Raw genomic sequence first — 92073 nt, forward strand, 5'->3', positions numbered from 1 at the left:
TATCGCAAGGCGGAGGCGAGCAAGATCGCCTCGGCGGAGTACACCGGTCTGCTGATGGCGGTAGCCATCGGGGTGTGGCTGTTTGACGAGCAACCGGGGCTGCCGCTGCTGCTGGGGTGCCTCTGCATCATCTTGCCGCTGGTCGCCATGGCCCGCAGCAAACCCAAACCGCTCGCAGAACCGGCTGTTTAACCGCTCAGGGTCGTTCCAGCAAAGGGGCGACCCTTTGCTGCAGATGGGGGACGATCTCATCCTCGAACCAGGGATTCTTCCTGAGCCAGAGGGTATTGCGCGGGGAGGGATGCGGCAACGGCAGCCAGCCGGGGCCATAGTCGGCCCAGCTGCGCACCGTTTCGGTGAGCGACCCCTTGGCTGCCCCCCGCAGGTAGTAGGCTTGCGCATACTGGCCGATCAGCAGGGTCAGCTCGATGTTGGGCAACAGCATCAATACCTTGTCGTGCCAGGTGGGCGCGCACTCGGGTCTGGGCGGCAGATCGCCAGATTTTCCCCTGCCGGGATAGCAGAGCCCCATCGGCATGATGGCGATGCGGGATTCGTCGTAGAAGGTGGTTTTATCGACCCCGAGCCACTGGCGCAGCCTGTCACCGGAGGGGTCATCCCACGGGATACCGCTGGCATGCACCCGGGTGCCGGGCGCCTGACCGATGATCAGCAGCCGGGCACTCTCGGTCCCGCGGATCACCGGACGAGGCCCCAGCGGCAGATGAGCCTCGCACAGACGGCAGGCCCTGATTTGCTCAAACAACTTATCGATTTGCTGCATGATGTTGATAGTACCAGCATTTCCCTGTTTTCCCTCTTGTGGAAACAGGGCGCGCCCCCTACTATCGCCATGGGTGTTTAATTTAATAAACGGACGATAATGAAAAACTGGCTAGGTACAAGCACCGCGACCCTCTCCTTCATCCTGTGGGGGATGCTGCCGCTCTATTATCAATTTATGCCCGAGGTCAACATGTGGGAGCTGATCTCCCACCGGGTGCTCTGGTCTGTGGTGCTGCTGGGTGCCCTGTTTCTGCTGCTTGGCCACAAGGTGCCCTGGGCACAACTGCGCAGCGAGCCGCGCCAGCTCGGCCTCATTCTGTTGGCGGGCCCCGTGATGTCCATCAGCTGGTGCATGTTCACCTGGTGCCTCACCACAGGGCAGGTGCTGACCACCAGCCTCGCCTTCTTTATGACCCCGCTGTTCAATATCGTATTCGCCGTCATCTTCCTCAAAGAGCGGCTCACCCCGCAAAAACATCTGGCGGTCGCCCTGGCGCTGGCGGGGCTCGCCTACATGCTGTTCTGCTACGGCCAGCTCCCCTGGTTCTCCCTCATCATGGGGGCCAACTTCGCCTGCTACGGCCTTATCAAGAAGAAGATCCACTACGACACCGGCACCAGCCTCTATCTGGAAGCCATGGTGCAACTGCCCGTCGCGCTGATCATCATCGGCACGCTGGCATGGCACGGGGAAGGGGCATTCGTGAACGGGGGTCTGGCCGACAAGCTGCTGCTGATGGGCAGTGCTCCCGCCACCCTGCTGCCGGTGGGGCTGTTCTGCTACGCGGTGGCAAGAACCCGGATGAGCACGGTGGGGCTGCTGCAATATATCGAGCCCAGCCTCGCCTTCCTGCTCGCCATCTACTGGTTTGGTGAGGCGCCGGACCCCATCAAGACGGTCGGTTTCGCCTTCGTCTGGTCGGGCTTGCTGGTGAGCCTGCTACCGCTGCACCGGCTCAAGCGCCGCCCTCAGGGCGTACCGCGATAGGACTCCAGTACCTGGTGCCAGCGGGGATCCCGGTCCATCTGCTCGGCGATATCGTTGAGACGAGCATGGAGATCGGCACGAGATCTGGGCACCAGAATATGGCGGGTATAGCTGGATTGGGGAAAGGGCGAGACAAACAGCTTGCCCTCATAGGCCGGGACATGGGTGAAAAACGCGAGGGCCGATCCGGGCACCAGAGTCACATCGATGCGCCCGCGCACCAGCAGATCCAGATTGATCTTCACCTTCTTGGCATCGTGGCGCACCAGCTCCCCCCCGGCTGCCGCCTCATCGATCCCCTGGTAGCGATAGCCCTCCACCCCGCCAAACACCAGCCCCTTGAGGGAATCTGGCCCGCGATAGGTGATCGGCTTGTCGATGCTCGAGATCAGCTCGTTGGTGTCGCGCATCACCGGAAAGGTCCAGAGATAGCGCTCGCGTTGGGGATCCCCCACCCAGGCGGGATTGACCCAGACCACCAGACCGTCGAAGTCGGGATCCGACATCTCCAGCGCCAGCCGGGCGCGATTGACCAGCCAGAGCTCGATCCTGGGTTCCCCCCCCAGCTTTTCATTGAGATACTTGACGAGCTCGTGGCTCAACCCAGCCTCTCCACCGGTATTGAAGGGCGGATGCTGATGGTAATCGTAGAGACGGATCGTCTCCCCCAGAGCCGGGACCGACAACAGTAACCACAACCAGAACCAGACTCTCATCGCACCTCCTTGAGCTGCTTTGAGTTTGGCACAGAGACGTTGAATGAGAGAGTCCGCGACCACCACACCCGCGCCGCAACCACCCGAGCCCTCCCGCTGGTCTGTCTATATGGTGCGTACCGCCAGCGGCCTGCTCTATACCGGGATCAGCACGGATCCGCTGCGCCGCCTGCGCCAGCACCAGAGTGGCAAGGGCTCTCGCGCCCTGCGCGGCAAGGGGCCACTGACGCTGGCATGGCAGCAGGAAGTCGGTGAGAAGGGGGCGGCCCTGCGCATCGAATACCGCCTCAAGCAGCAGCCAAAATCCTTCAAGGAGCAGCTGATCCTGCACCCCGAGCTCTGGCAGAGCTGGAGCCCGCAGTGGTTAGCCGCAGCCACCCGGCCTTGAGAATGACAGGCAAAAAAAGGCCACTCGATGAGTGGCCGAAAAGGGGAAATCAGGGAGCATCACACAACGTCTTGCACAACCTCAGGCGGGTTAGAGGTAGGTATTGGAGCGCTTGCTGCGGTTGCTGATCAGCCAGCAGACCGCCAGCACCAGCAGCAACCAGGGGGCCAGCTTGATGATCAGAGCAAGCATGCCACCCAGCGCCCCAAGCAGCACAAACAGGCCGCTCACCAGCAACATGGCTACCAGGGTAAAACCGGTCAGTGCCATGACCAGCAGCACCACCAGCAAGATGAAAAATTCCAGCATAACTTGCTCCTTATCAGTACCTTGTCTGCCGGCTGGGCAACCCTTCGGTCAATCCAGCCAGCGCTTCAATTCATAACGGGGCGGCATCACCAGCACCGCTAGCAGATAGGCGGCCAGTGCCAGCGGCGGCATCAGGATCAGGGCGAGCAGTGCCACCACCCGCACCGTGACTCTGGAGACCCCCAACCGCCTGGCGATACCGGCGCAGACCCCGGTCAGCTTGCGATGCACCAGATCCTTGGGCCAGGGGCTCATGATTACACCTCCGCCTTCTGGCCTTTGAGGCGAGCCAGCTCGCGCTCGATCTCGTCATTGAGCTCCAGCTCGCGGAACTGGGCCTCCAGCGAGGGATTCTGCCCCAGTGTGGCCGCCTCCAGCTGTGCTTCCAGCTGATCGACCCGGCCCTGAAAACCGTCAAAGCGCGCCATCAGCTCATGCATGCGCTGGTTGTCTACCTGGGCGCGGGCACGAATGCGGCTGTGGGCCGTCTGCTCGCGCAGGGTCAGCAGTTTCTGTTTCTCGCGGGCCTCGGTCAGCTTGGCCGCCAGTCGCTCGCTGTCGGCGGTGAGCTGGGCCAGCACCTCGGCCACCCGGGCCTTGTCCTGCTCCAGCTGTTCACATTTCTTGACCTCCGCCAGCTTCTCGGTGAGGGCGGCACGGGCCAGATCCTCACGGCCTTTCTGGATGGCTAGCTCGGCCTTGGCCGACCACTCCAGGATCTGCGCCTGCAACGCCTGCTGGTGACGTTCCAGCTGTTTCTGTTCGGCAATCACGCGGGCGGCCTGGGTACGCATCTCGACCTGTACCTGCTCCATCTCTTCGATCATCAGGCGCAGCATCTTTTCCGGCTCTTCACTCTTGTCGAGCAGGCTGTGCAGGTTGGCATTAATCACGTCGGTCAGGCGGCTGAATACGCTCATGGTCTGGCTCCTTGTTGATGGGATGGCTATCTCTTCCCATTGCATTACAAGAGCCGTGCCAAGAAAAATTATTGTTGTTTTACATATAGATGGGAGTTTATTGAGGAAATTCAAGAACGGTTTGTTGGTGAAAATAGCCAATCAAGTGGTGATTTTCACCAACAAAAAGGGAGCCGGTGGCTCCCTTGTCGATTCAGCTGCGCTATCCATCAGGCGGCGTGGCTGTGGCCCAGCTTGCTGTCCAGTTCGGCCAGCTTGGCCTCCATCCGGGCACGGCAGGTGTCGGAGAGATCGCGAATGCCGCTGGCACCGTGCTCCTTGCTGCAGACCGGCGCCATCACCTCCACCAGCACTTCGCCGTTGTCCCAGCGATTGAGGTCGACCTGACCGAAGTAGCTGGAGCAGACGATGGGCACCACCGGCACTTCAGCCTGCACCGCAGTGTGGAAAGCGCCCGCCTTGAACGGCAGCAGGCCGCGCCCCTTGGAGCGGGTCCCCTCCGGGAACATCCAGATGGAGGTGCCGCGATTCTTGATGCGATCCACTACCTGACCGATGGTGCCGATGGCACGGGAACGGTTGGAACGGTCGATCAGCACGTTGCCGGAGAGCCAGAAGATAAGGCCGAACAGGGGCAGCCAGAGCAGGCTCTTCTTGCCGACCGCCACCACACCAGGCTGCACCGCACCGGTCACGGTGAAGATGTCGAAGTTGCTCTGGTGGTTGCAGACGTAGACCGCCGGGCCGACCGATTTGACCTCGTCGGCCACCGTCACCTTGACTCGCAGCCCGATCAACGGGCAGACCGCGTGATACATGCGGGCGAAGACATAGACGTTGTTGGGATGACGCGGACGAACCAGACAGAGCAGCAGGCCGAACAGGAACCAGAAAATGAGCAGCAGACCAAGCAGCAGCACACGGGCAATTTTGAGCATCGAACACCTCGAGTTTTAACTCGGCGCAGTATACTGATCCCCCTTTTAGCGAACAAGCGTTCGCCAGACAGAACTGACCCCCCCGCATCGCGCATATGGTCTTATCGAATCCCGCTGACTTGCCCCTGACATTATTGATCGATAGGATATGCACCATTCAACAGGGTAGGGCGAGCATGATTTTGCGACAACGCGTGGCGACAAGACTCCTGCTGCTGGTCTGCATTCTGGTGCTCAACTGTGCGGCCCAGCCGCTGGCACGGCTGGCCCAACTCGATCAGGCCCTCAGCTGTCAGGCACTGCCTGTTCCAAGCGCCGCGGCGGATCAAGAGGATGCCAAACCGGCCAGCCCGCAGCCCACCAGTTGCCAGCTCAATGGCAAGTGGCTGAGCGCCGCTACCCTGCTCTGCGTTGAACAGATCTTCTTTGCCATCGCCTTCGTGATTGCCCTGCTGGCGCCGCTGTCGCGCCGCTCACCCGCGTTGCCCCCACCTCGGAACATATCTCCGCCTGAACGGCGACTGCATCTTACTCTCTGTGTCTGGCGAGAATGAGTTAGCCGCGGTTTACACCACCCTAACTTCCATTTTCAAGAGACAGACAAATGTCAAACATCATCAAGACGGCCCTGTTGATGGGCGGTCTGCTGTGGCAATCCATGGGATTGGCCAGCGACACCGGCTGGCTTGCCAGTCCCCGGAACGATCACGCAAAAGTGCGGCTGCAAGCCGACGCCCGTGATCCCGCCCAAACGCGCGTGCTGCTGACCCTGGAGCTCGAATCCGGCTGGAAAACCTATTGGCAGAACCCGGGGGAAGGCGGCATTGCCCCTGAAATATTCTGGGATGACCCGCAAGCGGCGCAGCAGTGGCATTGGCCCGTACCGGAGCGGTTTGAGGTCAGCGGCATCTCGACCCAGGGCTATCAGAAGACCGTCAGCCTCCCCATCACGCTTGCCCACAGCCGCCGCGAGGCACTGACGGGCACCCTGCGCCTTTCAACCTGTAGCAATGTCTGCATCCTGACTGACTACCCCTTCACCCTGGCGCTGGATGGCACTGCGCCGGAAGGGTTCGACTTTGCCTACGCCCAGGCGATGAGCACGCTGCCACAAGCCATGCCGGAGACCGTCATCCTCAACGCGGGTTATCAGCAAAACCAGCTGCAGCTGACTGCCGACAACCCGCAGGGCTGGCAGGATCCGCAGATTTTCCTCCAGCGGCTGGAGGGCGCCGAATTTGGCAAACCCGAGCTGGAGGTACAAGACAACACCCTGATCGCCCGCATTCCGGTCAGCGATGGCTGGCAGGGCGATGCGCCCGACATCCGTAACCAGCCACTCGGCTTGGTACTGGCCAACGGTGAACAGGCTTGGCAGAGCGAACTCAAGATAGGTGACCCGCTGACCCTGCCGAGTCAGGGCCACTCGCTGCTCTGGCTGCTGGGCGCCGCCCTGTTGGGTGGCCTGATCCTCAATCTGATGCCCTGCGTGCTGCCGGTGCTGGCACTGAAGCTGGGATCGGTGTTGCAGCTGGAAACCCGTGAGCGCCGTCCGGTTCGCCTGCAATTTCTGGCGGCCAGTGGCGGGATTATCGTCTCCTTCTGGATGCTGGCAGCCATGAGCACCCTGCTGCGCGCCACGCAAGGCGCTGTCGGTTGGGGCATCCAGTTCCAGAGCATCTGGTTTATCGGCTTTATGGTGGTGGTGACGGCGCTGTTCTGCGCCAACCTGCTGGGGCTATTCGAGATCCGGCTGCCCAGCAATCTCAGCACCCGCCTCGCCACCAGCGGCGGCAACGGCCTCGGTGGCCACTTCCTGCAGGGGAGTTTCGCCACCCTGCTGGCGACCCCCTGCTCGGCCCCCTTCCTTGGCACCGCGGTCGCCTTTGCGCTGGCGGCCCCCATCGGTCAGCTGTGGCTTATCTTCACCGCGCTTGGCCTCGGCATGAGCCTGCCCTGGCTGCTGATCGCCGCCTTCCCCCGTCTTGCGCTCTGGCTGCCGAAGCCGGGCCGCTGGATGGGACGACTGCGCATGCTGCTCGGCCTGATGATGCTGGGATCCAGCCTCTGGCTGCTCAGCCTGCTCGGCAACCATGTCGGTCAATTCTGGATGCTAATCCTGATGGCGCTGATGCTGGCTGCCCTGCTGCTGGCCGTCGTGTGGCGCCATGGCATCCGGGGCGTGACCCTGGGGTTGGCGCTGGGCTGTTTACTGGGCGGGGCCCTGCTGCTGGGCGGCGCCTTTACGATGGAAGGAAAACCCCAGCGAGATACCGTCAACTGGCAGCCGCTCACGGAGCAAGCCATCCAGAATGCGCTGGCCCAGAACAAGCGGGTCTTTGTCGATGTCACCGCTGACTGGTGCATTACCTGTAAAGCCAACAAATTCAACGTACTGCTGCGAGATGACGTGCAAAGCGCGCTGAGCGCCCCCGATGTGGTGGCCCTGCGTGGGGACTGGCGCCGCCCCTCTGCCAGCATCGCCGACTTCTTGCGCCAACGCGGTAGCGTGGCCATTCCCTTCAACCAGATCTACGGACCCGGCCTGCAGGGTGGCGAGATCCTCTCGCCCCTGCTGGACCGCCCGACCCTGCTTGCCACCCTGGCGCAAGCAGGCATTGCCACTTCTCAAGGAGACACCAAATGAAATCAACCCTGAGCGCCCTGCCCCTGTTGGCCTCTTTCTGTACAGCCCTGCTAACTCCGGCCCTGCACGCCGCCCCCTTCACTGCGGAGCAGGAGGCGCGCATCAAGGAGCTGATCCGCGAAACCCTGATCGCCAACCCCAAGATCCTCGACGAGGCAGCCGAATCCTGGGAGAAGCAGAACGCGGCGGCCCAGCAGGCGCAGCTTGGCAACTTCATCAAGGGCAACAAGGATGTGCTGTTCAACAGCGCCACCAGCCCGCGCATCGGCGCCAAAAACCCCAAGCTGACGCTGGTGCTGTTCACCGACTACAACTGCCCCTACTGCAAGCAGTTCGATCCCCAGCTGACCAAGCTGCTCAAGGCCTATCCGGACGATCTGGGGCTGGTGATCAAGCTGCTGCCGTTCAAGGGGCAGACCTCCGCCAAGGCGGCTCAATACAGCCTGACCCTGTGGCAGCAGGATCCAGCCCGCTTCCTCGTCCTGCACGACAAGCTGATGAGCAAGCAGGGGATGCTGACCGAGGCAGACATCAACAAGGCGCTGGCGGCCACCGGCAATGTGGCGCTCAAACCGGAGGGCAAGGCGACCGAGGAGCTGCGCAATAGCCTGCGCATCGGCACCATTCTCGGGGTACAGGGCACACCGGCGACGCTTATCGGCAACCAGCTGGTGCCGGGCGCCATCCCCTATGAGGAGCTGGAGCAACTGGTGCAAGCCGAACTGGCCAAGCTGGGGTAAGGGATGACAACAATCAATCCTCAACCCCGCTGGCGACGCTGGGGCAAAGAGGCACTCTGGCTGCTGCTGATGGCGCTGGTCATCTCGACCCTGCTGGATCTGTGGCGCAGCCCGACCCTGCCTGAAGGGGCGATGAGCGCCCCCGTCACCCTGCAGGATGGCAGCAACACGGATCTCGCCACCTTAAGTCAGGGCAAGCCGCTGCTGGTCTACTACTGGGCCAGCTGGTGCGGCGTCTGCCGCTTCACCACCCCGACCATGCAGCAGCTCGGGCAAGAGGGTGAAAACGTGCTGACGGTGGCGCTGCGCTCCGGCAATTCGGAGCAGTTAGGCAAGGGGATGGGCAAGAAGGGGCTCACCTTCCCGACCCACAATGACGAGTCGGGGGATCTGGCCGCCAAGTGGCAGGTGGGCGTCACCCCGACTTTCCTCGTCATCAAGGATGGCAAGCTGGTGAGCAGCACCACCGGCTGGAGCTCGAAGTGGGGCTTGCAGCTGCGGCTCTGGTGGGCGTCGCTCTAGCCACGCAACATCGTTGCCTTCAACATGGCCATCCCTACCGGATGGCCATTTTTTCATCGCCTTCCCGTGCGCGGCCCTTGCACTGGCCAGACCGACTGGCAACAATAGACGCTCAACTGACACCTCTTCATCCCGCCCCTTAATTCGTCGCCCAATTCATCGCTTTGGGGGGCCGTTTCCGTTAAAATGACGGGTTTTTGCCGTGCCTGGTTTGCCAATCCCCACCATCAGGCACCCGCAGTGTGAATCCGATGATGCCAGTGATGCAGGATCTGCCATGAACAACTACTTTCGGGTGCTGGGCGTCAAGTCCAACGCCAACGAAAACGACATCAAAAAAGCCTATCGCCGGCTGTCGAACCAGTACCACCCCGATAAGCTGTTAGGGGCGAGCGAAGAAGAGCGAGAGCTGGCAGCCATCAAGCTGCACCAGGTAAAGCAGGCCTATGAAGTGCTGTCCGACCCGAAGCAGCGCGCCGCCTTTATCAAGGATTTCAACAACGTTATCGTGACCGATCCCGCTGCTGCCATGCAGGAGATGTGGGATCAGTTCTACCCCTGATGCCGACGCAGGAAAGAAGAGCCACTATGCACAAAAAATGGGATCAGGCGCGTATCAAAGCGCTGATAAGTGACGCGAGCGAGAACATCGAATCCTACCGGGATCAGGATGACCCCAAGGCGCTGGAACAGTTCACCGGCCAGATGAAGACCCTGCTGCTGGCCGATATGAGCATGCTGGAGTTCATGCCGGAATACCTGCCGCTGGCCCTCTATGGCCGGGTGCAGTTTCCGGCCAAGACCAAGCCCGAGTGGAACAAATGGCTCACCGGCGGCGTACAACCCTCATGGGACGAATTCAAGGTGTCGGTGGCGTTCAACAATGCCGACCTGCCGCTGGTCAAGGCGGTACGGGCCCAGAGCGAAGATCAGCTGATCGAAGCCTGCGCCGTGCTGTTCCAGCTCGACAACCCGCTGCCGCGCGGTGGCCGCCGTGCCGATGACGACTATGAACTGCGTGACGACGAAGATGAAGACGGGGAAGATGCCGACGCCGACTACAACGGTGATGGTGACGACGACGGCGATCAGGATATGTACGACGAAGTACGTTTCTAATTGGGGCAACGCATGAACAACAGTCTGATAGAAATTACCGCCATCGAGATCAAAGAGCTGGCCGTTATCGAGCCGAAGCAGGCCAGCGAGAAGTTCGAGCTGATCGCCAAGACCATGTCCGATGAGCAGCTGGGCGAAGTCATTGAACAGATCGATATCGTCACCCTGACCCAGATCAACGGCCAGCATGACATGTCCTTCCCCTCCATCATCGCGGAGCTGATGACCCCGGAGCGGATCCGCGACATCGTCTGCCAGCAGCCCCTCTACTGGGAAGAAGCGATCAAGAACAACGCCGAAGAGCTGCAGCAGCACACCTTCGACTTCCTCAACTACCTGATCCGCACCCAGGATAGCGAAACGAAGCAGCGCGAGATCCTCGAGTGCGTCGCCGACGATCCGGCCGGTCTTTTCTACCTCGCCATCCCCTTTATCGAGTTCTACCGTGGCGATCGCTACGAGGATGAAGAGGGCTTCCACGACCCGCTGCACGCGGAAGAGGAAGATCTGGAAGAGGCGCTCTCCTACAGCAACCGCCAGCAGAGCGAAGATGCCCACGACTACGCACTGGATGACCCGCGCAGCCTGTTGATGCTGATCCGCGAGCTGGCCCCCGAGGTGGAGAAATCCATCAAGGCGCTGCTGCGCAATGAGCACTCCAGCTGGGAAGGGATCATCAACAAGTTCGCCAGCGAGCTGGTTATGCAGGCCAAAGAGAAGAACAAGGTCGAGGACGAGTACGCCGAAGTCGACGACATGTTCAGCTTTCTGGATTGAGGAACCCCGCAATGCAACTAGTGATACGCGACGTCAATCAAGGCCCCTTTCTCACTCAGGTGCTGCGCTTTGGCCGCGACAACGAACTCTTGAGCCAGCAGCAGCTCGCCGCCATCAAGGGCAAGGCGGTGCTGATGAGCCTGAAGTTCGCCGACAAGTACTACAACAAGTACAAGATGCACCTGCTGGAGCAGGCCGCCCACGACGTGATCGGCGTGGTGAGCCTCGGCCTGCAGGAGCTCTCCCAGCGCGACACCGCAAAAGCGCTCGCCCTGCTGCAAGCGCCGGAAGGGCCCATCAAGCCGTTCCAGAAAGGGTGGTCGATGCTGATCTCCGTCAGCAGCAAGCAGCCCGGCGGCAACAACCTCTTTGGGGATGTGGACGCCCGTCTGCTGGACAAGATCTCCAGCCCGCCGGACGTGGAAGAGTGGCAAGGGTGGCAGGAGTACGAAAAGGCGCTGGCCGAGCATAACAAGGTCCGCCTGATGACCCTGCTGGATCAGCACTGCTTCGCCTGCGAAAACGACCACCCGACCATGGAAGACAAGCTGGCCGAAGCGCTGCTCTACCGCATTCTCTGCGGCAATGGCAGCGGCGCCGCCAAGCTCAAGGTGAAGCAGGATCTCAAGCGCAAACTGGCGCGGGAGATTGAGCTCAACGAGGCGTGGTACGACACCGACTATCTGGCCGCCCAGCTGGAGCTGCTGCTGGCAGAGCTGCCGGGCGAACTGATCGCCGGTCTGCGTCAGGATCTCAGCAAGGGGTTTGTCCCCAACCTGCTGCACACGCTGGGCTTTGTGCGCCAGTACCAACTGCTGCAAAAAGAGAACGCCTCGCCGGAGAAGCTCGACAACTTCGAAATGCGCGCCGGTCTCAAGCACCCGCTGCTCGGCTGGCCGCTCTACCACGACTTCTAAGGCCGCTTTCGTCGCCCCTTCAGTCGCACCACAACGCCCGGCCCGCCGGGCGTTGTTATATCTGGCGACAAGCACCTCCCCTCACCCTGCCCCTCTCCCAAGGGGAGAGGGAATACGCGCAAGCTACCCTCAGGCCGCCCCTCCTCTCCCCGATATTTATTCACTCAACGCTTGCAGATGAATAAATGACATACGACGTAACAGCCGGGTTGTCGTGATGTGATGGGGTAATAAACGGGATGGAGATCGCACCACAGCGCAGAAATTGGCACAAAAAGACCGACAAGATCACATCAGACGCACCGCAATCGCATGGCAAACCGGGCTGAAATCACGACCTTTCTCGCATAAAAAGGCGGAATAGATCAATAAAAAGCAATTAATCGCGCCGGATTAAATTTAAGGTCTGGCAATTTGATCGGGCAGGTCGCTAAATGACAGACCAGCCTTGAAACCAGCATGGAAGCGCCAAAGGCTAGCCGGCAGCAGACCGGTACGCTCTCAGGATGAGTTGTGATTTTCTCTTCTCACAGGAGACAGACCGTGAGCGCTTCGACACCACACCCTCATCACGCCGCCGTCCCACCCGGCTCAGGCGCCCTGTTCTTTATCCAGACCTTCGCCACCCTGGGTTTTGCCGTGCTCTACTCCACCCTGGTGCTCTACGCCACCAAGCGGCTCGGCTTTAGCGAATCCCAGGCCAACGCCATGATGGGGATCTTCGGGGCCTTCAACTACGGCCTGCACCTGTTTGGCGGCTACCTCGGCGGGCGTTACCTCAGTAACCGCAACCTGTTCGTGATGGGGATGGTCTTGCAGGTGATCGGCTGCTACCTCATCGCCGAGATGGGCATCACCGGCCTCTACTGGGGGCTCGCCATGTTCCTCACCGGCAGCGGTCTCAACGTCACCTGCCTCAACATGATGCTGACCCAGCGCTTCGCCCCGGACGATCACCGCCGCGAGAGCGCCTTCCTGTGGAACTACGCCGGGATGAATCTGGGCTTCTTTATGGGCTTCTCGGTGGCGGGCTACTTCCAGCTCACCGAGGATTACCGCACCCTGTTCCTGTTTGCGACGCTGGGCAACGTGCTGGCCATCATCGCCACCCTGTGCTTCTGGCCGATTCTGGCGGATATCAGTACCCCGCTGCGCCATATCAAAGGGAGCGCCTTCTACCGCCGCATGCTGGCCGGGATCGCCATTCTGGCCATGCTGGTGCCGGCGCTGCGCCTGCTGCTGACCCACGCCAGTTTCAGCGGCAGCTTCGTGCTGATCCTGGGCGCCGTGGTGCTGGTGCTGCTCTGCGTGATGACAGCCCGCCACCCGGACGCCGCCGAGCGCAGCCGCATGGTGGCCTACCTGATCCTCGCCCTTGGCTCCCTCATCTTCTGGTCGCTCTACCAGCTGGCGCCCATGGGGCTGATGCTCTTCTCCGAGCACAACATCAACCTCAACGTGTTCGGGTTGCGGGTCGCTCCCCAGTGGATCCAGAACATCAACACTATCGTCATCGTCATCGGTGGCCCGCTGATGGCGCTGCTGTTCAAGCGACTGCGCGAACAGGGGTGGAATATCGACATCCCCTCCCAGTTTGCCGCCTCCCTGTTCTGCATGGGACTCGGCATGCTGGTGCTACCGATCGGCATCCATCTGGCGGGGGCCGACGGGCTGGTCGCCTTCAAGTGGATCGCCATCAGCTATGTGCTGCAGAGTCTGGGCGAGCTGCTGATCTCCCCCATCGGCTACGCCATGATTGGCAAGCTGGCCCCCGCCAACCTGCAAGGCTTGATGATGGGCTGCTGGATGATGGTGACCGGCGTGGCCTCGGTACTGGCGGGCTATGTCTCCGGCGCCATGCCGCAAAATATCGGCAGCACCCCGGCCGCCACCAACCCCGGTTACAGCTCGGTATTCAATATGCTCGGCCGGGGCTCGCTGGCGGGCGGCGTGGTGTTGCTGCTGCTGGTGCCCCGCCTGCGCCAGCTGATCGCCTCCAAAATCACCCCACCACCGACGGCGACAGCCATTCCTGTCTAATCGGGCTCAGGCCAGCCATTTCACTGGCCCCTGCCAGAACGAACGGCTGAATCAGCAACGCTGCTGCTAATGCAGAGGGCCCCGCCATTATGGATGGCGGGGCCCTCGTTTTTTGGCGGGGTTGATGGCCCGCACCGGTTGGAACATATCCGCTCAGGCTTCGCTAATCAGCGCAAATCGCCTTATCCAGCAAGGCAATCCGGTTACCTTCAGTGTCCTGAAACTCGGCCACCGTGATGGCTTCTCCCACCCGGGTCACGGGGTAAAGCAACCTGGCGCCCGCCGATAGGGCATCCGCCATCACCCGCTCAATATCGTTCACCGTCAGATAAATACGCGTGCCATCCAGACTCGGGACATAACTCTCCCCTCTGGCCAACGCACCAGAGCAGCCTTCGGCACCGTCAATAAGCGGAAATAGCGCCATTTCATTGCCATCGATCTGCACCCGTTCGAACTCGATATCAAAAACGGCAGAATAGAAGGCGATTGCTCGCTGCATATCCGTTACCGGAATCTCGAAATGCATCCCAATATTGACCATCGAACCTCTTCCTTGTTAGTTAGCGATAGCACCGTGCAGGCAGGATCATGCCCCCATTATTGCCATGAAGCCATCCATCAGAGCCACGCAGACGGGTCAAAAGACCAGATGGTGTGCTGAGAAACCCGAGCACAAAGGGGACAAGAGACAAACCATGTGCAGTGAGGTGACCTGCACAACCCATTGCCGCGGCGACCTCGCGGGGCACAACCTTGGTGTACGATTGTCTGCACCACACCCGAATACATATCGAGAGACGCCATGAGTGAAGATCAATCTGCCGCCATGCCGGTATTGAATGACAAGGATGGCTATGGTTTCGAGCACAAAAGTGCCGGGGATTTTCCCTTTTATCGCGAGGGGCCACATGCATTATCTGCCCGCCACTGGGTAGTGCTCCTGCTGGGTGCGGCGCTGGGTTTCTCGATGCTGACGGTGCCGGTCGCATTTTTTAAAACCACCATGGGCGGCTTTGTTCCCGCCATCCTGTTTCCGCTAATCCCGCTGGCCGTGCTCGCCATCATGGTGGGTAAAGGGTGGCGCGCCCTGTTTCGCACGCCGACATGGCGGGATGTTCTGCTGATGGTGGCGATTGCCGGCGCCAATATTCTGGTCTCCTTTACCGTTGCATTGTTGCTGCAGCTTGTTTTCAAGATGAATGCAAACCCGGCCAACGCCCTGCTGGCAGAGGCCTCCGATACGGCCCTCATCCTCTTTTATTTAAAAACGGCCCCGCAGCTGTTCGGTGAGGAGGTAGTCTCCATCTTGCCGTTTCTGGCAGTGCTCTGGTTTTGTCACCAAAGACTCGCCATGGCGCGCAAGCGTGCCATTATCACCGCCTGGCTCTGTACTGCGCTTATCTTCGGCGCGTTGCATCTGCCCACTTATGAGTGGAATTTCGTGCAATGTTTTCTGGTTATCGGGACGGCCCGCATTGTGCTGCTGAGTGGCTACATCATTACCAAAAATATTTGGGTATCGACCGGCGCACACATTATCAATGACTGGCTGCTATTTACCATCATGGCGGCATTTCTGGGCGCTCACGCCGCCGGGTAGGGGCACCATTGCACCGGAGCCTCGCGGATTCAATAGCGGTGCAATTTCATTGCACCCTACGGCTACCTCCCCTCACCCTAACCCTCTCCCAAGGGGAGAGGGGACAAGTGCCTGCCAACCTTTGGCCATAGTTGTCACGCCATTCCAAAATCGCTGCGATCCGGGTTCCCTTCTCCCACTCTTTGCCATAGATAAGGGGAGAGGGGTCGGGGATGTGGGGGAGCAAGCCATCGACAAACAGCAGAGCGTCAAATAAAACAGAGGCAAGTAGGGTCGATTAGCGAAGCGTAATCCTCCGCACAGCAATCTCAGTGACTATGGATATAGAGAAGAGATCAGCTGGAGCACCAATAGAATGGCGACAGCCTGTTTTCGCGATCGTCTGATTACGCTTCGCTAATCAGACCTACGGCCCTGATCGCCTCAAAAATCACCCCGCCTCCGGCAGGGGCTGCCATTCCCGTCTGATCGGGCCAAGCCATGTGACCGGCCCCAACCAGACTGAACGGCTGAATCAGCAACGCTGCTGATAATACAAAGGGCCCCGCCATCATGGATGGCGGGGCCCTCGCTTTTGCCGAGATAGATAGCTTTTTCCAGGCTGGCAGAGTGGCGAAGAAGGTGATTTTTCCACCAACTCAGCCAATCAATTTATAGCTGTCACACCCATGAATCAAGCCACCGCCTGACTAATTTAGCCAGTATCCTACACGTTTACTGCTCCCCCCCTTCTCTGTACAACATCACGTCTAAATAACCAGTTTACGTTAATTTATGAATCGCTTGGATAATCACACCCTTTTATAAACAGTAACTCCTCTCGTAATATTAGTACCGTTTACACTACCAACAACTCTATATTCAAAATCTGATTCAAAATCACCCCAGACTGACCTCACAACATCTTCCAATTTATTTTCATAGTTTATTTTTGAGGACGTAATTGAAGTAATGAGATAATCAAATCCATTATTATCCTCATTTCCAAAGAATACCCTCCTCAATGGGATAATTATAGTGTCATCATTCAATATAAACTCATCATCAAATTCTGAGTTCTTTACATCATCATCCTCTTCATAATCCACCATACCATTAAGAGCATAAAACTCATTATGGATAGATAAAAATTCCCTTATATCACCTATTGAGCTTCGCTCTTCACCAATAAACCATACATGTAAATCTTCATCAGGAATCAGAATATGCAGCCGAAGTAAATGTACATTTGATAATTTTGGTTCATTTCTAACTATACTTCGCGCCCAATCTCTCCATGATTCTAAAGGATAATGGGGGACGGCATCATTTCTCTCTGCCTTACCGTTATTCTCTTGTGAAACGCACACTCCATGAAGACCATATAGTTCACCAGCCATCGCACCTTTGTAAGTCACAGTTGCATGAGGTCTATCCGACTTATAAAAATATACAAGGTCGGCGGTCCTTAATCGACCAACTACATTTCCATCATAAGAAATAGGATAAAGTGCTCCTTTTACCTTGCTACTATTAACTCTAGATAGTAATTCAGCATCAGGTATTTCTACCCAGTCATTAGCTTTAATTATTTTCTTCTTTCCTCCATTAAATTCCAATGTAATATCTATCTCACAAGCAGGCAGTATCCATTTTATTAACCTCACAAACTCTTGCTCAACCTTCTCACTATCATGTAGCTCTTCGTCATTTGTTAGTGACAAAATATCTAAAAGCACTTTGTCGTAAATAATAAAAGAAACCATAGTGCCATGCTTCTTTAATTGCTCTTGGTCAATCGGTCTAGATATAAAAGGTCTCTCTGTAAGTCCATTTTGAAACGTCAATTTCCAGTGAGTATGGTTTTCATCCAGTTTTGACTTATATCTATTGGTTATGACCGTTACTTGATTTGACAACATAAAAACTGAATAGAACCCAATGCCAAACTGACCTATAGAACTAAATCCAGTTTGAGCTAGTCTAGGATGTTCGTATCTAATATCATCATCACTCCATAAAGACTTACCGAAGTCGAGGAGTATATTAGATAGGACATATCGACTCATACCGAGACCGTTATCTGTTATACTTAAACGCCAGCTGTGATCATCATTTTTTTCTAATTTTAGAGCTATAGCACCTTCTTGGTCATCAAGATAGCCTAAATTCCTAGCAGCAATGACTGCATCAAATCCATTCTGTATTAATTCTCTAATTCCAACATAGTTATTTTCTCCATACAGAGCCCGTCCTCCCAAAGTAGAGATTAACCTCGGTAAATTACTGACATGTAGAGATATATCTTCTGGCTCCCATCCATCAGCTTTAACATATTTAGAGAAATTCTCAGGAGAGTCAACACCTAATACTTTTGTTGCGGTAAACGGAGCTCTCCCTGCATCAGACAAATAATTCAATGCATCCTGCAATTCATTGTTAATCATTTTTGCAGTATCAAATGCCAACCACCAAGATGATCTCTCATCTTTAGAGAATGAAGAGCCTGAAGATATTCTAAGAGATTGATTATCACTTAAAGTCACTCTTCCTAGCTTGTTTTGAAAGTGCCAATGCGACCTGGAGACTCCTTTGGGGGTCATATAATTATACGAATAAATTGGTGCCCTTCTGGAGTCAATGTGTGCAGCATCTGCCGTACGTAATAGAAAAGCAATTTTTAGAGCATCAACCTCTAACCCACTATCGGCAAAGAATCCGGGAGCATTAATTTTTCGATTTAAAAAAGTTTCATATACCTTTTTAGCACTCCAGTGGTGACTTTCAGCAATTTCACCTATTAGCTCTGAATAATAGTTTCTTATTTCCTCATCAGAAACAAGAAAATAATAATTATTTGAGGCTTCTGATTTCCAAGACCGGTTGATAATAGTTCTTGCTTGATTTGCATGTAGCTGTCTTATAATTTGAAAGAAAGCCATTTTTTCATCGTCAGATCCCTCCGCAGGCTCAACGCCATCAAACCAAAGAGAAATTAAGTCTTTCCATTCATCTTTAACTTTCAGCCCACTGAATCCACCTTCATAAGCAGCATTAACGTGAGCTGCATCATGTAGCAGAAAGGCTCCTCCCAATACATATGCCTCCGCTGGATTTAAATATGGCTTGTCTCCGACAATTTGATCTGCTACTTCCCATAATGAATCAATATGTGATATGTCATGTATTGTTAACCCAGGGAGTTCCACTTCAATATTTTTAACTAATGGTTCAATTTTCCTTCTGAAGTCAAAGAAGCTACTCCTCAACCTCTCCACATCCTCGTTATCATTCTGTCCAAGAGTACGCACCCAAAGTTTAGTTTTTTCAAAAAAATACGCCACAAAAACTCCTTTTGATTAAATGTGAAAAGTAGCATGACAATACTATCAGTTTTGGTTTGCCATCAATAAATTCATAATTTAATTATAAAAAACCTGTGACCAAGGTGTAATGGAACGCCTATAAAACTCAATTCAATACTATAGGTTTGCTTATGTTAAAAGGGCGCTTGCGCGCCCTTCTATATTAATTACCCTTCCTGATTTTCCCCCGCGACCGGTTCGGCACCGGCGGCGGGTTCAATCTCTATTCTGTCTACCCGCTGCAAACCGCGGGGCAACTTGGCGCCACGGCGGCCGCGCTCGCCGCGGTAGTAGTCAAGATCAGAGGGCTTGAGGGTCAGCTTGCGCTTGCCGGCAAACAGGGTGACATATTGCCCCTGCGGGATAATGGCGGCCATCACCATAAACTCTTCCCGCGCTTTCACGCGAGCCGACGGTATGCTGATCAGCTTGTTGCCCTTGCCCTTGCCGAGTACCGGCAAGGTGTTGAGCGGGAACAGCAGCATGCGCCCTTCGTTGGAGATGGCCATGCAGAGATCGGTCTCTGGCGAGCCGATCTTCTGGGGCGCCATCACCTGACCCCCTTCCGGTACTGTGAGCAGCGCCTTGCCGTTCTTGTTCTTGCCGATGAGATCGTCATAGGTGCAGACAAAGCCGTAACCGGCATCGGAGCAGATAAGGTATGGCTCACCCTCGTTGCCCATCACCAGATGGCGCACCTCTTCCCCGGCCCCCAGCGCAAAGCGGCCGGTGAGCGGTTCGCCCTGACTGCGCGCCGATGGCAAGGTGTGGGATTCAAGGGCGTAGGTTCGGCCCAACGTGGAGAGGAACACCGCCTGCTGGTTGCTGCGGCCACAGGCGTGAGCCAGATAGCTGTCCCCCGCCTTGTAGGAGAGCCCCGCCACATCGACATCGTGGCCCTTGGCGGCGCGCACCCAGCCCTTGTCGGAGAGGATGACGGTGACCGGTTCGCTGGGAATAAGCTCTTTCTCGGTCAGCGCCACGGCGGTGGCACGCTCCACCAGCGGAGTGCGGCGATCGTCCCCGTACTTCTCGGCATCGGCCAGCAGCTCTTTCTTGAGCAGGGTGTTGAGGCGGCGCTCGGAGCCCAGGATCAGCTCCAGCTTGTCGCGCTCTTGCGCCAGTTCATCCTGTTCGGCGCGCAGCTTGAACTCTTCCAGCTTGGCCAGATGGCGCAGTTTCAGCTCGAGGATCGCTTCGGCCTGGGTTTCGCTGATATTGAAGCGCTCCACCATCACCTTGCCCGGCTCATCCTCGGTGCGGATGATCTCGATCACCTCGTCGATGTTGAGGTATGCCACCAGCAAGCCTTCGAGGATGTGCAGGCGAGCCAGCACCTTGTCGAGGCGGAATTGCAGACGGCGACGCACGGTCTCGCGGCGGAAGATGATCCACTCGGAGAGGATCATCTTGAGGGTCTTAACCTGCGGCCGGTTGTCGAGGCCGAGGATGTTGAGGTTGACCCGGTAGTTCTTCTCCAGATCCGTGGTGGCGAACAGGTGGGCCATCAGCCCCTCTACATCCACCCGGTTGGAGCGGGGGATGATCACCAGACGGGTCGGGTTTTCGTGGTCCGATTCATCGCGCAGGTCGGTCACCATCGGCAGCTTTTTCGCCACCATCTGGGCGGCGATCTGCTCCATGATCTTGGCGCCGGAGGCCTGATGGGGCAGCGCTGTGATGACGATGTCGCCATCCTCCTCGCTCCAGACCGCCCGCTGCTTGATGGAGCCCTTGCCGGTCTCGTAGATTTTGCGGATGTCGTCGCGCGGGGTGATGATCTCGGCGTTGGTCGGGTAGTCCGGCCCCTGAATGTGCGCCATCAATGCATCGAGCCCCGCATTGGGGTTGTCGAGCAGTTCGGCGCAGGCGTAGGCCACTTCCCGCGCGTTGTGGGGCGGAATGTCGGTCGCCATCCCCACTGCGATACCGGTCACCCCGTTGAGCAGGATGTGCGGCAGGCGAGCAGGCAGCACCACCGGCTCCTTCATGGTGCCGTCGAAGTTGGGCGTCCACTCCACCGTGCCCTGACCCAGCTCGGAGAGCAGCAGCTCGGAGAAGCGTGACAGGCGCGCTTCGGTATAACGCATGGCGGCGAAGGATTTGGGATCGTCCGGCGCACCCCAGTTGCCCTGACCGTCCACCAGCGGGTAACGGTAGGAGAAGGGCTGGGCCATCAGCACCATGGCTTCATAACAGGCGCTGTCGCCGTGGGGGTGGTACTTACCCAGCACGTCACCCACGGTACGGGCGGACTTCTTGTGCTTGGACAGCGCAGACAGCCCCAGCTCGCTCATGGCGTAGATGATGCGCCGCTGCACCGGTTTGAGGCCGTCGCCGATATGCGGCAGGGCCCGATCCATGATGACGTACATGGAGTAGTTCAAGTAAGCCTGTTCGGTAAAGGTGCGCATTGGCTGGCGCTCTACCCCGTCCAGACTGAGCTCGATAGCATCACTCATGTGATTTTCTCTTTCGGTTCGGGAGCCGCCACAGGGCGACTCCGGCTAAATGCTTGCTGGCCCTGTGCGGGCCAGCCGACGGCTTAGATAATGGCGAGGTTGCCCTTCTCTTCGAGCCACTCGCGACGATCCGGGGCGCGCTTCTTGGCCAGCAACATGTCCATCAGCTGCAGGGTCTCATCCCCTTCGGCCTCAGGCCCCATGGTGAGCTGCACCAGACGACGAGTGTTGGGATCCATGGTGGTTTCCCGCAGCTGTTTCGGGTTCATCTCACCCAGACCCTTGAATCGGGTCACCATCACCTTGCCTTTCTTCTTCTCGGCCTCGACCCGCTGCAGCACGCCGTTCTTCTCGTCCTCGTCGAGGGCGTAGTAGACCTCTTTACCGATATCGATCCGGTAAAGCGGCGGCATGGCGACATAGACGTGGCCCTGATTGACCAACGCGCGGAAGTGCTTCACGAACAACGCGCAGAGCAGGGTGGCGATGTGCAGACCGTCCGAGTCCGCATCCGCGAGGATGCACACCTTGCCGTAGCGCAGGCCGCTGAGATCCTCGGAGTCGGGATCGAGCCCGATGGCGACCGAGATGTCGTGCACTTCTTGCGAGGCGAGCACCTGACCGGCCTCCACCTCCCAGGTGTTCAGGATCTTGCCACGCAGCGGCATGATGGCCTGAAACTCGCGATCCCGCGCCTGCTTGGCACTGCCGCCCGCGGAGTCACCCTCCACCAGGAACAGCTCCCCCTGCATGGGGTCGGCGCAGTTACAGTCGGTGAGCTTGCCGGGCAGCGCCGGGCCCTGGGTGATCTTCTTGCGCACCACCGTCTTGGCGGCGCGCATCCGGCGCTGGGCGCTGCTGATACAGATCTCTGCGATCTGCTCGGCCAGCTCGGTGTTGCTGTTGAGGTAGAGGCTGAAGGCATCCTTCACCACGCCGGAGACAAACGCCGAGCTCTGACGGGAGGAGAGCCGCTCCTTGGTCTGACCGGCAAACTGCGGATCCTGCATCTTGACCGAGAGGATGTAGGCGCAGCGATCCCAGATATCCTCCGGCGTCAGCTTGACCCCGCGCGGCAACAGATTGCGGAACTCGCAGAACTCGCGCATGGCGTCGAGCAGGCCCTGACGCAGACCGTTGACGTGCGTACCGCCCTGCGCGGTGGGAATGAGGTTCACATAGGATTCGGCGAGGCACTCGCCCCCTTCCGGCAGCCAGCACAGGGCCCAGTCCACGGCGGACTGTTCGGTGCTGAAGGCGCCGATAAAGGGCTGCTCCGGCAGGCAGGTGAACTGCTTGACCGCATCGATCAGGTAATCCTTGAGGCCATCTTCATAGCACCACTCCAGCTTGATGCCGGTGTTCTTGTCGAGGAACTTGATGGTGAGGCCGGGGCAGAGTACCGCTTTCGCTTTCAGCAGGTGCTCCAGCTTGGTGACCGAGAAGCGGGGCGAGTCGAAGTAGCTCGCCTGCGGCCAGAAGCGCACCCGGGTGCCGGTATTGCGACGGCCGCAGGTGCCGGTGATGGTCAGCTCCTGCACCTTCTCGCCACGCTCGAAGGCGATGTCATAGACCTGGCCGTCGCGGCGCACCGTCACCTCGACCCGATCGGAAAGCGCGTTCACCACCGAAATACCCACCCCGTGCAGACCGCCGGAGAACTGGTAGTTCTTGTTGGAGAATTTGCCGCCCGCGTGCAGCTTGCAGAGGATCAGCTCCACCCCGCACACCCCCTCCTCTGGGTGGATATCGACCGGCATACCGCGGCCGTCATCGATCACCTCGAGGGACTGGTCTTCATACAGGGTCACCTCCAGAGTACGGGCGTGACCCGCCAGCGCTTCGTCGACGCTGTTGTCGATGACCTCCTGGCCGAGGTGATTGGGCCGGGTGGTGTCGGTATACATGCCGGGGCGGCGACGCACCGGTTCAAGGCCATTGAGGACCTCAATGGCATCCGCATTGTATTGAGTAGACATGGAGGGCCTTGCGAATTGACGTTTGGAGGGAATCTTAACTGCTAGGCGGGGGCAGGACAAACGCCCCGCGCCGAAAGCTTGATCTGGAGAAGGACAAGCGGGGCGAGACCGCCCTTTTATAACCCGAGGAAGTGGATGATCTGGGCAGGGTAGCGTTCGAATGCCACGAAGGCGTGGTCGCCGCCGCACTCCAGCGAGAGACGGGCAAAGCGGTATTCATCCAGCGCCTTGCGATAGTCGAGCACCTCATCTCCCTGCTGTTGCAGGATCCAGAGTCGCTCCGGCGCCGTCACCGGCACCGTCAGTGCCCGCAGCTCATCCATATGCTCAGGCAGCAGTTCGTACTGCTCCCCGCTATAGGGATTGGTCTGGGGGCCTAGGTAGTCGCAGAGCAGCTCGTGCGGGCGCACCGCCGGATTGATCAGCGCCACGCGGCAGCCGTACTGCTCGCTGACCCGGGTCGCCATAAAGCCGCCGAGGGAGCTGCCCACGGCACCGAGCTTGAACTCGCTGCCATAACGACGCTGCAGATTGGCGATGGTCTGTTCGATGGCCGCCCAGGCCGCCGCTGGCGTATTGGGCTGGGCCGGAATGATCACCTCGATGTCGGGCCGGTTGGCGGCCACCCAGGCGGCCATCTGCTGCGCCTTGGCGGAGCCCGGTGAGGAGTTGAAACCGTGCAGATAAAGGAGAACCGACTTCACGCAATCCTCCTCAATAACCGGTGGCATCGGGGTCGGGCACAAACTGCCCCACCGGCAGGCGCCACACCTCGCTGGCCACCCGCCCATCCGGATAGAGGGTGAGATAGCGCCAGCCCGGGCCGGATTCATCCAGCGCGAAGCCATCACAGAGCGGTTTGAACTGGATGCAGGTGGAGGGGCTGGCAATCAGTCGCACTCCGCGGTGCACTTCGTCAAACTCCTGATGGACGTGGCCAAACAGGATGGTCTTCTGCTGCGGATGACGGGCCAGCACGGCAAACAGGTCATCGGCATTCTTGAGATTGTGCTGATCCAGCCAGGCGCAGCCCACCGGTACCGCCTGATGGTGCAGGGTGATAAGAGCGTGGCGATCAGGATATTGGCGCAGGGCGCGGTCGAGGGCGGCCAACTGGTGATCGCCAATCATGCCGTGGGGTTTGCCGCGCACCTGGGTATCGAGCAGGATCACCTGCCAGTGATCGCCCACCAGCTGCTTGGATTCGCTGATCCCGGCGGCATGGAGATATTCGGTCATCAGCGGGCTGTCATCGTGATTGCCAGGCAGCCAGTAGATGGGGCGACCCAGTGGCGCCATCATGGAGGCAAAACGCTGATAGGATTCCGGGCTGTGATCCTGCGACAGATCGCCGGTCGCCAGAATCACCTCATAGGGGTGTTCGTTGGCCTGCACCTGTTCCAGCACGGCGGCCAGACTCTCTGCGGTGCGCACAGCCAACAGCCGCCCTTCGGCACTCGCGAAGAGGTGGGTATCGGTAATTTGCAACAGGCGCACACTGCCGTCCTGCGCCTGGGGGAGCTCTGTTTCCAAAATCACGCTTCTTTTTATATGTTCAACTGGAGATATTGATCGGGCTGGTACCATGTCTGAGACAAAATTTTAGCCATTCGGCCAGAAACAGATTTACTTGCTCCTTTTCGTCCCGCTGGTGCATCTTTTTATTGGGATAATCATAACGTGGTTGCAAACGGGAAATCTGTTGCGCTGCACACACTTCCGCCATCCGCACATCATGGTACAAACGAATCTCGATTTGAGCCTGCAGATATTCGGGCAATTCGGGGTTGTGCTGGCTCAGGATCACCTGACTGGTGAAGCGACTCTCGCCAATGATGGTGAGCTGGAACTGCAGATCGTTACCGACCCGATAGCGGCGCTCGGCCCCGACCTCACCCTCTGGCGGCAGCAATTTCATCAATGCCATGTAGTTGACCTCGCAGGTACGCTGCAAGGACATCAGATCAGGCACATAGCGCCTGCTCTGTTGCAGGGTCAGCGCCACCTCAGCGATCCGCCAGCCAGCGGGCGCGCAGCTCGCCGTGGTTGAGAGCCAGCCACTGCAGGGCGATGACCGAGGCCGCGTTGTCGATGCGCCCCTCTTTGAGCCAAGCGTAGGCCTGCTCGCGGCTCACCACGTGCACCCGGATATCTTCACCTTCGTCCGCCAGACCGTGCAGCCCTTCGGCCTTGCTAGCATCCACCTCGCCCACATAGACCTCGATCCGCTCGGTACTGCCACCCGGGCTCACCAGATAGCTGATGGCGTGCTCGCAGCGGGCCACTTCGATCCCGGCCTCTTCCACCGCTTCGCGGCGAACCACCGCCTCGGCGGTTTCACCTTCGTCGATGATGCCGGCCACCAGCTCCAGCAGCCAGGGGGTCGGGCAGGTCTCCATGGCGCCGATACGGAACTGCTCCACCAGCACGATCTGGTCGCGCACCGGATCATAGGGCAGCAGCGCGGCAGCATGGCCCCGCTCGAACAGCTCGCGCACGATGGGCTGATTCCAGCCGCCTGCAAATAACCGATGCTGCAGACGATAGACATTCACCTTGAAGAAGCCGTTATATCCAGCTGATTTTTCAATGATTTTCACATCATCGGCGGCGTAATGCCGATCTTGCGGCAAGGGTTGCAGCGACATCCGGGACTCCCGTCAGCTTGACTTGTATCAGTTTGACCATAAAATCCGAGGAACATGAATGAACGTTCATTCACTCGGCGTACCATGGCAATGAGGGGTGGATTTTAGCAGCCACAGACCATTTGGCTAGGCGCGCGGGGAGAAAACTGCGTCCGGTTCTTGACGTTCCCGTCACCGGACCTGAGACTCTTAGCATTAAATTTTGCTTATAGTAGAGTGATTAAGCTGCAATCAAGCTTGGTCGGTGACAATATTTGCCCTCTCCAGCAACCAGTTTGGGTTACTACATAAGGTTAAAACGATCTATGAAAAGAACACTCTTGTCCGTCATGGTGTTGCTGGGCGTCAGTGCCGGTGCCCATGCCGAAAACCTGCTCGACATCTACCAGCAAGCCCAGATCAAAGACCCGCAGTTGCTGCAGTCCAAAGCCGTTCGTGACCAGGCCTTCGAGAAGATCAATGAATCCCGTGCTGCGCTCTTGCCGCAAATCAATCTGGGTGCCGGTCTGAACTACCTGCAAAACAAAAATGACACCCAGAGCAACAACAAAGCCTCCGGTTCTCTTTCGCTGGATCAATCCATCTATCGTCGCAGCAACTGGGTCAATCTGGACCTGACCGAGAAAGGTGCCACCCAGTCCGACGTGGCCTACAACCTCGAAATTCAGAACCTGATGCTGCGTAGCGCCACCGCCTATTTCAACGTGCTCAAGGCGATGGATACCCTGGAATTCGTCCGTGCCAACAAGGTTGCCGTTGAGCGTCAGCTGGAACAGACCCAGCAACGTTTCGAAGTGGGCCTGACCGCCATCACCGACGTCCATGAAGCCGAGGCGTCCCGCGACCAGGCGCTGGCTGACGAGATCAACGCCGAGAACGATCTGGCCAACAGCTATGAGGCCCTGCGCGAGCTGACCGGTATCGATCACCGCAATCTGGATGTGCTGAACACCGATCGTTTCAGCCCGCAAAAGACCGCCTTTGGTTCTGACAAGTGGCTGGAACTGGCGCTGGACAAGAACCTGCAACTGCACAGTGCCCGCATCGCCAAAGACATCGCCAAAGAGAAAATCGATCTGGCCAAAACCGGCCATGAACCGACCCTGGATCTGGGTGCCGGCCTGCAAACCAGCAATACCGATTACAAGCTGGATAGCATTTCGGGCGGCAATGACAATCAGGCCAATATCGGTCTGACCTTCAAGCTGCCGATCTACAGCGGTGGTGCCACCACGTCGCAAGTGAAGCAGGCCCAGTTCAACTACGTGGCCGCCAGCGAGCTGCTGGAGAAGAACTTCCGTTCGGTGCAGAGCACAGTGCGCTCCTCCTACAACAACGTGAACGCCAGCATCGGCTCGGTGCGCGCCTATAGCCAGTCCGTCATCTCTGCCGACAGCGCCCTGAAAGCGACCGAAGCCGGTTACGAGGTGGGCACCCGTACCATCGTCGACGTGCTGGACTCCACCCGCAAGCTGTACGATGCCAAGCAGAAACTCTCTGCCGCCCGTTACAACTACATCCTCAACATCCTGAGTTTGAAACAGGCTGCTGGCGTGCTGGAAGCGCAGGATCTGGTGGAAGTGAACCAGGGGTTGATGCCTGCCACGGCAAAAGCTAAAACCAAAGGCTGATAGCCGCTATCGGACATGAAAAAGGCGACCGCAAGGTCGCCTTTTTGTTATCCGTATTTCTGTCGGCTTGCTACAGCCGATAGTGAGCCCCGCCTGATTGCGGGGCCCGTAGCGCGTTAGCCGCGCTCGCGAATCGTCTTGATGATGTCGCTGGTGGAGCAGCCATCTTCGAAGTTGAGCACGCGCACCTCGCCGCCGTTGGCGGTCACCTCGGCGTAACCGGCAATATCCTCCGGCTTGTAGTCACCGCCCTTGACCAGCAGGTCCGGCAGGATCTCGGCGATCAGGCGCTGCGGGGTATCTTCACCGAACGGCACCACCCAATCCACCGCGCCCAGCGCAGCCAGTACGGCCATGCGACGCTCGGTCGGGTTGACCGGACGACCCGGCCCTTTCAGACGGCGAACCGACTCATCGGTGTTGACCGCCACGATCAATCGATCCCCCAGCTTGCCCGCATTGGCCAGATAGGAGACGTGACCAGCATGCAGGATGTCGAAGCAGCCGTTGGTCATCACCACCTTCTCGCCACGCAGACGGGCGGCACGCACCGCCACTTTCAGCTGGGCTTCGGACATGACGCCGAAACCAGTCTCTTGCTCGGTATAGAGGGCGTTGGCCAGCTCGACCGGACTGACGGTAGAGGTGCCCAGCTTGCCGACCACGATACCGGCGGCGGTATTGGCCAGGGCGCAGGCTTCGTCCAGGCTCTTGCCTGCCGCCAGCGAGGTAGCCAGAGTGGAGATGACGGTATCACCGGCACCGGTCACATCGTAAACCTCGTGGGCCTGAGCCGGCAGATGCAGCTCCGGCTGACCTTCGCGGATCAGGGTCATGCCGTTTTCGGAACGGGTGACCAGCAGGGCATCCAGCTCGAAGCGCTTGACCAGCTCCAGCCCCTTGGCGACCAGCTCCTCTTCACTCTTCACCTTGCCCACCACAGCCTCGAACTCGGACATGTTGGGGGTCAGCAGAGTGGCACCGCGGTACTTCTCGAAGTCGGTTCCTTTGGGATCAACCAGCACCGGAATACCGGCGGCACGGGCCCGCTGGATCATGCCGGGCACGTCGTTCAGCGCACCCTTGCCGTAGTCGGAGAGGATCATCACGTCGCTGTTTGGCAACGCCTGCTCGACCTTGCTCATCAGCAGGGTGGCATCGACGGCGTGGAAGGGCTCTTCAAAGTCCAGACGCAGCAGCTGCTGGTTGCGGGACAGGACGCGCAGCTTGGTGATGGTCGGGAAGTCGGCCAGACGAACGAAGTCACAGGCCACCTTGACGCCAGCCATTTGACCGGCCAGCGCATCGGCCGCTTCATCCTGACCGGTCAGGCCAAGCAGCACGGCGTGGGCGCCCAGCGCAGCGGAGTTGAGGGCCACGTTAGCCGCGCCACCGGGACGCTCCTCAATGTGTTCAACCTTGACCACGGGCACCGGCGCCTCGGGGGAGATCCGGCCGGTGGGGCCATGCCAGTAACGGTCCAACATGACATCGCCTACGACCAGAACGCGGGCTTTTTCAAACTCGGGCAGGGTGATTTTCATCTGTATCGACTCTCAAAACCTGAAAAATCAGCGGGCGATTTTATCACACTCTTTTATCCGGTGGAGAAAAAGCCGACCGCAGTTGCCGCCGCTGTCACGCTAACCGGACGCGGGCCACCCCTCTGACCAGCACACTGCCATTCGCCCCCGCCCCCCCTTTTCGGCTAGAATCCCCCGATTGTGTTTGCGAACAAGAGATTAGCCATGGCCCATGACAACGCTCCCCGCCTGGAGCCCCACCTGTTTCATCCCCGTTACTGGGCCAGCTGGTTCGGCCTCGGCCTGCTCTGGCTGCTGACCCTGCTGCCGTGGCGCAGCCAGATGTGGCTGGGTCGTCAGCTCGGGCGTCTCGCCGCCAAGATATTGAAGTCCCGGGTGAAGATTGCCCGTCGCAATCTGGAGCTGGCGATGCCCGAGCTGACTCGGGATGAGCGGGAGCAGCTGCTGAAAGCAAACTTCGAGAGCGTGGGCTGCGCCGTGTTCGAGGTGGGGATCGCCTGGTTCTGGCCAGACTGGCGGATGCGCAACCTGATGAAGGTGGAAGGGGAAGAGCATGTGATCGCCGCCATGGAGAAGGAGCAGGGCATGCTGCTGCTCTCTTGCCACTTCCTGACGCTGGAGCTCAACGCCCGCTGTTTCGGGCTGGTTCGCCCCGGCGTGGGGGTCTATCGCCCCAACACCAATCCGGTGCTGGAGTATGCCCAGTACCACGGTCGCTGCGCCTCCAACAAATATCTGGTGGACCGGATGGACGTGAAGGGGATGATCAAGGCGCTGCGCAACGGTGACGCCCTCTGGTACGCGCCGGATCACGACTACGGCAGCCACGCCAGCGTGTTCGTGCCCTACTTCGCGGTGGAGCAGGCGGCCACCATCACCGGCACCGCCACTCTGGCGCGGGTGAAGAACACCGTCACCCTGCCCTGCTACAACATCCGCACCAGCGAAGGTTACACCCTGCATATCGGGGCGCCGCTCGCCGACTACCCCAGCGGGGATGACATGGTCGATGCCGCCCGCGCCAACCGCGAGATTGAAGCCGCCGTGCGCAAGGCGCCGGAGCAGTACATGTGGCTCCATCGCCGCTTCAAGACCCGCCCCTCCCCCGAGGATGCAAGCTTCTACTAAGCCGCAGTCCCCGACAGGGCTAGATCGCCAAAACCGACAAACCGCCTGCTGGCGGTTTGTTTTTATCTGCTGCCAGCCCTGCGCGGCAAGCAAGCGCCCCGAACGTCAGCCGCGCAATCACATCCTGCATGTTGGCGCCCATTCCCATCAATCAGCCGCAAAACAGCCCTCATCACCGACCGTAAAAACTGAAAGCGGGTTACAAACTTATTGATTCATTGATAACCAGTGAGAGGTTTCGATAGATCCATCGTCACCACCCGCTGATGAGTTATTGAGTGATTTGTCCCATTCGAATACAAAAATTGAATTTGTGACTTAAATCACCTTTATCCAAAGACACCACCAAACAACTTAAGTGATGTGAGTCACATAAAATGGTCATGCAAAACAGAAAAGATCGAAATGTAGCCGAATTACAGCATCCGAATGTGATCAGGGTCACGGGTTGCAGAGGGGGTATGGCGGGGTATCTGAGAGGTGGATCACAAGACACCCCGTTTTCAGCCTAATTTGATCGCAAGCTGGTAGATTGAAGTTGCTTAGACGACCGGGATGGCGGTTCGGCAAAACCGGCCATCCCGACTACCACTTTTAATCAAACAGGCTTAAAACGGGGTCCCGACATGTTATCACCGGATACCAAAGTCAAGATACAGAATTTTGGACGCTTCCTGTCCAATATGGTCATGCCCAACATAGGCGCCTTCATCGCCTGGGGCTTTATCACCGCCCTCTTCATCCCCACCGGCTGGCTGCCAAGCGAAACCTTGGCCAAGCTGGTCGGCCCCATGATCACCTACCTGCTGCCGCTGCTGATTGGCTACACCGGCGGCAAACTGGTGGGCGGTGAGCGCGGCGGCGTGGTCGGCGCCATCACCACCATGGGCGTCATCGTGGGGACCGACATCCCGATGTTCATGGGTGCCATGATGGTCGGCCCGCTCGGTGGCTGGGCCATCAAGCGCTTCGACAAGGCGATGGATGGTCGCGTCAAGAGCGGCTTCGAGATGCTGGTCAACAACTTCTCCGCCGGCCTTATCGGCATGCTGCTGGCGATCCTCGCCTTCTTCGTGATTGGCCCCTTCGTCAAGGTGCTCTCCGGCGTGCTGGCCGGTGGCGTCGGCTTCCTGGTGGAAAACCACATGCTGCCGCTCACCTCCATCTTCGTCGAACCGGCCAAGATCCTGTTCCTCAACAACGCTATCAACCACGGCATCTTCTCGCCGCTGGGGATCCAGCAGGCGACCGAGCACGGCAGCTCCATCTTCTTCCTGATCGAAGCGAACCCGGGCCCGGGCATGGGCGTGCTGCTGGCCTACATGGTGTTCGGTCGTGGTGCGGCCAAACAGTCCGCCGCCGGTGCCTCCATCATTCACTTCTTCGGCGGTATCCACGAGATCTACTTCCCGTATGTGCTGATGAACCCGCGCCTCATTCTGGCGGTGATCGCCGGTGGCATGACCGGGGTCTTCACCCTGACCCTGTTCAATGCCGGTCTGGTCTCCCCCGCGTCACCGGGTTCCATCTTCGCCGTACTGTTGATGACGCCGAAAGCCTCCCTGATTGGGGTCGCCCTCTCCATCATCAGTGCCACCCTGGTCTCCTTCCTGGTCGCCGCCGTGTTCGTCCGAGCCCAGCAGCCGGAAGCCGACGAGGCCGATGCGCTCGGTGAAGCCACCCGCAAGATGAAAGCCATGAAGGGCGGCAAGCCCGAAACCGCAGCGGCCAAGAAGCCGGGCGGCGAACTGATGGCGGTGCGCAATATCGTGGTGGCCTGCGATGCGGGCATGGGCTCCAGCGCCATGGGTGCCGGCATGCTGCGCAAGCGGGTGCAGGCCGCCGGGCTCGATATCAGCGTCACCAACCGCGCCATCGATCAGCTCGACGATCAGGTGGATTGGGTCATCACCCACAAGGATCTGACCGAGCGGGCCCGTCGCCATGCGCCGCACGCTCACCATATTTCCCTGACCAACTTCCTCGACAACGGCCTCTATCAGGAGCTGGTTCAAAGCCTGACCCAGGCCGCCAACGATGATGTCGCCAACCCGCAACTGCTGGTGGCGGCCAACGATGACAGCTACGAGCCGCAAACGGCCGAAGTCTTTACCTTGAGCCGTCATGACGTGCATCTGGGACTGAAAGCGGACAGCAAGGAGGCCGCTATCCTGACCGCAGGCAGACTGCTGGCCGAGCGCGGCTACGTGGCGCCCGACTACGTCAACGCCATGCTGGAGCGTGAACAGCTGGTCTCCACCTACCTCGGCGAATCCATCGCCGTACCCCATGGCACCATCGCCGCCAAGGAGTTTGTGAAGCGTACCGGCATCGTCATCTGCCAGTATCCGGCCGGGGTCGCCTTTGGCGAGGCGGCTGATGAGGTGGCGCGGCTGGTGATCGGCATCGCCGCCCGCAACGACGAACACATGCAGGTGATAACCCGCCTGACCAATGCACTGGATGAACCCGGTCTCATCGACCGGCTGGCCAGCACCACGGATCCCCAAGCCTTCCTGGATCTGCTGGGTGCCGAACAGGCTGCGTAATCATCTTTCATCGTCTTTGGTTCAAGAGGTTAATATCATGAAAACATTGCATTTTGGTGCTGGTAACATCGGTCGCGGCTTTATCGGCAAACTGCTGGCAGATGCCAGCCATCAGGTCACCTTCGCCGACGTCAACGACACGCTTATCGATCAGCTCAACCACCGTCAGGAGTACAAGGTGCACGTGGTGGGGGCGGATCAGAAGCTGGACGTGGTGCGCAACGTGGCGGCGGTGAGCTCCGCCGGTCACGAGGTGATCGCCCGCATCATCACCGCCGATCTGGTCACCACCGCAGTCGGCCCCAACATTCTGGACAAGATTGCCAGCACCCTGGCCAAGGGGCTGCAGGCCCGCTTCGATGCTGGCAACCTGACTCCGCTCAACGTCATCGCCTGCGAAAACATGGTGCGCGGCACCAGCCACCTCAAGCAGGAGGTACTCAAGTACCTGCCAGTCGCGTATCATGCCACGCTCGAATCCTGTATCGGCTTCGTCGACTCGGCGGTGGATCGCATCGTACCGCCCGCCGCGGCTGCCAACGATGACCCGCTGGAAGTAACGGTAGAGAGCTTCAGCGAGTGGATCGTCGACCAGACCCAGTTCAAGGGGGAGCTGCCACAGGTGGCGGGCATGGAGCCCACCGACAACCTGATGGCCTTCGTCGAGCGCAAGCTGTTCACCCTCAACACCGGCCACATCGTCACCGCCTATCTCGGCAAGCTGCGGGGCTATCGCACCGTGCGCGAGGCGATCGAGGATCCGGTGATCCGCAGCAAGGTGCGCCGCGCCATGGAGGAGAGCGGTGCCGTGCTGGTGAAACGCTACGGCTTCGACCCGCGTCTGCACGCCGCCTACATCGAGAAGATCCTCTCCCGCTTCGCCAACCCCTATCTGGTGGACGAGATTGACCGGGTCGGTCGTCAGCCGCTGCGCAAGCTGGCGGCGGGGGATCGACTGGTGAAGCCGCTGCTCGGCACGCTGGAATACGGCCTGCCCAACGAGCAGTTGCAGGAGGGGATCGCCGCTGCGCTGCACTATCGCAATGCCGATGACCCGCAGGCGGTGGAGTTGCAAGCCCTGCTGGCGGAGTTGGGCCCGGCCAAAGCGCTGGCCCGCGTCACCGGACTGGATGAAGAGAGCGAGGTGGTTCGCGCCATCGTCGCCCGTTACGAAACCCTGTAATGACCCTGCTTGCGGCGCATTCAGCCACCACTGATAGCGCCCCAAGCGCTTGAATGGCAAGGGAATGTGCCCCATATGATAAAAACCGGGAGAGAGGCCCACTCTCTCCCTGTCAGCTGGACCCTATACACCTATGACCACACACCAGGAAGATGAAGTACTGGAACGACTGAACGAGCAGGATGGCCCCCGCGGCTTCTTTCTCGAAGCCGTGACCATCCTGGAAGAGGCTGTCGACTCCCTGATGCGACGCGCGTTCCGTCAGGAGGAGTATGCCGTCAAATACGCCATCGAACCCCTGCTCAACCAGAGCGGCCCCCTCGGCCAGCTGGAGGTGCGCCTCAAGCTCATCTTCGCCCTCGGCCTCATCTCCCTCGAGCGCTATCAGGATATCGAAGCCTATATCAAGATCCGCGACTTTCTGGTGCGCGACCCCAAGGATTACCGCTTCAGCGACAAGCCGATCCGCGATCTGCTCGACCGCCTGCACGGGGTCAATCAGGGTGGCATGATGAAGCTGGAGCCACCCGCCAGCGAAGAGGATTGGGCCTTCTACCAGATGCAGCTCAACCGGCTCGATCAGATGGTGCGCTCCGCTCTGGTACTGGCGCTGGCCGACTGTGTCGGCGAGCTCCACAAGGAGAGCCCCATCTAATCCAGCCCAAGGCCACCCCATCACCACGGTTGGCGTCTGGCTGGCGCCCTTCATACCACCGCCAGCCACCATGACGCCGACTGTCGCACATCTCCCCATCCCGGCCATGACGCCCGCGCCTTCGGGTGTCAATCTGACCAACTTAGCCACTACACTAGCTCCATACTCACTGCCTGAATCGAGGTCTGCATGATTGCCCTCTCTCTGGCCGGGATCGCCCTGGTCTCCGTGCTGGCCCAATGGCTCGCCTGGTCGCTACGGGTGCCCGCCATCCTGTTTCTGCTGCTCACCGGCCTGATTCTGGGCCCGATTAGCGGCCTGCTCGACCCCGATGCCCTGCTCGGGGATCTGCTGTTTCCGCTGGTCTCCCTGTCGGTGGCCATCATCCTGTTTGAGGGGGCATTGACCCTCCATCTGGCCGAGCTCAAGGGGATCGGCAAGGTAGTGCGCAATCTCTGCTCCACCGGCATGCTGGTCAGCTTCGCCGTCATCGGCAGCGCCGGTTACTTCCTGCTGGGGCTGGACTGGCGGGTCGCCACCATGCTCGGCGCGGTACTGGTGGTAACGGGCCCAACGGTGATCGCCCCCATGCTCAACGTGATCCGTCCCACCCGGGAGGTGGATCGCATCCTGCGCTGGGAGGGGATCGTCATCGACCCCATCGGCGCCCTGTTTGCGGTGCTGGTGTTCGAGGCGGTGCGCCTCGGCAGTCAGGGGGATCTCATCAGCCATACCCTGCTGGCGCTGGGCAAGACAGTATTGGTCGGTTCCCTGATCGGGGTGGTGGCTGGCTGACCACCCTGCTCATTCGCAAGGACTGGCTACCGGTCAGCCTGCACAAATTCGGCGTGCTGGCACTGGTGCTGGTCACCTTCAGCCTCTCCAACTGGCTAAGCCACGAATCGGGCCTGCTGGCGGTGACCGTGTTCGGCATCTGGCTCGCCAATCAGGAGGGGCTGGATCTGGAAGAGGTGCTGGCATTCAAGGAAGATCTCGCGGTCATCCTTATCTCCAGCCTGTTTATTCTGCTGGCGGCACGCCTCGATCTGGCCCAGCTCTGGCAACTCGGCCCCATGGTGCTGGCACTGCTCTGCATGGTGCAGTTCGTGGCGCGCCCGCTCTGTATACTGGTCTCGACCTGGGGCTCGGATCTCTCCTGGCGAGCTCGCGCCCTGCTGAGCTGGATCGCCCCACGCGGCATCGTCGCGGCGGCGGTCAGTGCCTCATTCGCCATCAGCCTGCATCAGGCCGAGATCCCCGATGCCGACAAGCTGGTGCCGCTGGTGTTTGCGGTGATCATCTCCACCGTGGTGCTGCAGAGCCTCACTTCGGCGCCGCTGGCAAGCCTGCTCAAGATGCGCCAGAGCGCCCCCAACACCTGGCTCATCATAGGGGCCAACTCGGTGGCGCGGGCCATCGGCAAGGCGCTGGCGGATCAGGGTGTGCCGGTGCAACTCTGCGATCCCGCCTGGGAGTTCTGCAAACAGGCGCGGATGAGCAACCTCCCCTGCTACTTCGGCAACCCCCAGTCGGAGCATGCCGAGCTGCACCTGCCACTCACCAGCATCAGTACCGTGCTGGCGCTCTCCCCCAACCGCCACAACAACGCCCTCGGGGTACTGCACTTTGCCCACCTATACGGCGAGGAACAGGTCTACTCCCTGCGATCCAGCGAGCAGCACGGCAAGGCCAACCGGGAGAGCGCCACCTTCCGCGCTCGCCAGAACCTGTTCGGCCCCGACATCAACTATGCCAGGCTGAGCGGCCTGCTGAGCCGGGGTGGACAGATCAAGGCGACCCGCCTGAGCGAGGCATTCGACTGGGGCCAGTATCAGGCCGCCAATCCCGGCGCTATCCCGCTGTTCATCTTGGATGGCAAGGGTAAGCCCCAGATCGTTACCGGCCCCGTCACCCCGCAGGCGGGTGAGCTGCTGATCGCCCTGCAACCGCCCAGAGAGCAGTGTGCCGAATGAGCGAAGCCAACCACAACCCGCTGATTGCCCCGCTGCTGGCGTTGTTGCAGCAGGCGGCGGGCAGCTACAAGGTGCATGAGCTGATGGCCGCTCTGCGCCAGCAGGGGGCGATTCCGGTGCTGGCCGACGATGAGCAGTTGCAGCTGTTTCGGGTCAACTTCCTGATCATGAACGCCCTCTACCAGTTGCAGGCCGAGCTCTGGCAAGAGGGATGGTGGCTGGTGATCAGCACCCTGGATATCCGACTCGAACCGCTGGCCGAGACCCCACAGGCCAGCCACGGCTTTGCCCTTGGCGAAAATCTGCGCGGCTATTACCTCGACTGGCAGGTGTTCTGGCAGACCGACCGTGCCGAGGTCGAAGCCCTGCTCAACCGCTTCTGGCGCGCTTATGACGGGGAGGGGCACAAAGCCGAGGCGCTGGCCCTGTTCGAGCTGAATGAAGGGGCGAGTCAGGAGGCGATCCGCCGCCGCTGGCGGGAGCTGGCGCTGCAGCACCATCCGGATCGGGGCGGCAATGCCGAGACCTTTATCCGCATCCGCTGGGCCTGGCAGTGCCTGCGGGGATAAGCCCGTTGCCGCACTGCTGTTGCCGCATATAAAGGGCAGGCATAGACTGGGAGTGGATATTCCCCAAAGGAGCGCATCATGACAGTCAGTGAACTTCGTAAGCTCTATCAGCAACAGATCCTGCAAGAAGCCGAAATTCTCCACGACGTTGCCATCCCCGGCTGGCTTATCGAATTCAGAGGCAAGGATGGTGCCCTCTACGAGCTGACCGACACCCTCGGCTGCCCGGTCAGTTTCGGCACCGTCGATCAGGCCCGAGAACATGTGCATCTGGTGGCCGACTGCCCGATGCAGGTGGAACATCTCTACCGCTTCTTCGAACGCTAGATCAGCCCCTGCCACACAGCAAAAAGGCTCCTGAGGAGCCTTTTTCTTATTCCGGTTACTTTCTATTCCGGTTGCAGGGGTTCTGCCACCTTGCCCTCCAGCTTCCTGACCGGTTTTTGCAAGATCAGGTTGGCCGGATAGGTGACCAGATCGCCGTTGTCATCCCGTACCCGCACGTAGAACAGGCCAATCTCGGTGATGACGCCGGTGACCGAGTCATCCTTGTCGAGGATGCGGATCCGGTCGCCAATCTTGTAGGGAAAGGCGAAGAAGATGGTGATACTGGCAGTGATGTTGGAGAGGATCGACCACTGGGCCACCATGGCGACCCCCAGTACCGCAAAGAAGGATGACGCGAGCACCACCAGTCGCGAGAAGTCGAGCCCCCACACCCCGGCCAGCACCAGCAAGGTGGCGCAGCCGAGCAGGAAGTGGAACACGTGGGCCACGTAGAGCACCCGGTTCTCGCTCACCTGCCTGCTCTGACCGAGCGCCAGCAAACTCTTGTGAATAAGCCGCCGGATCAGGGTGTGCCCCAGCAACAGCAGCAGGGTCAGGCCAATGGATTGCCACATGGGTTATGCCTCCCTACCACCAACGCCGGTGCTTGAGCCAGATGGCCAGCCCGCTGGCCAGCGCCACCAGGGATCCGCAGAAGACCCAGAAGGCGGTCGGACTCTCGGCCCCCGGAATCCCCCCCAGGTTGATGCCAAACAGACCGGTCAGGAAGCTGGCGGGCAAAAACAGCAGCGCCATTACCGACATCTGGTAGGCGCGGCGGTTGGTCGCCTCCGCCATCAGATTGTTGATCTCGTCCGCCAGCACGGCGGTACGCGCCACTCCGGCATCGAGGTCATCGAGCCAGCGCCGCAACCGGTCGGCGATATCGAGCAGACGGCGGCGGTCATCCTCATCCAGCCAGCTGATCTTCTCGTTGGCGAGGCGCGCCACCAGATCCCGCTGGGGGGAGAGGTAGCGGCGGATCATGATGAGCTGCTTGCGGATCAGCGCCAGGCGGCCATTGGCGGGCAGGTCGCGCATCAGCACCATCTCCTCCAGATCGAGGATCTTGTCGTGCAGCTCCTCGACAAACTCTCCCGCTCTGTCGGTCAGGGCGTCACAGATCTCCACCAGCCAGTCGGCCGGGGTATCGGCGCCGCCCCCCAGCTTGAGCTGGTTGAACACATCCTGCTCGGAGAGCAGCGGGCGACGACGGCTGCTGATGATGAGATCCGGGGTGATGAAGATGCGCAGCGCCACCATCTCTTCGGGCCGGTGATCCTTGTTGTGGTTGATGCCACGCAGGATCAGCAGCACCGTCTCCCCCATCCGCACCAGCTTGGGACGATTGCTCTGGCCGAGCAGCGACTCCTTGGCCGCCTCACCCAACAGCGGGGTTTGCAGCAGCCAGCGCGCCGAATCGGGATGGCCGTAATCCAGATGCAGCCAGCCGGGGCGATCCCCCGGGATCTCGCTTCCCGCCGTCAGCGGCGCCATGCCACCCTTGCCATCCAGGGTCAGGGCATAAATCACTTCACCGGGCACCCGATCCATCTCGTCTCCTTCTCGTTGCATGTGCTGGCCCCAGCTTACACGAAAGGCGGGGCAGACTCAGCCCCGCACCGGCAAGGGGAGGCTTGTGTTAAGATGCCCGCTCTCGTTTTCTCTCCGCTTTCACTACAGGAAACCATGCCATGCCCATCTGGGTCGATGCCGATGCCTGCCCCATTCCGGTCAAGGAGATCCTCTACCGCGCCGCCCACCGCGCTCAGGTCGTCACCACCCTGGTGGCCAATCAGGGATTGCGGGTGCCCCCCTCCCCCTTCATCAAAACCCAGCAGGTAGATAAGGGTTTCGATGTGGCAGATCATGTCATCGCCCAGCAGGTTCAGCCCGGCGATCTGGTGATCACCGGCGATATTCCCCTCGCCTCCTGGGTGATCGATGCCGGTGGCGAGGCGCTCAATCCCCGTGGCGAGATCTACACCCGCGAGACCATCAAGGCGCGGCTCGGCATGCGCAACTTTATGGAAGAGCTGCGCTCGGCCGGTGTGCAGACCGGCGGCCCGGCCCCCTTCAATGCCGCCGACAAACAGCGCTTCGCCAACGCCCTCGACAAGTGGCTGGTCAAAGGCAAGCTGTAAAGAGACCCTAAAGGCGCCCTGTTTGGGCGCTTTTTCGCCGTAACATCCTGATTTTTAAAATAACTGCTGACCACAACCATCAGGCTGGTAAGATGCGCCGCCATCTTGTCCACGCCGTAATCATCATGACCGCCCAAGGGCACCTGCTCTTCTCCGTTACCTGCACCCTGATCGCCCACAAACTGCAGCTCACTCCGGCGCTGGCCGATGCCAGCCTGTGGCAGACCATCCCTGCCGCGCTGGCCAGCGCCCTGCTGCCTGACCTCGACCACCCCAAATCGGTGCTGGGGCAGCGACTGCCGTGGATCTCCAAACCCCTGTCGCGGCTGTTCGGCCATCGCGGCTTCACCCACAGCCTGCTGGCAGTCGCCGCCGCCGTCTGGGGGCTGAACCAGAGCCTGCCGCCGGGCACCCTGCCCGTGGGGGTCAAGGATGCCCTGATCGTCGGCTACCTCAGCCATCTGCTGGGGGATTGGCTCACCCCGGCGGGCATTCCGCTCTTTTGGCCCATCAAGCGCCGCTTCCGGCTGCCGGGCTGGCCACTGCGTAGTGGCGGCGCCCTCGAAACCGGCTTTTGTACCCTCACCCTGCTGGTTGCTGGCTGGTGGTGCGGCTGGCGGCTGTGAGCCAGAAACAAAAAAGCCCCTGACAAAGTCAGGGGCTCAAGCAGTGGCGCGAACCACTAGAGGATCAGATCATGATGCCTGCGATAACCGCAGAGAGCAGGCTGACCAGGGTAGAACCGTAGACCAGCTTCAGACCGAAGCGGGAAACCATGTTGCCCTTCTCTTCGTTCAGCGCTTTTACCGCACCGGCGATGATGCCGATAGAGCTGAAGTTGGCGAAAGAGACCATGAAGATGGAGAGGATGCCGACGGTACGCGGAGAGAGCTCGGCAGCCACTTTGCCCAGATCCATCATCGCCACAAACTCGTTGGTCACCAGCTTGGTCGCCATGATGGAGCCCGCTTGCAGCGCTTCACCACTCGGGATACCCAGGATCCAGGCGATCGGGTAGAACAGGTAGCCCATGACGAACTGGAAGTTCACGCCAAATGCCATCTCGAACAGGTAGTTGACCAGGGCGATCAGAGCGATGAAGCCGACCAGCATGGCACCCACGATAACGGCAACGGTGAAACCGGCCATGATGTACTCGCCCAGCATCTCGAAGAAGTTCTCTTTCTTCGGCGTATGGTGCTCGTCACCTTCGGCAATGGCCTTGATGTCGGTCACGGAGTTATCCGGCTCGTACGGGTTGATCAGAGAGAGCACGATGAAGGTGCTGAACATGTTGAGCACCAGCGCGGCAACCACGTAGCGCGGCTCGATCAGCTGCATGTAAGCACCGACGATGGACATGGAGACGGTAGACATCGCCGTCGCAGCCAGGGTGTACATCTGCTTCTCGTTCAGGTGCGGCAGGATGTTCTTGAGGGCGATGAAGTTCTCGGATTGACCGACGATCATCGAGCTGATGGCGTTGAAAGACTCCAGCTTGCCCATGCCGTTGATCTTGGCCAGCACGGTACCGATACCGCGGATCACCAGCGGCAGCAAGCGGATGTACTGCAGAATACCGATCAGTACGGAGATGAAGACGATGGGCATCAGCACCATCAGGAAGAAGGAGAAGGCCCCTTCGTTAACCAGGCCACCGAACACGAAGTCGGTACCCTGTTTGGCAAACTCCATCAACTTGGTGAAGCCGGCCGCAAAGCCCCCCACCACCGCCAGACCCACTTCGGAGTTCAGCATGAACCAGGCCAGCGCCAGTTCGACCACCAGCAGTTGGCCGATATAACGCAGTTTGATCTGTTTCCAGTTGTGGCGGTTAGCCAGCAAAGCAAGAGCGAGGACCATCACCAGTCCGAGCACAAAGTGAACGTATTCCATACCTGTAGCACCTGAGTGAATTGTAATTTTTGACCGGCGCCATCATAGACATTTGCACATTTAAAAATCAGATAGCCATCACAATCCCGCCCAATAATATGCATGCAGGATAATACAAACGTTTTTAAATTAATTACGCAATGAACTGATATTAATCGCACAACATAGATAACATAAATCCTTTTAAAACATCATGTTGGGCAATGCAGGTGCCGTTTTCATGTTTTTTGAAAATGTTCGAGCAGCATTTTCGCAACATCCATTGCGGCGTAGTCGCTGCTCGTGGAATATTTTTCAGCCAGTATATTGAAATACCGAAATTGGAAAACGTTTATCCGCGATAAATAATTAGATGCGTGTTTGAAAAATAGTCCTTATTACATTGTCAGTGATTGCCCGCGATCGGTTTGGCAACAAATGAACCCGGCATGCATCCTCGTGGCCAACCGTTCAAAAATCCGCCACATCCGGCAGCGCTTTCTGATACAATGCGCGCCCTTGCGCACGGCGCATCCCCGTTTTCTCCGAAATAGAGTCCTTTTGTGAACAACAGCGAATTTAGCAGCCTCAATCTCTCCCCCGCCCTGCAAGAAAACCTCACCAGCCTGGGTTACCTGCAGATGACCCCGATCCAGGCCCAGAGCCTGCCCCTGGTACTCGAAGGCAAAGACCTGATCGCCAAGGCAAAAACCGGTAGCGGCAAGACCGCTGCGTTCGCCCTCGGCCTGCTCTCCCGCCTCAACGTCAACCGTGTCGACGTACAGGCGCTGGTGCTCTGTCCGACCCGCGAACTGGCGGATCAGGTGGCTCAGGAGATCCGTCGTCTGGCGCGCGCCCTGCCCAACGTCAAGCTGGTCACCCTGTGCGGCGGCACCCCGACTGCACCGCAATCCGCCACCCTGAGCTTTGGCGCCCACATCGCCGTCGGCACCCCGGGCCGCATTCTCAAGCATTTGGAGCAGGGCACACTGGAGCTCTCGAGCCTGGAAACGCTGGTGCTGGACGAAGCGGATCGCATGCTGGACATGGGCTTTGGTGAAGACATCAACCGGGTCATCAGCTATGCCCCCGAGCGCCGCCAGACCCTGCTGTTCTCCGCTACCTATCCGGAAGGGATCGCCCAGATGAGCCGCGGCGTGCAGCGCAATCCGGTCGAGGTGAGCGTGGAGTCCCTGCACGAAGGCAGCGCCATCGAACAGAAGCTCTACGAAGTCCCCTTTGGTCAGCGCCTCGATGCCCTCACCTGGCTGCTGAGCCACTACCAGCCCAGCTCCTGCGTGGTGTTCTGCAACACCAAGCGCGCCTGTAACGACGTGGCCGACCATCTGGCCGCCAAGGGCTTCTCGGCGCTGGCGCTGAACGGCGATCTGGAACAGCGCGAGCGGGATCAGGTGCTGGTGCGCTTTGCCAACGGCAGCGCCACCATTCTGGTGGCCACCGACGTGGCGGCCCGTGGTCTCGACATCAAGGAGCTGGGCGCCGTCATCAACTACGAGCTGACCTACGATCCGGAAGTGCACGTGCACCGCATCGGCCGTACCGGTCGTGCCGGCCAGCAGGGTCTGGCTCTGAGCCTCTATCAGCCGAACGAAGCTCAGCGCGTCAACTTCATCGAAGAGTACCAGCAGGCTCCGATGCCGCTGGGTGATCTCGACAGCATCGGCCGCGACATCAAGCCGATCGCGCCGCAGATGGTGACCCTCTCCATCGATGCAGGCCGCAAGACCAAAGTGCGGGCCGGTGACATTCTGGGTGCCCTGACTGGCGAAGGCGGCATTGCCGGCGCCGACGTCGGCAAGATCCAGATCTCCGAGCAGTACTCCTACGTCGCCGTGAAGCGCAGCGTGGCGAGCGCCGCCCTCAAGCGGTTGCAGGAAGGCAAGATCAAGGGGCGCAGCTACCGCGCCCGCAAACTGGGCTAAGGGCGATGGCGGGCAGCATCTCTGCCCGACTTGTCATGAACCACAGCACGGGCGCCTTTGCAGGCGCCTGTTTTTTATCGAAAATGTGCCATTCCGATGGCATGGACAACACAGATGAACAGAGAACCCCAAGCCGAAGTCAGCTGCCAGAACTGCGAAGCCTGCTGCTGCCGCCTCGAAGTGATGCTGTTTACCGATACCGGCGTACCGGATCGCTACGTGGACGAGATAGAGGGACAGGTGCCCGTGATGCACCGACTGGAAGATGGCTGGTGTGCGGCGCTCGACCGCAACACCATGATGTGCCGTATCTACGAGGTGCGACCGCTGATCTGCCGTGAATTCGAAATGGGTGAACCCGACTGCGTTGACGAGCGGGACAAGTGGTTTATCAAGCTGGAGTGAGCCTAGGCCAGGCAGGATGCGAAGTGGTCAAGCGCCCGCTGGTTCGCAGGGAGTGGCTGTGAGCTGCTCCCCCAGCCACTGGATAGCGGCGGCCTCCTGCTCGAAGTAACGCACCGCCCGAAACGGCAGGTCCTTGAAGATGTTATCCGCCAGATAGCGCTTGAAGCCCCCCGCCAGCACCACCGCCAGAAACTGACAGCCACTCTCGGCACACCAGCCAAACTGGCGACGAAAACGGGCCAGTACCTCGGGCCCGGCCGCTTCGAACTCGGTCGCGACCTCGACAATCCCCCAGGGGCGATCCACCAGTCCGGCCAGCTCGTGGCGAAAACCCGCTTCATAGGCCACGGCCCCCGCCAGATTGAAGGGGCCACGCGGGCGACAGATCAGCATCTGGCCCCTGCGCTCCATGTCGAATTGCCCATGTGGCTGCATGACTGCTCCCATTCCGTTACCACCACCGCCTGCAGATTGTTATCACAAGGTAATAATTTATAAAGAAAAGTCCAGCAGCAAACACGCGTCCCCAAAAGCCTTCTCATCCTATCCGGCAAGCCGCCATCACCCTGTCAGCACACCATATCACCGCCATCCCGCACTGAACCGACCTCGAGATGTGTGATTGCAGTTAACGAAACGTTACTGCTATTATCCGCGCCGCCACAAACATTCCACCAGCCGAAAGGTTTACCCCCCCAACAAGGATGTGCAATGAAAAACAGGGACTCGAGTCATTACCAACGGATCTGGCGCTGGCACTTCTACGCCGGTCTCTTTGTCGCTCCTTTCCTGATCCTGCTCTCGCTGACCGGGATCGTCTATCTGTTCAAACCCCAGCTCGACAACCTGATGTACCCCGAGCTGATGAAGGTTGCCCCCGCCAGCCAGGCCCTGAGTGCCGACCAGCTGCTGGCCAAGGCGATGATGACCATGCCCGATGCCAGCCTGCGTAAATATCTGCCGCCTGCCGCTCCCGACCAGAGCGCCCAGTTCATCGTCAATCGGGGCGAACAGGAGCTGACCCTGTTCCTCGATCCCGCCAACGGCGCCCTGCTCGGCACCATGGACAACAAGTGGAATCTGCAGGCAGTGGCCCGCGCCCTGCACGCCGACCTGCTGCTCGGCACCACCGGGGATCGGCTGATCGAACTGGCTGCAGGCTGGGGGCTGGTGCTGCTGCTGAGCGGTCTCTACCTCTGGTGGCCACGCAAGGGGCCCGGGGTGGGCGGCATCCTCTGGCCCAGAGTGAGCCAGCGCGGACGCCTCTGGTGGCGGGATCTGCACGCCGTGGTCGGCTTCTGGGGTGCCGGTTTCCTGCTGCTGTTGCTGCTGAGCGGCATGACCTGGACCGGTTTCTGGGGCGATCAGTTTGCCGCAGTCTGGAACCGCTTCCCCGCCGCCATGTGGAACGAGGTGCCCAAATCGGCACCGCTGGCTCGCAGCCTGAATCAGGCCCACGAACAAACCGTCCCCTGGGCGGTGGAGAACACCCCCATGCCCAGCTCGCAGCCGGTCGATGAAGCGCACGATCATGGCGCCATGAACCACGGCGAACATGAGGGAATGGTGATGGCGAGCCAGCGCATTGCGCTGCAACAGGTGGTCGAGATCGCCAGTGAACGGGGCGTCAAACCGGGTTACAGCATCACCCCGCCGGTCGGCGACACCGGCGTCTACACCATCGCCCTGTTTGCCGACGATCCACGCAACGACGCCACCCTGCATATCGATCAATACAGCGGCAAGGTGCTGGCCGATGTGCGCTGGCAGGATTACGGCCCGGTCGCCAAGACGGTAGAGAGCGGCGTCATGCTGCACATGGGCAAGCTCTACGGCTGGCCCCATCAGCTCGCCATGCTGATCATCTGCCTGATGGTGCTGGCCAGCGCCGTAAGCGGCCTCTGGATCTGGTGGTGCCGCCGCCCGCAGGGCCGTCTCGCCGCGCCGCCGCTGCCCGCCAAACTCCCGCCGATGCGCGGTGCCATCGCCCTGCTGATCCTGCTGGGGATCGCCTTCCCGCTGGTGGGCGCATCCATGATCGCCATCTGGCTGCTGGATACCCTGCTCTTCTCCCGTCGCCCCCTCAAGGTGGCGCGCGCCAGCTAAACCCGACGGCACAGCTGAAAAGAAAAAGGGCTCCCATCTCGGGAGCCCTGTTCATTGTTCGCCTTGGCGTTTGCGCCCCCCGTCAGGAGAGCGCCAACCCGATGGAGAGCAGCAGGCTGAACAGAAACGCGCTGATGGCAGTCTTTTTGAGCGCGCCGGTCAGCACCTCGCCATCGAAGCTCTCGCGCAGGGTACGCGCCGCATCGCTGAGGGGCTTCATGGCGGGCAGGAAGATCCACGGCCAGAAACTGGCGGGCAGGGTCAGGATAAAGGCGATAGTCGCCAGCAGCGCCGCCCCCAGCAGTACCCAGTGATAGGCGATGGCGCGATTGCGGCCAAGGCGCACCGCCAGGGTGATCTTGCCGCTGGCGGCGTCGGTCTCGATGTCGCGCACATTGTTGATATTGAGCACGGCGGTGGCCAGCAAACCACAGGCGGTGGCGGGCAGCAACAGATCCCACTCCAGACTCTTGGTAAAGAGGTAGTAGGAGCCGAGCACCCCCAGCAGACCGAAGAACAGGAACACCGAGATATCGCCAAACCCGCGATAGCCGTAAGGGGTCTTGCCGACGGTGTAGGTCACCGCCGCGACGATGGCCGCGCCACCCAGCACCACAAATGCCAGGATCTGCAGCCACTGACCACCGAAGGCGCAGCCGAGCAACAGCAGGCCGCTGGCCACCGCCGCCAGCGCGGTCAGCGCCATCGCCACGCACATCTGTTTTTTGGTGATGAGGCCGGAGACCACCGCCCGCTGCGGGCCGATCCGCTCGCCGTTGTCGGCGCCGGAGACCGCATCGCCGTAATCGTTGGCCAGATTGGAGAGGATCTGCAGCAGGATGGCGGTCAGCAGCGAGAGCGCCATGATGGTGCCATCGAAGGCACCACGACTGGCAGCCAGCCCCGAGCCCAGCAGGATGGAAGAGCAGGCGAGCGGCAGTGTTCGCAAACGCGCCGCCAGCAACCAAACAGAGAAGGTATTTGTCATATTGTGATGGCCAAACAATCGGATATTGATCGTGTTAAGGGTTATCGAACCGGATTTGGGTATACTTGGCCCCGGAGAGTGAAGCTCCCTCGGGCGATTTACATGGACGAATGGGCAGATAATATATAGGAAATCATCGCCCTTTGGCATAAACCTACGGCATCCTGCTACCGGATCGCTCGTTACTACCCGGCTCAGAAAAGAATCCATGTTGGCTCAGACCCATATCAAGCAACAACTGGACGCCCTGCGTCACAGCAACGTCAGCGGCTTCGTGCGGTTGCGAGTGGCAATCGAGATCCGCTCCTTTCTGGGCTGGCTCGCGGCGCAAACCCTCTATCCCCGCATCTACTGGCAGGCCCGTGGAGAGGATCGTCCCGAGTATGTCGCGCTGGGCGCCATCCATGAACTGACCGAGCCGCACGCCATCAAGCAGGTGTGCGCCAACGCCAGCCAGCATCACGACGACAGCCCCCGCTACTATGGCGGACTGGCGTTCGATCCGGCCCAATCCGGCTGGCAAGGGTTTGGCCCCTGCCGTTTCGTGCTGCCACGCATCGAGCTGGTGCGCCGTGGCGAGTGCGTCAGCCTCTGCCTCAACCTGTGGCTGGATGACCACAATCTCGAGGCCGAACTGCAGGCCGCCGAAGCAGCCCTCGATGCCCTGCGCCCGGAAACCCCGCTGCCCGCCCTGCAAAAGCAGCCCTGGCAGCGACAGGATTGCCCCGGCCCCACCCAGTGGCAGACGCTGGTGGAGCGCGTCACCGCCCCCGATTTTCAGGCCCACACCCCCAAGGTGGTGCTGTCGCGGGAGAGCGTGCTGACCAGCCAGCACGGCAATGGTGATGTGTGTCCCTGGGCCATGCTCGACCAGTGGGCCCGCCACGCTCAGGACTGCTTCCACTTCGGTTTTCAATTCTCCCCCGAGCAGGCCTTTATCGCCTGCTCCCCCGAGCGGCTCTACCGCCGGGAAGGGAGCCACCTCTTTACCGAGGCGCTGGCGGGCACCATCCGCCGCTCCGGCGATGAGGAGGTGGATGCCCAACTGGCCGCCGAGCTGCTGGCCGACAGCAAGAACCGGCTGGAGAACCGGCTGGTGCACGCCGACATCCTGAGCAGGCTGGCGCCGCTGGCCCACGATGCCACCCTGACCGAGCCACGCATTCTCAAATTGCGGCTGCTGCAACATCTCAAGTGCGATATCGAGGCCGAACTCAAGCCCGGTGTCTGCGACTGGCAACTGCTCGACGCCCTCCACCCGACTCCTGCGGTGGGAGGTGCTCCGCGCGAGGCGGCGCTGGCCTTCATCCGCGAGTTCGAACCCTATGACCGGGGCTGGTACGCTGGCGCCTGCGGCATGCTGAGCCGGGAAACCTCTGAGTTCTCGGTCGCCATTCGCAGCGCCCGCATTCAACCGGGCAGCGTCACCCTGTTTGCCGGTGCTGGCATTGTCGCCGGTTCCGAGCCTGCCGCCGAGTGGGCTGAACTCGATAACAAGATCGCCAATGTGCTCTCCCTGCTGGGATAGCCATGACCCCTTTTCAACCCGCGAGAGCCCCTATGCCGATCAGTAAAGAGCCTGCCAGCGAAGAGTTTGCCTGCCCCCCGTTTTCGAGCCAGCACGCCACCTTCAACCACGTCTGGTCCTCCCTCTTGCTGGAGGAGCTCTTTCGCCTCGGGGTACGCGACATCGCGCTGGCCCCCGGCTCCCGCTCTGCGCCGCTGACCATGGCGGCAGCGGCCCATCAGGGCTTTCGCCGTCACCTGCACTTTGACGAGCGCGGCCTCGGCTTTATGGCGCTGGGGCTGGCCAAGGGGAGCAACCGGCCGGTGGCGGTGATCATGACCTCCGGCACAGCCGTGGCCAACCTCTGGCCCGCAGTGGCAGAGGCCCAGCTCACCGGCGTGCCGCTGATTATTCTTTCCGCCGATCGCCCTCACGAGCTTATCGACAACGGCGCCAATCAGGCGATAGACCAGCAGGGGATCTTCGGCCGCTACCCCGTCTATCAACAGAACCTGCCGAGCCCCACCCCGACCATTCCGGCGGCGTTTGTGCTGAGCTCGGTGGATCAAGCCTTGGCCAAACAGGCGCTCACCCCCGGGGTGGTGCACTTCAACTGCATGTACCCCGAGCCGCTCTACCCGGGCGAGCACTATCAGGATTTCTCCGACTATCTGGCCCCCCTCGGCAACTGGCTCAGCTCCCACAGGCCATGGAGCCCGTGGCAGCAAAGCGAGCCGAGCTGCCCGCCGCAACCCGAGTGGCGCGAATGGCAGCACAAGCGCGGGGTAATTGTGGCCGGACGGATCACGGATCCCGAACAGGCACAGACGGTCGCCGCGCTGGCAGAACAACTCGGCTGGCCGCTGCTGGCGGATCTGCAGAGCCAGCTCCGCTGCGATAACCGGAACCTCATCCACATGGATCTGGCGCTCAACGACCCCGAATTCGTCGCCGAGTTGGGCCGCGCCGAGGTGCTGCTGCAATTTGGCGCGCGGCTTGTCTCCAAGCGACTCGGCCAGTTCATCAAGCACCATTCATGGCAGGATTACTGGCTGGTGGATCCGCAACCGGCGCGGCTCGACCCCGACTATCGGCTGCGCAACCGGCTGCTCTGCAGTGCCAGCGCCTTTGCTGCCGCCCATCCGGTCACCACACAAGCCCCTTGGCACAAATTGGCCGAGCAGCAACACAATTCCAGCCAGCAGATCGCCGCTGCCTGCGAGCGCTTCTCCGAGCTCGGGGTCTGCCATCGCCTCAATTCCCTTATCGAAGGGCAACTGTTTGTCGGCAACAGCATGCCAGCCCGACTGATGGATATGCTCGGTGACACGGGCAAGGGGCCGAGCCGGGTGATGACCAACCGCGGCGCCTCCGGCATCGACGGCCTGATCGCCACCACCTATGGCTTTGCCCAGTCGAGCGACCAGCCAACGACCCTGTTGCTTGGCGATCTCAGCGCCCTGCACGATCTCAACAGCTTGGCCCTGCTCGGCAAGGCGAGTCGACCGCTGGTGGTGATCCTGCTCAACAACGATGGCGGCAGCATCTTCCGTATGTTGCCGGTGCCCACCGAAGGGGAGCTGCTGGAGAGCTACTACCGGCTGCCCCACGGCCTCGGTTTCGAACATGCCGCCACCATGTTTGGCCTCGCCTATCGCGCGCCGACCACCCTGGCCGGGTTCGAACAGGATTACTGCGCCGCCCTCAAAGATGGCGTTACCTTGATCGAGATCCGGGTACCGAGCGAGCAGGTAGCCGATGATCTCAAGGCGCTGGGGGCCGCCATCCGTGGCAAATAAAGATACCCATGTGCCGCTGGTGCTGCTGCACGGCCTGCTGGGGGATAGCGGCGACTGGCAACCGGTGATCGACCGGCTGCCCGCCATCCACTGCATCGCCCTCGATCTGCCGGGTCATGGCAGTCATAGCACGCTGACCGTCGATGATTTTGAGCAGAGTCACCAGTGGCTGGTTGCCGAGCTGGCCAGCCGCAATATTGAACACTATCTGCTGGCGGGTTACTCGCTGGGGGGGCGACTGGCGCTCTATCACGCCAGCCGCGAGCCCGCCGGGCTGCAAGGGCTGCTGCTGGAGAACTGCCACCCGGGGCTACCGGCCAGTAAGCGGGCCGCCCGCATCCAGCACGATGAGCAATGGGCGCAGCGTTTCGAGCAGGAGCCCCTGGCTGACGTGCTGGCAGACTGGTATCAACAAGGGGTGTTTGCCGATCTCGACGACGCGGCCCGCGCCCGCCAGATCGCCCGCCGCCTCGACAATGATGGCAAGGCCATCGCCACCATGCTGCACGCCACCTCGCTCGGCAAGCAGCCGGATCTCGCCCCCTGGCTCATGCAGTGCCAGCTGCCGGTCACCTGGGTGAGTGGCAAGCGGGATCACAAATTCCATCAGCTGGCTTGCCAGCTGGCGAGTCAACATCGCAAAATCAACCACTTGGTGCTGGAAGGCGGCCACAACCTGCACGCCCATCAGCCAGAAACCTTTGCCCGACTCCTCGCGGAGTGGGTCAACCAACAAGAAGAGACGAGTCATGATTGAAGCAATGACGGAAGCTGAACTGTACGCACCTGTTCAACATGCCGGGATTGCTCAACGCTGTGCTCAACTCTTTGCTCAACTCGGTGCTCAACTGCGCTCGACCAGATCAGAAGGAAAAAACCATGATTGAAGCAATGACCGAAGCGGAACTGTACGCTCCTGTTGAGTGGCAGGATTGCTCCGCCGGTTACGAGGACATCCTCTATCACAAGTCCGGCGATGGCATTGCCAAGATCACCATCAACCGTCCCCAGGTCCGCAACGCCTTCCGTCCCCGCACCGTCAAAGAGATGCTGCAGGCGCTGGCCGATGCCCGTTATGACGATCATATCGGCACCATCATCCTGACCGGTTTTGGCGAGAAAGCCTTCTGCGCTGGCGGTGACCAGAAGATCCGTGGCGACTACGGTGGATACCGTGATGACGAGGGGACTCACCACCTCAACGTGCTCGACTTCCAGCGCGACATCCGCACCTGCCCGAAACCGGTGGTTGCCATGGTAGCAGGCTACGCGGTCGGTGGCGGTCACGTGCTGCACATGATGTGTGACCTGACCATCGCCGCCGACAACGCCCAGTTTGGCCAGACCGGGCCGAAAGTGGGCTCCTTCGACGGCGGTTGGGGGGCTTCCTACATGGCTCGCATCGTCGGCCAGAAGAAGGCCCGCGAGATCTGGTTCCTCTGCCGCATGTACGATGCGAGCCAAGCCCTCGACATGGGTCTGGTCAACACCGTCGTGCCATTGGCCGAACTGGAGCGCGAAACCGTGCGCTGGTGCCGCGAAATGCTGCAAAACAGCCCGATGGCGCTGCGCTGCCTGAAAGCGGCCCTCAACGCCGACTGTGATGGTCAGGCGGGCTTGCAGGAGCTGGCAGGCAATGCCACCATGCTGTTCTACATGACCGAAGAGGGTCAGGAAGGCCGCAACGCCTTCAACGAAAAACGTCGCCCCGACTTCTCCAAATACAAGCGGAATCCCTGATGACACTAGCCCTGTATCGCTATCAACTGCCTTTTACCCAGCCACTGACCTTTCACGGCAAGGTGGAGGTGGCGCGAGAGGGGCTGTTGGTGCGCATCAACGACGGCTGGGGGGAGATAGCCCCCCTGCCCGGCTTCTCGAAAGAGAGCCTGCAACAGGCAGAGGCGGAAGCCCTTGCCGCGCTGGCGGCCCTGGCCGCCGGCGACACCCCGAACCCCGTGCTGCCGTCGGTGCAATTTGGCCTCGACTGCGCGCGCCGGACATGGCCCGAGCAGCGCAACCCGCTGCCGGAGCCCTATCCCCTCATTCAAGGCTCCCCCCAGGAGCTGCTGCGCAACTGGAAAGAGTGGCTGCACCGCACACCCAGCAAGGCCAAGCTGAAGGTGGCACGCTACCCGATGCGTGACGAGCTGGCGCTGATCCGCCTGCTGTGCGATCGGGTGCCCTCCCTCAAGCTGGTGCTGGATGCTAACCAGGGCTGGACCCGCGAGGAGGCGTGGACCTTCTGTGGCCACCTCGACCCTAATCGCATCGAGTATCTGGAAGACCCCTGCGCCGACTTTGCCGACATCGCCTTTGTCGCCAACCGTACCGGCATGCCGGTGGCGCTGGACGAGCTGCTGGCGCAAGGCAAGCCGTGGGAGCCGATCCCGCAACTGCGCGCACTGGTGCTCAAACCCACCCTGCTCGGTTCACTGGCCAACTGCGAAACGCTGATCGCCCGCGCCCGCGAACTGCGGCTCAAGGTGATCATCTCCTCCTGCTTCGAATCGGATCTGGGCCTGAACCAGCTGTTCCATCTGGCGGGCGAATGGGCACCGGAACAGGCCCCGGGCCTCGATACCCGCCGCTGGATGGCGGGCAATCTGCTGGGGGAAGATGGCAAACCGGATCTGAGCCGACTGGAGAAACTGTATTACCGTGATTGACCCCTCACGCTCACCCGAACAGACGCCTTGCCCGGTACGCCACCGGGCAATCACCACCCCGAACCGCATTGCCATCCACGCCGCCTCGCCCCTCAGTTATCGCCAGCTCGATGCCCGCCTCAACAGCCTGTGCCAACAGCTGGAACAGGCTGGGGTGCGCCGTGGCGATCATCTGGCGGCGGTGGTGCGCGGGTCGCTGGAAGATGTGCTGCTGGCCTGGGCCTGCGTGCGCAGCGGCGTGGTGTTCTGTCCACTCAATCCCGCCTTTCCCCTTGAAAAGCAGCGCGAGCTGGCCACGCAACTCGATGCCGATGCCTTCTGGTCGGCAGGGGAGATCCCGGCAGGAGAGTGGCAACCCTTGCGGCTCGACTTCACGCACGAACTGCCGACAAGCGAGGAAACGTGGCCGCTGGCATCGACCCAGCTCAACAACATGATCCTCACCTCGGGCTCCAGCGGTACGCCGAAAGCGGTGGTGCATCGACTCTGCAACCACCTCGCCTCGGCGCGCGGCTCTGCCACCCTCATTCCCCTCGATGAGGAATCCGGCTGGCTGCTCTCCCTGCCGCTGTTCCATATCGGCGGCTACGCCATCCTGTTTCGGGTCTTTCTGGCGGGCGCAACTCTGGTGCTGGATCAGCGTGAACGGCCCCTCAAGGAGCGGCTGGAGTGCCAGCCCATCACTCACTTGTCCCTGGTGCCGACCCAGCTCTGGCGCCTGCTGGCAGAGGGTTTTGATCCCGCCCGTACCCGATTGCGCGAGTTGCTGCTCGGTGGTGCCGCCATTCCGCAGCCGCTGGTGAGTCGCCTCTGCGCCATGGGGCTCGCACCCAAGGTAAGCTATGGTCTCTCCGAGATGGGCAGTCAGGTCTGCACTGCGATCCCCGGCGATGCCGGTGTGGTTGGCAAACCGCTACCGGGGCGGGAGGTATGCATTCGGGAGCAGGAGATCTGCGTGCGCGGCGCCACCCTGTTTGCCGGTTACTACCGGGCGGGCGAGCTGGAACTGCCGCTCGATGGCGAGGGCTGGTTTCATACCCGCGACAAGGGGCGCTTCACTGCGGCAGGGGAACTGCTGGTGGAGGGGCGTCTCGATAATCTCTTTATCTCGGGCGGTGAGAATATCCAGCCCGAAACCATAGAGCAGCGACTGGTGGATCATCCCGCCATCGCCCAGGCGCTGGTGGTGCCGGTGCCGAGCGACGAGTGGGGGCAACGCCCCGCCGCCTTTATCGACTGGCACGGCGAGCCGGTGCCCTACCCCGAACTGGCCGCCTGGATCCGCAGCGCCCTGCCCGGCTTTATGGTGCCCGACCACTGGCTCCCCTGGCCCGATCTCGGCGGCAATCTCAAACCCTCCCGCCAACGGCTGGGCAAGGTCGCCCGACAACAAACCACTCGGGCACAACAAGCTGAATGAGATCGGACTCACAATTTACCGATCTGCTCTGAAAACACAAAAAGAAACATGTGAGTCCTCACTGCGGCGCCAGCCCACGAAAATTCGATCAGACTCAAAAAGCCATCATCTTATTGATTTATCTGATTTTTAATTGGCGATTGATATCCCTTTGGAACTGGTTAAATTGCCTTGCGATTACTCGCAAGGCAATACACAAACAACAACAAAGGGATAAAAATGAACCGTTCGGGTACCGGGTGGCTACTGCTGGCAGGCCCCCTGCTTTTGGCGACATCCTCGGCGCAAGCCAACTACTCCCCCAATGACTGGCGACAGTATCAGCTGACTGGCGAATCGAGCCGACAACTGGCCGCACGCATCACCGAGATCACCTACGAACTCAAGGCACGCAGCAGCAACGCTCCTTACCAGCAGCTTAGGGTCTACCGCCGCTTCGATTGGCAGAGCAGCGATCTCGCCGCACTGGCTGAGCAGCAGTGTGGCGAGCCGCAACTCAAGGTGGATGCAGGCTGGCAGATCCGCTTCGTTCGCTGTGAAGATCGGATTCCGGCAGGCAAGCTCATCCCCGCCAGCAGTCATGACTTCGGTTATGGCCTCAAGCAGGGTCGCTGGGAGCAGCTGGCGGGCACGCCGACCGCCCAGCGGCAGGATCGTCTGCCGCTGCCACAAGCCATCATCCTGGGTCAGAGTGAAAGGGAGCTGGATCGCTGCGAACTCAACGCGCAGGGCCGCTGCGCCGAGTCGGAGTGGCACTATCAGCCGCAGGATTGGCAGCAGTTGCAGGTACTTGAAGAGACCCCGAGTGAGCGGGATGGCCGGTTGGAGCAGATCTTCTTCCGTCTGCAACCGGTGGCAGGCAGTCAGGCTGCCGCTCAGGTCAGCGAGATCCACGTCTGGCGCCGTTATCAGTGGCAGCTGGATCAGCTCACGCCTCAGCAGGAGTGTGATGAGCCGCAGGAGCGCAAGGAGGGGAGCAACACCATCCGCTATCGCATCTGCCGTCAGGTGATCCCTGCAGGCAGCGAGGTGCAGGTCACGCTGCAAGATAACGGCTACCAATACCCGGTCGCAGGCGGCGAGTGGCAATCTCTGCCAGAGAGCAAAGCGTGGCAGGAGAGCCGGGTACTCAATCGCCCCATCGTGCTGGCCAGCAAGGAGGAGCAGCTGGAGTGCCGCCGTGCCAACGGTCGTCTCTGCTCCGAGCCAGAGCTGCCCGATGTGGATCTGCTCGACAGCGATGCCGCCAAACTGGTGGCCGACGTGAGCGGCCAGAACAGCCCTGCCTGGCAGGCGGATTACGGCCACGATGATGCCAAGCTGATGGCGGTGGTGCGCGGCATGCGTGCCCTGCTGGCGGCCAACCAGCCGACCCATCCGGCAATGGACAAGCTGCTCTACTATGTGCGCGCCCACAACTACCACGGCGGCGTTGGCAAAGAGAGTGATCAGGCCGCCCGAGCACTGGCCGGGGTGATGATTGATCTGCTCAACCACCCCTTGCTGCTGGGTGCCGAACCGCAGGATCAGGCTGGCACAGTGCTGGAAGCCTGGAGCGTGGCGGCACAAGGACAACTTGGCCAGGCCGCCTTCCGCCAGAGTGCCGCCCCCATGCTGGCCCAGCTCAACCAGGCGCTCGGCTATGCGGTGCAACATGCGGCGCAGATCAATGGCCACAAACCCTGGGCCGATGGCCTGTTCGAACTGCTCAATCTGATCGATCAGAGCGCCTCTTACGGTCAGCAGGCAGACTTCAGCGCAGCTGTGCTGCAACAGGAGGTGGCATTGCGTCAGCACCTGCTGCAACTGGGCCTGAGCGAGCTGGCCCTCTGGAAACAGCGCGATGGCTCACGGGATCTATTCATCTTCAACAACATCCTCGATGCCCATAGCCGTCTCTACCAGATGATGCGCTACCTCCACCACACCAGCCCGGATGAGGCGATCGCCTATCGCCAACAGCTGGATCGCGATGTCATCGCCATCATCCGCCAGCAGGGGCTGGTCCCGGGCGGCCAGCATCCGGCCGCCATGCTGGAAGAGGTCTCCCTGACCCTCTCCAGCTACTACCTCACCTACACGGATCGCACCAGCGAGGCCTGTGTCAGCGGCGAGTTCGCCGGGCTCTGCACTCCAATCCGCATGGAGGAGATCCTGCCGTTCGAGCACACCTGCTCGCCCACCCTGCGTCTGCGCGCCCAGGATCTGACCCTGGCTCAGGCCGAGGGGATCTGCCGCGAGCTGGGTGACGAGGAGCAGCGCTTCCACCAGCAGATGGAAACGGGCGAGCAACCGGTGGCCGACGATCACAACGAGGCGCTGGAGCTGGTGATCTTCAACTCCTCCGCCGACTGGGGCCGCTACGGCAGCGCGCTGTTTGGTGTCTCCACCGACAATGGCGGCATCTATATCGAGGGGGATCCGGCTCGCCCCGGCAATCAAGCCCGCTTCTTCGCCTATGAGGCGGAGTGGAAACGCCCCGCCTTCCAGGTGTGGAACCTGCGCCACGAGTACGTTCACTATCTGGATGGCCGCTTCAACCAGTACGGCAGCTTCGGCCACTATCCGCTCAACCGCACCACCTGGTGGGCCGAGGGGATTGCAGAGTACATCGCCCACGGCCAGTGCTTTGCCCGGGGTCTGGATAACGTGGCAAACCGCCCCGCCAACCAGCGCCCGACACTGGCGGCGATCCTCCACCTCGATTACGAGCAGGGTGGCGAAATGGTCTACTCCTGGTCCTATACCGTGCACCGCTTCCTCAACGAGACCGGTCGCGGCGCCAGCTGGCTGGCGCTGGCACAGGCGCTGCGCAATCCGGATCGGCAGCAGGCGATGAGCGACTTCGAAGGGGAGCTGGACCAGTTGATCGCCAACGACAGCGATGCCTATCAGGCGTGGCTCGGCCGGGATCTGCTGCCCTGGTGGCAAGCCAACAAGGAGTCAGACGCCTGCAAGGGCAACGACTCCGCCCACTGATAGACTCCCAACAAAATGAGGGGCTGCCACCGCAGCCCCTCGCTTCATCCTCCCGCTCTCCCGGCCTCTCCTGCGACAACCTCTGCCCGAATGAGCGGCCCGCCCGTCATCAAGCCTGACGCCAGCGGCCGAGTTGTAATAGAATGCCGAAAGCCATTCCCAACTTCAGACCCTGACCGCACCGCGCATGAAGAAGTTTGCCAAGATCCTCCTCGCCTGCCTCGTTTTGCTGCTGGCCCTGATTGCCATGCTGCTGGGCTACAGCGAGTGGATCGTCTCGGATGCCCGCCACTATACCCACGACAAGGTGGACGAAGTGCCCTACAACCGGGTTGCGGTGGTGCTGGGTACCTCCAAATATCTCTCCGGTGGCGGCCCCAACCACTACTTCAAATACCGCATCAAGGCGGCGGCCGAGCTCTACAACAATGCCAAGGTGGACTTCATCATCGTCTCCGGTGACAACGCCACCGTGCAGTACAACGAGCCACGCCAGATGCGGCGCGCCCTGATCAAGGCGGGCATCCCCGCCTCCGCCATCTATATGGATTTCGCCGGATTCCGCACCCTCGACTCAGTGGTTCGCGCTAGGGAGGTATTCGGTCAGGATCGCTTTACCGTGGTCTCCCAGGGCTTTCACAACGAGCGAGCCATTTTCATCGCCCGCCATTTCGGTATCGACGCGGTCGGCTTCAATGCCGAGGATCCCAGCGCCTATCAGGGTATCCGTACCCGGGTGCGGGAAGTCTTTGCCCGCCTGATGGGGCTGCTCGATCTCTATGTGCTGGACAAGGGACCCAAGTTCCTCGGGGCACCTGTCCCCATCGGTCTGCCTGTGCCTTGCCACTCGCTGAGCACCATCGGCAGCCTGCAACCCTGCCTCAAACAGCCCAAACCGGCCGTGGATAAGACCAAGCCAGCGGCGGTATCTGCAGCGGCTGCCACTGAACCGGTCACTCCGGCTGTCTCGGCTGCGATTGAACAAGTCACTGCAGCTGCATCCGCAGCGGCAACGACCGAGCCGTTCACTCCCGCCAAACCCGCGGCAGAAGCCGCCGCCGAGACGCCCAGCGCGGCCTTGCCCATATTGCCGGTGGCCCCTTCAGCCGCCAGCGCCAGCACTGCCACACCATAAACAGACGACCCGCCAACTGGCGGGTCCTGTTATTGCAGCGCGGATTGTGGCGGCGATCCTGCGCACCCATTCCCTACGACCAGGTCAGCCTCGCGCTTCCTGATAGCGGCGGGCCACTTCGGCCCAATCCACCACCTGATAGAAGGCGGCGATATAGTCAGGACGCTTGTTCTGGTACTTGAGGTAATAAGCGTGCTCCCACACGTCCAGCCCCAGGATCAGGGCATGGCCATGCATCAGGGGGCTATCCTGATTGGCACTGCTCTCCACCTGCAATCTGCCCGCCTTGTCCACCACCAGCCAGGCCCAACCGCTGCCAAAGCGGCTCAGAGCCGCCTGAGTGAAAGCCTGCTTGAAGGTATCGAATCCCCCCAATTCCCGCTCGATGGCCAGCGCCAGTTCGCCACTCGGCTCACCGCCCCCCTGCGGGCTCATCACCCGCCAGAACAGGGAGTGGTTGGCATGGCCGCCACCGTGGTTGCGTACCGCCCCCAGCAGGGTCGCGGGTAGAGTATCGAAGCGGCGCAGCAGCTCCTCAATCGGCAGAGCGGCCAGCTCGGGCGCCCCTTCCAGCGCGGCGTTGAGGTTGTTGATATAGGTCTGATGGTGACGGCTATGGTGGATCTCCATGGTCAGGGCATCGATATGGGGTTCCAGTGCGTCGTAGGCATAGTTCAGGGCTGGCAGGGTATGGCTCATGATGACCTCTGTTCGGATTAATGGAGTCGGGATGAGGGATCGCTCTGGCACAGGCAGTGACCGAGCGAACGCATGATCGCGGCGTGGCTGCCGTGGCGCTGTACGAACGTCAGCAACTCGGCACGGGTGGTGCGGGTATGGCGCAAAGCGGCCTCTCGCAGGCGGGAGGAGCAAGCGGGGGAGTGACAGGTCGCCAGCAGGCAGTCGTGCACATAGCAGAGCAGGTCAGCAGCTCGATCGGGCAGGGTCATGGCCACCAGCAGATCCGCCAGATTGTGGTGAGCCACAACCAGCGCCGCCACCGCCTCGTCGGCGTCGTGCCACTGCATCAATTGCTGACGAGCCAGCCAGAGCGCCTGTTGATAATGGGCCAGCGCCTGATGGTACTCGCCGCAATCAAACAGCCGGTTTCCCTCTCTGGTCTGCTGCTTCCAGTGGGTCATACTGCTGCCACCTTCGGTCGACTCGACCCACCCCTTCACCCAGCTTGCTGTCATACGCTTCACACCAACAAATGATAATAATTATCATTACATGAGTCATATCCGGGAGACAAGGGGTGTGTGGGGCGCAGCAAACAACCAAAACAGCGCGGCCACTCCTTGGCAAGGAGTGGCCGCTTGAGGCAACCGGTCAGAAGATTCGACCGGTTAATGGCAAGTTAATAGCAGATCAGATGTTGTTGGCTGGCGAGGGCGGGGCGATCCCCAGCAGCATATGATCCATCATCCCCACCATCCGCCCTATCTCCGGTTTGGTGATGGTATCGTTGGCCCCCAGTTGCAGGGCCTTCTGGCGGTTATCATCGCTCATCAGGGAGGAGAACATCACGATGGGCATCTCCTTGTAGGAGGGGGTATCCCGCAGTCGCTTGAGCAGGTGCATGCCATCCATGCGCGGCATCTCCACATCGGTGATCACCGCATTGACGAAGCCGGAAACCGGCATCTTCTCCTCCTGCGCCAGACGATCGAAATCCGTCAGCATCTCCAGCCCTTCCCCCCCGTCCTTGGCCGTTATCACGTTATAGCCGGCGGTACGCAAGGTGGTCTCGATCATCTTGCGGATAAAGGCCGAATCGTCCACCACCAGAATGGTTTTGCCCTGACGCAGCGCCATCATGCGATCGTCGATGAGCACCTTGCGATCCTGGGTGACGTCGTACTTCTCCATGCTGAGCTCGGGGTTGATGTCGGCGATGATCTTCTCGAAATCGAGGATCATGATGAGGTTGCCATCGCGCCTGACCACCGCCACCACGCAGTCGTTCTCCCCCGCCTCCAGAAACTGGCTGGGGGACTCCACATCCTCCCAGGAGACCCGGTGAATCCTGCTGACGCTGTCGATCAGAAAGCCGTTGGCCATCTTGTTGAAGTCGGTGACGATCACCACCTTGTGGCTGGGGTCAGGGTTGGTCTTGATACCGAGCCAACCGGCCAGATCCACCAGCGGGATCAGGCGCTCCCGCAGGGAAAAGACCCCCACCATATGGCGCTGGGCATTGGGGTAATCGGTGGTTTCCGGCACCCGGATCACCTCACGCACCTTGGCGACGTTAATCCCGTAGTAGGCGATCTTCTCTCGCCCGTCCGGCAACTGCTTCTTGAGGTGAAACTCGATGATCTCAAGCTCGTTGGTACCGCTCTCGGTCAGGATAGATTTACGCTCTTCCCCATCTTTGGACATCATGGTGACTCTCATTCTGGTTGCGCGGGCAGCAGACCGCTGCGGTTTTCTCTCAGTATAGGAATGGAATGCACTCTGCTGCGCTGATCCGGTCAAGATTGCAGCTATAACCACTTGATCCGCTAGGCCGGAGGGCTCGTACCAGCCTATCAGGAAAATTGCGGTGCGATGGAGAAGGCCATCACAGCGTCACAAGGAGAGGGGTCATGAATGAGAGCGTGGTAGTGATAGGGGCTAGCGGCGGGATCGGGGCAGCACTGGTGACACAATGGCTGGCAACCGGCACAACCCGGGTCATCGCCATCAGTCGTCAACCCGCACCTGCGGGCCTCTCGTCGCCAGATCTTCACTGGCTATGTTGTGATTACAGCGATGAGCAGATGGCAGCTGCGGTGGCCCGTATCGCGGAATTGGCGCCGAGACCGCATCGGGTGGTGATCTGCAACGGCATCCTGCATCAGGGGGAGATCCAGCCAGAGAAACGGCTCGAAGCACTCAATCTCGCTGCCATGACCCGCCTCTACCAGACCAACGCCTTGCTGCCGCTGCGCTGGATCAGCCAGTTGTTACCGCTGTTTGGCCGCGAGCCTTGCACCCTGGCCGTTCTCAGCGCCCGGGTCGGCAGCATTGGCGACAACCGCGCTGGCGGCTGGTATGGCTATCGCGCATCCAAGGCGGCCCTCAACATGCTGCTCAAGTGTGCAGCCATCGAGCTGGCCCGGCGGGCGCCCGGCGTCAAATTGCTGGCCTTCCATCCCGGCACCGTGGATACCCCACTCTCCCGCCCGTTTCACGCCAATGTACCGGCGGGAAACGTGCAGAGTCCCGAGCTGGTAGCCGACCATCTGGTGCAGCTGATGAACCGGCTGCAACCGGATGGCGAACTGAGCTTTCTCGACTGGCAGGGCAAACCTATCGAGTGGTAGGAGATCTCAAGAGACGCGCCAGCAGCGCCCGCAGCTCCTTGATAACGGCGGGCTTGCCCGCCAGTTGCAACCTCGCGGCCAGCGATCCCCAGTCGGCATATTGCCAGATGGTGGCGATCAGCAGCTGGCGCTCGGCAGGGGTGAGCGAGGCCAGCACATCCAGATGTCGCGCCAGCCATAGCTGCAAGCTGGATTGACACAATTCGAACGGCTTGTGATGCAAAGCAAAGCACTCAACCTCATCGCGCTCGAACTCGCCAAGATCCGGTACGGTGACGGTACTGCCTTGCAGGCATTGCCATACCAGCTCGGGATCCAACGCATCCAACTCGCCCGCCAGCAAGGTCGGTAGTTGGCGTGCAAATATCTGCTGCCACTGATTAAGCTCGGGCTCATGTTCAGGTTTAAGCGCCTTTAGAAGTAGAGCTGCGTGGCAGCCGCTGGCGGCATCCCGTTGCAAACCGATGCGCAGCACCGTCAGTCCTGCCTTGCGCCAGAAGGGGAGCAGGTCGGCGCTGGCCGAAAAAGCCGAGCCCAGGTAGTCGATACCAATCTGGCGATAGTGCTCCTCAAGCTTGCCAAGCAGTTGCGAACCCAGCCCATGGCGATGCAGCGCCGGATGGATGGCGATACGCATCACCCGGGCGTAACTGCGCGCCCCCGCCGTCTTGAAACCGGCGTGGGCCAGCAGCGACTGGGGCAGCAGATGGCCGCGCGGGCGGCGGCGCCCTGCCCAGATCGCCTCGGCCAGATCGGGATCTATCTCCCCTTCCCGCGCAACCAACGCCACTCCCAGCAGGCTCTCGTCCTGCTCCAGCAGATGGATGTCGAGAGCCGGGCTCTCCAGCAGGGATCTTAGATCGCTCGGCGTGGTCTGGTAATGAGCCAGCACCAGCAAGCCGAACAGCTGGTTGAGCTGCGCCTCGTCGCTCGCCAGCGCCTCTTGACTGATAAGACGCCAGCTCGGGTTGGTCGGTGGCATGGGAGTGGCGACTTCGGCATTGAGGCCGAGCAGGCGGAAAATCAGCGGCTCCAGCGTATCGTGCTCACTCCAGCGGATCGGTTCGCCCAAGTGGATCTCCTGCCACTGCGGGGTCTGGCTATCCAGCACTCGCTTGAAGCGCAGGTGAAAACCGCGTCCCGTTCCCTCGTAACCGTGCTCGGTGGTGGCAAACACGATGCGGCTGTGGCGGGCCAGCATGGCCTCGAGCAATGGGGTCGGAATGGCGGCCGCTTCATCCACCAGCAGCAGATCGGGATTAATCACCTCGTGCACCAGCCGATCAGGCGAGCAGTAGCTCAGCCCGGTTAGCTGGTCCGGCGTACTATCTAGCCCGCGAGCGGCGTGGGCAAACAGGGTCGCCACCGTCGCCTGTGAGGGGGCCGTCACTACTATGTTCAACTCGGGCTGCTGGCGCAGCAGCTCGGCGGCGGCCAGCCCCAGCAGTGCACTCTTGCCACGACCACGATCGGCACTCAGCACCAGCGGACGGCGGCGATGGCCGTGCAACACCTTGTGGATGGCGGGCAGCGCCTGGGCCTGATCGTCGCTCAATGGCCGCTCGGGCCCGATGGGCTGCCACGGCTGCAGACAAACTGGCGGAACCAGAGAGAGGGCCGGATCGCCAGTTAGCAGCCGAACCAGCCGGGCAATAAAGCCGTGACCGGCCCGGCTTGCCTCCTCCACCTGCGCCACCAGCCGGATCCGGTCGGGATCCGGCCATGCGGGCCAGATCTCTCTGGGCGGGGTCAGCAGCAACAGCAAGCCACCGGCGCGCAAGGTGCCTGCCAGCGCCCCGAAGGCGTCGGGGTGAAAACCGCTGAAGGCATTGAACACCAGCGTGTCGCACTCCTGACCGAGCCGCTGCAGCGCCTTGGCGGCAGGCTGCGGGGCATAACACTCGGGCCCCGCCCCCAGCCAGAAGATGCGCTCGCCGAGCAGGGTTTCGGCGCGGGCAATGCAGTCCGCCTCCTCTCCCTCCAGCCAGATCAGGCGCCGCTCACCGGCGCGGGCCAGCGCCTCGCGCAGGCTGTTGAGCTCTTGCGGCGTCATGAAGCCTGGCTGTCAGCCGCTTTGCGGGGTTCGAACATGCGCTCCCCCATCTGATCGATAAAGGTGTGCGCCTTCTGCACCATGAAACGCTCGGCATCGGCCGGATTGGCAAACAGATCGGATCGGATGAGGCGGTGAGTTTGCAGCACCCCATCCAGCTCTTTGGTGATACGGCCCGCCAAACGATACTGGCCACCTTCGGCCATGGGCTCCGGATAAATGAGATAGCCGGCATATTCGGTGGGAGTGACTTCCGCAGCCTTGGTCGGCTCACCCCCGAACAGGGTGCTGAACAGTTTCTTGAGCATGGTGATCTCCTCTGGTTGCCAGCATTGTCCCCAAGGGGTTGCACAGTGGCAAGCAGGGGATCTTATTACCAATGGTTATTTGCATAACGAACCATTCTCATTTAGATTTCACTCCATTCCACAAGAGGTGATCATCATGTACGTCTGTTTGTGCCGCGGCATCACAGATACCCAGATCCGCAAGGCGGTGCAGTCAGGTAACAGCGAATTCCGCCAGCTCAAGCAGTCTCTCGAGGTGGGCGCCCAGTGTGGCAAATGCGTGCGCATGACCATGGAGATCATCGCCGCCGAGCTCGACAAGATGGAGCAGGAACAACCCGTGCTCTACTACGAGGTGGCCTGACCCGGCCCCACCCTCTTCTGATTTGACCCGCCAGCAGGGTCACCCTTCCTCTCGGGCGAGCTGACTCGCCAGACCTCTTGTTGTCACTTTTCTGGACTAAGCTCTAACGATCGAAGCCTCAGCCACGAACCAAGGAGCACTGTCGATGAAAGGAGATCCCAAGATCATTGTCCACCTCAACAAGGTGCTGGCCAATGAGCTGATTGCCATCAACCAATACTTCCTGCACGCACGCATCTACGATGACTGGGGCCTCAAGGCGCTCGGGCACAAGGAGTATCACGAGTCTATCGATGAGATGAAACACGCCGACGAGCTGGTCAAGCGGGTGCTGTTTCTGGAAGGGCTGCCCAACCTGCAGGATCTCGGCAAGCTGCGCATCGGTGAGAACGTCGAAGAGATGCTGCGCTGCGACCTGTCGCTGGAGATGGATGCCATCCCCGACCTTAGGGTCGCCATCGCCTACGCCGAGTCGGTACAGGACTACATCAGCCGCGACCTGTTTCAGGAGATCCTGGAAGACGAGGAGGAACATGTGGACTGGCTGGAGACCCAGCTCGACCTTATCGATCGCATCGGGCTGGAGAACTATCAACAGTCGCAACTGCACCACGGCTCCTGAGCCAACAGGCCAGCAAGCAAAGAGACCCGCCAGCGCGGGTCTCTTCATTTGGGCCGCCATATTTGGGTCGCCATAACCCGAAAACTTTTCGACAGGATCACAGTTAATACGCCCGACACAGCATCTGTCATGGCTTTCGATTAGGATACGGCTCTCTGCCAATAACAATGCTACGGACGATTTCCATGGAACAGATTGCACGCGAGATGGCGCCCCACAAACGGGTGGCACTGGTGGCTCACGACAACATGAAGACCCCTCTGCTGAACTGGGTAATGCGCCGCAAGGAGGAGCTCAAGCTCCACCATCTCTATGCCACCGGCACCACCGGCACCATGCTCGGCAAGAAGGCGCAACTGCCCATCACCTGCCTCTTCTCCGGCCCCATGGGGGGCGACCAGCAGCTCGGCGCCCTGATCGCCGAGGGGAAGATCGACGTGCTGATCTTCTTCTGGGATCCCCTCAATGCGGTGCCGCACGATCCGGACGTGAAGGCGCTGCTGCGGCTGGCTGCGGTGTGGAACATCCCGGTCGCCACCAATGAAGCGACCGCCGACTTCATCATGGACAGCCCCCACATGCAGCAGGCATTCAGCGTGCAGATCCCGGATTACGCCGGTTATCTCAAGGCGCGCACCGAGTGATCGGCTAACCCGTCATGCAAGAGGGCCGCAATATGCGGCCCTCTTTATTGAGAAACAAACCGATGTCGGCTTATAGCGCCCGGGCGAGAATGCGTGCCACCCGATCCGGATCGATATCCTGATGTTCACCGAGCGCGGTGCGCCCCACCCGCTTGAGGTTGGAGCAGACCGCCGGAATGCAGCTTTCGCTGAGACCATAATCGGCCAGCCGGGTGCCCAATCCCATTTTCTGGAAGAATTGCTCGGTGCGGATGATCGCCTCCTCGATACGCAGGGCCTTGTCCTCGCGGGTCGAATGCCACACCCGCTCGGCAAACTGGGCCAGCTTGTCCTGCTTCTGACTCGCCCGCTCACGGAGCAGTGAGGGGAGCACCACCGCCAGACTCTGGCCATGATCCAGCCCGTAGAGCGCCGTCAGCTGATGGCCGATGGCGTGAGAGGCCCAATCCTGCGGCACCCCGCAACCGATGAGACCGTTGAGCGCCAGACTGGCGGCCCACATCAGATTGGCCCGCACCTGATAGTTGGTCGGCTCCGCCAGCGCTCTGGGGCCGTTCTCCACCAGCACCTGCAGCAAGCCTTCCGCCAGCCGATCCTGCACATCGCCGCCGACCGGGAAGGTGAGGTACTGCTCGGTGATATGGATGAAGGCATCCACCACCCCATTGCCGGTCTGACGGGCAGGCAGGCTGTAGGTGGTCGCCGGATCGAGCACCGCAAATTGCGGCTGCACCAGCGGGCTTCTGAAGGAGATCTTCACATCCCCGCGGCTCACCACCGAGGTGGGATTGTTCTCGGATCCGGTGGCGGGCAGGGTCAGCACGCAGCCCATCGGCAGCGCCTGGTGCACGCTAGCCTGTTTGCCGCAGATATCCCAGGGGTCGCTCCCCTCATAGCAGGCCGCCGCCGCGACAAACTTGGTGCCATCCACTACCGAGCCACCACCGACCGCCAGCAGGAAGTCGATGCGCTCGCGCTTCACCAGTGCCACCGCCTCCATCAACAGCTCGTATCTGGGGTTGGCGCCGATGCCGGAGAACTCCTGCCACGTCACCCCTTCCAGCGCTCGGGTCAGCTGCTCATAGACGCCGTTCTGCTTGATGCTACCGCCGCCATAGAGCACCAGCAGGCGACTGCCGGGCGGGATGAGCGTTGGCAGGCTGGCGATCTGCCCTTCACCAAAACAGATGCGGGTCGGGTTGGCATATTGGAAGTTGTACACGGCGGGATCCTCGACTTGAACAGCACGGGGACATTGTGCGCCTGCCGCCCCATCAGGTCAAAAACGGGAGCGGGTTATCAGAATGGAGATTGCCGGTCGTTGCAGCGGCATTTTCAGGGATGGCTCTGCTATGGTCTGTCAGGAAGGCGGGTAGCACCCTGGTGATCAGGCTCCCCATCACTTTCCCATCCTGCTGCCCCGTCAGTTTTCATCCAATCCCTCGTCATACAGGAAGGTCTGAAATATGAAACTGAAGCATGCATGGATTGCTGGTCTGTTTACCCTCTCGACCACTCTGGTACAAGCCGCCGAGGTCAACGCAGGGGTCGACGTCGCTCCTGGGCAAGCCAGTCTGGCGCAAGAACTCACGGCGAGTGCCACCGTGACCGCCATCGACCTGGAGACCCGCCAGGTCAGTCTGAAAAACGCAGAGGGTGAAACCTTCGATATCGTCGCTGGCGAGCAGGTTGCCAACCTGCCGAACGTCAAGGTCGGGGACAAGGTCATGCTCAAGTATCTGCAGATACTCGATGTAGAGCTGCTGAAGGGCACCGCTGGCATCAGAAAACGGATCGTGGAAGTGGATGGCGAACGGGCCGGGGCAGATGAGAAACCGGGTGGCGGTGTCGGCATGAAAGTGACCATCTATGCCGATGTCATCGGGCTGGACAAACAACAGCAGACCGTCACCGTCAGAGGGGTGGATGAGACCCTGACCATCAAGATCAACAACCCGGAGCAGTTTAACCTGATTGCAGAAGGGGACCAGCTGAAGGCGGTTCAGACCAAAGCCATCGGGATCGGCATCGTCGCTAGCGAATAGTCCCGACCGGGCTGCTCAGGCTGCCATGCCAGTGTAATGACGCACGACTCGCGGCCATTTGCGCGGGCGCCATATCAAGCGGGAGGCAATCTTGCCTCCCGCCTTCCTTACCCAGACCGTTCACTCCCCGAGTCACCATTCAGGGCAAGATCTTGCCTCTTCGCCCCGGCTTGCCGGCCAATCCGGCACATCGCCGCCCCTACTTCTGGCCGGTCAGGCGATCCATCGCCTCTTTCAACATCTTCTCTCGCTGCTCGTTGAGCGGCTTGCTCTGCTCCGCCCGCTCCTCGGCGGTCAGCTGCTTGTTGTCGGCGATCGTCTTGAGCTTCTCCTCTATCTCGTTGAACTTCTTGCGATCGAAGCCCAGCGCCTTGTCCACCAGCTGCTGCACCACGCCCCCCTTGTCGGAGCTCATATCCAGCGCAGGCGGCAGCTTGTTGTTCTTGGCCAGATGTTCGTAGGTCAGCACCTGCTGGGCCTGACCGGTCATGCGCTGGGTGGAGAGGCTGACCATCTCCTCCCAGCCACCGCCCTGACCGCCACTACCGGCACTGTTGAGGGTGGCGAGGGCGCGGTTGTTGGATGCGCTCTGGGCAAGCTGCTGGCTGTAGGGTTTGATATCCATGGGGGCTCCAATTCGGTGCACATCTGTAGCCATGCGCACAGGCTGATCCGGTCAAATGGGGCGTCAGGCCCCACCATTATCAATAAAACCAGCAAGTTACAGGCCAACTTGTCAGATGGTGCAAGATCCCGCGCTATGGCGGCGCTCACCACGCCCCCCACGCAAACAGGCGTCAGAATCATGACTCATCTGCTGCCGGTTCATGCTGTTTTGGCACATTTCACCGTCTGCGCGTCACAGCGCCAGAGAAAAGTCAGGAACAGCAGTTCGATCACAAAACAAACAACCAGCGAGGCATACAATTTTGGCGCACATCACAACCAGCCAGCCGTGTCATGGATGATCTGTTCGTAAAACCAATAACAGGCAGACCAATCTGCCGTGCTCACTCCGCTGCCAGTTCGGAGTTGCAGCCTCCCCACACCTCATCCCCTCGTCTGACTCTCACTCACCGCAACCCTTCGGGTACACCTATGAAAAAACACACCTTGAGTCTTCTCTCCGCCACCCTGCTCACCCTGCTTGGCACCAGTGCCGATGCCTGTACCGGCCTTATCGTCGGCAAGGGAGCCAGTGCCGATGGCAGCGTGATGATCGCCAGAAACGAGGATTTTGGCGTCAACAACTGGAACAAGTATCTGGCCTTCCACCCGGCACAACAGACCGAGGGCAAGAGCTGGAAACTGGGCAACGGGCTGGAAGTGCCGATGCCCAAGGCATTCTTCGCCTACTCCGCCATCCACGACTGGGATGCCACTACCAGCGACCCGGCAGGAAAATATTATGAAGAGCGTGGCATCAACGAGTTCAACGTCGCCATCTCGGCCACCACTAGTGCCGAAGTTAACGACAAGGCCCAGAAAGCCGATCCGCTGATCGAGAAGGGAGTAATTGAAGCCATCATCCCGACCCTGATCCTGCCGCAGGCCAAAACGGCCAAAGAGGGGGTCGAGCTGCTCGGCCGCTATGTGGAGCAATATGGCGCTGGTGAGGGCAACAGCCTCTATCTGGCGGATGTGGACGAGGCCTGGCTGATGGAGATTGGCTCCGGCCACCACTGGATCGCGGTGCGGGTGCCGGACGACAGCTACGCCATGGTGGCCAACGGTCTGCGCATCCACGGCGTCGCTCTCGACAGCGCCGATGTGCTGCACTCGCCCAAGCTGCTGGAGTTCGTACGCGAACACAAACTGCTGGATAACGCCGACCCGAAAGAGTTCAACTTCGCCAAGGCGTTCGGGGTCATCGCTGACCCGTATAACGTGGATCGGGAGTGGCTCGGCCAGAAAATGCTGACAGCCAGCCATCCGCAGCCGACCCGGCAGGCGCAATATCCGCTCTTTATGAAGCCGGATGCCCCCATCGCCGTGCCGGACGTGGCCAGGCTGCTGAGCGCCACCTATGACGGCACGCCGCTGGCGGGCAAGGCGGAGCGGCCGATCCGCATCGATCGCCAGCTCGAATCCCACGTCATCCAGCTGCGCAAGGATATGCCCAAAGAGCTGCAAGGATTGATCTGGCAGAGCTACGGCGTGCTGGCCGAATCTGTGATGGTGCCGCTCTACAACACCCTGGAAAACTATCCCCAGCCCTATCGCACCGGCAGCGACAGCTACTCCGACGATTCCGCCTACTGGCAGTTCCGCAGCCTGACCGCACTGGCCAACACCAACCCGGACAAATACCTGCCGCTGCTGCGAAACGTCTGGAGCAAGGAGAGCACCAAGCTCTACAAGGAGGTCGCCGTGCTCGACAAGAGCCTCAAGCAGACCTACGCCAACGACAAGGGCACCGCCATCGGGCTGGCCGCCGACTACTCCTATGGGCAGCTGGAGCAGACCTATCAGATGGCCAAAGCGCTGCGCTACAAGCTGATGACGGATCTGACCAAGAGCAGCGAGAAGAAGTACTCGGAGGAGGAGTTCAAGAAAATCATGAGCCTCTAATCGGCTCGCCAACGCAAAGAGGCTCCCGAGGGAGCCTCTTTTGTTTCACCCCATGCAGCGATCAGCGGCGGCTGATATTGAGCGGGCCGAAGGTCTGGGCCACCGGCATTATCTCGATGCTGTTGATGTTGACGTGGGCGGGCTGCTGGCTGATCCAGAGCACGGTATTGGCGATGTCGTCCGGCTGGATCGCCTCCACCCCCTGATAGACGGTGGCCGCCTTGGCATCGTCACCGTGGAAGCGCACGTTGGAGAACTCGGTGCCACCGCACAGGCCCGGCTCCACGTTGGTGACGCGGATGGCTGTACCCGCCAGATCGGCGCGCAGATTGAGGCTGAACTGCTTCACAAACGCCTTGGTGGCGCCGTAGACGTTGCCACCCGGATAGGGGTAGGTGCCCGCGATGGAGCCGATATTGATGACGTGGCCGCGATTGCGCGCCACCATGCCCGGCAGCAGCAGGCGGGTGAGCAGGGTCAGGCCGCTGATGTTGGTGGCGATCATCTGCTCCCAATCTTCCAGATCCGCCTTGTGGGCAGGCTCCAGCCCCAGCGCCAGACCGGCGTTGTTGACCAGCAGATCCACTTCGCTCCAGGCGGCTGGCAAACCGGCGATCGCGGCGCGGGTGGCCGCCTTGTCCTGCACGTCAAACACCAGCGGCAGAAACTGCTCGCCCAGCTCGTCAGCCAGCGCGGCCAGCCGCTCGGCACGGCGACCGGTGCCGATCACCTTGTAGCCCGCCTGCACCAGCTGGCGGCTGATGGCTTCACCAAAACCGGACGAGGCGCCCGTTACCATTGCAATCATCTGAACCTCCATATCTACACCGATATTGTTATTTATCTGTCTGAATCTATTCAGATTCATTCATCGCTCAATTCACGTCCGGTCGCCTTGCGCCAGACAAATACCACCAGATGGAGCAGCAACAGGCCCGAGCCCCCCAGCGCAAACAGCAGGCCGGTGAGGGCGTTGACCGAGGTGTCGGCGCCACACCACCACCAGACCAGCCAGCCACTCAGGCCGATGACGAAAGTCTGGATGGCGCAGACCGGGCAGCGCCCCAGCTTGGCCCTGATGGCGGTGGCAAGGCAGTTGTCACAGCTCATCCTGCTCCTCGATTCTGCTCATGCAACATGGTCAGTTGGTCTGCACAGACGGCTTGCGCGCCAGTCTGCGCCGCTCACGCTCCTCATCGCTCACCAGCGGCAGCACCAGCCGGTGGGCATGCTGGTCGCGGCCATAGTAGTCCGCCAGCCGCTGCTGGGGACGAAATCCCAACCCGTGATAGAGGGCCAGCGCCTCTTCGTTGGCGTCCCCCACTTCGAGGCGAATCGCCCCCCAGCCAGCGGCCTTGCCCTCGCGGATCACCTGCTCCAGCAAACGGCGGGCCCAGCCCAGACGGCGCACCGTCCAGCGGATAGCCAGTGCCTGAATGACCAGCCGATCCCAGCCTCTGTGCTCCAGCAGGCAGAGATAGCCCATCAGCTGATGCTTCTCATCCAGCAGCAACAGGGTGCGCCCCTTGGCGTGGGCCAGCAGATAGTGCCAGCGGCTGCGGCCAAAGGCGACTTCAGGGGGAAAACAGTAGCGTTCCAGATTAACGATGGCGCCCAGATCATCGGTTCGGGCCGCACGTACGGTCAACACGGGGAGTCCTTGTTCGGTTATTTATCTTCAGCACCAAAAATGCGACTTGTATCACAAGTTACCAAAGCGTCATATTAGGCACTGTAACCTCTTGTTTCCCCTCGCGCCATTGTCGTGCTTGTCGGTGCATCGAAGCCCACTGGGGATCCTGCCTTTTTTCAGGCAGTCTGATCTGTGGAGCCGAAAATATGAGTACCTATGTCATCGTCGAAGAGCTGGGCGACTGGCCTTGCCATGCCGATTATCTGCTGACCGCCCGCACCTATCTGCAACATGGCGTGCCGACCACCGGCGGCCGACCCCGCATCATCAACCTCTGCCGCAATCTGGAGCACCTGAGCGCAGGCTACTACTGCTCGCTGCTGGCCCAGGCCCGCGGCCACCACTGCCTGCCGGGTCTGCAGGCCATCAGCCGACTGCAACCCCAGCAGCCACCGGCCAAGCTGTGGCGCAAGGCGCAGGGGTGGCTGGCCCAGCAGAGCGAGGATCGGATTAGAGTGCGCGCCATCTTCGGCCAGTGTGAACAGAGCGAGCTGGCGGGGCTAGCCCGCTACTACTACGGCCTGAGCCAGCTGCCGCTGCAGGAGCTGACCCTCAAGCGCGGCCGCCACGGCTGGTCGGTGCGCCAGCAGCAGAGCCTGTCACCGCTGGAGCTGAGCCCAGGCGAAAAAGCGCTGATGCTGCACCACGCTCAGGCGCTGGTGGGCACCGGTGATGAGGAGCAGGCGGCGCCGCTCTACCAGCTCGCCATTCTGGTGGATCCCGATGATGGCCGCGCCAGCAGCGATGGGCTGGCGCTGGAGCGCTTTATCCGGGCTGCTGCCGCCCAGGGGATCCGGGCCGAGATCCTGCCACCGTCGGCCATCGAGCGACTGCCGGAGTTCGACACCCTCTGGCTGCGTGCCGAAACCGCGGTCGGCCACTACACCTTCGAATTTGCCCGCCGCGCCGAGCAGCTGAAGATGCCGGTGATCGACAGCTCCCGCGCTATCCTCGCCTGCAGCAACAAGCTCTATCTCTACGAGCTGATGGTGCGCAGCGGCGTGCCCATGCCGCCCACCATGGTGGTGACCCGTCGCGGCCGCCACCACGTGGAGGAGCTGGTGCAGCGGCTCGGCCTGCCGTTGATGGTGAAGGTACCCGACGGCGCGCAGGGGCGCGACCTCGCCATGGCCAGCGACGAGCAGCAGCTGGCCCGGCTGCTGGATGAGGGGCTGAGCCGCTCCGCCCTGCTGCTGGTGCAGAGCCGGATCCCCGCCGAGTTCGACTGGCGCATCGGCTTTCTCGACGGCTCGCCGCTGTTTGCCTGTCGCCGTTTTCGCCCCGAGCCCGGCAACCGCATTCGCCGCCGCAAGCACCCGCTCGACATGAGCCGCATCGAGGCGTTGCCCCTTAACGAGGTGCCGGAGCGGGTGCTGCAGACCGCCCGCCGCGCCGTTCATCAGCTCGGCAATGGCCTCTACGGACTCGACTTGCGCCAGCAGGGGCGTGACTGCGTGCTGCTGGAGATCGTCGACAACCCCTGGATCCGTGGCGATATCGAAGACAAGGAGGCGCAGGATCTCTACGAGCGACTGGCCCGAGCCTTCCGCCAGCGGCTGGAAAACCGGGGCCAGACCACCGCATAACCCGCCATGACCTTTTCGCCGACCAAATGACAGAGAGGGCCCCGCGATGGGGCCCTCTCTCGCATGGCAAGCAGGATCTATCCCTCCTGCCGACTCGTAAAAATCTATTTTTTAAATTGCGCCCGCCGAAGCAAAACGGTAGTTGACAGAGAGCCAGTACGAACGGCCCGGCTCGGGGATACGGCCGCTCTGCTCGTAGCCAAGCCCCGCCTGACTGGCGTGCACCGACTTGGAGAGGTGCTCGTAGTAGAAGGTGTCGAACAGGTTGTCTACGCCGGCCGAGAGCTGCCATCCCTTGGCAAACTGCCAGGCACCGCTCAGGTTCATGGTGAAGAAGCCCGGTGTCTCCCCCTGATCCTGACCCGCCACGGTGCCGGACCAGAGATCCACCCGATCCTGCGCCGCGACCGCACGGCCCAGCAGGGTGAAGTTCAACGCCTCGTCTGGCTGCCAGCCCAACGCCAGCTTGCCATCGAGCGGCGGCATCTGGGCCAGCGGTTTGTTGTCACTCTGGTTTTCGCCATAGACCACCGCCAGACCACCATCGAGACGCCACTGCTCGGCAAACTGCCAGCGCCCCTCCAGCTCACCGCCCCGGGTCTGGGCGTCGATATTGCGCACCTTACGTGTACTGCTGTTGTAGAGCAGGTAGTCCTTGATATCGGAACTAAAGAGGGAGAGGGTCAGATCCAGCTCGCGACTGCGCAGGGCCAGCCCCGCATCCCACTGCCGACTGCGCTCCGGGCTGAGAGTGAAGGGAACACTATCCGCATTGCGTTCCCAGTAGTCCGGCGCCCGCTCTGCCTGCCCCCAGGCCAGATAGCTGGACCAGCGGGGCGACCACTGATACTCGTAGCGGCCAAACCCGCTGTTCAGACTCAGAGTATCGCTGTAGAGGGTCTGTTCACCGGCGCCATAGCGGGTGGTCTCTACCCGATCCTGCCGGTAACCGCCCTTGTAGCTGTGCGCCCCCTGCTGACGGCCCAGCTCGGCAAAACCGCCCTGCTGCTCGAAACGCAGGGTGCGCTGGCGTGGCTTGTCTGCATAATCCAGATCCTTGCGAAATCTGTGCTGATCCCGGTTGCTATCTAACCCGGCGGTCAGCAACCAGTCGGCAGGTAAAGCGATGTCGTTGGCCCAGCGACCGCCGCTGTTGCGGCGATCCGGGTTGGAGAGCATCTTCATGCCGCTGTTTTGCCGCAGGCTGAAGTTGTCCATGATGTGATCGATATGGTTGTCCCACAGAGTCAGCTCGCTGCGCTGCCAGTGAGTGGTGATCTCCTCCTGCTTAAGCTTCAACCCGAAGGACTCCCGATCAAACATGGAGCCATCCATGGTGCGGTCCGCATAGGCGGCGCGGGCATTGCTGCGCTCGGCGGTGAGTTCCAGCCAGGTGTGCTCCCCCGGCGTCCAGCCCAGCTGCGCGGTGCCATTCTCGCGGCGATAGAAAGAGCGCACCTTGTTACCGTGACCATCGCGGTAATCGTCGCTGTCGGAGTGGGTGAACTGACCGCGCAGATAGCCATCGGTCGAGCCCGCCGTCATATCCACCATCTGATCATCGCGGCCAAAGCTGCCATAGAGGGCCGAGGCATCGGCCTTGAGGCCCGGTGCGGTGAATTCGGGTCTGTCCCGCTCGAACAGCACGGTTCCCGCCAGAGTGGCCCCCTGCTCGAGAGATTGCGGCCCCTTCAGCACCCGGATCCGGTCAAAGGATTGGGGGAACACATAGGCAGTGGGCGGGTCCATCCGGCCGCCGCAGCCGCCAGCCAGCATGCCGCCATCCATCTGCACGTTGAGGCGGGACATCCCCATCCCCCGCAGCACGGGATCGCCACCCAGCCCCCCTTTGCGCACCATACTCATGCCGGTGACATTCTTCAGATAACCGGCGCCGTCGGCAGCGGGCATGGGGGAACCGGGCTTCTTGGGATCCAGCGTCACTTCAAGTGTGCTGGCCGGGCGGGTTGCCACCACCACCATGGGATCCAGCTGTTGAACCGACTCCTGACCGGCAGCGCCGTGACAGGCGAGCCCACCAACCAGCAGGGCAAGGGGGGTGCGCATATGACAAGCCATACATTTTCCTTATGTATTTGTTTGTTTTGTTATTTTCATTCAACCAACCAAACCTTTCAGCAAGGGAAAGGTTTGCCATCAGGCCGCAAAAAAGGCCTGCGGCGCGAAAGCGGCAAGCCTCTGTCAGGTGAAGCGAAGGCAAGTTGGCAAAATGTTGCGCAGGTTTTACCCAAGTTGGCTCAGAAAGGCAAACGGGCAAACATTCCAGTAACAGGAATCTGGCGTTGGCTCACAAAAAATGGGGATTAGCTGAAGGCTTCCCGCTCATCGATGGGGGAGATCAGGTGATAAACCTCGTGGGCAGACAAGGTGCATCCGACAGGCCACTCCAGCTGGTGGTGGCGATTGATAAAGACCCGAGCGCAGTGGCGTTCGCTCTCCAGCTTTGCAAACAGGGGCTGACCTCGCCAGGGGGTCAGATCCAGCACGCCCGTGGTGCCATCCGATAACACCACAAACAGGCGCCATCCCTGCACATACTCGACATCGATAAAGACCGGCATCCCTTCGGCTCCGATTGAGATAATTCGCGGCAATTATAAATGGAGTCCCCCCTTCCATTCGCGCTGCGGCTCACATTTTATCCAGCAGCTTATTCTGCACTCAGTAACCGGTCGAGTTCACACTTTTAGATAAGCGATATGTTAATTGCCTCTTTTGGCAAGATAGAGTGCAACCTTATCCACATCTGCCTGTCATAAAAGCACAACAAATAAAAAAGCGTCTGTGGACAGACGCTTACAGGCTCATTCAGGAACAAACATGACAGCTCTAAAACAGCGCCTCGGCCCGTTTTGGCCCTTCGCCATCTTCTGCGCGCTCGCGCTCTTCTCTCTCTCTTTCAGTCGAATTGCCCTCGGTGTCTGGCAACTGGAACGGGTGGATGCCGTGGCCGGTTGGCAGGAGATGCTGCTGCAAGGGATCCGGGTCGATTTTGCCACCCTCTGCTGGGTCTGGGGCGTCCCCGCCATGCTCACCCTGCTGCTGGCAGGCCCCCACGCCATCGGTCGCGGCTGGCTGCAACTGATGCGAGTGTGGCTGACCGTCGGACTCTGGCTGATGCTGTTCCTCGAGATCTCCACCCCCTCATTTGTCACCGAATATGGCGTGCGCCCCAACCGCCTCTATGTGGAGTACCTCATCTATCCGAAAGAGGTGCTGTCCATGTTGTGGGCGGGCCGCAAAGCCGAGCTGCTGCTGGCGGTGCTCTTCAGTGGTGCCGTGCTGGCCGGTGGCTGGTGGTTGAGTGGCCGTCTGGTGCGTGGCCTCAGCTTCCCGCGCTGGTATCTGCGTCCGGCCTTCGCCCTGCTGATCCTGGCCATCGGTTTTCTCGGTGCCCGCTCCAGTCTCGGCCACCGCGCCCTGAACCCGGCCATGGTCGCCTTTGCCGAAGATCCGTTGGTCAACTCACTCACTGTCAACTCCGCCTACTCCCTCTTCTTTGCCATCAAGCAGATGGGTGCCGAGGAGGATGCCAGCCAGTTTTACGGCAAGATGTCCGAGCAGAAGGTGCTCGACATCATGCGCAAGGAGAGTGGCCGTCCGGCCAGTGATTTCAACTCCGATCTGCTGCCCAGCCAGACCTTCAACGAGGCAAGCTTCCAGGGCAAACCGAAGAATCTGGTGATCCTGCTGCAGGAGAGCCTGGGCGCCCAGTTTGTCGGCTCCCTCGGTGGCCTGCCGCTCACCCCCAACATCGATGCCCTGTCGCAGCAGGGCTGGGCGTTCGAGCAGCTCTACGCCACCGGCACCCGCTCGGTACGCGGTATCGAGGCGGTACTGACCGGCTTCACGCCGACCCCGGCGCAGGCGGTGGTCAAACTCGGCAAGAGCCAGACCAACTTCTTTACCATCGCGGATCTGCTCAAACAGCGGGGTTACGACACCAGCTTTATCTACGGGGGCGAGAGCCACTTCGACAATATGCGCAGCTTCTTCCTCGGCAACGGCTTCACCACCATCGTCGAGCAGAAGGATTTCGACAATCCGGTGTTCAAGGGCTCATGGGGCGCCTCCGATGAGGATCTGATGGCCAAGGCCGACGAGACCTTCAAGGCGCTGCACAAGGAGGGCAAACCCTTCTTCAGTCTGGTATTCAGCTCCAGCAACCACGATCCGTTCGAATTCCCGGACAACCGCATCGAACTGTTCGAGCAACCCAAGCAGACCCGCAACAACGCGGCCAAGTATGCGGATTACGCCATCGGTGAGTTCTTCAAGAAGGCGAAACAGTCCGAATATTGGAAGGACACCCTGTTCCTGGTCATCGCCGACCACGACAGCCGGGTCGGTGGCGCCAGTCTGGTGCCCATCCCCCGCTTCCATATCCCCGGCGTCATTGTGGGTGACGGCATTGCACCGAAGAGGGATCCCCGCATCGTCAGCCAGATCGACATGGCGCCGACCCTGCTCTCCCTGATGGGGATCAGTGCCGACTACCCCATGCTGGGCAAGGATCTGACCCGCATGCCTGCCGACTGGCCGGGGCGCGCCATCATGCAATACGACAAGAACTTCGCCCTGATGCGCGGCAAGGATGTGGTGATCCTGCAACCGGAACGCGCGGCGGAGGGCTATGTCTACGATGATGCCAGCGAGAAGCTGACCCCGGCAGCGCAACCGGACGCCTTGAAGGAGGATGCACTGGGTCTTGCCCTGTGGGGCAGCATGGCCTATCAGAAGAGTCTCTATCAGACGGCAAAGGACGAACGCACCGCCGCCAATTGAGCCGCTCGTGCTGATTCAACCGATAGCAGAATGGAAAAAACCGCCAGCTGGCGGTTTTTTCCATCTCCCCATACTGTCGGCCCACAGGCCATTATGGCTGGGGAAAGCAGGGTAGCGAGCGGCTGAACTTGTGCTCGAACACCAGCGAGGTTTCGAGGTGCACCACCTCCTCGCGGGAGGTGAAGTGGTCAAAGACGAAGTTGCGCAGGTGCTCGGTGTCGGAGACACACAGGTGCACCAGAAAATCATCCTTGCCCCCCATGTGGAACAGGCTGATCACTTCGGGCAGCGCCAGAATGGCATCGCGGAAGGCATCGATGATCTGGCGGCTGTGACGGGCCAGTTGCAGGGAGACCATGGCCTGAATGTGGCCACCCAGGGCCTGATAATCCACTTCGCAGTGAGCGCCCTTGAGCACGCCATCCTGCTGCAACTTGCGCACCCGCTCCAGACAGGTGGAGGGGGCAACGCCCACCAGCGCGGCCAGATCCTTGTTGGTCATGCCCGCATCCCGAAACAGATGGGCCAGGATATCCAAATCCAGTTGATCCAGGTTTCTCATCTTAACTCCTTGAACCGCTCAATTTTTTAGACTCTGCCCGTAAACCGGGGCAAACACAACGGCCATTGACATCCCCCCTGCCCCGCCTATCCTTGGCGCCATTCACCGGCCGCGGCCCTGCGGCCACCACGCGAGGATCCGCCATGCACCTGTTTCACCCCTTCTGGAGCCTTGAGGTTCCCCGTGTCGATGGCCAGTTACTGCTGACTCCCTGCCCCGGCACCCAGCAGGTGGCGCTGCCACTGGCACTGGATCAGCTCAGGCTGGCGGGAGCCCACGGCGTGCTGACCCTGATGACGGAGGCCGAACTGGCCCGGCTCGCACTGAGCCAGCTTGGCCCGCAGGTCGAGGCGAGCGGCATGCGCTGGTTCCATCTGCCCATCGAGGATGATCTGGCCCCCGACGCCGCCTTCGAGACCGCCTGGCAACAGGCACTGCCGCAGCTGCGCGAGCTGCTGGGGGATGGCAAGCATCTGGTCATCCACTGCAAAGGGGGCAGCGGTCGTACCGGTCTGGTCGCCGCCGCACTGCTGATGACCCTCGGCCAACCGCAGCAAGAGGCGATGGCCGCCATCAAGGCCCACAGACCCAAGGCGTTTACCTTGGCCTGCCACCGCCAATGGCTCGACCAGCTGGCCGAGCGGCTGGAGCAGGGCAACTGACTACTTGCCCCCCTGGTCGTAGGTGAAGACCTTGCCGATATCCTCCACCCGATAACTGGTGAGCTGATAGACGTAGTAGTTGAGCCAGTTGGCAAACAGCAGATGACCATGGCTGCGCCAGCTGGCGCGCGGGGTCTGGCCCGGATCGTTATTCGGGTAGTAGTTGACCGGAATGACCGGGTCGAGCCCAGCCGCCAGATCCCGCTGATACTCCCCGTCCAGCGTCAGTGCATCGTACTCCGGGTGCCCGGTGACAAACACCTGACGACAATCCTTGGTCGCCGCCAGATAGACCCCCGCCTCTTCCGATTCGGCAAAAATCTGCAGGTCGGTATGAGCACGAATAAGGTCGCCGTCAAACGCCGCATAGCGGGAGTGGGGCGCGACAAACTCGTCGTCGAAACCGCGCAGCAGCGGCTCATGCTCGTCGAGGCGATGGTGACGGTAAACCCCGGAGAGCTTCTCGCCGTGAGTCTGCTTCTCCATGCCATACAAGGCTTTCAGCGCCGCCTGTACCGCCCAGCAGAGGAACAGGGTGGAGGTGACATGCTGATGGGACCACTCGATGATCTCGACGATGCGCGGCCAGTAGACCACCTCCTCGAACTCCACCAGACCGAGCGGCGCCCCGGTGATGATCATGCCGTCGTAGTTGTTGCCACGCACCTGCTCAAAGTCGTGATAGAAGTTCTCAAGATGCGCCTGTGGCGTGTTCTTCGACTCCCTGTCATCGATGCGCAGCAGATCCACATCCACCTGCAGCGGCGAGTTGGAGAGCATCCGCATCAGCTGGATCTCGGTCTCAATCTTCTTGGGCATCAGGTTGAGGATCAACACCCGCAGCGGGCGGATGTTCTGGGTGACGGCCCGGGATTCCGTCATCACGAAGATGTTCTCCTGCCCCAGCACTTCGGCGGCGGGTAACTGATCCGGGATCTTGATCGGCATGCTTACTCCCTGTACTGCATCGGTAAATATGTCTGGACATCCAGAAGCCTATAATAAAGCTCCCGCCCTGTCATCAGATACCTTTTGTATTCACCCCCGCCTTTGACTAGCATACGGCTCAGTGTCTCTCCTGCTTCCAAGATAATGACCGGTATCAAGATTTCCGTAGATCGACTGCAAGTCGGCAACTATGTCTCCCTGCCACTGGGGTGGCGCGAACACCCGTTCCTGTTTTCCAGCTTCAAGATCAAAAGTGAAGAGGAGATCGAGCTGATCCGCCGGCTCGGCCTGAAACTGGTCACCATCATTCCCGACAAGAGCGACGTCCCGCCCAAACCCCTCAGTCAGGTACAGCCTCAGCCACAAGAGAGCTCAGACGCCGCCCAGCGCCAGGCCCAGATGCAGCAGGAGAAAGATCGCCGCATCGAGCAGTTGCAACAGTACCGCCGCGATCTGCAGCAGTGCGAGAAGCAGTTCCAGCAGTCGCTGGCGCAGGTGCGCAGCGTGATGAGCAAGATCCAGTCCCGCCCCCTCAACGCCATCGGCGAGGCACAGGAGCTGATCAACGCCATGACCGAGCAACTGCTCTCGGTGGACGAGATGGTGCTCCATCTGGTCTCCGACGGCGAGGATGGCAACAACCTCTACTTCCACTCCCTCAACGTCAGCGTGCTCAGCATGCTGCTGGCCAAGGAGTGCTGCATGTCGGCCGACCAGATCCGTCAGGTCGGCATGGGAGCGCTGTTCCACGATATCGGCAAGCTGAAGATCCCGAGCCAGATCCTGCGCAAGACCGAGCCGCTGACCAAGCCGGAGCAGAACCTGATGGCCCAGCATCCGCGCTACGGCCTCGACCTGCTCAATCTGGCCAAGGATTTTCCCGCCGAGGCGAAGGGGATCGTGCTCCATCACCACGAATATCTCGATGGCAGCGGGCCGGAAGGGCTCAAGGGTGGCCAGCTCGATCCGCTGACCCAGATGGTGTCGCTGATCAACGAGTACGATAACCTCTGCCACATGCAGGCCAAGGTGCCCTACTCGGCCCTGAGCGGCCTCTACAAGCAGCGCAAGGCGCAGTTCAATCCGGAGTACCTCAGCATGCTGATCCGGTTGATGGGGATCTATCCCCCCGGCAGCGTGGTGCAACTCTCGAACGGTCAGGTCGGGCTGGTGATGTCGGTCAACGCCTCGCGTCTGCTCTACCCCTCGGTGCTGGTCTACGATCCGCGCATTCCCCGTCAGGAAGCCGCCATCATCGACCTGCAGCAAGCTGAACTGTCGATCGCCAAGGTGATCCACCCCAAACGGCTGCCGCCCGCCGTATTCGAGTATCTCAATCCGCGCACCCGGATCAGCTACTACTTCGAACACAACAAAGCCTGATTGCCCTGGCCCCAGGCCAACCGTTGTCACCCGTTTAACCCAAGGAGCCCGCCATGCGTATCGAGATCATCAGCACCGGAGACGAAATAGTGACGGGTCTGGTGGTGGATACCAATGCGGCCTGGCTCAGCGCTCTGCTGCTGGAACAGGGGTGGCAGGTGCGCCGTCGCCTGACGGTGGGGGACAACCTCGCCGACCTGAAAACGGTGCTGCAAGAGAGTGCCCGCCGCGCCGAGGTGGTGCTGGTGTGTGGCGGGCTCGGGCCCACTGCCGACGACCTGACCGCTCAAGCGGCAGCGGAAGCCTTTGACCAGCCATTGACTATCTTCCCCGACTGGCTCGCCACCATCACAGCGCGCTACGCCAGCCGTGGCCGCCCGATGGCACAGAGCAATGCCAAACAGGCCTGGTTGCCGCAGGGAGGCGAGATCCTCGACAACCCGGTCGGCACCGCCTGCGGCTTTGTGGTGCGAAGTGGCCAGAGCCAGCTCTTCTTCACCCCGGGCGTGCCGTTCGAATTCAAGCAGATGGTGCGCGAGCAGATTCTGCCGCGCCTCAAACTGCTGGCCGGGGCACAAGTCGATACCGAGCTGCGTCGCTTCTACACCTTCGGCATCTCGGAATCAGCCCTCAGCGATATGCTGGATGCCGAACCTTGGCCCATGGGTATCGAGCTGGGTTATCGCTCCGCCATGCCCCTTATCGAGCTGAAGCTGATCGGCCACAGCGCCAGCGCAGCTGACATGGAGAGCGCCGAGCACCGGCTGCTGAACAGGATCCGCCCCTGGCTGATTGGCAGCGGCGATACGGAACCGGCGCAGCAGATCCTCGCGCTGCTGCAAGGCCGGCCACTGACGCTGCTGGAGGGGGAGAGTGGCGGCGCACTATTGGCACTTTGTCACGGTCATCACCGACTGGACGCCCGCTTCAGCACGCAACTGGCCGATGATCTGGCCCGGCTGCCGACTGCCGATACGGGTCTGCAACTGACCATAGGGCGAGAGGGGGCAGAGGGTGTGCCACTGCTGCTCTGCGCCGATGGCCAGCAGATTGGCCAGACGCTAAAGGTCAGCCACCCTGACCCGGAGAGCCGCCGCAAGATCCTCGCCTTTGCCGCGCTCGACATGCTGCGCCGCCATCTGCTGGGCGAGCCGGTACTCGGCGATTACCTCACGTTGACCAGAACGGCGCAGCGCAGCTGATCACCAAAATGCCTCCCCCTGTCAGCGCAGCCCATGTCGCTGGCAGAGCTCCCCTGCCGCGATCCGGCGAACCACCCAGCGCCATTGCCGAACAGCGCCCGAATTTATCCGGCCATCATCACCGATTTGATCTCAATCCATTGACCATTCAGAAGAAATGTCTGAATACTGCCCGCTCTCTCGGTCGGTGATTCGCTTTCTTTGACATTGAGAGATTTAATGACAGTAGAGGGGTAAACCGAGCGCCCCTCTCCCCACCAGGCAAGGAGATACGGTGTTAAGCAAAGAGTGGCTGCTGCTATCAAGCGACATGGAACTGGTCTGCCTGCGGATTGCCGCCGGTCTCACCAAACCGGTCACGGAACAGGATGTGCAGGCTCTGCTGCTCGCTTCCAACTGCCGCCGTTATCAGCCACTGCCAGAGGGGTTCAAACAGGCCATCAGTCTGCTCAATACCCTGCTTACCAACCCTGCCGCCCCGGTGCCTACCAAGCCGATCCCCATCGGCAAACGTCAGGATGCCAGAGTCACCATAGTGGTGGAAAAAGACCGGATGAGCGCCAGTGCCCAGATCACCGCCGACTGGGGTGGCAAGTATGTGACGATGGAACAACTGCAAGAGGCGATCGCCCTCAGCGAGATCAAACAGGGGGTGAGTGAGCCACGCCTCACCGCCGCCATCGTGTCGGCCAAAGAGGCCCCACCCGGCAGCCAGCTCAAGCTGGTCGTTGCCCGTGGCCAGCCTGCCGTCAATGGTCAGGACACCCGCTATGAGCGGCTGGTGGAGACCCCGGCCGAGCGGATCCTCAAACCGCAGGAACTGGATCATGACCGGGTCGACCTGCGGGATCTCGGCTCCCTTGTCACCGTCAAAGCTGGCGCCCAACTGATGCGCCGCCACCCTGCCACCCAGGGGGTACCCGGCTTTACCGTAACCGGCCAGGAACTGCCCGCCAAGCATGGCAAGGACAGCCCGATGAGTGCTGGTGAGGGCACGTTCTTCTCCCCCGATGACCCCGACCTGCTGATTGCCAGCCGTGCTGGGCTGCCCTGCCAGGAAAAATCAGGCATGAAGGTAGATGAGGTGCTTAGCGTCAAACGGGTGGATGCGCGCCATGGTCATATCACCTTTGAAGGGGGGTTGATCGTCAATGATGACGTCAACCCGGGCATGAGGATCTCGGTCAGCGGCGACATCGTCATCGGCGGCTTTATCGAGGGGGGCTGGATCGAGGCAGGGGGCAGCATCACGGTTCGGCACGGCATCATTGGCCGCCGTGACGATCAGGGGGAATTCCTCTGCCAGCTCAATGCCCAGGGGGAGATCCACGCCAGCTACGCCCAGTATGCCCAGCTGGAAGCGGGGGGCGATATCCAGATCCAGAGCCAACTCAGCCACTGCTACAGCCGCAGCGGGCAGGACATCAAGGTGGGTGACGGCGGAATGCGTAAAGGCAACCTGCTGGGTGGCCTCAGCATTGCCAATCGCCTCATCATCTCGCCGGTGTTGGGGGCTTCTGCCGGTAATCAGACCCGGCTGCAGATCCTAGGCGGCTACTTCACCCACAAGGAGCAGGAGCATCAGCTCAAGCAGCAGCAACAGGCGTGCCTGGATCAGCTGGAAAAGCTCAAGGAGCTGGTGATGCGACTGGTGCAACTGCCCAGCGACAAGCGCAATCCGGATACCCTGCGCAAACTGAAACCCATCCGCGAACGCCATCAACTCGAGCTGCGCCAGCTGGAAGATCAACTGGCCGCCAACCATGAAGAGCTGCAGAAACTGATGGCTGAAATGGACATCATCGCGACCCAACACCTCTTCCCCGGGGTCGAGGTGGAGATGGCTCATCATCACAAACGGGTCGATATCGAACATGGCCCGATCCACTTCTGCATCCGCGAAGATCAACTGCTGATGAACCCCTATGAGGGGCACAAATAGATCAATCGGCACAGCGCCATCGCTGAACCGACCGTGATCCCGCCGCCGATTTTCGCTACACTCGCCACTTCCTTGGCCCCACCGGGCGGGCCACCCAGACTCAGGTAGTGAGAGATGTACAAGCTGATCGCATTGGATATGGATGGCACCCTGCTCAACCCGCAGGGCCAGATTACTCCCCGCACCCACGCCGCCATCAGCGCTGCGCGCGCCAAAGGGGTTACCGTGGTGCTGGCCTCCGGCCGCCCGCTGGAAGGGATGAGCCGCTATCTGGCCGAGCTCGGCCTCACTACCGAAGATGATTACGTCATCTGCTACAATGGCGCCCTGGTGCAGCAGGTTGCCGATCAGCGCATTATCCGCAGCCAGCTGCTGACCGGCAGTGACGCCAGCGCCGTCGCCAGACTGGCTGACGAGCTGGAGGTGAACGTTCACGGTTTCTCGGTCACCCAGGGCCTCATCAGTCCCCGTGTCAGCACCTACACCGAGCACGAATCCCGCCTGATCGGCATGCCGATCAATCTGATCGACTTCGCCACCCTGCCTGCCGACGAGCAGATCATGAAGGTGATGATGATCGACGAGCCGCCCCAGCTCTCCCGCGCCATCGAGCAGCTGCCTGCAGAGCTCTATGAGCGCTATACCGTGGTACAGAGTGCCCCCTTCTTCCTCGAGTTCATGCACAAGCACAGCAACAAGGGAACCGGCGTTGCCGCGCTGGCCGAGCACCTTGGCCTGACCGCCGGGCAGGTGATCTGCGTCGGAGATGCCGGCAACGACCACCACATGATCGAGTACGCAGGCCTTGGGGTTGCGATGGGCAACGCCACCGACGAGATCAAGGCTCTCGCCCAGCACACCACCGCACGCAACGATGAAGATGGCGTGGCCCGGGTGATCGAGCAGTTCGTGCTGAACGTCTGATCGCTTCGGCGCCGCCGCTGCGCCCGCTGAGGAAAAGAGAACGGGGAGGCTGTCAGCCTCCCCATTTTTTCTGGTTAGTTATCTGCGTGATTAGCTGCAATCAACCCGTATCACTGGTTCGCCAAGCACTGGGTATGGGATCCCGGCTGCAGATAAGGTATCAGCAGCGGAGCCATCCCCTTGAGCACCTGCACCGGCAGCGCCGAGGTGAAGCGGAACTTGTCGGACTGGCTGCCCGGCACATAGGCGGTCAGGGTACCGAAGTGATCCTCACCCAGATAGAAGACGAAAGTCGCGGTACGGTTGCGCGCCAGCGAGCTGGTCACGTTGCCATAACGGCCCACGGTCTCAATCCGGTTATCCCCGGTCCCGGTCTTGCCACCCATTTGCAGCACAGTGCCATCAGGCAGGGTAAATGCCCCGGCGATACGTCTTGCCGTCCCCCCTTCCACCACCTTGGAGAGCGCATTACGCAGGGCGGTCGCGACCTCAACAGGCAGAACCCTGGTGCCTTCGGCATGGGTCGGTTCGAACTCGGTCTCGAAAGGCGTCCCCTTGGCGAACGAGAGGTGCTCGATACGCAGGGTCGGCGAACGGACTCCGCCATTCTGGATAATCCCCATCAGCTCAGCCAGCGCAGCCGGGCGATCGCCGGAGCTGCCCAACGCGGTCGCCAACGAAGGCACCAGATGGTCGAACGGATAACCCAGCTTGGCCCAGCGCTGATGGATATCGAGGAACGCCTCAACCTCCAGCATGGTGCGGATCCGGCTGTCGCGGGCGCTGCGATGACGGGTCTTGAACAGCCAGCTGTAGACCTCCTGCCGCTCGTCACGGCTGGCCGCCACCGCATCGGCAAAGGTCGCCTTGTCAAACTCCTTGAGATAGGCCAGCAGCCACAGCTCCAAGGGGTGCACCCGAGCGATATAGCCCTGATCCGGCAGTGAATACTTGCCAGGGCCATAGCTGACATAGAGCTGGTTGATCCGCTTCGCGCTCAGCTTCTCCCGCGGCAACCGTTCCGCCAGGAAGGCGGCAAAGGTCGCCTCATTGGCATCCGGCATCAGGTAGCGGTGAACCGCAGCCAGACGTACCGCGCTCGGCTTGAGGCCATCGAGGAAAGTATCGAGCTGCTCTTCTGGAGTCTTGCCGCGATATTTGCGCCAGAAGCGCAGCAGATAGGTCTGCCCCTCTTTGTCGGCAAATTTGGCCAGATACTCCTGACGACGGGGATCCTTGTCATCCTTGAGCAACTGGGCACGATTCCCCTCCTTGTAAAGGCTGTAGCGCACGATATCGCGCATCAGCCGTACAAACGGCAGGTTGATGGACTCGCGCAACGCATCGCGGATGGGAGGAATACGCCCGTTATCCTCACGGCGGAAGTTGTTGAAAGTGTGCATGCCGCCACCGGTAAAGAACCCCTCGTTGGGGCTAGCGGAGTATTTGCGATCCAGCGCCGCTTCCAGCATCACCGGCAGGCTCTTGTCCTGAGCCGTCATCAGATAGGAGATGGCCCAGCGGCTGAGGTTGTCCTGAGAGGCCGACGCGAGTTTGCGCAGGCTATCGGGCGACATGCCCGCATAGTTGTCGTGCAGCTCGGCCACGATCTCCAGATAGGTGGTCAGCACCCGCAACTTGGCAGTTGAGCCCAACTCCAGCTTGGAGCCTTCGTTGATATCGAACGGCTGATCGGTGTTGTCGGTCTGCACCCGCACCTTGAACCCTTCCGGCGACTTCTCGAACAGGGTGAAGCTGTAGCGCACATCGCCCGTCTTCTCCGGCGAGAGCAGGCGCTCACCAAACAGCCCTACCTGAGCGGCAAATGTCGGGTCGGCCAGCTGTTGCAGGTAACGGGAGATTTCGTTCTGCAGCGGCATGTTGAGGCTGGTATCGGCCGTCAGATCCATCCGGTCGAGGTCATAGAGCTGCACCCCGAGCTGACGGCTCAGGCGAGTACGGGCAACCTGCAACCCCTTGTTATTGTTCACCCGGGTGATGGCCGGGGACTGCAGGAAGTCACGGAACGAGATCTTGGCCTTGAGCGCCGCCTCCATCAGCGGTGGTGTGATCATCCCCTCCTGCACAAACAGACGCAGGTAGCTGTCGGTCAGAGCTGCGAGCGACTCGCGCCCCTGAGCCAGATAGTAGGAGGGACGGCGGTGAGCAATCATCAGCGAGACCACCTGACGCAGCGCAAGCCCCTGCTCGGCCAGCGGTGCATTCTGGTTGCGGGCGGGATCCAGCAGACGGTTCACGTCATCGACGTTGGCACCAAACCAGACCCAGAGACCATCCCCCAGACCATGCACCTCACCATATCCCGGCGCAGCCGAGAGCGGCACCGAGTTGAGATAGGCCCAGGCAACCAGTTTGCGCGCTTCGAGGGTTTCCGGCCCGAGACGATAGGCCCGCACACTGGCAGAGGCCATCTGGCGGATCTTCTCGGTCGGCGACAGGGTCAGACCATCCGGCGAGTGGCGATACTTCTCCACCTGGGTCGCCAGGGTACTGCCGCCGGCAGATTGATCCTGCATATCGAGCGCCTTGCCCACCTGAGAGAGCGCTGCCTTGGCAAAACGTGGCCAGTCGACTGCCGGGTTGGCCAGCGGCTCTTCGTTGCTCAGCAGATCGCGGTTCTCGATAAACAGCAGCGACTGGATGACTAGCGGCGGAATGGAGTCAAAATCCGGATAGTGATGGGTCGGATACTTGAATTGATAGAAGGGCTCGGCGCGGCAGTCGTGCAGCGTCAGTCCGGCCTGCACCTTCTCGGTATAAGGCACGAAGAAGCCACGACTGGCGTAGTCATAGAGTGCGTCGGAGAAATGCACCTGCTTGCTGACTTCATAGCCCCGTTGCAGCAGACGCTCCTGCATCATCGGCAGTTGCACATAGCCGAGCCGCTTGTCGAACGGGCCATCCTCAGGGAAGGCGATCTGCTTGCTCTGGCCTGGCTCGACCTGATAGGTGAGCTTGGCGGCATAGCGGGAGATCTCCTGAGATTGCAGCTTCGAGGTTTTCATCTCATAGCCAACCAGAGCGATCACCGCCCCGAGGCACAATAAAAAGAGAAAACAGAACAGCCAACGCCACCAGGGACGACGCTTGCGCTTTGGGTTCCCGTCCGTGGTCTGGACAGATGAATCTTGAGATGCCACTTGTGTCAAATCCGTCTGTTCTGATGCGCCCATATCAGCCCCACCATGGTTGCGCAATTTATTGTGTTTCACTCAAGCTTAGTCTTTTCAAGTCAATGGCTTGAAACTATTGACCGCTTTGTAGTGATGGTAACAGGGCAATTCTAAAAAGGGGAGCCGATTGTTGCAGGAGTGGCAGAGATCCGAGCTGATAACAAAACACCGGCCAGTGGCCGGTGTCTCTTGAGCGAAAGCGGAACGCTTACTTGTGAGAGCTCATGCCCTTCAGTTTGGTGCTCAGCTCTTTACGCTCTTTGGAAAGCTCGGCGTTCTTGATGATGTGATCATCCACGCGCTCTTCATAGTCGGTACGCATGTTGGCAATGATCGCCTGTACATCATCAATGCTCATGCCCGGCTTGATGTAGTCGCTCAGGTTGTCGAGCAGCAGTACGCGCTTCTGGTTGTCACGGATCTTCTTCTCGTTATCCGCAATTTCACGCTTGAGTTTGTTCTGGCGACGGGACATACGCACATATTCCAGTACATCGCTAAAGGTGGACTTGTTTACTTGTTCCATATCGATACCACTGACTTAAGGTTGATAAAAACTGGCCAAGTTACACCTGGAACCCGGCAAACGCGGCGCGGGACAGGCAAACTCAAGATGCCCTTACTCTACCGAGTTATAAGCGAGATACAACCCTAATCACGCGCCATGAGCCGAGTTTGGCCAAAAGTAAACCAGTTCAAACTGGTTGAGGAACGACCAAAAAAGGGTGGAATTTATAGACAAAACAGCAAGGAGTGAGGGCTTTTTGGCCCAAGATGATAAAAACAAGACTTAAGAATCGCCCATAGCAAAAAGGCCTTCCCATTCGGGAAGGCCTTTCAAATTAGTGGCGGAGCGGACGGGACTCGAACCCGCGACCCCCGGCGTGACAGGCCGGTATTCTAACCGACTGAACTACCGCTCCGCTGTCTGGTTAGCTTTTCGCTAAATTGTCTGCCGCTTCAATGAGGTGTCATCCTCTCGGCCAACGTCGTGATGTGCACGTCGCTGTTTAATTGGGTGCCTGGCAGTGTCCTACTCTCGCATGGCGAATGCCACACTACCATCGGCGCTACCGCGTTTCACTTCTGAGTTCGGCATGGGATCAGGTGGTTCCACGGCGCTATGGCCGCCAGGCAAATTCTTCAATCTGAGAAAGCTGACGTGAATAACGATGTTGCTCGTGGCTTGTCGCTATCACTGAATTAGTTAGTAGTTCGCTTGGTATTTGCTACAAGGCCCAGAACACTTCTTGGGTGTTGTATGGTTAAGCCTCACGGGTAATTAGTATGGGTTAGCTCAACACGTCGCCGCGCTTACACACCCCACCTATCAACGTTGTGGTCTCCAACGGCCCTTTAGGACCCTCAAGGGGTCAGGGATGACTCATCTCAGGGCTCGCTTCCCGCTTAGATGCTTTCAGCGGTTATCGATTCCGAACTTAGCTACCGGGCAGTGCCACTGGCGTGACAACCCGAACACCAGAGGTTCGTTCACTCCGGTCCTCTCGTACTAGGAGCAACTCCCTTCAATCATCCAACGCCCACGGCAGATAGGGACCGAACTGTCTCACGACGTTCTGAACCCAGCTCGCGTACCACTTTAAATGGCGAACAGCCATACCCTTGGGACCGACTTCAGCCCCAGGATGTGATGAGCCGACATCGAGGTGCCAAACACCGCCGTCGATATGAACTCTTGGGCGGTATCAGCCTGTTATCCCCGGAGTACCTTTTATCCGTTGAGCGATGGCCCTTCCATTCAGAACCACCGGATCACTATGACCTACTTTCGTACCTGCTCGACCTGTCCGTCTCGCAGTTAAGCTGGCTTATGCCATTGCACTAACCTCCTGATGTCCGACCAGGATTAGCCAACCTTCGTGCTCCTCCGTTACTCTTTGGGAGGAGACCGCCCCAGTCAAACTACCCACCAGGCACTGTCCGCGAGCCCGATTCAGGGCCCTGCGTTAGAACATCAAACATACAAGGGTGGTATTTCAAGGACGGCTCCAGCGCAACTGGCGTCACGCCTTCAAAGCCTCCCACCTATCCTACACATGTAGGTTCAATGTTCAGTGCCAAGCTGTAGTAAAGGTTCACGGGGTCTTTCCGTCTAGCCGCGGGTACACCGCATCTTCACGGCGAATTCGATTTCACTGAGTCTCGGGTGGAGACAGCATGGCCATGGTTACACCATTCGTGCAGGTCGGAACTTACCCGACAAGGAATTTCGCTACCTTAGGACCGTTATAGTTACGGCCGCCGTTTACCGGGGCTTCGATCAAGAGCTTCGCTTGCGCTAACCCCATCAATTAACCTTCCGGCACCGGGCAGGTGTCACACCCTATACGTCCACTTTCGTGTTTGCAGAGTGCTGTGTTTTTGATAAACAGTCCCAGCCATCTGGTCACTGCGACTCCCGACTGCTCCATCCGCAAGGGACTTCACTGTCAAGAGCGAACCTTCTCCCGAAGTTACGGTTCTATTTTGCCTAGTTCCTTCACCCGAGTTCTCTCAAGCGCCTTGGTATTCTCTACCCGACCACCTGTGTCGGTTTGGGGTACGATGACTTGTAATCTGAAGCTTAGAGGCTTTTCCTGGAAGCAGGGCATCAATGGCTTCCGCACCGTAGTGCGTTCGTCTCGTGTCTCAGTGTTGTGTCTCCGGATTTGCCTAGAAACACCACCTACGCACTTTCACCAGGACAACCGTCGCCTGGCCCACCTAGCCTTCTCCGTCCCCCATCGCAATTACAAGTCGTGCAGGAATATTAACCTGCTTCCCATCGATTACGCCTTTCGGCCTCACCTTAGGGGTCGACTCACCCTGCCCCGATTAACGTTGGACAGGAACCCTTGGTCTTCCGGCGAGGAGGCTTTTCACCCCCTTTATCGTTACTTAC

General features: G+C 60.4%; 84 protein-coding genes, 1 tRNA gene, 2 rRNA genes and 1 pseudogene (2 of these 88 only partly in view). 49 read left to right on the plus strand and 39 right to left on the minus strand.

The genetic code is table 11. From position 1 onward, the window contains the following. On the plus strand, positions 1–192 hold the 3' portion of the coding sequence (locus I6G90_RS13065) for a DMT family transporter (RefSeq protein ID WP_042656431.1). Its footprint begins 666 nt before the window's first position; 192 of the gene's 858 nt are visible here — the last part of the coding sequence; its start codon lies off the left edge, out of view; the stop codon is at positions 190–192. 4 nt (positions 193–196) lie between these two features. Here I6G90_RS13065 and I6G90_RS13070 read toward each other — a convergent pair whose 3' ends face one another. Next, entirely contained in the window at positions 197–784 is a 588-nt protein-coding gene (locus I6G90_RS13070; RefSeq protein ID WP_197927825.1) for a uracil-DNA glycosylase family protein, read from the minus strand. 99 nt (positions 785–883) lie between these two features. Here I6G90_RS13070 and rarD point away from each other — a divergent pair, with 99 nt between their 5' ends. Further along, positions 884–1774: an EamA family transporter RarD gene (gene rarD / locus I6G90_RS13075; protein WP_197927827.1), complete on the plus strand. Its 891-nt coding sequence runs from the start codon at positions 884–886 to the stop codon at positions 1772–1774. On the opposite strand, the gene I6G90_RS13080 is transcribed toward rarD, so the two are convergent. Continuing rightward, the gene (locus I6G90_RS13080; protein ID WP_058052335.1) at positions 1756–2490 is read right to left on the minus strand and encodes a substrate-binding periplasmic protein; all 735 of its coding nucleotides are present in this window, start codon (positions 2488–2490) and stop codon (positions 1756–1758) included. The two genes, rarD and I6G90_RS13080, sit on opposite strands and share 19 nt — an antisense overlap. Before the next feature lie 43 nt (positions 2491–2533). On the opposite strand from I6G90_RS13080, the gene I6G90_RS13085 reads away from it, so the two are divergent. Further along, positions 2534–2878 (plus strand): GIY-YIG nuclease family protein, encoded by a 345-nt coding sequence (locus I6G90_RS13085; RefSeq protein ID WP_197927829.1) that lies wholly within the window; start codon positions 2534–2536, stop codon positions 2876–2878. 90 nt (positions 2879–2968) lie between these two features. Here the strand turns inward: I6G90_RS13085 and pspG are convergent, their stop codons facing one another. The 4 genes from pspG to I6G90_RS13105 form a co-directional block, all read right to left on the minus strand. Beyond that, the gene (gene pspG, locus I6G90_RS13090; RefSeq protein ID WP_005335871.1) at positions 2969–3187 is read right to left on the minus strand and encodes an envelope stress response protein PspG; all 219 of its coding nucleotides are present in this window, start codon (positions 3185–3187) and stop codon (positions 2969–2971) included. A 48-nt stretch (positions 3188–3235) separates the two neighbouring features. Beyond that, positions 3236–3442: a PspC domain-containing protein gene (locus I6G90_RS13095; RefSeq protein WP_005335873.1), complete on the minus strand. Its 207-nt coding sequence runs from the start codon at positions 3440–3442 to the stop codon at positions 3236–3238. Between the two features lie 2 nt (positions 3443–3444). Then, positions 3445–4107, minus strand: coding sequence for a phage shock protein PspA (pspA, locus tag I6G90_RS13100; protein ID WP_019446683.1), 663 nt, complete (start codon positions 4105–4107; stop codon positions 3445–3447). A gap of 209 nt (positions 4108–4316) precedes the next feature. Continuing rightward, complete coding sequence (locus I6G90_RS13105) at positions 4317–5045, minus strand: 1-acylglycerol-3-phosphate O-acyltransferase (RefSeq protein ID WP_182932974.1); 729 nt, start codon at positions 5043–5045, stop codon at positions 4317–4319. 176 nt (positions 5046–5221) lie between these two features. On the opposite strand from I6G90_RS13105, the gene I6G90_RS13110 reads away from it, so the two are divergent. The 9 genes from I6G90_RS13110 (at position 5222) to I6G90_RS13150 (ending at position 13807) form a co-directional block, all read left to right on the plus strand. After that, the gene (locus I6G90_RS13110; protein ID WP_042061904.1) at positions 5222–5599 is read left to right on the plus strand and encodes a hypothetical protein; all 378 of its coding nucleotides are present in this window, start codon (positions 5222–5224) and stop codon (positions 5597–5599) included. A 50-nt stretch (positions 5600–5649) separates the two neighbouring features. After that, positions 5650–7692, plus strand: a complete 2043-nt coding sequence (locus I6G90_RS13115; protein ID WP_197927831.1) for a protein-disulfide reductase DsbD family protein — start codon at positions 5650–5652, stop codon at positions 7690–7692. Next, positions 7689–8432 carry a DsbA family protein gene (locus I6G90_RS13120; protein WP_042061901.1) on the plus strand — a complete coding sequence of 248 codons (744 nt, stop codon included), beginning with the start codon at positions 7689–7691 and terminating at the stop codon, positions 8430–8432. The genes I6G90_RS13115 and I6G90_RS13120 overlap by 4 nt, the downstream gene beginning before the upstream one ends. 3 nt (positions 8433–8435) lie before the next feature. Next, on the plus strand, positions 8436–8954 hold the full coding sequence (locus tag I6G90_RS13125; RefSeq protein WP_197927833.1) for a protein disulfide oxidoreductase: 519 nt from the start codon (positions 8436–8438) through the stop codon (positions 8952–8954). Between the two features lie 277 nt (positions 8955–9231). Continuing rightward, positions 9232–9516 carry a cold adaptation protein ActJcold adaptation protein ActJ gene (gene atcJ, locus I6G90_RS13130; protein ID WP_033135738.1) on the plus strand — a complete coding sequence of 95 codons (285 nt, stop codon included), beginning with the start codon at positions 9232–9234 and terminating at the stop codon, positions 9514–9516. Positions 9517–9542: 26 nt separating this feature from the next. Beyond that, on the plus strand, positions 9543–10073 hold the full coding sequence (gene atcA, locus I6G90_RS13135) for a cold adaptation protein AtcA (RefSeq protein WP_197927834.1): 531 nt from the start codon (positions 9543–9545) through the stop codon (positions 10071–10073). 12 nt (positions 10074–10085) lie between these two features. Further along, positions 10086–10850, plus strand: coding sequence for a cold adaptation protein AtcB (gene atcB / locus I6G90_RS13140; protein ID WP_111807722.1), 765 nt, complete (start codon positions 10086–10088; stop codon positions 10848–10850). An 11-nt stretch (positions 10851–10861) separates the two neighbouring features. Then, positions 10862–11767, plus strand: coding sequence for a cold adaptation protein AtcC (gene atcC, locus I6G90_RS13145; RefSeq protein WP_182969819.1), 906 nt, complete (start codon positions 10862–10864; stop codon positions 11765–11767). Positions 11768–12310: 543 nt separating this feature from the next. After that, positions 12311–13807: a peptide MFS transporter gene (locus I6G90_RS13150; RefSeq protein ID WP_232254360.1), complete on the plus strand. Its 1497-nt coding sequence runs from the start codon at positions 12311–12313 to the stop codon at positions 13805–13807. A 163-nt stretch (positions 13808–13970) separates the two neighbouring features. Here the strand turns inward: I6G90_RS13150 and I6G90_RS13155 are convergent, their stop codons facing one another. Then, positions 13971–14351, minus strand: coding sequence for a VOC family protein (locus I6G90_RS13155; RefSeq protein ID WP_058052345.1), 381 nt, complete (start codon positions 14349–14351; stop codon positions 13971–13973). 261 nt (positions 14352–14612) lie between these two features. Here I6G90_RS13155 and I6G90_RS13160 point away from each other — a divergent pair, with 261 nt between their 5' ends. Beyond that, complete coding sequence (locus I6G90_RS13160) at positions 14613–15410, plus strand: CPBP family intramembrane glutamic endopeptidase (protein WP_197927838.1); 798 nt, start codon at positions 14613–14615, stop codon at positions 15408–15410. Positions 15411–16201: 791 nt separating this feature from the next. Here the strand turns inward: I6G90_RS13160 and I6G90_RS13165 are convergent. The 7 genes from I6G90_RS13165 to nudF form a co-directional block, all read right to left on the minus strand. Next, complete coding sequence (locus I6G90_RS13165; protein ID WP_197927840.1) at positions 16202–18733, minus strand: HD domain-containing protein; 2532 nt, start codon at positions 18731–18733, stop codon at positions 16202–16204. A gap of 188 nt (positions 18734–18921) precedes the next feature. Continuing rightward, positions 18922–21216, minus strand: coding sequence for a DNA topoisomerase IV subunit A (gene parC / locus I6G90_RS13170; protein ID WP_197927842.1), 2295 nt, complete (start codon positions 21214–21216; stop codon positions 18922–18924). An 83-nt stretch (positions 21217–21299) separates the two neighbouring features. Then, the gene (gene parE, locus I6G90_RS13175) at positions 21300–23195 is read right to left on the minus strand and encodes a DNA topoisomerase IV subunit B (protein ID WP_075113236.1); all 1896 of its coding nucleotides are present in this window, start codon (positions 23193–23195) and stop codon (positions 21300–21302) included. 116 nt (positions 23196–23311) lie between these two features. Continuing rightward, positions 23312–23899: a YqiA/YcfP family alpha/beta fold hydrolase gene (locus I6G90_RS13180; protein ID WP_197927844.1), complete on the minus strand. Its 588-nt coding sequence runs from the start codon at positions 23897–23899 to the stop codon at positions 23312–23314. 10 nt (positions 23900–23909) lie between these two features. Further along, positions 23910–24728 carry a 3',5'-cyclic-AMP phosphodiesterase gene (gene cpdA, locus I6G90_RS13185; RefSeq protein WP_042656609.1) on the minus strand — a complete coding sequence of 273 codons (819 nt, stop codon included), beginning with the start codon at positions 24726–24728 and terminating at the stop codon, positions 23910–23912. A 22-nt stretch (positions 24729–24750) separates the two neighbouring features. Next, the gene (locus I6G90_RS13190) at positions 24751–25155 is read right to left on the minus strand and encodes a DUF1249 domain-containing protein (RefSeq protein WP_267967597.1); all 405 of its coding nucleotides are present in this window, start codon (positions 25153–25155) and stop codon (positions 24751–24753) included. A 46-nt stretch (positions 25156–25201) separates the two neighbouring features. Further along, entirely contained in the window at positions 25202–25843 is a 642-nt protein-coding gene (nudF, locus tag I6G90_RS13195; RefSeq protein ID WP_197927846.1) for an ADP-ribose diphosphatase, read from the minus strand. 305 nt (positions 25844–26148) lie between these two features. Here nudF and tolC point away from each other — a divergent pair, with 305 nt between their 5' ends. Beyond that, positions 26149–27474, plus strand: coding sequence for an outer membrane channel protein TolC (gene tolC / locus I6G90_RS13200; protein WP_197927848.1), 1326 nt, complete (start codon positions 26149–26151; stop codon positions 27472–27474). 116 nt (positions 27475–27590) lie between these two features. On the opposite strand, the gene hldE is transcribed toward tolC, so the two are convergent. Continuing rightward, a complete protein-coding gene (hldE, locus tag I6G90_RS13205) occupies positions 27591–29018 on the minus strand; it encodes a bifunctional D-glycero-beta-D-manno-heptose-7-phosphate kinase/D-glycero-beta-D-manno-heptose 1-phosphate adenylyltransferase HldE (protein ID WP_139407334.1) in 1428 nt (475 codons plus the stop codon). A 204-nt stretch (positions 29019–29222) separates the two neighbouring features. Here hldE and lpxL point away from each other — a divergent pair, with 204 nt between their 5' ends. From lpxL to I6G90_RS13245, 7 genes and pseudogenes are all read left to right on the plus strand, one after another. Further along, on the plus strand, positions 29223–30146 hold the full coding sequence (lpxL, locus tag I6G90_RS13215; RefSeq protein ID WP_197927850.1) for an LpxL/LpxP family Kdo(2)-lipid IV(A) lauroyl/palmitoleoyl acyltransferase: 924 nt from the start codon (positions 29223–29225) through the stop codon (positions 30144–30146). Positions 30147–30772: 626 nt separating this feature from the next. Beyond that, complete coding sequence (locus I6G90_RS13220; protein WP_197927852.1) at positions 30773–32695, plus strand: PTS mannitol transporter subunit IICBA; 1923 nt, start codon at positions 30773–30775, stop codon at positions 32693–32695. Positions 32696–32732: 37 nt separating this feature from the next. After that, positions 32733–33878 carry a mannitol-1-phosphate 5-dehydrogenase gene (locus tag I6G90_RS13225; protein WP_042057537.1) on the plus strand — a complete coding sequence of 382 codons (1146 nt, stop codon included), beginning with the start codon at positions 32733–32735 and terminating at the stop codon, positions 33876–33878. A 133-nt stretch (positions 33879–34011) separates the two neighbouring features. After that, on the plus strand, positions 34012–34533 hold the full coding sequence (locus I6G90_RS13230; RefSeq protein ID WP_005335907.1) for an MltR family transcriptional regulator: 522 nt from the start codon (positions 34012–34014) through the stop codon (positions 34531–34533). 70 nt (positions 34534–34603) lie between these two features. Further along, positions 34604–36506 (plus strand): annotated as a pseudogene (locus I6G90_RS13235) (cation:proton antiporter). Continuing rightward, a complete protein-coding gene (locus I6G90_RS13240; protein ID WP_197927854.1) occupies positions 36503–37075 on the plus strand; it encodes a DNA-J related domain-containing protein in 573 nt (190 codons plus the stop codon). The pseudogene I6G90_RS13235 and the gene I6G90_RS13240 overlap by 4 nt, the downstream one beginning before the upstream one ends. A gap of 78 nt (positions 37076–37153) precedes the next feature. Further along, positions 37154–37402 (plus strand): hypothetical protein, encoded by a 249-nt coding sequence (locus I6G90_RS13245; protein ID WP_042057543.1) that lies wholly within the window; start codon positions 37154–37156, stop codon positions 37400–37402. A 62-nt stretch (positions 37403–37464) separates the two neighbouring features. On the opposite strand, the gene I6G90_RS13250 is transcribed toward I6G90_RS13245, so the two are convergent. Then, on the minus strand, positions 37465–37977 hold the full coding sequence (locus I6G90_RS13250; RefSeq protein ID WP_005354921.1) for a mechanosensitive ion channel domain-containing protein: 513 nt from the start codon (positions 37975–37977) through the stop codon (positions 37465–37467). 13 nt (positions 37978–37990) lie between these two features. Next, positions 37991–38956 carry a zinc transporter ZntB gene (gene zntB / locus I6G90_RS13255; RefSeq protein WP_058053159.1) on the minus strand — a complete coding sequence of 322 codons (966 nt, stop codon included), beginning with the start codon at positions 38954–38956 and terminating at the stop codon, positions 37991–37993. Positions 38957–39096: 140 nt separating this feature from the next. Here zntB and I6G90_RS13260 point away from each other — a divergent pair, with 140 nt between their 5' ends. Next, positions 39097–39546, plus strand: a complete 450-nt coding sequence (locus I6G90_RS13260; protein WP_042656600.1) for a YaiI/YqxD family protein — start codon at positions 39097–39099, stop codon at positions 39544–39546. Positions 39547–39671: 125 nt separating this feature from the next. Continuing rightward, on the plus strand, positions 39672–40172 hold the full coding sequence (locus I6G90_RS13265) for a metal-dependent hydrolase (RefSeq protein ID WP_042057626.1): 501 nt from the start codon (positions 39672–39674) through the stop codon (positions 40170–40172). Positions 40173–40236: 64 nt separating this feature from the next. Here I6G90_RS13265 and I6G90_RS13270 read toward each other — a convergent pair whose 3' ends face one another. Further along, positions 40237–41442 carry a NupC/NupG family nucleoside CNT transporter gene (locus I6G90_RS13270; RefSeq protein WP_058053158.1) on the minus strand — a complete coding sequence of 402 codons (1206 nt, stop codon included), beginning with the start codon at positions 41440–41442 and terminating at the stop codon, positions 40237–40239. 542 nt (positions 41443–41984) lie between these two features. On the opposite strand from I6G90_RS13270, the gene dbpA reads away from it, so the two are divergent. Beyond that, complete coding sequence (gene dbpA / locus I6G90_RS13275) at positions 41985–43364, plus strand: ATP-dependent RNA helicase DbpA (RefSeq protein WP_042057548.1); 1380 nt, start codon at positions 41985–41987, stop codon at positions 43362–43364. Between the two features lie 114 nt (positions 43365–43478). After that, complete coding sequence (locus I6G90_RS13280) at positions 43479–43769, plus strand: YkgJ family cysteine cluster protein (protein ID WP_042057550.1); 291 nt, start codon at positions 43479–43481, stop codon at positions 43767–43769. 27 nt (positions 43770–43796) lie between these two features. Here I6G90_RS13280 and I6G90_RS13285 read toward each other — a convergent pair whose 3' ends face one another. Then, positions 43797–44204 carry a hypothetical protein gene (locus I6G90_RS13285; protein WP_197927856.1) on the minus strand — a complete coding sequence of 136 codons (408 nt, stop codon included), beginning with the start codon at positions 44202–44204 and terminating at the stop codon, positions 43797–43799. Between the two features lie 276 nt (positions 44205–44480). Here I6G90_RS13285 and I6G90_RS13290 point away from each other — a divergent pair, with 276 nt between their 5' ends. Beyond that, entirely contained in the window at positions 44481–45875 is a 1395-nt protein-coding gene (locus tag I6G90_RS13290) for a PepSY-associated TM helix domain-containing protein (protein WP_197927858.1), read from the plus strand. An 82-nt stretch (positions 45876–45957) separates the two neighbouring features. Here I6G90_RS13290 and I6G90_RS13295 read toward each other — a convergent pair whose 3' ends face one another. Further along, entirely contained in the window at positions 45958–46863 is a 906-nt protein-coding gene (locus I6G90_RS13295; protein WP_197927860.1) for a 1,4-dihydroxy-2-naphthoate polyprenyltransferase, read from the minus strand. Between the two features lie 208 nt (positions 46864–47071). On the opposite strand from I6G90_RS13295, the gene I6G90_RS13300 reads away from it, so the two are divergent. The 9 genes from I6G90_RS13300 to I6G90_RS13340 all read left to right on the plus strand — a co-directional run bounded on the left by I6G90_RS13300 (position 47072) and on the right by I6G90_RS13340 (position 58372). Then, the gene (locus I6G90_RS13300; protein WP_197927862.1) at positions 47072–48391 is read left to right on the plus strand and encodes an isochorismate synthase; all 1320 of its coding nucleotides are present in this window, start codon (positions 47072–47074) and stop codon (positions 48389–48391) included. 32 nt (positions 48392–48423) lie between these two features. After that, positions 48424–50169: a 2-succinyl-5-enolpyruvyl-6-hydroxy-3-cyclohexene-1-carboxylic-acid synthase gene (gene menD, locus I6G90_RS13305; RefSeq protein WP_197927864.1), complete on the plus strand. Its 1746-nt coding sequence runs from the start codon at positions 48424–48426 to the stop codon at positions 50167–50169. After that, complete coding sequence (gene menH / locus I6G90_RS13310; RefSeq protein WP_197927866.1) at positions 50129–50926, plus strand: 2-succinyl-6-hydroxy-2,4-cyclohexadiene-1-carboxylate synthase; 798 nt, start codon at positions 50129–50131, stop codon at positions 50924–50926. Before menD ends, menH begins: the two co-directional genes overlap by 41 nt. After that, the gene (locus tag I6G90_RS13315) at positions 50919–51056 is read left to right on the plus strand and encodes a hypothetical protein (protein WP_156135269.1); all 138 of its coding nucleotides are present in this window, start codon (positions 50919–50921) and stop codon (positions 51054–51056) included. The genes menH and I6G90_RS13315 overlap by 8 nt, the downstream gene beginning before the upstream one ends. Further along, a complete protein-coding gene (menB, locus tag I6G90_RS13320; protein ID WP_139729934.1) occupies positions 51049–51909 on the plus strand; it encodes a 1,4-dihydroxy-2-naphthoyl-CoA synthase in 861 nt (286 codons plus the stop codon). Before I6G90_RS13315 ends, menB begins: the two co-directional genes overlap by 8 nt. Continuing rightward, a complete protein-coding gene (gene menC / locus I6G90_RS13325; protein ID WP_197927868.1) occupies positions 51909–52838 on the plus strand; it encodes an o-succinylbenzoate synthase in 930 nt (309 codons plus the stop codon). Before menB ends, menC begins: the two co-directional genes overlap by 1 nt. Then, positions 52831–54258, plus strand: a complete 1428-nt coding sequence (menE, locus tag I6G90_RS13330) for an o-succinylbenzoate--CoA ligase (protein ID WP_197927870.1) — start codon at positions 52831–52833, stop codon at positions 54256–54258. Before menC ends, menE begins: the two co-directional genes overlap by 8 nt. Positions 54259–54477: 219 nt before the next feature. Continuing rightward, complete coding sequence (locus I6G90_RS13335) at positions 54478–57237, plus strand: collagenase (protein WP_197927872.1); 2760 nt, start codon at positions 54478–54480, stop codon at positions 57235–57237. A gap of 187 nt (positions 57238–57424) precedes the next feature. Next, the gene (locus tag I6G90_RS13340) at positions 57425–58372 is read left to right on the plus strand and encodes a SanA/YdcF family protein (RefSeq protein WP_197927874.1); all 948 of its coding nucleotides are present in this window, start codon (positions 57425–57427) and stop codon (positions 58370–58372) included. 84 nt (positions 58373–58456) lie between these two features. On the opposite strand, the gene I6G90_RS13345 is transcribed toward I6G90_RS13340, so the two are convergent. The 3 genes from I6G90_RS13345 to I6G90_RS13355 form a co-directional block, all read right to left on the minus strand. Then, complete coding sequence (locus tag I6G90_RS13345) at positions 58457–59071, minus strand: superoxide dismutase (RefSeq protein WP_197927876.1); 615 nt, start codon at positions 59069–59071, stop codon at positions 58457–58459. 17 nt (positions 59072–59088) lie between these two features. After that, entirely contained in the window at positions 59089–59568 is a 480-nt protein-coding gene (locus tag I6G90_RS13350) for a hypothetical protein (RefSeq protein WP_197927878.1), read from the minus strand. Between the two features lie 175 nt (positions 59569–59743). Beyond that, a complete protein-coding gene (locus I6G90_RS13355) occupies positions 59744–60760 on the minus strand; it encodes a chemotaxis protein CheV (protein ID WP_042057572.1) in 1017 nt (338 codons plus the stop codon). Between the two features lie 203 nt (positions 60761–60963). On the opposite strand from I6G90_RS13355, the gene I6G90_RS13360 reads away from it, so the two are divergent. Beyond that, a complete protein-coding gene (locus tag I6G90_RS13360; RefSeq protein WP_197927880.1) occupies positions 60964–61683 on the plus strand; it encodes an SDR family NAD(P)-dependent oxidoreductase in 720 nt (239 codons plus the stop codon). Here the strand turns inward: I6G90_RS13360 and I6G90_RS13365 are convergent. Next, complete coding sequence (locus I6G90_RS13365; RefSeq protein ID WP_197927882.1) at positions 61670–63736, minus strand: tRNA(Met) cytidine acetyltransferase TmcA; 2067 nt, start codon at positions 63734–63736, stop codon at positions 61670–61672. The two genes, I6G90_RS13360 and I6G90_RS13365, sit on opposite strands and share 14 nt — an antisense overlap. Next, on the minus strand, positions 63733–64044 hold the full coding sequence (locus tag I6G90_RS13370; protein ID WP_197927884.1) for an HlyU family transcriptional regulator: 312 nt from the start codon (positions 64042–64044) through the stop codon (positions 63733–63735). Before I6G90_RS13370 ends, I6G90_RS13365 begins: the two co-directional genes overlap by 4 nt. A gap of 136 nt (positions 64045–64180) precedes the next feature. On the opposite strand from I6G90_RS13370, the gene I6G90_RS13375 reads away from it, so the two are divergent. The 3 genes from I6G90_RS13375 (at position 64181) to I6G90_RS13385 (ending at position 65653) form a co-directional block, all read left to right on the plus strand. Then, a complete protein-coding gene (locus I6G90_RS13375) occupies positions 64181–64387 on the plus strand; it encodes a bacterioferritin-associated ferredoxin (protein WP_075113261.1) in 207 nt (68 codons plus the stop codon). A gap of 145 nt (positions 64388–64532) precedes the next feature. Then, positions 64533–65009 (plus strand): bacterioferritin, encoded by a 477-nt coding sequence (gene bfr / locus I6G90_RS13380; protein WP_197927886.1) that lies wholly within the window; start codon positions 64533–64535, stop codon positions 65007–65009. Positions 65010–65194: 185 nt separating this feature from the next. Continuing rightward, a complete protein-coding gene (locus tag I6G90_RS13385; protein WP_005335971.1) occupies positions 65195–65653 on the plus strand; it encodes a methylglyoxal synthase in 459 nt (152 codons plus the stop codon). A 70-nt stretch (positions 65654–65723) separates the two neighbouring features. Here I6G90_RS13385 and I6G90_RS13390 read toward each other — a convergent pair whose 3' ends face one another. Further along, entirely contained in the window at positions 65724–66875 is a 1152-nt protein-coding gene (locus tag I6G90_RS13390; RefSeq protein WP_197927888.1) for an iron-containing alcohol dehydrogenase, read from the minus strand. 244 nt (positions 66876–67119) lie between these two features. Between I6G90_RS13390 and I6G90_RS13395 the strand changes: the two genes are divergently transcribed. Continuing rightward, positions 67120–67698 (plus strand): hypothetical protein, encoded by a 579-nt coding sequence (locus I6G90_RS13395; RefSeq protein WP_042656582.1) that lies wholly within the window; start codon positions 67120–67122, stop codon positions 67696–67698. Positions 67699–67897: 199 nt separating this feature from the next. Here the strand turns inward: I6G90_RS13395 and I6G90_RS13400 are convergent, their stop codons facing one another. After that, positions 67898–68323 (minus strand): hypothetical protein, encoded by a 426-nt coding sequence (locus I6G90_RS13400; RefSeq protein WP_182938325.1) that lies wholly within the window; start codon positions 68321–68323, stop codon positions 67898–67900. Positions 68324–68796: 473 nt separating this feature from the next. On the opposite strand from I6G90_RS13400, the gene I6G90_RS13405 reads away from it, so the two are divergent. Further along, the gene (locus I6G90_RS13405; protein WP_197927890.1) at positions 68797–70269 is read left to right on the plus strand and encodes a C69 family dipeptidase; all 1473 of its coding nucleotides are present in this window, start codon (positions 68797–68799) and stop codon (positions 70267–70269) included. A gap of 61 nt (positions 70270–70330) precedes the next feature. Here I6G90_RS13405 and I6G90_RS13410 read toward each other — a convergent pair whose 3' ends face one another. From I6G90_RS13410 to I6G90_RS13420, 3 genes are read right to left on the minus strand one after another with little or no spacing between them, the layout of a single operon-like run. Further along, positions 70331–71077: an SDR family oxidoreductase gene (locus I6G90_RS13410; RefSeq protein ID WP_075113268.1), complete on the minus strand. Its 747-nt coding sequence runs from the start codon at positions 71075–71077 to the stop codon at positions 70331–70333. Positions 71078–71133: 56 nt separating this feature from the next. Next, positions 71134–71379: a DUF3624 family protein gene (locus I6G90_RS13415; RefSeq protein WP_040067114.1), complete on the minus strand. Its 246-nt coding sequence runs from the start codon at positions 71377–71379 to the stop codon at positions 71134–71136. A 31-nt stretch (positions 71380–71410) separates the two neighbouring features. Then, positions 71411–71920, minus strand: a complete 510-nt coding sequence (locus I6G90_RS13420; protein ID WP_197927892.1) for a GNAT family N-acetyltransferase — start codon at positions 71918–71920, stop codon at positions 71411–71413. Positions 71921–72108: 188 nt separating this feature from the next. Between I6G90_RS13420 and I6G90_RS13425 the strand changes: the two genes are divergently transcribed. Then, positions 72109–73548: a RimK family protein gene (locus tag I6G90_RS13425; protein ID WP_197927894.1), complete on the plus strand. Its 1440-nt coding sequence runs from the start codon at positions 72109–72111 to the stop codon at positions 73546–73548. Between the two features lie 111 nt (positions 73549–73659). Here the strand turns inward: I6G90_RS13425 and I6G90_RS13430 are convergent, their stop codons facing one another. Continuing rightward, positions 73660–75627, minus strand: a complete 1968-nt coding sequence (locus tag I6G90_RS13430; protein WP_197927896.1) for a TonB-dependent copper receptor — start codon at positions 75625–75627, stop codon at positions 73660–73662. Between I6G90_RS13430 and I6G90_RS13435 the strand changes: the two genes are divergently transcribed. Next, positions 75616–75876, plus strand: coding sequence for a hypothetical protein (locus I6G90_RS13435; RefSeq protein WP_124928440.1), 261 nt, complete (start codon positions 75616–75618; stop codon positions 75874–75876). The two genes, I6G90_RS13430 and I6G90_RS13435, sit on opposite strands and share 12 nt — an antisense overlap. On the opposite strand, the gene I6G90_RS13440 is transcribed toward I6G90_RS13435, so the two are convergent. Next, on the minus strand, positions 75873–76130 hold the full coding sequence (locus I6G90_RS13440) for a DUF2442 domain-containing protein (protein ID WP_042057607.1): 258 nt from the start codon (positions 76128–76130) through the stop codon (positions 75873–75875). The two genes, I6G90_RS13435 and I6G90_RS13440, sit on opposite strands and share 4 nt — an antisense overlap. Before the next feature lie 259 nt (positions 76131–76389). Here I6G90_RS13440 and I6G90_RS13445 point away from each other — a divergent pair, with 259 nt between their 5' ends. Beyond that, positions 76390–78354: an LTA synthase family protein gene (locus I6G90_RS13445; RefSeq protein ID WP_197927898.1), complete on the plus strand. Its 1965-nt coding sequence runs from the start codon at positions 76390–76392 to the stop codon at positions 78352–78354. 91 nt (positions 78355–78445) lie between these two features. Here the strand turns inward: I6G90_RS13445 and I6G90_RS13450 are convergent, their stop codons facing one another. Further along, positions 78446–78916 (minus strand): Lrp/AsnC family transcriptional regulator, encoded by a 471-nt coding sequence (locus I6G90_RS13450; RefSeq protein ID WP_005336001.1) that lies wholly within the window; start codon positions 78914–78916, stop codon positions 78446–78448. Between the two features lie 143 nt (positions 78917–79059). Here I6G90_RS13450 and I6G90_RS13455 point away from each other — a divergent pair, with 143 nt between their 5' ends. Beyond that, positions 79060–79578 (plus strand): cyclin-dependent kinase inhibitor 3 family protein, encoded by a 519-nt coding sequence (locus tag I6G90_RS13455; RefSeq protein WP_197927900.1) that lies wholly within the window; start codon positions 79060–79062, stop codon positions 79576–79578. Here the strand turns inward: I6G90_RS13455 and metA are convergent, their stop codons facing one another. Continuing rightward, a complete protein-coding gene (metA, locus tag I6G90_RS13460; protein WP_197927902.1) occupies positions 79579–80526 on the minus strand; it encodes a homoserine O-acetyltransferase MetA in 948 nt (315 codons plus the stop codon). It lies immediately after the preceding gene. Between the two features lie 144 nt (positions 80527–80670). Between metA and I6G90_RS13465 the strand changes: the two genes are divergently transcribed. From I6G90_RS13465 to yidA, 4 genes are all read left to right on the plus strand, one after another. Next, on the plus strand, positions 80671–81909 hold the full coding sequence (locus I6G90_RS13465) for an HD-GYP domain-containing protein (protein ID WP_058053130.1): 1239 nt from the start codon (positions 80671–80673) through the stop codon (positions 81907–81909). Positions 81910–81962: 53 nt separating this feature from the next. Next, positions 81963–83111 (plus strand): competence/damage-inducible protein A, encoded by a 1149-nt coding sequence (locus I6G90_RS13470; protein WP_197927904.1) that lies wholly within the window; start codon positions 81963–81965, stop codon positions 83109–83111. Positions 83112–83385: 274 nt separating this feature from the next. After that, positions 83386–85053 carry a DUF342 domain-containing protein gene (locus I6G90_RS13475; RefSeq protein ID WP_332260270.1) on the plus strand — a complete coding sequence of 556 codons (1668 nt, stop codon included), beginning with the start codon at positions 83386–83388 and terminating at the stop codon, positions 85051–85053. Between the two features lie 114 nt (positions 85054–85167). Beyond that, positions 85168–85977: a sugar-phosphatase gene (yidA, locus tag I6G90_RS13480; RefSeq protein ID WP_042657278.1), complete on the plus strand. Its 810-nt coding sequence runs from the start codon at positions 85168–85170 to the stop codon at positions 85975–85977. Positions 85978–86087: 110 nt separating this feature from the next. On the opposite strand, the gene I6G90_RS13485 is transcribed toward yidA, so the two are convergent. From I6G90_RS13485 to I6G90_RS13505, 5 genes are all read right to left on the minus strand, one after another. Beyond that, positions 86088–89171: a transglycosylase domain-containing protein gene (locus I6G90_RS13485; RefSeq protein WP_197927906.1), complete on the minus strand. Its 3084-nt coding sequence runs from the start codon at positions 89169–89171 to the stop codon at positions 86088–86090. A gap of 208 nt (positions 89172–89379) precedes the next feature. After that, positions 89380–89697 carry a PTS system regulator TmaR gene (tmaR, locus tag I6G90_RS13490; RefSeq protein WP_033136060.1) on the minus strand — a complete coding sequence of 106 codons (318 nt, stop codon included), beginning with the start codon at positions 89695–89697 and terminating at the stop codon, positions 89380–89382. 320 nt (positions 89698–90017) lie between these two features. Continuing rightward, positions 90018–90094, minus strand: a tRNA-Asp gene (locus tag I6G90_RS13495). A 97-nt stretch (positions 90095–90191) separates the two neighbouring features. Further along, a 5S ribosomal RNA gene (rrf, locus tag I6G90_RS13500) occupies positions 90192–90306 on the minus strand. Positions 90307–90432: 126 nt separating this feature from the next. Next, positions 90433–92073, minus strand: a 23S ribosomal RNA gene (locus I6G90_RS13505); it runs 1248 nt beyond the window's last position.

It is taken from the genome of Aeromonas allosaccharophila, from assembly GCF_016026615.1.
GTDB lineage: Bacteria > Pseudomonadota > Gammaproteobacteria > Enterobacterales > Aeromonadaceae > Aeromonas > Aeromonas allosaccharophila.

What these genes read in the sequence shown, in the direction of transcription:
- I6G90_RS13070 (WP_197927825.1), bottom strand. Translation starts at nt 784, where the DNA reads ATGCAGCAAATCGATAAGTTGTTTGAGCAAATCAGGGCCTGCCGTCTG.
- rarD (WP_197927827.1), top strand. Translation starts at nt 884, where the DNA reads ATGAAAAACTGGCTAGGTACAAGCACCGCGACCCTCTCCTTCATCCTG.
- I6G90_RS13080 (WP_058052335.1), bottom strand. Translation starts at nt 2,490, where the DNA reads ATGAGAGTCTGGTTCTGGTTGTGGTTACTGTTGTCGGTCCCGGCTCTG.
- I6G90_RS13085 (WP_197927829.1), top strand. Translation starts at nt 2,534, where the DNA reads ATGAGAGAGTCCGCGACCACCACACCCGCGCCGCAACCACCCGAGCCC.
- pspG (WP_005335871.1), bottom strand. Translation starts at nt 3,187, where the DNA reads ATGCTGGAATTTTTCATCTTGCTGGTGGTGCTGCTGGTCATGGCACTG.
- I6G90_RS13095 (WP_005335873.1), bottom strand. Translation starts at nt 3,442, where the DNA reads ATGAGCCCCTGGCCCAAGGATCTGGTGCATCGCAAGCTGACCGGGGTC.
- pspA (WP_019446683.1), bottom strand. Translation starts at nt 4,107, where the DNA reads ATGAGCGTATTCAGCCGCCTGACCGACGTGATTAATGCCAACCTGCAC.
- I6G90_RS13105 (WP_182932974.1), bottom strand. Translation starts at nt 5,045, where the DNA reads ATGCTCAAAATTGCCCGTGTGCTGCTGCTTGGTCTGCTGCTCATTTTC.
- I6G90_RS13110 (WP_042061904.1), top strand. Translation starts at nt 5,222, where the DNA reads ATGATTTTGCGACAACGCGTGGCGACAAGACTCCTGCTGCTGGTCTGC.
- I6G90_RS13115 (WP_197927831.1), top strand. Translation starts at nt 5,650, where the DNA reads ATGTCAAACATCATCAAGACGGCCCTGTTGATGGGCGGTCTGCTGTGG.
- I6G90_RS13120 (WP_042061901.1), top strand. Translation starts at nt 7,689, where the DNA reads ATGAAATCAACCCTGAGCGCCCTGCCCCTGTTGGCCTCTTTCTGTACA.
- I6G90_RS13125 (WP_197927833.1), top strand. Translation starts at nt 8,436, where the DNA reads ATGACAACAATCAATCCTCAACCCCGCTGGCGACGCTGGGGCAAAGAG.
- atcJ (WP_033135738.1), top strand. Translation starts at nt 9,232, where the DNA reads ATGAACAACTACTTTCGGGTGCTGGGCGTCAAGTCCAACGCCAACGAA.
- atcA (WP_197927834.1), top strand. Translation starts at nt 9,543, where the DNA reads ATGCACAAAAAATGGGATCAGGCGCGTATCAAAGCGCTGATAAGTGAC.
- atcB (WP_111807722.1), top strand. Translation starts at nt 10,086, where the DNA reads ATGAACAACAGTCTGATAGAAATTACCGCCATCGAGATCAAAGAGCTG.
- atcC (WP_182969819.1), top strand. Translation starts at nt 10,862, where the DNA reads ATGCAACTAGTGATACGCGACGTCAATCAAGGCCCCTTTCTCACTCAG.
- I6G90_RS13155 (WP_058052345.1), bottom strand. Translation starts at nt 14,351, where the DNA reads ATGGTCAATATTGGGATGCATTTCGAGATTCCGGTAACGGATATGCAG.
- I6G90_RS13160 (WP_197927838.1), top strand. Translation starts at nt 14,613, where the DNA reads ATGAGTGAAGATCAATCTGCCGCCATGCCGGTATTGAATGACAAGGAT.
- parC (WP_197927842.1), bottom strand. Translation starts at nt 21,216, where the DNA reads ATGAGTGATGCTATCGAGCTCAGTCTGGACGGGGTAGAGCGCCAGCCA.
- parE (WP_075113236.1), bottom strand. Translation starts at nt 23,195, where the DNA reads ATGTCTACTCAATACAATGCGGATGCCATTGAGGTCCTCAATGGCCTT.
- I6G90_RS13190 (WP_267967597.1), bottom strand. Translation starts at nt 25,155, where the DNA reads ATGTCCTTGCAGCGTACCTGCGAGGTCAACTACATGGCATTGATGAAA.
- nudF (WP_197927846.1), bottom strand. Translation starts at nt 25,843, where the DNA reads ATGTCGCTGCAACCCTTGCCGCAAGATCGGCATTACGCCGCCGATGAT.
- tolC (WP_197927848.1), top strand. Translation starts at nt 26,149, where the DNA reads ATGAAAAGAACACTCTTGTCCGTCATGGTGTTGCTGGGCGTCAGTGCC.
- hldE (WP_139407334.1), bottom strand. Translation starts at nt 29,018, where the DNA reads ATGAAAATCACCCTGCCCGAGTTTGAAAAAGCCCGCGTTCTGGTCGTA.
- lpxL (WP_197927850.1), top strand. Translation starts at nt 29,223, where the DNA reads ATGGCCCATGACAACGCTCCCCGCCTGGAGCCCCACCTGTTTCATCCC.
- I6G90_RS13220 (WP_197927852.1), top strand. Translation starts at nt 30,773, where the DNA reads ATGTTATCACCGGATACCAAAGTCAAGATACAGAATTTTGGACGCTTC.
- I6G90_RS13225 (WP_042057537.1), top strand. Translation starts at nt 32,733, where the DNA reads ATGAAAACATTGCATTTTGGTGCTGGTAACATCGGTCGCGGCTTTATC.
- I6G90_RS13230 (WP_005335907.1), top strand. Translation starts at nt 34,012, where the DNA reads ATGACCACACACCAGGAAGATGAAGTACTGGAACGACTGAACGAGCAG.
- I6G90_RS13240 (WP_197927854.1), top strand. Translation starts at nt 36,503, where the DNA reads ATGAGCGAAGCCAACCACAACCCGCTGATTGCCCCGCTGCTGGCGTTG.
- I6G90_RS13245 (WP_042057543.1), top strand. Translation starts at nt 37,154, where the DNA reads ATGACAGTCAGTGAACTTCGTAAGCTCTATCAGCAACAGATCCTGCAA.
- I6G90_RS13250 (WP_005354921.1), bottom strand. Translation starts at nt 37,977, where the DNA reads ATGTGGCAATCCATTGGCCTGACCCTGCTGCTGTTGCTGGGGCACACC.
- zntB (WP_058053159.1), bottom strand. Translation starts at nt 38,956, where the DNA reads ATGGATCGGGTGCCCGGTGAAGTGATTTATGCCCTGACCCTGGATGGC.
- I6G90_RS13260 (WP_042656600.1), top strand. Translation starts at nt 39,097, where the DNA reads ATGCCCATCTGGGTCGATGCCGATGCCTGCCCCATTCCGGTCAAGGAG.
- I6G90_RS13265 (WP_042057626.1), top strand. Translation starts at nt 39,672, where the DNA reads ATGACCGCCCAAGGGCACCTGCTCTTCTCCGTTACCTGCACCCTGATC.
- I6G90_RS13270 (WP_058053158.1), bottom strand. Translation starts at nt 41,442, where the DNA reads ATGGAATACGTTCACTTTGTGCTCGGACTGGTGATGGTCCTCGCTCTT.
- I6G90_RS13280 (WP_042057550.1), top strand. Translation starts at nt 43,479, where the DNA reads ATGAACAGAGAACCCCAAGCCGAAGTCAGCTGCCAGAACTGCGAAGCC.
- I6G90_RS13285 (WP_197927856.1), bottom strand. Translation starts at nt 44,204, where the DNA reads ATGCAGCCACATGGGCAATTCGACATGGAGCGCAGGGGCCAGATGCTG.
- I6G90_RS13290 (WP_197927858.1), top strand. Translation starts at nt 44,481, where the DNA reads ATGAAAAACAGGGACTCGAGTCATTACCAACGGATCTGGCGCTGGCAC.
- I6G90_RS13295 (WP_197927860.1), bottom strand. Translation starts at nt 46,863, where the DNA reads ATGACAAATACCTTCTCTGTTTGGTTGCTGGCGGCGCGTTTGCGAACA.
- I6G90_RS13300 (WP_197927862.1), top strand. Translation starts at nt 47,072, where the DNA reads ATGTTGGCTCAGACCCATATCAAGCAACAACTGGACGCCCTGCGTCAC.
- menD (WP_197927864.1), top strand. Translation starts at nt 48,424, where the DNA reads ATGCCGATCAGTAAAGAGCCTGCCAGCGAAGAGTTTGCCTGCCCCCCG.
- menH (WP_197927866.1), top strand. Translation starts at nt 50,129, where the DNA reads ATGATCTCAAGGCGCTGGGGGCCGCCATCCGTGGCAAATAAAGATACC.
- I6G90_RS13315 (WP_156135269.1), top strand. Translation starts at nt 50,919, where the DNA reads ATGATTGAAGCAATGACGGAAGCTGAACTGTACGCACCTGTTCAACAT.
- menB (WP_139729934.1), top strand. Translation starts at nt 51,049, where the DNA reads ATGATTGAAGCAATGACCGAAGCGGAACTGTACGCTCCTGTTGAGTGG.
- menC (WP_197927868.1), top strand. Translation starts at nt 51,909, where the DNA reads ATGACACTAGCCCTGTATCGCTATCAACTGCCTTTTACCCAGCCACTG.
- I6G90_RS13335 (WP_197927872.1), top strand. Translation starts at nt 54,478, where the DNA reads ATGAACCGTTCGGGTACCGGGTGGCTACTGCTGGCAGGCCCCCTGCTT.
- I6G90_RS13340 (WP_197927874.1), top strand. Translation starts at nt 57,425, where the DNA reads ATGAAGAAGTTTGCCAAGATCCTCCTCGCCTGCCTCGTTTTGCTGCTG.
- I6G90_RS13345 (WP_197927876.1), bottom strand. Translation starts at nt 59,071, where the DNA reads ATGAGCCATACCCTGCCAGCCCTGAACTATGCCTACGACGCACTGGAA.
- I6G90_RS13350 (WP_197927878.1), bottom strand. Translation starts at nt 59,568, where the DNA reads ATGACAGCAAGCTGGGTGAAGGGGTGGGTCGAGTCGACCGAAGGTGGC.
- I6G90_RS13355 (WP_042057572.1), bottom strand. Translation starts at nt 60,760, where the DNA reads ATGATGTCCAAAGATGGGGAAGAGCGTAAATCTATCCTGACCGAGAGC.
- I6G90_RS13360 (WP_197927880.1), top strand. Translation starts at nt 60,964, where the DNA reads ATGAATGAGAGCGTGGTAGTGATAGGGGCTAGCGGCGGGATCGGGGCA.
- I6G90_RS13365 (WP_197927882.1), bottom strand. Translation starts at nt 63,736, where the DNA reads ATGACGCCGCAAGAGCTCAACAGCCTGCGCGAGGCGCTGGCCCGCGCC.
- I6G90_RS13370 (WP_197927884.1), bottom strand. Translation starts at nt 64,044, where the DNA reads ATGCTCAAGAAACTGTTCAGCACCCTGTTCGGGGGTGAGCCGACCAAG.
- I6G90_RS13375 (WP_075113261.1), top strand. Translation starts at nt 64,181, where the DNA reads ATGTACGTCTGTTTGTGCCGCGGCATCACAGATACCCAGATCCGCAAG.
- bfr (WP_197927886.1), top strand. Translation starts at nt 64,533, where the DNA reads ATGAAAGGAGATCCCAAGATCATTGTCCACCTCAACAAGGTGCTGGCC.
- I6G90_RS13385 (WP_005335971.1), top strand. Translation starts at nt 65,195, where the DNA reads ATGGAACAGATTGCACGCGAGATGGCGCCCCACAAACGGGTGGCACTG.
- I6G90_RS13395 (WP_042656582.1), top strand. Translation starts at nt 67,120, where the DNA reads ATGAAACTGAAGCATGCATGGATTGCTGGTCTGTTTACCCTCTCGACC.
- I6G90_RS13400 (WP_182938325.1), bottom strand. Translation starts at nt 68,323, where the DNA reads ATGGATATCAAACCCTACAGCCAGCAGCTTGCCCAGAGCGCATCCAAC.
- I6G90_RS13405 (WP_197927890.1), top strand. Translation starts at nt 68,797, where the DNA reads ATGAAAAAACACACCTTGAGTCTTCTCTCCGCCACCCTGCTCACCCTG.
- I6G90_RS13410 (WP_075113268.1), bottom strand. Translation starts at nt 71,077, where the DNA reads ATGATTGCAATGGTAACGGGCGCCTCGTCCGGTTTTGGTGAAGCCATC.
- I6G90_RS13415 (WP_040067114.1), bottom strand. Translation starts at nt 71,379, where the DNA reads ATGAGCTGTGACAACTGCCTTGCCACCGCCATCAGGGCCAAGCTGGGG.
- I6G90_RS13425 (WP_197927894.1), top strand. Translation starts at nt 72,109, where the DNA reads ATGAGTACCTATGTCATCGTCGAAGAGCTGGGCGACTGGCCTTGCCAT.
- I6G90_RS13435 (WP_124928440.1), top strand. Translation starts at nt 75,616, where the DNA reads ATGACAAGCCATACATTTTCCTTATGTATTTGTTTGTTTTGTTATTTT.
- I6G90_RS13430 (WP_197927896.1), bottom strand. Translation starts at nt 75,627, where the DNA reads ATGGCTTGTCATATGCGCACCCCCCTTGCCCTGCTGGTTGGTGGGCTC.
- I6G90_RS13440 (WP_042057607.1), bottom strand. Translation starts at nt 76,130, where the DNA reads ATGCCGGTCTTTATCGATGTCGAGTATGTGCAGGGATGGCGCCTGTTT.
- I6G90_RS13445 (WP_197927898.1), top strand. Translation starts at nt 76,390, where the DNA reads ATGACAGCTCTAAAACAGCGCCTCGGCCCGTTTTGGCCCTTCGCCATC.
- I6G90_RS13450 (WP_005336001.1), bottom strand. Translation starts at nt 78,916, where the DNA reads ATGAGAAACCTGGATCAACTGGATTTGGATATCCTGGCCCATCTGTTT.
- I6G90_RS13455 (WP_197927900.1), top strand. Translation starts at nt 79,060, where the DNA reads ATGCACCTGTTTCACCCCTTCTGGAGCCTTGAGGTTCCCCGTGTCGAT.
- metA (WP_197927902.1), bottom strand. Translation starts at nt 80,526, where the DNA reads ATGCCGATCAAGATCCCGGATCAGTTACCCGCCGCCGAAGTGCTGGGG.
- I6G90_RS13465 (WP_058053130.1), top strand. Translation starts at nt 80,671, where the DNA reads ATGACCGGTATCAAGATTTCCGTAGATCGACTGCAAGTCGGCAACTAT.
- I6G90_RS13470 (WP_197927904.1), top strand. Translation starts at nt 81,963, where the DNA reads ATGCGTATCGAGATCATCAGCACCGGAGACGAAATAGTGACGGGTCTG.
- yidA (WP_042657278.1), top strand. Translation starts at nt 85,168, where the DNA reads ATGTACAAGCTGATCGCATTGGATATGGATGGCACCCTGCTCAACCCG.
- I6G90_RS13485 (WP_197927906.1), bottom strand. Translation starts at nt 89,171, where the DNA reads ATGGGCGCATCAGAACAGACGGATTTGACACAAGTGGCATCTCAAGAT.
- tmaR (WP_033136060.1), bottom strand. Translation starts at nt 89,697, where the DNA reads ATGGAACAAGTAAACAAGTCCACCTTTAGCGATGTACTGGAATATGTG.